General features: G+C 59.5%; 99 protein-coding genes and 3 riboswitches (1 of these 102 running past the window's edge). Of the genes, 55 read left to right on the top strand and 44 right to left on the bottom strand.

The window, feature by feature from the left end:
* Nucleotides 1-101: hypothetical protein (locus ACRZ94_RS16395; RefSeq protein WP_480655235.1), on the top strand; the 101-nt coding region annotated here is incomplete at its 5' end.
* Nucleotides 102-195: 94 nt separating this feature from the next.
* Nucleotides 196-471, top strand: coding sequence for a spike base protein, RCAP_Rcc01079 family (locus tag ACRZ94_RS16390; RefSeq protein WP_480655221.1), 276 nt, complete (start codon nucleotides 196-198; stop codon nucleotides 469-471).
* Between the two features lie 45 nt (nucleotides 472-516).
* Here the strand turns inward: ACRZ94_RS16390 and ACRZ94_RS16385 are convergent, their stop codons facing one another.
* From ACRZ94_RS16385 to ACRZ94_RS16370, 4 genes are all read right to left on the bottom strand, one after another.
* Entirely contained in the window at nucleotides 517-1,683 is a 1,167-nt protein-coding gene (locus ACRZ94_RS16385) for a nucleotide sugar dehydrogenase (RefSeq protein WP_480655219.1), read from the bottom strand.
* A 111-nt stretch (nucleotides 1,684-1,794) separates the two neighbouring features.
* Nucleotides 1,795-3,174: a polysaccharide biosynthesis/export family protein gene (locus tag ACRZ94_RS16380; RefSeq protein ID WP_480797843.1), complete on the bottom strand. Its 1,380-nt coding sequence runs from the start codon at nucleotides 3,172-3,174 to the stop codon at nucleotides 1,795-1,797.
* A 32-nt stretch (nucleotides 3,175-3,206) separates the two neighbouring features.
* The gene (locus ACRZ94_RS16375; protein ID WP_480655216.1) at nucleotides 3,207-3,842 is read right to left on the bottom strand and encodes a YjbF family lipoprotein; all 636 of its coding nucleotides are present in this window, start codon (nucleotides 3,840-3,842) and stop codon (nucleotides 3,207-3,209) included.
* Nucleotides 3,839-5,869: a YjbH domain-containing protein gene (locus tag ACRZ94_RS16370; protein ID WP_480797842.1), complete on the bottom strand. Its 2,031-nt coding sequence runs from the start codon at nucleotides 5,867-5,869 to the stop codon at nucleotides 3,839-3,841. Before ACRZ94_RS16370 ends, ACRZ94_RS16375 begins: the two co-directional genes overlap by 4 nt.
* Before the next feature lie 360 nt (nucleotides 5,870-6,229).
* Between ACRZ94_RS16370 and ACRZ94_RS16365 the strand changes: the two genes are divergently transcribed.
* Nucleotides 6,230-6,484: a hypothetical protein gene (locus ACRZ94_RS16365; protein ID WP_480655212.1), complete on the top strand. Its 255-nt coding sequence runs from the start codon at nucleotides 6,230-6,232 to the stop codon at nucleotides 6,482-6,484.
* A gap of 269 nt (nucleotides 6,485-6,753) precedes the next feature.
* On the opposite strand, the gene urtE is transcribed toward ACRZ94_RS16365, so the two are convergent.
* From urtE to urtA, 5 genes are read right to left on the bottom strand one after another with little or no spacing between them, the layout of a single operon-like run.
* On the bottom strand, nucleotides 6,754-7,449 hold the full coding sequence (gene urtE / locus ACRZ94_RS16360) for an urea ABC transporter ATP-binding subunit UrtE (protein ID WP_480655210.1): 696 nt from the start codon (nucleotides 7,447-7,449) through the stop codon (nucleotides 6,754-6,756).
* Nucleotides 7,450-7,452: 3 nt separating this feature from the next.
* Nucleotides 7,453-8,193 (bottom strand): urea ABC transporter ATP-binding protein UrtD, encoded by a 741-nt coding sequence (gene urtD, locus ACRZ94_RS16355; RefSeq protein ID WP_480655208.1) that lies wholly within the window; start codon nucleotides 8,191-8,193, stop codon nucleotides 7,453-7,455.
* Nucleotides 8,190-9,419 carry an urea ABC transporter permease subunit UrtC gene (urtC, locus tag ACRZ94_RS16350; RefSeq protein ID WP_480655206.1) on the bottom strand — a complete coding sequence of 410 codons (1,230 nt, stop codon included), beginning with the start codon at nucleotides 9,417-9,419 and terminating at the stop codon, nucleotides 8,190-8,192. Before urtC ends, urtD begins: the two co-directional genes overlap by 4 nt.
* A gap of 3 nt (nucleotides 9,420-9,422) precedes the next feature.
* Nucleotides 9,423-11,375 carry an urea ABC transporter permease subunit UrtB gene (gene urtB / locus ACRZ94_RS16345; protein ID WP_480797841.1) on the bottom strand — a complete coding sequence of 651 codons (1,953 nt, stop codon included), beginning with the start codon at nucleotides 11,373-11,375 and terminating at the stop codon, nucleotides 9,423-9,425.
* A 60-nt stretch (nucleotides 11,376-11,435) separates the two neighbouring features.
* Nucleotides 11,436-12,716, bottom strand: coding sequence for an urea ABC transporter substrate-binding protein (urtA, locus tag ACRZ94_RS16340; RefSeq protein ID WP_480655203.1), 1,281 nt, complete (start codon nucleotides 12,714-12,716; stop codon nucleotides 11,436-11,438).
* Nucleotides 12,717-13,106: 390 nt separating this feature from the next.
* On the opposite strand from urtA, the gene ACRZ94_RS16335 reads away from it, so the two are divergent.
* Genes ACRZ94_RS16335 through ureG form a run of 8 tightly spaced genes read left to right on the top strand, consistent with a single transcriptional unit; the run spans nucleotide 13,107 to nucleotide 18,175 of the window.
* Entirely contained in the window at nucleotides 13,107-13,934 is an 828-nt protein-coding gene (locus ACRZ94_RS16335; protein WP_480797840.1) for an urease accessory protein UreD, read from the top strand.
* Between the two features lies 1 nt (nucleotide 13,935).
* Nucleotides 13,936-14,238, top strand: coding sequence for an urease subunit gamma (locus ACRZ94_RS16330; protein WP_480655199.1), 303 nt, complete (start codon nucleotides 13,936-13,938; stop codon nucleotides 14,236-14,238).
* A gap of 15 nt (nucleotides 14,239-14,253) precedes the next feature.
* On the top strand, nucleotides 14,254-14,415 hold the full coding sequence (locus tag ACRZ94_RS16325; RefSeq protein ID WP_480797839.1) for a peptidase M23: 162 nt from the start codon (nucleotides 14,254-14,256) through the stop codon (nucleotides 14,413-14,415).
* Entirely contained in the window at nucleotides 14,412-14,717 is a 306-nt protein-coding gene (locus ACRZ94_RS16320; protein ID WP_480655195.1) for an urease subunit beta, read from the top strand. The genes ACRZ94_RS16325 and ACRZ94_RS16320 overlap by 4 nt, the downstream gene beginning before the upstream one ends.
* Complete coding sequence (gene ureC / locus ACRZ94_RS16315) at nucleotides 14,717-16,426, top strand: urease subunit alpha (protein WP_480797838.1); 1,710 nt, start codon at nucleotides 14,717-14,719, stop codon at nucleotides 16,424-16,426. The genes ACRZ94_RS16320 and ureC overlap by 1 nt, the downstream gene beginning before the upstream one ends.
* A gap of 18 nt (nucleotides 16,427-16,444) precedes the next feature.
* Nucleotides 16,445-16,897 (top strand): urease accessory protein UreE, encoded by a 453-nt coding sequence (ureE, locus tag ACRZ94_RS16310; RefSeq protein WP_480655191.1) that lies wholly within the window; start codon nucleotides 16,445-16,447, stop codon nucleotides 16,895-16,897.
* Entirely contained in the window at nucleotides 16,881-17,534 is a 654-nt protein-coding gene (locus tag ACRZ94_RS16305; protein WP_480655189.1) for an urease accessory protein UreF, read from the top strand. Before ureE ends, ACRZ94_RS16305 begins: the two co-directional genes overlap by 17 nt.
* Entirely contained in the window at nucleotides 17,531-18,175 is a 645-nt protein-coding gene (gene ureG / locus ACRZ94_RS16300; protein ID WP_480655187.1) for an urease accessory protein UreG, read from the top strand. Before ACRZ94_RS16305 ends, ureG begins: the two co-directional genes overlap by 4 nt.
* A gap of 128 nt (nucleotides 18,176-18,303) precedes the next feature.
* Here the strand turns inward: ureG and ACRZ94_RS16295 are convergent, their stop codons facing one another.
* Nucleotides 18,304-19,563 carry a replication initiation protein gene (locus ACRZ94_RS16295; RefSeq protein WP_480655185.1) on the bottom strand — a complete coding sequence of 420 codons (1,260 nt, stop codon included), beginning with the start codon at nucleotides 19,561-19,563 and terminating at the stop codon, nucleotides 18,304-18,306.
* A 580-nt stretch (nucleotides 19,564-20,143) separates the two neighbouring features.
* Between ACRZ94_RS16295 and ACRZ94_RS16290 the strand changes: the two genes are divergently transcribed.
* Together ACRZ94_RS16290 and ACRZ94_RS16285 are read left to right on the top strand one after the other, a co-directional pair.
* Nucleotides 20,144-21,529 carry an AAA family ATPase gene (locus ACRZ94_RS16290; protein ID WP_480655183.1) on the top strand — a complete coding sequence of 462 codons (1,386 nt, stop codon included), beginning with the start codon at nucleotides 20,144-20,146 and terminating at the stop codon, nucleotides 21,527-21,529.
* On the top strand, nucleotides 21,522-22,616 hold the full coding sequence (locus ACRZ94_RS16285; RefSeq protein ID WP_480655181.1) for a ParB/RepB/Spo0J family partition protein: 1,095 nt from the start codon (nucleotides 21,522-21,524) through the stop codon (nucleotides 22,614-22,616). The genes ACRZ94_RS16290 and ACRZ94_RS16285 overlap by 8 nt, the downstream gene beginning before the upstream one ends.
* Nucleotides 22,617-22,770: 154 nt before the next feature.
* On the opposite strand, the gene ACRZ94_RS16280 is transcribed toward ACRZ94_RS16285, so the two are convergent.
* On the bottom strand, nucleotides 22,771-23,949 hold the full coding sequence (locus tag ACRZ94_RS16280; RefSeq protein WP_480655179.1) for a pyridoxal phosphate-dependent aminotransferase: 1,179 nt from the start codon (nucleotides 23,947-23,949) through the stop codon (nucleotides 22,771-22,773).
* A gap of 274 nt (nucleotides 23,950-24,223) precedes the next feature.
* On the opposite strand from ACRZ94_RS16280, the gene ACRZ94_RS16275 reads away from it, so the two are divergent.
* From ACRZ94_RS16275 to ACRZ94_RS16245, 7 genes are all read left to right on the top strand, one after another.
* Complete coding sequence (locus tag ACRZ94_RS16275; protein ID WP_480655177.1) at nucleotides 24,224-24,523, top strand: DUF2218 domain-containing protein; 300 nt, start codon at nucleotides 24,224-24,226, stop codon at nucleotides 24,521-24,523.
* Between the two features lie 10 nt (nucleotides 24,524-24,533).
* Complete coding sequence (locus ACRZ94_RS16270) at nucleotides 24,534-25,592, top strand: DUF3500 domain-containing protein (protein WP_480797837.1); 1,059 nt, start codon at nucleotides 24,534-24,536, stop codon at nucleotides 25,590-25,592.
* A gap of 81 nt (nucleotides 25,593-25,673) precedes the next feature.
* Nucleotides 25,674-27,374, top strand: a complete 1,701-nt coding sequence (locus tag ACRZ94_RS16265; protein WP_480797836.1) for an amidohydrolase — start codon at nucleotides 25,674-25,676, stop codon at nucleotides 27,372-27,374.
* 37 nt (nucleotides 27,375-27,411) lie between these two features.
* Nucleotides 27,412-27,957 carry a cytochrome b gene (locus ACRZ94_RS16260; protein WP_480797835.1) on the top strand — a complete coding sequence of 182 codons (546 nt, stop codon included), beginning with the start codon at nucleotides 27,412-27,414 and terminating at the stop codon, nucleotides 27,955-27,957.
* Nucleotides 27,958-28,038: 81 nt separating this feature from the next.
* On the top strand, nucleotides 28,039-28,998 hold the full coding sequence (locus ACRZ94_RS16255; protein ID WP_480797834.1) for a LysR family transcriptional regulator: 960 nt from the start codon (nucleotides 28,039-28,041) through the stop codon (nucleotides 28,996-28,998).
* A 96-nt stretch (nucleotides 28,999-29,094) separates the two neighbouring features.
* Complete coding sequence (locus ACRZ94_RS16250; protein ID WP_480797833.1) at nucleotides 29,095-30,795, top strand: hypothetical protein; 1,701 nt, start codon at nucleotides 29,095-29,097, stop codon at nucleotides 30,793-30,795.
* Entirely contained in the window at nucleotides 30,792-31,526 is a 735-nt protein-coding gene (locus ACRZ94_RS16245) for a DUF3726 domain-containing protein (RefSeq protein WP_480797832.1), read from the top strand. Before ACRZ94_RS16250 ends, ACRZ94_RS16245 begins: the two co-directional genes overlap by 4 nt.
* A 44-nt stretch (nucleotides 31,527-31,570) precedes the next feature.
* Here ACRZ94_RS16245 and ACRZ94_RS16240 read toward each other — a convergent pair whose 3' ends face one another.
* Together ACRZ94_RS16240 and ACRZ94_RS16235 are read right to left on the bottom strand one after the other, a co-directional pair.
* Nucleotides 31,571-32,467, bottom strand: a complete 897-nt coding sequence (locus ACRZ94_RS16240; RefSeq protein WP_480655163.1) for a bestrophin family protein — start codon at nucleotides 32,465-32,467, stop codon at nucleotides 31,571-31,573.
* Nucleotides 32,468-32,682: 215 nt separating this feature from the next.
* Nucleotides 32,683-33,579, bottom strand: a complete 897-nt coding sequence (locus ACRZ94_RS16235) for a LysR substrate-binding domain-containing protein (protein WP_480655161.1) — start codon at nucleotides 33,577-33,579, stop codon at nucleotides 32,683-32,685.
* A gap of 294 nt (nucleotides 33,580-33,873) precedes the next feature.
* Between ACRZ94_RS16235 and ACRZ94_RS16230 the strand changes: the two genes are divergently transcribed.
* From ACRZ94_RS16230 to ACRZ94_RS16210, 5 genes are all read left to right on the top strand, one after another.
* A complete protein-coding gene (locus ACRZ94_RS16230; RefSeq protein WP_480797831.1) occupies nucleotides 33,874-36,327 on the top strand; it encodes a GcvT family protein in 2,454 nt (817 codons plus the stop codon).
* A gap of 15 nt (nucleotides 36,328-36,342) precedes the next feature.
* A complete protein-coding gene (locus ACRZ94_RS16225; protein WP_480797830.1) occupies nucleotides 36,343-37,866 on the top strand; it encodes a trimethylamine methyltransferase family protein in 1,524 nt (507 codons plus the stop codon).
* 56 nt (nucleotides 37,867-37,922) lie between these two features.
* Nucleotides 37,923-38,936: an Ldh family oxidoreductase gene (locus tag ACRZ94_RS16220; RefSeq protein ID WP_480655156.1), complete on the top strand. Its 1,014-nt coding sequence runs from the start codon at nucleotides 37,923-37,925 to the stop codon at nucleotides 38,934-38,936.
* Nucleotides 38,937-38,941: 5 nt separating this feature from the next.
* A complete protein-coding gene (locus ACRZ94_RS16215; protein WP_480655154.1) occupies nucleotides 38,942-40,186 on the top strand; it encodes an NAD(P)/FAD-dependent oxidoreductase in 1,245 nt (414 codons plus the stop codon).
* 310 nt (nucleotides 40,187-40,496) lie between these two features.
* Nucleotides 40,497-42,050, top strand: coding sequence for a trimethylamine methyltransferase family protein (locus ACRZ94_RS16210; RefSeq protein ID WP_480797829.1), 1,554 nt, complete (start codon nucleotides 40,497-40,499; stop codon nucleotides 42,048-42,050).
* Nucleotides 42,051-42,109: 59 nt separating this feature from the next.
* Here ACRZ94_RS16210 and ACRZ94_RS16205 read toward each other — a convergent pair whose 3' ends face one another.
* The 9 genes from ACRZ94_RS16205 to ACRZ94_RS16165 form a co-directional block, all read right to left on the bottom strand.
* Complete coding sequence (locus ACRZ94_RS16205) at nucleotides 42,110-42,844, bottom strand: SDR family NAD(P)-dependent oxidoreductase (RefSeq protein ID WP_480797828.1); 735 nt, start codon at nucleotides 42,842-42,844, stop codon at nucleotides 42,110-42,112.
* Nucleotides 42,841-43,572 (bottom strand): SDR family NAD(P)-dependent oxidoreductase, encoded by a 732-nt coding sequence (locus ACRZ94_RS16200; protein WP_480797827.1) that lies wholly within the window; start codon nucleotides 43,570-43,572, stop codon nucleotides 42,841-42,843. Before ACRZ94_RS16200 ends, ACRZ94_RS16205 begins: the two co-directional genes overlap by 4 nt.
* A 2-nt stretch (nucleotides 43,573-43,574) precedes the next feature.
* Nucleotides 43,575-44,699, bottom strand: coding sequence for a mandelate racemase/muconate lactonizing enzyme family protein (locus tag ACRZ94_RS16195; RefSeq protein WP_480655146.1), 1,125 nt, complete (start codon nucleotides 44,697-44,699; stop codon nucleotides 43,575-43,577).
* A complete protein-coding gene (locus ACRZ94_RS16190; protein WP_480655144.1) occupies nucleotides 44,696-45,790 on the bottom strand; it encodes an alcohol dehydrogenase family protein in 1,095 nt (364 codons plus the stop codon). Before ACRZ94_RS16190 ends, ACRZ94_RS16195 begins: the two co-directional genes overlap by 4 nt.
* Before the next feature lie 10 nt (nucleotides 45,791-45,800).
* Nucleotides 45,801-46,904, bottom strand: coding sequence for a mandelate racemase/muconate lactonizing enzyme family protein (locus ACRZ94_RS16185; RefSeq protein WP_480655142.1), 1,104 nt, complete (start codon nucleotides 46,902-46,904; stop codon nucleotides 45,801-45,803).
* A 40-nt stretch (nucleotides 46,905-46,944) separates the two neighbouring features.
* Nucleotides 46,945-47,496: a TetR/AcrR family transcriptional regulator gene (locus tag ACRZ94_RS16180; RefSeq protein ID WP_480655140.1), complete on the bottom strand. Its 552-nt coding sequence runs from the start codon at nucleotides 47,494-47,496 to the stop codon at nucleotides 46,945-46,947.
* 139 nt (nucleotides 47,497-47,635) lie between these two features.
* Complete coding sequence (locus ACRZ94_RS16175; protein ID WP_480655139.1) at nucleotides 47,636-48,715, bottom strand: FAD-binding oxidoreductase; 1,080 nt, start codon at nucleotides 48,713-48,715, stop codon at nucleotides 47,636-47,638.
* Between the two features lie 5 nt (nucleotides 48,716-48,720).
* Entirely contained in the window at nucleotides 48,721-49,974 is a 1,254-nt protein-coding gene (locus tag ACRZ94_RS16170) for an aromatic ring-hydroxylating oxygenase subunit alpha (RefSeq protein WP_480797848.1), read from the bottom strand.
* Between the two features lie 82 nt (nucleotides 49,975-50,056).
* A riboswitch (cobalamin riboswitch) is annotated at nucleotides 50,057-50,258 on the bottom strand.
* A 151-nt stretch (nucleotides 50,259-50,409) separates the two neighbouring features.
* On the bottom strand, nucleotides 50,410-51,321 hold the full coding sequence (locus ACRZ94_RS16165; RefSeq protein ID WP_480655135.1) for a LysR substrate-binding domain-containing protein: 912 nt from the start codon (nucleotides 51,319-51,321) through the stop codon (nucleotides 50,410-50,412).
* Nucleotides 51,322-51,412: 91 nt separating this feature from the next.
* On the opposite strand from ACRZ94_RS16165, the gene ACRZ94_RS16160 reads away from it, so the two are divergent.
* From ACRZ94_RS16160 to ACRZ94_RS16150, 3 genes are all read left to right on the top strand, one after another.
* Nucleotides 51,413-52,933: a trimethylamine methyltransferase family protein gene (locus ACRZ94_RS16160; RefSeq protein WP_480797826.1), complete on the top strand. Its 1,521-nt coding sequence runs from the start codon at nucleotides 51,413-51,415 to the stop codon at nucleotides 52,931-52,933.
* A gap of 115 nt (nucleotides 52,934-53,048) precedes the next feature.
* On the top strand, nucleotides 53,049-55,517 hold the full coding sequence (locus ACRZ94_RS16155) for a GcvT family protein (RefSeq protein ID WP_480797825.1): 2,469 nt from the start codon (nucleotides 53,049-53,051) through the stop codon (nucleotides 55,515-55,517).
* Between the two features lie 15 nt (nucleotides 55,518-55,532).
* On the top strand, nucleotides 55,533-56,522 hold the full coding sequence (locus ACRZ94_RS16150; RefSeq protein ID WP_480797824.1) for a GlxA family transcriptional regulator: 990 nt from the start codon (nucleotides 55,533-55,535) through the stop codon (nucleotides 56,520-56,522).
* Between the two features lie 14 nt (nucleotides 56,523-56,536).
* On the opposite strand, the gene ACRZ94_RS16145 is transcribed toward ACRZ94_RS16150, so the two are convergent.
* Nucleotides 56,537-57,409: a LysR family transcriptional regulator gene (locus tag ACRZ94_RS16145; protein WP_480797823.1), complete on the bottom strand. Its 873-nt coding sequence runs from the start codon at nucleotides 57,407-57,409 to the stop codon at nucleotides 56,537-56,539.
* Nucleotides 57,410-57,543: 134 nt separating this feature from the next.
* On the opposite strand from ACRZ94_RS16145, the gene ACRZ94_RS16140 reads away from it, so the two are divergent.
* The 18 genes from ACRZ94_RS16140 (at nucleotide 57,544) to ACRZ94_RS16055 (ending at nucleotide 77,906) form a co-directional block, all read left to right on the top strand.
* Nucleotides 57,544-58,230 (top strand): GntR family transcriptional regulator, encoded by a 687-nt coding sequence (locus tag ACRZ94_RS16140; protein ID WP_480655126.1) that lies wholly within the window; start codon nucleotides 57,544-57,546, stop codon nucleotides 58,228-58,230.
* Nucleotides 58,227-58,523 carry a DUF1330 domain-containing protein gene (locus tag ACRZ94_RS16135; RefSeq protein ID WP_480797822.1) on the top strand — a complete coding sequence of 99 codons (297 nt, stop codon included), beginning with the start codon at nucleotides 58,227-58,229 and terminating at the stop codon, nucleotides 58,521-58,523. Before ACRZ94_RS16140 ends, ACRZ94_RS16135 begins: the two co-directional genes overlap by 4 nt.
* A gap of 226 nt (nucleotides 58,524-58,749) precedes the next feature.
* Complete coding sequence (locus ACRZ94_RS16130) at nucleotides 58,750-59,352, top strand: amino acid synthesis family protein (protein ID WP_480655122.1); 603 nt, start codon at nucleotides 58,750-58,752, stop codon at nucleotides 59,350-59,352.
* The gene (locus tag ACRZ94_RS16125; RefSeq protein ID WP_480797821.1) at nucleotides 59,324-60,136 is read left to right on the top strand and encodes an alpha/beta fold hydrolase; all 813 of its coding nucleotides are present in this window, start codon (nucleotides 59,324-59,326) and stop codon (nucleotides 60,134-60,136) included. Before ACRZ94_RS16130 ends, ACRZ94_RS16125 begins: the two co-directional genes overlap by 29 nt.
* A complete protein-coding gene (locus tag ACRZ94_RS16120; RefSeq protein ID WP_480655119.1) occupies nucleotides 60,133-61,053 on the top strand; it encodes a flavin reductase in 921 nt (306 codons plus the stop codon). The genes ACRZ94_RS16125 and ACRZ94_RS16120 overlap by 4 nt, the downstream gene beginning before the upstream one ends.
* A 4-nt stretch (nucleotides 61,054-61,057) precedes the next feature.
* Nucleotides 61,058-62,095: an LLM class flavin-dependent oxidoreductase gene (locus tag ACRZ94_RS16115; RefSeq protein WP_480655117.1), complete on the top strand. Its 1,038-nt coding sequence runs from the start codon at nucleotides 61,058-61,060 to the stop codon at nucleotides 62,093-62,095.
* Between the two features lie 9 nt (nucleotides 62,096-62,104).
* Nucleotides 62,105-63,571 (top strand): aldehyde dehydrogenase, encoded by a 1,467-nt coding sequence (locus ACRZ94_RS16110; protein WP_480655115.1) that lies wholly within the window; start codon nucleotides 62,105-62,107, stop codon nucleotides 63,569-63,571.
* Nucleotides 63,572-63,831: 260 nt separating this feature from the next.
* Nucleotides 63,832-64,848 carry a substrate-binding domain-containing protein gene (locus ACRZ94_RS16105; protein WP_480655113.1) on the top strand — a complete coding sequence of 339 codons (1,017 nt, stop codon included), beginning with the start codon at nucleotides 63,832-63,834 and terminating at the stop codon, nucleotides 64,846-64,848.
* A gap of 90 nt (nucleotides 64,849-64,938) precedes the next feature.
* Nucleotides 64,939-66,453, top strand: coding sequence for a sugar ABC transporter ATP-binding protein (locus ACRZ94_RS16100; protein WP_480797820.1), 1,515 nt, complete (start codon nucleotides 64,939-64,941; stop codon nucleotides 66,451-66,453).
* Complete coding sequence (locus ACRZ94_RS16095; protein WP_480655109.1) at nucleotides 66,450-67,463, top strand: ABC transporter permease; 1,014 nt, start codon at nucleotides 66,450-66,452, stop codon at nucleotides 67,461-67,463. The genes ACRZ94_RS16100 and ACRZ94_RS16095 overlap by 4 nt, the downstream gene beginning before the upstream one ends.
* Nucleotides 67,463-68,443, top strand: a complete 981-nt coding sequence (locus ACRZ94_RS16090) for a sugar-binding transcriptional regulator (RefSeq protein ID WP_480655107.1) — start codon at nucleotides 67,463-67,465, stop codon at nucleotides 68,441-68,443. The genes ACRZ94_RS16095 and ACRZ94_RS16090 overlap by 1 nt, the downstream gene beginning before the upstream one ends.
* The gene (locus tag ACRZ94_RS16085; RefSeq protein ID WP_480655105.1) at nucleotides 68,433-69,428 is read left to right on the top strand and encodes an aldo/keto reductase; all 996 of its coding nucleotides are present in this window, start codon (nucleotides 68,433-68,435) and stop codon (nucleotides 69,426-69,428) included. The genes ACRZ94_RS16090 and ACRZ94_RS16085 overlap by 11 nt, the downstream gene beginning before the upstream one ends.
* A 31-nt stretch (nucleotides 69,429-69,459) precedes the next feature.
* Nucleotides 69,460-71,181: a glycerol-3-phosphate dehydrogenase/oxidase gene (locus ACRZ94_RS16080; RefSeq protein ID WP_480655103.1), complete on the top strand. Its 1,722-nt coding sequence runs from the start codon at nucleotides 69,460-69,462 to the stop codon at nucleotides 71,179-71,181.
* Entirely contained in the window at nucleotides 71,172-72,014 is an 843-nt protein-coding gene (locus ACRZ94_RS16075; protein WP_480655102.1) for a class I fructose-bisphosphate aldolase, read from the top strand. Before ACRZ94_RS16080 ends, ACRZ94_RS16075 begins: the two co-directional genes overlap by 10 nt.
* Nucleotides 72,007-73,512 (top strand): FGGY-family carbohydrate kinase, encoded by a 1,506-nt coding sequence (locus tag ACRZ94_RS16070; RefSeq protein WP_480655100.1) that lies wholly within the window; start codon nucleotides 72,007-72,009, stop codon nucleotides 73,510-73,512. Before ACRZ94_RS16075 ends, ACRZ94_RS16070 begins: the two co-directional genes overlap by 8 nt.
* A 41-nt stretch (nucleotides 73,513-73,553) precedes the next feature.
* Entirely contained in the window at nucleotides 73,554-75,167 is a 1,614-nt protein-coding gene (locus ACRZ94_RS16065; RefSeq protein WP_480797819.1) for a GMC family oxidoreductase, read from the top strand.
* Nucleotides 75,168-75,275: 108 nt separating this feature from the next.
* Nucleotides 75,276-76,232 carry a sugar-binding transcriptional regulator gene (locus tag ACRZ94_RS16060; RefSeq protein WP_480797818.1) on the top strand — a complete coding sequence of 319 codons (957 nt, stop codon included), beginning with the start codon at nucleotides 75,276-75,278 and terminating at the stop codon, nucleotides 76,230-76,232.
* A gap of 213 nt (nucleotides 76,233-76,445) precedes the next feature.
* Nucleotides 76,446-77,906: a coniferyl aldehyde dehydrogenase gene (locus ACRZ94_RS16055; RefSeq protein WP_480797817.1), complete on the top strand. Its 1,461-nt coding sequence runs from the start codon at nucleotides 76,446-76,448 to the stop codon at nucleotides 77,904-77,906.
* 28 nt (nucleotides 77,907-77,934) lie between these two features.
* Here the strand turns inward: ACRZ94_RS16055 and mgrA are convergent, their stop codons facing one another.
* The 4 genes from mgrA to ACRZ94_RS16035 all read right to left on the bottom strand — a co-directional run bounded on the left by mgrA (nucleotide 77,935) and on the right by ACRZ94_RS16035 (nucleotide 83,710).
* Nucleotides 77,935-79,002, bottom strand: a complete 1,068-nt coding sequence (gene mgrA / locus ACRZ94_RS16050) for an L-glyceraldehyde 3-phosphate reductase (RefSeq protein ID WP_480655093.1) — start codon at nucleotides 79,000-79,002, stop codon at nucleotides 77,935-77,937.
* 103 nt (nucleotides 79,003-79,105) lie between these two features.
* Nucleotides 79,106-82,057 carry an NAD(P)-dependent oxidoreductase gene (locus tag ACRZ94_RS16045; protein WP_480797816.1) on the bottom strand — a complete coding sequence of 984 codons (2,952 nt, stop codon included), beginning with the start codon at nucleotides 82,055-82,057 and terminating at the stop codon, nucleotides 79,106-79,108.
* A 194-nt stretch (nucleotides 82,058-82,251) separates the two neighbouring features.
* Nucleotides 82,252-82,509, bottom strand: coding sequence for a DUF6525 family protein (locus ACRZ94_RS16040; protein ID WP_480655089.1), 258 nt, complete (start codon nucleotides 82,507-82,509; stop codon nucleotides 82,252-82,254).
* 64 nt (nucleotides 82,510-82,573) lie between these two features.
* Nucleotides 82,574-83,710 (bottom strand): zinc ABC transporter substrate-binding protein, encoded by a 1,137-nt coding sequence (locus ACRZ94_RS16035; RefSeq protein WP_480655087.1) that lies wholly within the window; start codon nucleotides 83,708-83,710, stop codon nucleotides 82,574-82,576.
* 56 nt (nucleotides 83,711-83,766) lie between these two features.
* On the opposite strand from ACRZ94_RS16035, the gene ACRZ94_RS16030 reads away from it, so the two are divergent.
* Genes ACRZ94_RS16030 through ACRZ94_RS16020 form a run of 3 tightly spaced genes read left to right on the top strand, consistent with a single transcriptional unit; the run spans nucleotide 83,767 to nucleotide 85,819 of the window.
* Nucleotides 83,767-84,279, top strand: a complete 513-nt coding sequence (locus ACRZ94_RS16030) for a Fur family transcriptional regulator (RefSeq protein ID WP_480655085.1) — start codon at nucleotides 83,767-83,769, stop codon at nucleotides 84,277-84,279.
* A gap of 2 nt (nucleotides 84,280-84,281) precedes the next feature.
* Nucleotides 84,282-85,022, top strand: coding sequence for a metal ABC transporter ATP-binding protein (locus ACRZ94_RS16025; protein ID WP_480655083.1), 741 nt, complete (start codon nucleotides 84,282-84,284; stop codon nucleotides 85,020-85,022).
* Entirely contained in the window at nucleotides 85,022-85,819 is a 798-nt protein-coding gene (locus tag ACRZ94_RS16020) for a metal ABC transporter permease (RefSeq protein WP_480655081.1), read from the top strand. The genes ACRZ94_RS16025 and ACRZ94_RS16020 overlap by 1 nt, the downstream gene beginning before the upstream one ends.
* A 22-nt stretch (nucleotides 85,820-85,841) precedes the next feature.
* Here ACRZ94_RS16020 and ACRZ94_RS16015 read toward each other — a convergent pair whose 3' ends face one another.
* From ACRZ94_RS16015 to ACRZ94_RS16000, 4 genes are read right to left on the bottom strand one after another with little or no spacing between them, the layout of a single operon-like run.
* Complete coding sequence (locus ACRZ94_RS16015; protein ID WP_480655079.1) at nucleotides 85,842-87,182, bottom strand: NAD(P)/FAD-dependent oxidoreductase; 1,341 nt, start codon at nucleotides 87,180-87,182, stop codon at nucleotides 85,842-85,844.
* On the bottom strand, nucleotides 87,179-88,675 hold the full coding sequence (locus ACRZ94_RS16010) for an aldehyde dehydrogenase (protein ID WP_480655077.1): 1,497 nt from the start codon (nucleotides 88,673-88,675) through the stop codon (nucleotides 87,179-87,181). The genes ACRZ94_RS16015 and ACRZ94_RS16010 overlap by 4 nt, the downstream gene beginning before the upstream one ends.
* Before the next feature lie 3 nt (nucleotides 88,676-88,678).
* Entirely contained in the window at nucleotides 88,679-89,596 is a 918-nt protein-coding gene (locus tag ACRZ94_RS16005; RefSeq protein ID WP_480655075.1) for a dihydrodipicolinate synthase family protein, read from the bottom strand.
* A gap of 8 nt (nucleotides 89,597-89,604) precedes the next feature.
* Entirely contained in the window at nucleotides 89,605-90,306 is a 702-nt protein-coding gene (locus ACRZ94_RS16000) for a GntR family transcriptional regulator (protein WP_480655073.1), read from the bottom strand.
* Between the two features lie 332 nt (nucleotides 90,307-90,638).
* On the opposite strand from ACRZ94_RS16000, the gene ACRZ94_RS15995 reads away from it, so the two are divergent.
* Together ACRZ94_RS15995 and ACRZ94_RS15990 are read left to right on the top strand one after the other, a co-directional pair.
* Nucleotides 90,639-91,127, top strand: a complete 489-nt coding sequence (locus tag ACRZ94_RS15995; RefSeq protein ID WP_480655071.1) for a CBS domain-containing protein — start codon at nucleotides 90,639-90,641, stop codon at nucleotides 91,125-91,127.
* Between the two features lie 24 nt (nucleotides 91,128-91,151).
* On the top strand, nucleotides 91,152-92,516 hold the full coding sequence (locus tag ACRZ94_RS15990; protein WP_480797815.1) for an ArsB/NhaD family transporter: 1,365 nt from the start codon (nucleotides 91,152-91,154) through the stop codon (nucleotides 92,514-92,516).
* A 60-nt stretch (nucleotides 92,517-92,576) separates the two neighbouring features.
* Here ACRZ94_RS15990 and nrdF read toward each other — a convergent pair whose 3' ends face one another.
* The 4 genes from nrdF to nrdH are packed head-to-tail and all read right to left on the bottom strand — an operon-like array spanning nucleotide 92,577 to nucleotide 96,315.
* Nucleotides 92,577-93,548 (bottom strand): class 1b ribonucleoside-diphosphate reductase subunit beta, encoded by a 972-nt coding sequence (nrdF, locus tag ACRZ94_RS15985; RefSeq protein ID WP_480655067.1) that lies wholly within the window; start codon nucleotides 93,546-93,548, stop codon nucleotides 92,577-92,579.
* An 11-nt stretch (nucleotides 93,549-93,559) separates the two neighbouring features.
* Nucleotides 93,560-95,683, bottom strand: a complete 2,124-nt coding sequence (gene nrdE / locus ACRZ94_RS15980) for a class 1b ribonucleoside-diphosphate reductase subunit alpha (RefSeq protein WP_480655065.1) — start codon at nucleotides 95,681-95,683, stop codon at nucleotides 93,560-93,562.
* Complete coding sequence (gene nrdI, locus ACRZ94_RS15975) at nucleotides 95,665-96,078, bottom strand: class Ib ribonucleoside-diphosphate reductase assembly flavoprotein NrdI (protein ID WP_480655233.1); 414 nt, start codon at nucleotides 96,076-96,078, stop codon at nucleotides 95,665-95,667. The genes nrdE and nrdI overlap by 19 nt, the downstream gene beginning before the upstream one ends.
* A gap of 15 nt (nucleotides 96,079-96,093) precedes the next feature.
* On the bottom strand, nucleotides 96,094-96,315 hold the full coding sequence (gene nrdH / locus ACRZ94_RS15970; RefSeq protein WP_480797814.1) for a glutaredoxin-like protein NrdH: 222 nt from the start codon (nucleotides 96,313-96,315) through the stop codon (nucleotides 96,094-96,096).
* An 80-nt stretch (nucleotides 96,316-96,395) separates the two neighbouring features.
* Nucleotides 96,396-96,587: riboswitch (cobalamin riboswitch) on the bottom strand.
* A 126-nt stretch (nucleotides 96,588-96,713) separates the two neighbouring features.
* A riboswitch (cobalamin riboswitch) is annotated at nucleotides 96,714-96,923 on the top strand.
* 205 nt (nucleotides 96,924-97,128) lie between these two features.
* Between nrdH and ACRZ94_RS15965 the strand changes: the two genes are divergently transcribed.
* Genes ACRZ94_RS15965 through ACRZ94_RS15950 form a run of 4 tightly spaced genes read left to right on the top strand, consistent with a single transcriptional unit; the run spans nucleotide 97,129 to nucleotide 99,797 of the window.
* Nucleotides 97,129-97,251 carry a hypothetical protein gene (locus tag ACRZ94_RS15965; RefSeq protein WP_480797813.1) on the top strand — a complete coding sequence of 41 codons (123 nt, stop codon included), beginning with the start codon at nucleotides 97,129-97,131 and terminating at the stop codon, nucleotides 97,249-97,251.
* Entirely contained in the window at nucleotides 97,251-98,009 is a 759-nt protein-coding gene (locus ACRZ94_RS15960; RefSeq protein WP_480797812.1) for a metal ABC transporter ATP-binding protein, read from the top strand. Before ACRZ94_RS15965 ends, ACRZ94_RS15960 begins: the two co-directional genes overlap by 1 nt.
* Nucleotides 98,002-98,904: a metal ABC transporter permease gene (locus tag ACRZ94_RS15955; RefSeq protein WP_480655059.1), complete on the top strand. Its 903-nt coding sequence runs from the start codon at nucleotides 98,002-98,004 to the stop codon at nucleotides 98,902-98,904. Before ACRZ94_RS15960 ends, ACRZ94_RS15955 begins: the two co-directional genes overlap by 8 nt.
* Nucleotides 98,901-99,797 carry a metal ABC transporter solute-binding protein, Zn/Mn family gene (locus ACRZ94_RS15950; protein ID WP_480797811.1) on the top strand — a complete coding sequence of 299 codons (897 nt, stop codon included), beginning with the start codon at nucleotides 98,901-98,903 and terminating at the stop codon, nucleotides 99,795-99,797. The genes ACRZ94_RS15955 and ACRZ94_RS15950 overlap by 4 nt, the downstream gene beginning before the upstream one ends.
* A 66-nt stretch (nucleotides 99,798-99,863) precedes the next feature.
* Here ACRZ94_RS15950 and ACRZ94_RS15945 read toward each other — a convergent pair whose 3' ends face one another.
* The 9 genes from ACRZ94_RS15945 to cyoA all read right to left on the bottom strand — a co-directional run.
* Nucleotides 99,864-100,220, bottom strand: coding sequence for a hypothetical protein (locus ACRZ94_RS15945; RefSeq protein WP_480797810.1), 357 nt, complete (start codon nucleotides 100,218-100,220; stop codon nucleotides 99,864-99,866).
* A 9-nt stretch (nucleotides 100,221-100,229) separates the two neighbouring features.
* Nucleotides 100,230-101,090 carry a formate dehydrogenase accessory sulfurtransferase FdhD gene (gene fdhD / locus ACRZ94_RS15940; RefSeq protein WP_480797809.1) on the bottom strand — a complete coding sequence of 287 codons (861 nt, stop codon included), beginning with the start codon at nucleotides 101,088-101,090 and terminating at the stop codon, nucleotides 100,230-100,232.
* Entirely contained in the window at nucleotides 101,087-101,380 is a 294-nt protein-coding gene (locus ACRZ94_RS15935; protein WP_480797808.1) for a hypothetical protein, read from the bottom strand. Before ACRZ94_RS15935 ends, fdhD begins: the two co-directional genes overlap by 4 nt.
* A 2-nt stretch (nucleotides 101,381-101,382) precedes the next feature.
* Nucleotides 101,383-103,677 (bottom strand): FdhF/YdeP family oxidoreductase, encoded by a 2,295-nt coding sequence (locus ACRZ94_RS15930; RefSeq protein ID WP_480797807.1) that lies wholly within the window; start codon nucleotides 103,675-103,677, stop codon nucleotides 101,383-101,385.
* Nucleotides 103,678-103,906: 229 nt separating this feature from the next.
* On the bottom strand, nucleotides 103,907-104,611 hold the full coding sequence (locus ACRZ94_RS15925; protein ID WP_480797806.1) for an SURF1 family protein: 705 nt from the start codon (nucleotides 104,609-104,611) through the stop codon (nucleotides 103,907-103,909).
* A complete protein-coding gene (gene cyoD / locus ACRZ94_RS15920; protein ID WP_480655045.1) occupies nucleotides 104,608-104,964 on the bottom strand; it encodes a cytochrome o ubiquinol oxidase subunit IV in 357 nt (118 codons plus the stop codon). The genes ACRZ94_RS15925 and cyoD overlap by 4 nt, the downstream gene beginning before the upstream one ends.
* Nucleotides 104,961-105,602, bottom strand: coding sequence for a cytochrome o ubiquinol oxidase subunit III (cyoC, locus tag ACRZ94_RS15915; RefSeq protein ID WP_480655043.1), 642 nt, complete (start codon nucleotides 105,600-105,602; stop codon nucleotides 104,961-104,963). The genes cyoD and cyoC overlap by 4 nt, the downstream gene beginning before the upstream one ends.
* The gene (cyoB, locus tag ACRZ94_RS15910) at nucleotides 105,602-107,635 is read right to left on the bottom strand and encodes a cytochrome o ubiquinol oxidase subunit I (RefSeq protein ID WP_480655041.1); all 2,034 of its coding nucleotides are present in this window, start codon (nucleotides 107,633-107,635) and stop codon (nucleotides 105,602-105,604) included. The genes cyoC and cyoB overlap by 1 nt, the downstream gene beginning before the upstream one ends.
* Nucleotides 107,636-107,666: 31 nt before the next feature.
* A protein-coding gene (gene cyoA / locus ACRZ94_RS15905; RefSeq protein WP_480797805.1) for a ubiquinol oxidase subunit II crosses the window boundary here: on the bottom strand, nucleotides 107,667-107,964 show its final stretch. The gene runs 764 nt beyond the window's last position; only the last 298 of its 1,062 coding nucleotides appear in the window; its start codon lies beyond the right edge, outside the window; its stop codon occupies nucleotides 107,667-107,669.

The raw sequence follows: 107,964 nt of genomic DNA, 5'->3' as shown, positions 1-107,964 counted from the left end.
CCATGGTCCTGATCGAGGTCCAGACCGGCACCTATCTGGGTGAAGACGACATCGTCAGATACGAAGACATCTACGCAAGAGGACAAGGCGCCAAGGGATAAGAGCGGCAGCATTGGCAACGTACGGTCAGATTGCGCGCCGTTAAAGGGTTCCGACTAGCGTTCCGCTGTTTGACACAGAGAACGAGACCTGAACATGACGACCAACCCTTTCAAGACCCGCGCCTCTGGCCTGGCTGGCCCTGCACGCGACGCGACCCCTGTTGCGCCTTCGGACACGACCGATCTGCCCGATGCCGCCATCGGGCTTTACGTCGAAACCGGCGGGGCCGTGGTGATGACCACAGTGCGTGGGGCAACGCGCACCATTCAGGTGGCCGATTTTGCGATCCTGCCGGTTGGCGTCACCCGCGTGCACGCAACAGGCACGACGGCGTCCGGCATTCACGCACTTGTTCTGGCACAGGACTGATCCAAGACCCGCCGCGCCCTAAGCGGCGGGTTTTTTTAAGCTCGCTTAATCCGCACCGAACAGGTCTCGGGTAAAGACCTTGCTGCTGACATCGTCAATCTCATCCGACAAGCGGTTGGCAACGATCAGATCAGCCATTTTCTTGAACGCCTCCAGATCGCGGATTACGGGCGAGTTAAAGAAGTTATCCTCGTTCAGCGCAGGTTCGTAAACGATGACCTGAATGCCTTTGGCTTTGATCCTTTTCATGATGCCCTGAACCGAGCTCTGGCGGAAATTGTCGCTGCCTTCCTTCATCACCAGGCGGTAAATCCCGACGATCTTGGGCCCTTTCATCAGGATCTGATCGCTCAGGAAATCCTTGCGGGTTCTGTTGGCGTCCACAATGGCGCGGATCAGGTTCTGCGGCACGTGGTTGTAATTGGCCAAAAGCTGCTTGGTGTCCTTGGGCAGGCAATATCCGCCATATCCAAAAGACGGATTGTTGTAATGCGCACCGATCCGAGGGTCGAGACTGACGCCCTCGATTATCTGACGCGAGTCCATTCCACCTGCCAGCGAATAGCTGTCGAGCTCATTGAAAAAGGCCACGCGCATGGCGAGGTAGGTGTTGGCAAACAGCTTGATCGCTTCGGCTTCGTTGGCGTCTGTGAACAGGACCGGCACATCCTTTTCCACAGCCCCTTCTAACAGCAGATCAGCAAAGACCCGCGCCCGATCCGACCGCTCTCCCACGATGATCCGGCTGGGGTGGAGGTTGTCATACAGCGCCCGCCCCTCACGCAGGAACTCGGGGGAAAAGAGGATATTCTCTGTTCCGAACCGTTCACGCGCATCAGCAACAAAGCCGACCGGGATGGTCGATTTGATCACGATCACCGCATCCGGGGCCAGACGGGTCACCTGTTCAATCACCGTATCGACCGAGCTTGTATCGAAATAATTGCTGCGAGGATCGTAATTGGTCGGCGTGGCGACGATGACAAAATCAGCCCCGGCATAGGCAGTTTCGGGATCGGTTGTCGCTGTCAGGTTCAGCGCCCGTGTCGACAGGAAATCACTGATCTCGGTGTCCAGAATTGGGCTTTGGCGCTGGTTGATCAAAGCCACACGCTCCTCAGACACGTCCAGCGCCACTACGTCGTGGTTCTGCGCCAGAAGTACAGCGTTTGACAGGCCCACATACCCAATCCCGGCGATTGCAATTTTCATCTCCAAAGCCTTTACGCGTAGGGGGCCAACACCTTTTGCAGATGCGCAAGGCCGTTTGCAATCTGATAAGCTTATGCCTGCCCCCAGTGCAAGCCGGGTATTCTTGCCTTGCTAGTTCACGGCAGCGTTTACCGGCGTCGTGATCAGGGACGGCGTGATCTGGCTGATGGTTCTGCCCCATCTTGTGACAGGGTTTTCAGCGATGAAGATGATGTCGTTTGAGCGCAGCTGGAACCTGGCGGCCAATGTCAGGTGGGCGGCGTTGCGGGTATCCAGATGCCAGGCGGTGACGGCGCCAAACTCGCGGGGGTCTTCTGAGGCGCGCAGCACATAGACCTCGGAGGCGTCACCGGTTTCCTTGGCCACGCCACCACCGGTGTCGTACAGCGCGTCGGCCAATGTGGCGCGCTGGTTGAAGGGCAGCGCATAGCGGCCCTGGGTGCGCACCTCGCCGGTCAGATAAACGTAATCGCGGTCAACCGCGTCCAGTTCCAGCGATTGCACAAAGTTGTCGCGGCGCTCATCCAGATCGGCGCGGCGCAGATTGACCGCCACGTTCAGCTCTTGCAGGGCGGTCTGGTGGCCCTCCAGCACGGTCTCGCGCAGGGCGATCTGCTGGGCAAAATAGCGCTCGGCCCGGTCCAGATCGTAATCGGTGTCAACAAAGACCGAGTCGTCGGCAATCAGGTTGAGGTTCTGTAGATCGGTGCTGGCATAGAGGCTTTCCAGCGGGATCTGGTACATCTGGCCGTCGCGATAGATCCGCACCGAGGAATTGTCGATATCGCTGACCGAGACGGACCCGGCCGCCGACAGCGCCTCGTTCAGGGTCAGCTGGGTCAGGGTGATGGGCTGGATGCCCGGCTGGCCCACGGCCCCGCCGACCGAGACACGGCGCGCGTTGAACTCGGCAATCTCGAGGCTGAAGGTCGGGTCGATCTGGTTTTCCACCAGACGCTGGAACAGCAGCGCCTCGGCCTCATCCACGGTCATCCCGGCCAGCCGCACGCGGCCCACATCGGGGATGTTGATCGATCCGTCATCCTGCACCGTATAGCCGTTGCGGCTGTTTTGCGCAGCCAGCAGGCCCGACAGCTCTCCGGCGGTGCCTTGCGTCGATGGTGTCGACAGCACCAGCACGTCGCCGATGCCGATCGTATAGGGCCCGGGATTGACCTGCGGTGGCGGGTCCAGCTGCAGCCTGGCGCGCGATCCGTCCTGGGTCGAGGGCGCCTCGGGCAGCGGCCCGGTGCCGCGCAGGCTGGTGCTGCTGCCCGATCCAGCCGAGACCGCAAAGATCGAGGGCAGGGTCTTGGGCGCGTAAGGCGCGCGGTTGGCCACCAGCACGCTCTCGGGCGTCACCGGCACCACGCGCACTGCGCCGGCATCCGACACACCGGCGGTGACCGAGGGGCTGCGATAAATGGTCGAGCATCCCGCAATCAGGACACCCGCGGCCAAAACGTTCAGGAAAAGGGGAATACGGCGCATAAGCGGCCCTCCGCTGTTCAAAGTCTTAAATCTCATTCGGGCACCACCTTGATGAACATGTTACCCAGAAACGCGCCCGTCCATTGCGAGGACTGGACGATGCGGCCGGTGCCGGTCTGCACCCAGTAGATGTTGGTGAACTGCTGGGCCAGCCCATAACAGTCCTCTTGCCGCTTTTGCGTGGCCACCGGTGTGCCCTGCAGCACAACCGGCTCGGACCCCAGCGTGGTGATCCGGCAGCGATAGGCGCGCAGATCGATCTGGTCATCGCCATTGAGAAAGCTGTGGAACCGCTCGACCGGACCCGACCCGCCGCTTTGGATCAGCCGCGCGCTTTGGCGGATATCCGAGCCGGACAGACCGCCGCCAAAGCCCAGGGCCGAGGTCAGCAGCCCCTGTTCCAGCGTGATCGCGGCCCCGTCAGCGGTCAGCCAGGTCTGCACCCCGGCGCGCTGGGTCTCAAGCAGCATCACCCCGGCCAGATCGCGGCTGGGAAAGCCCACCTCAAGCCGGGGCGGTATCGGGCGGCGGGCGGCCAGCGCCTCGGCCCGCGGGTTGAGCCGGGGCGCGCCGGGATACAAGGCGCCTTTCAGCAGATCGACATCTTCCTGCGCTTCGCCGCAGGAGATCAGCATCAGGGCCAGGCAAAGGGGGCGCAGCCTTTTCATCGCCAGAACCTCCCCCAGCCGCGTGACAGCTCCTGCGCGCGCGCCTCGCGGGTGACGCCGTACAATCGGTTGCGCACATTCAGCCGCGCCCCGCCATCGCGCAGCACCGGCCGGATGGTCTGGGCGATCTTGTTGCGCGACGGGCGTCCGGTCAGCCATGAGACGGGAATCTCAAGCCGGATGCCCTTGTCAAACGAGCCTTCGCCGAACTCTTCCGAGCTGACATTGGTCAGGGTAAAGAAGGCCCCCACCTTGAACCCGTTGTTGAACTCGCGATCCAGGGTGAAGGTCGCGCCGTGATCGCCGGCCAGATAGCGGCCCACATCGACCTGCGCGTGATAATCCCCCGGCAGATCGTAATAGGCCGAGACATGGCCCGTGGCGACCGAGTAATCCATGAACCCGAACAGCACGTCGAAATCGCGTTGGGCGACATAATTGGCCTCAACCCCCAGCGCCAGGCGGCTGTTGGTGGGATACCACAGCAGCTCGGACGAGATCCCGCCAAACATGGTTTCCAGATAGCCCACCGTGGTGCGCGCATAAAGATCCTTGCCGGGCCGCCACAGATACTCGCCCGTCATATGTTCCACCCGCAGGTTGGATTCGCGGGCATAGATCGCCCAGTCCGACCGCACCCGCGGCAGGGTCGAATCCGAGACGCGGGTGCTGTCATCCAGTGTGCTCAGGATCGGCTGGCGCAGTTCGGTCGACAGGGTGAACCCCGGCGACAGCGTGTAATCCAGCCCCAGCGCCGCGCCCAGCTCATATCGCAGCGGGTCGTCGGGATCGAAAAACGAGAAGTTCAGATAGGGGCCGAACCGATAGGAAAAATGCGGGAACGCATCGCTCAGAATACCGCCCTGCACCAGCGGCAGCGTGTCCGAAACCTTAGCCCTTGCAAAGCTGCGCCAGGCGTTGTCGGGGTCATGCTCCAGCTCATAAAGGTCCTCGCGGTTGACCCGCACCGCGCTCAGCGGCACCCCGTCCGACATCAGCGCGATGTCAAAATGTTCCACCTGCGCGGGCTGTTCATTGGCCAGCACCCGCGCCGTGCGCCCCAGCGCTTGGGCCGCCTGATTATAGCGCGTGTTCTCAACCCCCACGCGCACCGTGTCGCCGGATTCGGACAGGTAGACCAGCCGCAACCCTTCCTGGCGCAGCGCCACCTGCATCCGCGCCCGGATATCGCCCGCGCTGCGCCCCGCAGCCGTCGCCACCACCTGGGACCGGGGCCGCAGGGCCGGCGGCGATGCCCCCTGCCCGCCCGGCGTAACCGCTTTGCGCGGGTCGATGAAATAGCTGTAGGTCAGCCCCAGCGAGGTGCCATAAAGAAACGACGCCGTCAGCTGCGAGCTGTTCCTGAACCGGTATTGCGCGCCCACATTGATCGGGGATTTGACCCGGAAACCGTCATTGACAGGCTCTTGCGTATAGAGATCGGGGGAATATTCGGCCAGAAACGTCCACTGGTCATTATACTGCCAGCTGACCCCGCCAAACAGCGCCGCATCGCCGCGGAACCAGTTGCCGAACTCAACCTCTCCGGCCTGCCCGTTCGAGTTTGATGGTGGTCGGGTTTCGAACCGGCGGCCAAAGATGTCCAGCGGGTTGGAAAACGCCCCGCGCCCGGCCATGCGACCCCAGCCAATGCCGCCGCTCAGCTTAAGACGGTCCTGAAAGGTCTTGGTGGCCACCACATATTCCGACGCGTAAATCCCCGTGCCACCAAAATCGCGCAACCCCACAACAATGGCGGGCGCGCGCCGGCTTTCCTCGTGCAGACGGAAATGCAGATCAAAACTGCGGTCATACCGGGTGACATCGGGACCGTCCAATTGTCGAATGACCGAGTATCTAAAACTGCCATGCACCCAGGGCAGCATCTGAAACGTCATCGTGCCCCGACCGGTATTGCGCAACGCCGCGCCGGTGAACACCAGCGTGCCATCCTCAAACATCTCAGCCGTCGGCGTTTCCAGCAGGCCCGGCGTCCCATAGGTCGACACGGATTGTGCGTGCGCCATTCCGGTCGCAACTGCGCAATAAAAAGTTAGCAGAGTCTTCCGCCCTGTCCCCACCAAAGAAACCTTCAAGGCTATTTTTCATTTTTATTACCCCTACTAAAATCCCAAAAGAACGACCGCAAAACTCAAAAAGCTTATACAACTCAAATGCGAAATGTGACCAATATACAATACTCCACCGCGAAAATGGGACGAGAACGCAAGAGGTTGTAAATATTCAACAAGTAGCACTTCCAACGAAAGTCCCCTTTTCTCCAATGTAAACTGTAGGTTGTTCCTTTTGTTCACTTCTTGTTAGTATTTTTGTTGTTCTCTGGGCGATGATCACGCCTTATGCGGATTAGGTTTAGGGGATTGGAAATGCTCAGAACGACTTTGCTGGTTTTTTCCCTGTCCGCGACGGGCGTCTATGCTCAGGACGCCACCGTTCAGGACGATGAAGACCCTGCCGTGGTGCCCGGCGATGCAGCCAGCGCAGCAGCCGAAGAAGGCGTGACAGGGTTTGTACCGCTGGTTGCCCCAGCTTTGGGTGTTGCTGCTGCAGCCGTTGGCGTGGCCGCGGCCGGCGGCGGGGGGTCGACCAACAGCACGACCAGCACCACAGGCACCAACTAAGCCGCCGATCAGACGGCAATGCGAACCAACAAACAGCGCGCAATATCGGCGCGCTTTTTGGTTCAGCCCGATATTGCCTCGCACGCAAGACGTCTCCAGAAATTCAATCGCGGTTGAAATCTTCGGATATTGCAGGACTGCTCGGCTAACACTTGATCGCTTGAACAGAGGGGCTTTGTCTCGAAACAACAGACAGCTGCACAGGACCTGTCCGTTTCCGCCGCAGAAACCCTACGCTTGTCGCAAGCGACACTTTGGACGTGATGCGCCTATACCGAAACGCCTTTCAATACCTGCTCGCGCGGCATCTCGGATTTGCGACCTGACATCAGAACATCGCCGCGTCGCAAAACAATAAACCGATCCGCCAGATCATAGGCGAAATCGAAATACTGCTCGACCAGCACAATCGCCATATCGCCCCGTTTCCGCAGGTGGCCAATCACCTCTCCGATCTGTTGGATGATATTGGGCTGAATACCCTCGGTCGGCTCGTCCAGCAGCAACAGGCTTGGTTTGGTAATCAGGGCGCGCGCAATGGCAAGTTGCTGTTGCTGACCACCAGACAGGTCCCCGCCCCGCCGGTTCTGCATCTGTTTGAGAACCGGGAATAATTCGAAGATTTCATCAGGTATGAAGTGTTCATTCGCGGGCAGGCAGGCAAAACCGGTTTCCAAATTCTCGCGCACCGTCAGCAGCGGAAAAATCTCGCGTCCCTGCGGGACATAGGCGACGCCTTTCCACGCCATCTTATGGGCGGGCAGCGCGGGCAGCGCCTCACCGTTCAGCTCCAGCTCTCCACCCGATCGCGGATGTGTGCCCGAGATCGCCTTGATCAGGCTGGTCTTGCCCACACCGTTGGTGCCCATCACGCAGGTGACTTCGCCCTGCGCGGCCTGCATCGAGATGCCATTGAGGATTTGCGAATGCCCGTAATGCAAGGTCAGATCGGTCAGTTTCAGCATCGCTTAGCGCCCCAGATAGACGTCGATGACGTCCTGATTTGATGTCACATGGTCCAGAGACCCCTCGGCCAGAACCGAGCCTTCGTGCAGCACCGTGACCTTGCAATTCAGGCGACGCACGAATTCCATGTCATGTTCCACAACCACCACAGCGCGGGTTTTGGCGGCCTGTACCAGCAGGTCGGTCGTGTGTTCGCGTTCCTGCGGGGTCATCCCTGCGGCGGGTTCGTCGACCAGCAGAAGGCGGGGTTCCTGCGCCAGCAGCATGCCGATCTCAAGCCATTGCTTTTGACCATGGCTGAGTTCACCGGACTTGCGGGTCAGTTCGTCCTTGAGACCAATTTCCGTGGCCAGTTCCTCGACCTTTTCAAGGTCGCCCGCCGAAGGCCGATAAAACAGCACGCCCACCCAGCCCCGTTTGTTCTTAAGCGCCATCAGCAGGTTTTCCTGCACGGACTGATCCTCGAACACGGTGGGTTTCTGGAATTTTCGCCCAATCCCGGCCTGCGCGATTTTCGCCTCGCTCATGCGCAGCAGGGAAACGGATTTCTCACCCCAGATCACGCGGCCCTCATCGGGTCGGGTCTTGCCGGTGACGATGTCCATGAAGGTCGTCTTACCCGCCCCGTTCGGCCCGATCACGGCGCGTAGCTCGGCGTTACCGATCTGGAAGGACAGGTTGTTGATGGCGCGGAACCCGTCGAAAGTGACCGAAACGCCGCTGACTTCTAGCAGGGTGCTCATTCCGTGGCCTCCTTTTCGCGCAAGGCGCTTTCATCGGGCCCCAGTGCCGCACCGTGGCGCTGAGGCGCGCGGCGGTTGGTCCAGAGGTCGAATAACCCTCCGATCCCTTTGGGGGCGAACAGCGTGACCAGCACGAAGGAGACACCCAGCAGCACCTGCCACCAGTCGACCCATTTGATCGTGTAGAACCCCAGCGGGATGTCCGGGGCCTGCCCGCCGGTGAACCATGTGCTGAGCAGGCTGACAAACGCCGCGCCGATGACCGCGCCATACAAGCGACCCCGCCCGCCGATGGCGACCCAGACGGCCAGATAGATCGAGGCGATGGGGGCCATCTCCTCGGGGTTGATGATACCTGCCTGCGGGTAGTACAGCGCGCCCGCAATGGCGGCAATACAGGCGGTCAAGGTGAAGACGGCCAGTTTGTAGACCTCGACCGAGTAGCCGAGGAACCGCACCCGTGCCTCGTTGTCGCGGATGCCGCGGATGACCGAGCCGAATTTGCCCGACACCACCCATGCCGCCAGCATATAGCCCAGCCCCAGGGCCAAAGCCGAGGCCCAGAGGAACCAGATCGACACCACGTCTTGTGATGCGGTGACACCCGGCAGGTTCTGCAAACCCGACAGGCCATTGTTGCCGCGTAAGCCGCTGTCGTTCTGGAACAGGTACAGCGCCAGCGCCAAGGTCATGGCTTGAGTCAGGATCGACAGGTAGACGCCCGTGACCCGGCTGCGGAATGCCAGCCAGCCAAAGATCAGCGCCAACAGGCCCGGCACCAACACGACCAGCGCCAGTTGCAGGAACAGGCTGTCCGAGAAGGCCCAGATCAGCGGAAACTCGGACGATCCGACAACGCCAAAGATTTGTGTGCCGATGGCGTCCACGACCTCGGACGGGGTTGGCGGTATATCGGCCTGCGACAGCGACTCGACCACGATCAGGCGGGTTCGTTCGTACATCAGCCACATGCCGATCATGTAGCCGCCCAGCCCGAAAAAGGCGAAATGGCCAAGGGACAGGATACCCGTGAACCCCCAGACCAAATCCATCGCCACGGCGATCAGGCACAGGCACAGGGTTTTGCCCAGTGTCTTGACGAAACTGGTTGAGATCACGCCGATCCCGAACCCTTCGGACAGGACGGTGACGCCCAAAGTGAACAGGGACAGGATGGCCAGAAAGACCAGCACGGATGGGTTCTTGGCGACAAAGCTGCGGTCCATGACTCAATCCCCCGCCGCGCGGCCTTTGAGGGCGATAATGCCCCTTGGCCGGAACTGGATGAAAATGATGATGAAGATGATCATGTAGGTTTGCGCCGCGAGGGTGTTCGACGGGTTCATCCACTCGATCCCCTTTTGCAAGAAGCCGATCATGCCTGCCCCCGCCAGCGCGCCCCAGATATTGCCGACGCCGCCGACAACCACGGTCATGAAGCTTTGCACGATATAGTCGCTGCCCAGATCAGACGTGACCTTGGCGAACAGGCCAATCGCAACCCCGGCGATCCCGGCGATGCCAGAACCAAGGCCAAAGGTCAGCATGTTCACCCGCCCCGGATTGATGCCCATCGACCCGGCCATGCGCGGGTTCTGCGTCACGGCGCGCATCTCAAGCCCCAGCCGGGTGCGCTTCATGATATACAGAAACAGTCCCAGAAAGATCATCGCCAGCACAAAGATCGCGATGCGGATGTAACTGATCGAGACCACATCGTTCAGCACCCACGCCCCGTCCAGCCAGCCGGGCGCGGTCAGCGGGCGCGCCTGCGTTCCGAAGATGTTCTTAGCCAATTGTTGCAGCGCGATTGAAATCCCGAATGTCGCCAGCAACGTCTCAAGCGGGCGGGCATACAGCCAACGGATCACCAGCCGCTCCATCGCGACGCCCATGGCGAAAGTGACCGCAAAAGCCATCGGGATGGCGACGATGATCGACAGCGTATGGTCGGGGACGAACTGCTGCACCACGTAACCGGTATAGGCGCCCATCATGATGAACTCACCATGGGCCATGTTGATCACGCCCATCACGCCGAAGGTGATCGCCAGACCGATGGCGGCGAGGAAATAGATCGACGCCAAGGAAATCGCGTCCAATGTCAGGTCGAGCGTCTGGTTCAGGCCGACCTTCAACTCAATCTGTTCCAGTGCCTGTTCGGCGGCGGCAGTCACTTCGGGTGAGGGTTCCGTGTAGGTATCAAAGAACACATGTTCAGCCAGCGCCGCGTCTATATCGGCCTCAGTCACCAAGGCAGGAACAACACCAGCCTCGGCCAAGGCTGCATAGGCTTGCGTGCGGGTTGCATCGGAATTCAGTTGCGCCACGGGGATATCGCCCACGCGGCCTCCATCAATGTTGGACGCCAACGCCGCTCGGATATCACCCGGCGAAACGCGCGCGGCTGCCAGATCGCTGGCAACCAGCAGATCATATGCCTCATCGCGCGACAGCGTTTCCGAGCCGGGTTGCAGCACAGCGGCGATATTCACATCCGGTGGCAGTTCGGTGGCTGCCTGTCGTTTTGTCACGACCAAAGGGTTCAACGCGCCACGGACGTCGACGCCCAGATCACCTGACATTTGTTCAATCGCGGCCACGCGCGCCGCAGTATCGGCGTCATATCCAATCGTCAGCAACCGTTCGAGTCGCTGTTTCTGAGCCTTCAGATCAGCGTCAGGTTCATCATCTATCGACGCACGCAAGGGCTCCAGCAAGGCCCCCTCGGGATCGCGCTGGATGGATTGCAAAGCGGCCAGTCGCCGAGCGCGGTCCGGATCGGTCAGTTGGAACTGAACCAGAGCCGTGCCGATCATCGCACGGATGCCGCTGTTGGGTTTCAACTGTTTCAGGTCGGATTTCTCAAACGTGCCGACAACCTCTCCGGTGTCGAAATCGGTCAGCTCGTAAGAGCGTCCTTCACCCTTTTCCCCGGCAAAGAACAGACCATCCGACTTGCGCATCCACATGTCTTTGGCGGCCCAAGTCTCCAACATCACCTGCGCTTGCGGCAACCCGCTGGAGGCAATCGCGTCAATCGCAGGCCCGATCGTCTTGCGCGAGCTTTTGGCGATGATCTCCTGATGCTCTTGCAGGATCGGTTGCAGACCGGCCTCTTGCGCGGTGGCAGTCAGGCAGGCGCACAGGATTGCGAGGCCCGCAAGGAAAAGTCGTAACATGTGGTGAAACCCGAGATGTCTTGGGGCAAGGCGGGCGTGATCACCCGCCTTGCGTGTCGGTTAGTAGTTCGACAGCGTCTGAACGCAGGTCTCGGTCTCGGTGTTGTACATACCGCAACCCAGCTCTTTCCAATCCGATACCAGCACCGCCGATTCTGGCAGGAAGTCGGTCCAGGCGTCGCCCGGTACAACGTCAGTCTCGCTGATGATGTCGAACTGGCCGTCTTCCTGAATCTCACCGATCAGAACCGGCTTGGCCAAATGATGGTTCGGCAACATGACGGCGGTTCCGCCGGTCAGGTTCGGGAATTCCTGCCCGTACATGGCGGCGCGCACGTCATCGACTTCGGTTGAACCGGCTGCGGTCGCAGCGTTTACCCACATGTTGAAGCCGATGTAATGCGCCTCCATCGGGTCGTTCGTCACGCGCTCGTCGCCCATCGTGGCTTTCCACGTTTCAACGAATTCCGCGTTGGCCTCGGTATCTGCCGACTGGAAGTAATTCCACGCGGCCAGATGGCCCACAAGGTTGGTGGTATCCAGACCCGACAGTTCTTCTTCGCCGACCGAGAAGGCCACAACCGGAATGTCATCCGCCGAGACACCGGCAGCGGCCAGTTCCTTGTAGAAGCCGATGTTGGCATCGCCGTTGATGGTCGAGATCACGCCGACCTTTTTACCATCCGCACCCAGCGCGACGACGTCCGCCACGATCTTGGACCAGTCGGAATGTCCGAAGGGCGTGTAGTTCACGAAGATGTCGTCATCCGCAATGCCCTTCTGCTTCAGATAGCTTTCCAGAATGTTGTTTGTGGTGCGGGGATAGACATAGTCGGTGCCCAGCAGCGCGAATTTCTCGACGCCCAGCTCATCCAGGAAATAGTCGGTCGCCGGAATTGCCTGCTGGTTCGGCGCGGCGCCGGTGTAAAACACGTTCTTGGACGATTCCTCACCCTCATACTGCACCGGATAGAACAGCAGGCCGTTCAGTTCCTCGATCACCGGCAGAACCGACTTGCGGCTGACGGACGTCCAGTTGCCAAAGATCACATCCACCTCATGCACCGTCAGCAGCTCTCGTGCTTTTTCGGCAAACAGCGGCCAGTCGGATGCGGGGTCGACCACAACCGCCTCAAGCTGTTTGCCCAGCAGGCCGCCCTTGGCGTTTTGCTGGTCGATCAGCATCAGCATGGTGTCTTTCAGCGTGGTTTCCGAGATCGCCATAGTGCCTGACAGCGAGTGCAGAACGCCGACCTTGATCGTGTCTTCCTCAGCCATTGCAGCAGTGGCCATAGCAGCAAAGACAACCGATCCGGCGAGCGTGGATTTGAGAGATGTCATGTAATCCTCCTGGGCGGGGCCGGGACAGAGGGCTTGCGCAAGGGCGCATTTCTCTTCTACCTGATCCCCGCAACTGTTGTTGCGTTCCGTGTGGCGGTTGTGTCCGAGGTCCAATTCGCGCAGCCGTCACACACCCTGGGGCGTTTTCCCCGTGGTGGGCATCCATACGCTTTCTGCATTGCGGCGAACTTGGCAAATCCGCAGCTTCGGATTTGAAGGCACCAACGCCAATTGCCTAATTTTTAACCTGCATGCTGGATGTGTGATTAAAAAATAATCTAGCAGGGCGGCAGAACGCACAAAAACGGCAGGTCGCAATAGAGTTTCGACATCCCAGCGGTGAAAAAAGCGCCAAACGTCAAAGACCTGAAGGCTGCCGCAATCACACATATGTCTTTCATAAAGCCTGCCGAACCGGCCCTGGCGCCGCGCGCCGAGGGCCAGATCACGCTCAGCACCAAGCCACTTGGCGCGCGCAGCGTGATCGACGGATTTCGCCAGTCAGGGTCTTTCAAATGCCTCTTTCCGCATGGCAACAACCCTGATCTGAACGCCGTGCTGCTGAACACCGCCGGAGGCGTGACCGGAGGCGACAGGTTCCTGTTCTCGGGCAAGGCAGCGTCGGAAACCTCACTGACGCTGACCACCCAGGCATGCGAACGCGCCTACAAAGCCCAGCCGGGGCAGACCGGCACCATCCGAAACACACTGACGGTCGAGGATCATGCCCGCGTGAACTGGCTGCCGCAGGAAACGATTCTGTTCAACGGCTGTGCTCTGGATCGGCGCCTGGTCATTGATCTTGCGCCCGAGGCATCGGCCCTGTTGGTCGAACCGATGGTCTTTGGCCGCCCCGCAATGGGCGAAGTTCTGACTGATATTCGCCTGAAAGACCGGGTTGAGATTCGGCGCGCGGGCACCCCGTCATTCCTCGACATGACGTCCTTCACCGGCGACCTGAATGCACACCTTGCCAAACCCACCATTGCCAATGGCGCAGGCGCGATGGCGCTGGTGGTGTTTGCCGCGCCCACAGCCGAAGCGTTTCTGAACCCGATCCGCGATCTGTTGCCCGAGACGGGCGGAGCCAGCCTGATACAGAATGATCTGCTGGTGATCCGCATTCTGGCCGATAACAGCTTTGCCCTGCGCCGCGCGCTGCTGCCGATCCTGCGGCGTCTAAACAACGACACTCTTCCCCGATGCTGGATGCTCTGACATGAACCTGACGCCCCGAGAAAAAGACAAACTGCTGGTTGCCATGGCCGCCGAGGTTGCCCGCAAGCGGCTGGCCCGTGGCGTCAAGCTGAACCACCCCGAGGCAATCGCCCTGATCACAGACGCCGTGGTCGAAGGCGCCCGCGATGGCCGATCCGTCGCCGACATGATGCAGGCCGGAGCCGAGGTGATCACCCGCGCAGAGTGCATGGAGGGCGTGCCCGAGATGATCCACGAGGTTCAGGTCGAAGCCACCTTCCCTGATGGCACCAAGCTGGTGACCGTCCACAACCCTATTCGCTAACAAAGGAACACTGATATGACCCGTATGCTCTTCCCTGCCCTGATCCTTGCTGGCCCGGCCGCAGCTCATAACGGCACGCATATTCACGCGCATGGCTCGGATTACGCCACCTTGGGCGTTGGCTTGGCCGTTGTCGCACTGGCCGCCGTTGCACTGATCACAAAGCTGAACAAATGATCCCCGGAGAGCTGTTCCCGGCCGAGGGCGAGATCACATTGAACGCCAGTGCCTCGGCCGTGACGCTGATGGTCGCCAATACCGGCGACCGCCCGGTTCAGGTCGGCTCGCACTATCATTTTGCAGAAACCAACCCAGCGCTGGAGTTCGACCGCGCCGCCGCGCATGGGTTGCGTCTGGACATCGCCCCCGGCACCGCCGTTCGGTTTGAGCCGGGACAAGAACGCGAGGTCTCGCTGATCCCTATCGGCGGTGCGCGCAAGGTCTATGGGTTCAATCAAAAGGTCATGGGGGCGCTCTGATGCCAGCACAAATCAAACGCTCAGACTATGCCGCCATGTTCGGCCCCACCACCGGCGACAAACTACGGTTGGCCGATACCGATCTGGTGATCGAGGTTGAACGCGACCTGACCACCTATGGCGAAGAGGTCAAGTTCGGCGGCGGCAAGGTGATTCGCGACGGGATGGGGCAATCTCAGGTCACGCGCGCGGGGGGGGCCGTGGATACGGTCATTACCAATGCGCTGATCGTGGATCATTCTGGTGTCTACAAGGCGGATGTGGGCTTGAAAGACGGGCGCATCGCCAAGATCGGTAAGGCCGGGAACCCCGACACACAGCCCGGTGTCGACATCATCATCGGACCGGGGACCGAGGCCATTGCGGGCGAAGGGCGCATCCTGACCGCAGGCGGATTTGACAGCCATATCCACTTTATCTGCCCGCAACAGATCGAAGACGCTCTGCATTCCGGCCTCACGACCATGCTGGGCGGCGGCACTGGCCCCGCGCATGGCACTCTGGCCACCACTTGCACGCCGGGTCCCTGGCATATCGGGCGGATGTTGCAGGCGGCGGATGCCTTCCCGATGAATCTGGCTTTTGCAGGTAAGGGCAACGCCTCGCTGCCCGCCGCCCTAGAGGAGCAGGTCAAGGCCGGGGCCTGCGCTCTCAAACTGCACGAAGATTGGGGCACCACCCCTGCCGCCATCGACTGCTGCCTCTCGGTCGCGGACGCGATGGACGTACAGGTGATGATCCACACCGACACGCTGAACGAATCCGGTTTCGTGGAAAATACCGTGGCCGCCATGAAAGGCCGCACAATCCACGCTTTCCACACCGAGGGCGCAGGTGGCGGCCATGCCCCCGACATCATCAAGATTTGTGGCGAGAACCACGTTCTCCCCTCCTCGACCAACCCGACGCGGCCCTTCACCGTGAACACGGTCGAAGAGCATCTGGACATGCTGATGGTCTGCCACCACCTCGACAAATCCATCCCCGAGGACGTGGCCTTTGCCGAAAGCCGTATCCGACGCGAGACCATCGCGGCAGAAGACATCCTGCACGACATTGGCGCGTTTTCGATCATCGCGTCCGACAGTCAGGCCATGGGCCGTGTCGGAGAGGTGCTGATCCGAACCTGGCAGACCGCGGACAAGATGAAGAAACAACGCGGTCGCCTGCCCGAGGAAACCGGCGAAAACGACAATATGCGCGTGCGCCGCTACATCGCGAAATACACGATCAACCCGGCGATTGCCCATGGTCTGAGCCATGAGATTGGCAGTATCGAAGAAGGCAAACGCGCCGATCTGGTGCTGTGGAACCCCGCCTTTTTCGGGGTCAAACCCGAGATGGTCTTGCTGGGCGGCACCATTGCCTGTGCACAGATGGGCGATCCAAATGCCTCAATCCCGACACCGCAACCGGTCTACAGCCGACCTATGTTTGGGGCCTATGGCCGTTCGGTCGAACATTCTGCAATCACTTTTGTCTCCGCAGCGGCGCAGGCCGAGGGGATTGGTGATACACTGGGTTTGGCGAAACAGACGCTCGCTGTGCAAAACACCCGCAGCATTGGCAAGCGCGATCTGCTGCTGAACGACGCGACGCCCCATGTCGAGGTCGACCCCGAAACCTACGAAGTGCGCGCCGATGGCGAATTGCTGACCTGCCAACCGGCTGAGGTTCTGCCCATGGCACAGCGCTATTTCATGTTCTGAGATTATAGGAGGCCCCCGATGACCACCGCGATCAAAACTGCCCGCATCTATCACGACCACGCGCATGCACCGGCGCATGCTCAGGTCTCGTTGGATTATGACGGGCGGTTCCTGCGCCGCAAAATGCTTGCCACCGATGACGGAGAGGCCTTTCTGGTCGATCTGGCGCAAACCAAGTCACTGGACCATGGCGGGGTTCTGGTGCTGGAGGATGGGCGCGCGGTTGAGATTGTCGCCGCCCCCGAGAACCTGCTGGAAGTGACCGGAGAGAACCTGCTGCGGCTGGCCTGGCATATCGGGAACCGACACACCCCCTGTCAGATCGAAGCGGACCGGCTGCTGATCCAGCACGATCACGTCATCCGCGACATGCTGGAGAAACTGGGGGCAGACGTGCGCGAAACCGTTGAACCCTTTACCCCCGAAGGCGGGGCTTATGGGCACGGACGGACACATGGCCACGCCCACTGACGCCCAGATTTTGACGCTGGCGCAATGGCTCTCACCCGCATATCCGGTGGGCGGGTTTGCCTATTCCCACGGGTTGGAATGGGCTATAGAATCCGGAGCCGTTACCAATGCTGATGCGGTTGGCGATTGGATCAGCGATGTGATCGAACACGGGGCCGGTCGGACGGATAGTATCCTGTTGGCGGCGGCCTATCGGGCGGATACGCAAGATACGCTCAGCCACGTCGATGCGACGGCACGCGCACTCAGCGCCTCATCCGAGCGTCTCTTGGAAACGCGCCTGTTGGGCGAGGCGTTCTGCGGCGTGACTGCGGCCGTATGGACGATTGATCTGAGCGCGCTGACCTATCCGGTTGCCGTCGGTTATGCGGCAAAAACGCAGTCCCTGCCCTTGCCTCTGACTGCGCAGATGTTTCTTCAGGCCTTCATGTCCAACCTCGTGGCCTGTGCGACGCGCCTGGTTCCGCTGGGCCAGACCCAAGCGCAACATCTGGTGCGTGATCTGACCCCTTTGTGCCAACGCATCGCCAAGACAGCCATCGAAGCCAATCTGGATGATCTTGGATCAACGGCTTTTGCATCCGACATCGCGTCGATGAAACACGAAACTCAATATTCAAGGATGTTCCGAACATGAGCAACATGAACGGCCCTTTGCGCGTGGGCATTGGCGGCCCTGTTGGCGCGGGCAAAACCACCCTGACGGCCGCATTGTCCGAAGCCCTGCGTGACAAGATCTCGGTCGGTGTGATCACCAACGACATTTACACACGCGAGGATGCCGAGGCGCTGATGCGGTTGCAGATCCTGCCGCAAGACCGGATCATCGGTGTTGAGACCGGTGGCTGCCCCCACACGGCCATTCGCGAAGATGCTTCGATCAACCTCGCCGCCGTGGCTGAGATGCAAGCCCGCCACCCGGATGTCGAGGTCGTGCTGATCGAAAGCGGCGGCGACAACCTGTCGGCCACGTTCAGCCCCGAACTGGCAGATGTGACGCTTTATGTCATCGATGTTGCAGCCGGTGAGGAGATTCCCCGCAAAGGCGGCCCGGCAATTACCAAGTCTGACATCCTGATCATCAACAAAACGGACCTCGCGCCCTATGTAGGCGCGTCTTTGGATATTATGTCACGTGATGCGACACGGATGCGCAAAGGTCGTCCTTTCGTGTTCTCGTCCCTGCGCAACAAAGAAGGCGTAACCGAAATACTCGCCCTACTCGCCCAGATCGGTGGACTGGGCATTGAGGCGAATACCGAAGCTGCCAGTGTTTGACACTGCCTAGGCGCTTAGGCTGATTTTACAGAACGAAGCGATCTGCGTTGCGCAAAAAATATAAGTTTTGCGCACCACATCATCGCGCCGTATCGGGAGAGCCAGATGTTTGCTGAGTGACGCACAGGTCAATTGAAGATGTCCGGTTCAAGTTCCTCCCAAAAGTCAAAGATTGCGTTTGCGTTCAGACCAGACCTCCAACCATGCGCACGGAAATGCTCACGGTCTAAATCGTTGTCCAACCCTGCCATGAACAACCTTTTATCCGCATCCCGCTGAGTTGGGTTTCGCCGCGAAACCATATCTTCGACGCACTGTAATTTGCGAGACCGCTCAGATCGTTCCGCAGCGCGTTCCGCATATGCCTTATCCTCAAGCGCCTTTTCAGCATCGCGCTGACGCGCGGCTTTGATGGCTTCGGGGCTGGGTTCGGGCGCAGTATCCTGTTCTACAGGCTGATAATCATCCCGTAACGCAGCGGACAAATAACCAACGGTCGATTTAATACCGCCCTGCCCGCTTACATAATCCAGTTTTTGCTGGACATACTCCTCGCCATGTTCGGCTATCCACTGGCGGGCCAACCGGTCTGACACCCCTTGATCGCGAAGCGTCTTGAACACTTTCAGGTTCCGAACCCCGTCGCTGTCGTCAATTTCGAACATAGCCTTTTGCGGGTTGCCCTTGATCCGGAACCTGATCTCGGTCACCGTGCGTCCCTTTTTCTGAAATTCTGGTTCGATCAGAATGTCCGAGCTTTTGTTCACCTCGGCCACTGCGGGTTTGATGATCTTGGCGTTGAGATGTTTGAAGCTGCTGTAATAGTCGCTGCCATCCACCCCCATGAGCTTACGAAAGACATCCAGCGCCCACCACCCGGTCGATCCGGTTCGGACAAACCGATAGCAGTTTTCATACAACGCCAAGCCATGACCCGAACTGAAGTTCTTTTGAATCTGCACGTTAATAAGCGCGTAAATCTTGGGGTCATAGAGCTTTTGCGCCAAAGCCGGAGAATAGGCATATTCGCACACGCCGTTCTTCAGCTTGGCAAAACTCAGCAATGAGGATACGCCCCATTCCTGGCGGCCCTGTTCGTCCAACATATCCCATTCTGCAACCGTCTCGGCCAAGGCCCGCAGACTGGCGCGCAGGGTATCAAAGTCGTTGGAGTTATATCCGACCATCATCGCCAGGGTTCGGGCATCAATTGTATGTGTCGCGGCGGACGTAAGCGCGTCATAGGCATTTAGAAGCAAAACGTTGGACAGTTTGCGCTGCAACAACGTCAGCTTACCGCTGATGTGAATCGCGGCGACGTTCTTCTTGACCGTCTCACGGCGCAACGCGCCTGTAAGCTGATCCATGTTCAGTTGTGGTTCCGGCATGATTCTGCCTGGCTGCTCGTTTTCATATTTGTTGCACGAAAAGTACCCGGGGTTCAATTACATTTGGGTACCCAAATACAGGGCGACAGGAATCCCGCATCCGGGTACCTTAGTGCTGGGTGAGTCGAGTTATCCACAGAATTGTGCCGGAGCGAGCTGCCTACTCATCTTTTCTCAAGGTCTGATACCGCTGCGAAAGACTGTTTTAGGGTCTATTGGAGATGAAACGGCCTCTTCCCGCGAATCGGGCCTCTTTGTCCTGAAACCCGGCACCAGTCATCCCGTATACAGGCACCTTTGATCCTGCAAACGGGTTCCCATCATACTGATTTCAGGCACCCAAGTTAAGCTTACCCATTGTAACGAATGACTTTTCTACCATCAAAGAATCTAAAAATCTTAAAAATAATAAACTCTTTGTTGCTGTGTTTTTGTCTTTTTTCTTTGGTTTCGCCGCGAAACTCAGTTGCCGAGCACAATATTGTGGAAAACTCTCAACCAGAGGATAGCTTTGAAAAAGAATGTTCGCTATGTTCACCGATATACGCCGGAAAGGCGAACATTATTCGAGGCACCGTCAGTGAGCAAAACAACCCAACCTCCACTCCCACCGTATTTGAACCTTGATCCAGAACAGGCAGCGGCTAAGTTGCCTGATCCTATCGGAACCTCTCGATTCGCAAAAGCGGCCACCTTCTGTGCGAAAGGTCGCGAAGATCTTGCCCGCCGCGGCTATGCCCCTGATGGTGAAAAGCGGCTGCGGCGGTTTTCGATCTGGGAAATCACAAAGTACCTGATTCCGGTTGCGCCTGCGCATCTACGTCGGGTTCTAAAAGCAAACCCTGATCTTCCTCAGGGCGAAGGGGAGGCGGGCTCAAAATGGTTCACGTTGGAAGAAGTCCTGACATTGCGTCAGCATTTTGCCACCGAAGGGGTCAGCACCAAAGAGTATCTGCCCTATCGGCCCGAAGGGGTCGAAGCAAAAGTGGTCGCGGTTGCGAATTTCAAAGGCGGCGTTGGTAAAACCTCCACGGCAGCTCATCTGGCCATGTCAGCGGCTTTGGATGGATATAAAGTCCTTGTTATTGATCTGGATAGTCAGGGATCAATGACTTCGATCTTGGGCGGAACAGTTGCGGACGAATGGCAAACTGTCTTCCCGCTGATCGCCAAGGACTATGCTCGCGCGGTTCAGGAAGAAAACCGTGTGCGGTCCGCGGCCGGACAACCGGAAATTCCGCTGGATGAAACGTTGCAGGAGGCGCTCAACACCCTGCCCCGCGACGTGATTCAAAAGACCCATTGGCCCAACATTGATCTGATCGGCGCCCAGCTGAACTTGTATTGGGCAGAGTTTCAGATCCCGGTTTGGCGCATGGGTCTGCGCAGCTGGCCGCTTTGGGACGGTCTGACCAATTTTCTGCAGGACGAAGGCGTTCTGAACGATTACGATATTGTATTCCTCGATACGCCTCCTGCACTTGGGTACCTAACGATCAATGCACTGGCGGCGGCTGATATTCTATTGGTCCCGCTGGGGGCCTCGTTTCTGGAATTTGATTCGACGGGGCGGTTCTTTGACATGCTCTACACGACTTTTGCCAGCATCGAGGATGGCGAAAACGCAGCGCAAAGGGCGGCTGGTTTGCCAGAGCTCAAGTTTGAATGGGATGTTGTCCGGGCGATCATCACCCGGTTCGACGCCAGCCAACAGACCGACATGGCCAATGTCATTCAGGCTTATTTCGGCGATTTCATGAACGCCTATCGGCAGGACTATACTGCTTTGGTCGGGCAGGCCGGTGAACAGGTCAATGGAATATATGAGGCTGATTACAGGGATTTCAATCGCGACACATATGTGCGCGGTCGGGAAACCTTTGATCGCACCTATGCAGAATTCAAGCAGGTTCTGATCGGCTGTTGGTGGCGCGACGCTCAGATGGGAGGAGAAGCAGATGGCTAAACGCAGAAGACTGACGGCCCCGGACACATCGGAGCTGGAGCAGCTTGAGGCAGGTTTCGCCGCGAAACCCTCGGCCAACCCGTTTGAGGCAAAATCTTCAGTGCCGCCGATTGCTCAGGTCGCGGCCGAGGCTGCCACTCTGAATGGTATGACGGCGGTCACGGACAGGATGAGCCTTGCACAGGATCAGGGCGACGCCGCCAAATGGCGTGACGCCCAGGATGCCGGATTGGTGGCTGAGCGTTTGCCACTGGATCAGATCAATGCGGATTACATACGTCGGGACCGGATGGTCGAAGACGAAGAGGCCATGGCCGAGCTGATTGAATCGCTACGGGTTCACGGACTGCGCACGCCGATCGAGGTTGCGCGCGACGGTGATACCTTTGGTCTGATTTCAGGGTTCAGGCGTCTGGACGCATTTCGGCGTCTTGCCGCAACAGACCCTCGGTTCCTTGATATTCCTGCCTTCATTCGTGAGGCCGGGACAGGGCAGGGCGCTTATGTCTCGATGGTCGAAGAGAATGAACTGCGTGCCAACCTCAGCCCCTACGAGCGGGGGCGCATTGCCGTTCTGGCGGCAGGGCAGGGGGTCTTTGCCTCGACCGAGGCGGCTGTCGATGTGTTGTTCGCGGCGGCGTCGAAAGCCAAGCGGTCAAAGGTGCGCAGTTTTGCGATGGTCCATGAGGCGCTGGGGGATCTGTTACAACATCCCGTGGCGTTGTCCGAGAAATCTGGTTTGAAGCTGGCGGCGGCCTTGCGTGATGGTGCGCAGGCGGCTCTGCGTAATGCGTTGGCCGGTGCAGGGGAGGTTGATCCGAAATCGGAATGGGCCTTGCTCGAATCCGCCATGAAGACGACACCATCAACTACAAAAGACAAAGCCCGAGGCGGTCGCCCCCAAGAGGTTCAGCGGTTGTCCCCCGTCACGCTTTCGGGCGGTGGTGAGATTCTGTCCGAAGTGTCCGCTGGCGAGATGCGTATTCGTATTCGGGGCAAATCCATCTCTGCCGAAAACGCGGAGGAGATTGTTCGAATGCTGGCGTTGAACATAGACGGGTTTCGTGGCGAAACTGATAGCGGATAAGCTAAGCTCATCAATCTGCCGACGATGGGTGGTGTGCATAATGGCCGCATTTTGCACACCAAACTACCATAAGGCCTTCTTTCCAAAGGCATCTTTTTGCGTAAGGAAAAGCCACGCACCGACACGGGCCCCAGCGCATGATGGATGGAAGCTGTTAAGAAAGGGCCGAGATCGCGTTGCTGATGCGGGTTACCCCGTCTTTCAGGTCTTCCATCGAATAGGCATAGGACAGGCGGAAATGTCCGGGCAGGCCAAACGCCCGACCGGGGACCAAAGCCACGCCTGCGTAGTCCAGAATGTACCGGCAGAACGCAGCATCTGTGGTCAGAATAGCCCCATCCGGCGTTTTCAGCCCTAGACATTCTTCGCAGGACGGAAATACGTAGAACGCACCTCCCGGCACAGCGCAGTTCAGTCGACCGGTGGCACTCAATGCATCTACAATGAAATCCCGGCGGTCTTTGAAAACGGCGCACCTTTCAGCCAACAGCTCCTGCGGTCCGGTCAAAGCAGCCAGCGCCGCAGCTTGCGAGATTGAAGACGCCCCAGAAGTCGTCAGGCCCTGAACGCCAACCATTGCCTTGATCAGATCCGTGGGGCCGATGCCCCAACCCAGTCTCCAACCAGTCATTGCGTAAGCTTTGGACACTCCGTTGACCGTAAGTGTGCGCTCGGCCAGTTCGGGCACAGCACTTAGAAAAGAGGTAAACGGATCATAGGAGATGTGTTCGTAGATCTCGTCGGCAAGAATCCAGACCTGAGGATGCCTGTGCAGGACGTCGGCCAGCGCCCGCAACTCGGCTGCTGAATACATGGCGCCCGACGGATTGCCGGGTGTATTCAAAAGCAACCATCGGGTTTTGGACGTGATTGCGCGCTCTAACTGGTCGGGCGTCAGTTTGAACCCAGAGGCCGCTGTACAGGGAACTGCCGTAAGTCTGGCCTGACAGATTGCAATTATGTCTGCGTAGGATGTCCAGTAGGGGGCGGGTACAATCACCTCGTCATCCGGATCCAGACTGGCCAGAAAGGCGTTTGCAAGAACCTGTTTCGCACCGGTCGAGACAATCACCTGCGCCGGGTCGACCTCGGCGCGTGCCGCAATTGCCGCGCGAAGGGCCGGCGTGCCCTGTGTCGGAGGGTAAGAAGTATCCCCGTTCAGCATGGCTTGATGTGCTGCCTGCACCACATGCGCAGGCGTTGGAAAATCCGGCTCGCCAGTGCCGAAACTCAGAACATCCTCACCGGCCGCTTTGCGGGAGCGGACCGCTTCGGAAATCTGAACAATTTGGGACAGTTTTGCAGTCTGAGTGCGTCGGGAGCGTGTGAACATGGCCAAGTCATTTCCAGCAAAGGGTACCTTAGATCGCCACCCTAACCAAAGAAACACGGTCCAAGTAGGTGTTGAGCCACGATAACTTGGAATACACCTATTCCTAAATGGCATGAGTGTTCCGGCTGTACGCAAGACGGTCCTTCAAGCGGTTTCGACCGAAGCGCGGCTACATATTCATTCAGAATTTCGATGAAAGAAGTCGGATAAAGCGGGCTTATCGGGCAAAGCATCGGTTGCTATTTCTTCTGCCGAACAAACCGGAGAATGCCCGATGACCTTGTCGTCACATGTTACGCTTACAACCTCCAAGGCCGATGGCTATGTTGCCCAGCTGTCCAAGCATTTTGGTCACAAGATCGTTGTCGAACAAGAGGGGGATGTTGCCGTATTCTATTTCTCGATGGGCACGGCCCAAGCGCAGGCTCAGGGTGATCTGCTGGTGCTGAATGCTCAGGCAGAAACCGTCGAAAACCTGCGGCAGGTTGAAGATATTGTTGGCGCGCACCTAGAGCGTTTTGCTTTCCGAGAGAATTTGCGCGTGACCTGGCCCGACAGCGCGGGCGTGGAATAAGGAGATGACCATGAAGATTTTGACGACAACTGCCGCCCTTTTCATGGCCACTGCCGTGTCGGCGCATGATGCCCCGACGCATGACCATATGCAGATCGTGCCGATCCCAGACTATGCTCAACCTTACGGGCCCGCATCCGGTGCCGCCGCGTTTGAGGCCGCCCAGGCCTTTCTGGCCAGCATTGACGAGGCCACCAAAGCGCAGTTCATGTTCGATCAGGACAGCTCCAATCGCGCGAATTGGTCCAACCTGCCTGCGGGCATTGTAGATCGTACCGGGATTTCTGTGGGCGAGTTGTCTGATGAACAGCGTGGCTTGCTGTTTGGCTTTCTCGCCTCGTCCCTGGGCGAAGAAGGCTATCGCAGCGTGGCCGAGGTGATGGCGGCCGAGGCGTTTCTGAGCACAGACAAACGTGCCAAACGTCTGCAATGGGCGCCCGAGAATTACTGGCTGTCCTTCTTTGGTACACCTTCGACTGACACCCCCTGGGGCTGGCAGTTCGGGGGGCATCACCTCGCGCTGAACATCTCGATCGAGGGCAACCGTGTGGAAACCATGTCACCCACCTTTGTCGGCACCGAGCCTGCGATTTTTACCATCAACGGCGTCGACTATGAGGCGGTACGCGACATGCACCTGTCGGGCTATGCGGTTTTCACCGCCCTGGACGCGGGCCAACAGGCGGCAGCGGATGCGGGCACGATCCCCGAGGATGTGCTGACCGGCCCGGGACAGGATGGCACCATTCCGCCCGTGATTGGATTGTCTGCTTCTGAGATGACCGACGACCAAAAGGCGCTGTTGCTGATGGCGATCAACGAATGGGTCTCGATCCAGCCGGATGAAAATGCCGAACCTCGTATGGCTGAACTGGCCGACGGACTGGATGATATCTCATTCGCATGGACCGGCACGGATGAGGTGAACACCCCCACTTATATGCGTATTCAGGGTCCGACACTGATCATCGAGATGCTCTCAACCGGCGGCAATGTGGGCGACAGCGCCCAAGGGGCCGGGCATTACCACACGATGTACCGCAACCCGACCAAAGAATACGGGCATTAAGCCCCTGAGCAGCGGGCCGCGTCCGGCCCGCGTTTCTCCCAAACCGGACGGGCTCTGCCCGGATGTACAAGGTAAGTGAAAATGAAACGTTCTTTCTGGCGCGGAACCGCTTCGGTTCTGGCCTGTCTTGTCGCGGCCCCGGCGGTCCTTGCAGACACGCAGCTTTTGACCAATGGCAAGATTTACACCGGCAATGCCGCTGCCCCCTGGGCCGAGGCGGTGGTGATCGAGGATGGCGTCTTTACCTTTGTCGGTGACGCCGCTGACGCGCGGGGCACGGCAGGGGATCAGGCGGCAACCGTTGATCTGGGTGGCCAAACCGTGATCCCCGGCCTGTATGAAAGCCATGTGCACCCGCAGGGCGGGGGTGAGGCGATGCTGTATCAATGCACATTGGACGGGGATGCCGATTTCGACGCCTTTCTGGACGCCGTACGTACCTGTGTCGACGCTCTGCCCGAAGGAGCGTGGCTGAAAGGCGCGGGCTGGGGTCCGCAACTGATGACCCCGACCGACATGACATTTGCCGAGATGCTGGCCGCCTTTGATGCCGCGACCGAAGGACATGGCGTCATCCTGAACGATTTCAGCCGCCACAACACCTATGCGAATTCGGTCGCGATGCAGGCCGCAGACGTCACGGCCACCAACACCCAAGAGTTTGGCGATCTGGTTCTGCGCGACGGCGACGGCAACCTGTCGGGCTTCTTCATCGAAGAGGCCGGACGCACCGTCAGCGATGTGATCCCGCGCCCCACGGCCGAGCAGGAAAAGGTCGCGCTGCAAACCGCGATCGAGGTGCTGACCGGCTATGGTTTTGTGGGCATGCTGGATTCCTACGTGTTCCCCAACAACTCAGCCGCGTATCTGGCGGTCGAGGAAGACAGCGGCGTGCCAATGCATGTGGGTCTTGGATTGGGCTGGAACCAGGGGGATGAACCGCTGGACGCCTATCGCCAAGCCTATCTGGAACAACGCGCGCTGACGGCGGATATCCCGCATCTGAACAGCTATTTTTCGAAACTGACGCTGGACGGCACCCCGCCGACCAAAACCGCCGCTTTTCTTGAGCACTACCACGGCTCTGACGAGTCCGGTGAGCTAAACTATTCCGCCGAAGAACTGGCCGAGATCGTCACATGGCTGGATGCTCAGGGCATGTCGGTGCAGATGCACACGGTGGGCGACCGCGCCGTCCGGGCCGCGCTGGACGCGATTGAGGCCGCGCGCCGGGCCAATGGCGACGGCGGCCCGCATCACCAACTGGCCCATGCCTGCCTGATCGATGACGCCGACATCCCGCGCTTTGCCGAACTGGACGTGGTGGCCAATTTCTCGCCGATGTTCTGGTACCCCAGCGCGCTGGCCGACGGCATGCTGGACCTGCTGGGCGCAGAGCGGATGAGCGATTACTGCCCCGCCGTGAAGCTGCGCGAAACCGGGTCTTTCCCAAATGCAGGATCCGATTGGCCGGTGGTGCCGGACCTGAACCCCTGGAATGGAATCGAGGCCTTTGTCACCCGCGCCAACCCCTTTGGCGAACGCCCCGGCGAAACGCTGGCGCATGCCGAAGCGGTCACGCTGGAACAGGCGCTGGAGCTTTACACCATCAACGGCGCGCGCGTTCTGGGAATCGACGACCGGGCCGGGTCCATCGAAGTGGGCAAATCTGCCGATCTGGTGGTCCTGAACCACGACATTTTCACCATCCCCGCCGAGCAGCTGAGCGAAACGCAAGCCGAACAGGTTTATTTCGCCGGAACTGCTCTGCTGGATCGTTAGACACGTAACGCGCGACATAGCAATAAGAGACCAAGCCATGTCTACCAAACCTCTTTCACGTACTGAAATCAGCCTACACTGGATCGTTGGGCTGGGCATGATCGCCCTGATTGCGGCGGGCCTTTACATGACCCGCGCCGAGGGTGCCCGGTGGCTCTATCCGTTGCACAAGTCCTTTGGCGTCATGATTTTCGGCTTCATCCTGTGGCGCGCGGTTCTGCGCCTGCGCAAAGGCTGGCCCGAGGATGTCAGCACTGGTGCGAATTGGGAACACGGGCTAGCGCGAGTGATGCACTGGGTGCTGATCCTTGGCACGATTGCCATGCCGATCTCGGGGATGTTGGATTCCTACATGGGCGGGCGCGGCCTGACGGTGTTCGGGTTCGACCTGATTGCGGCCAATATCGGCGACACGGGGCGGCCCGTGGCGATCAACAAGGCGCTGGGGGATGTGGCCGAAAACGTCCATATCCTGTCGGGTAAAATCCTGATCGCCGTCATCGCGCTGCATATCGTGGGTGCGGTGAAGCATCACGTCATCGACAAGGACAGCACCCTGCGTCGTATGGTGGGGCAGGTTTGAATCCTGGTGCCTCCACGACCGATCGCGGGGGCATTGCGGTTTTTGCGGGCAACGGTTGAAGGACTGTTATAGGGTCTGCTCATGTCCAATCCCGTATCCAGAAACGTTACGCTCAAACAGGTGCGCGCTTTTGTGCAGGTGGCCCGGCTGGGGTCGTTCAGCAAGGCTGCGGATGCGCTTGCTATCTCGCAGCCTGCCCTGACCCTCAGCATCAAACAGTTCGAGGAAAACGTTGAGGTCGACCTGCTGAAACGCACCACCCGTTCGGTGTCGCTGACGCGGCAGGGGCAAGAGTTTCTGGTCAAGGCCGAGGCTATTCTGAACGATCTGGATGCCGCCATTCTGTCGGCCCGGTCCAGCGCCAGAAAACAGCGCAACCGGGTGCGGATCGCCGCGTTGCCCTCGGTGGCGATCCGGATATTGCCACAGATGATCCGGGACTACGCGACCATCGCGCCTGATGTGATCATTCACATTCAGGACGACAACGGGCGCGGGGTCGAAACGCAGGTTCAGAACGGGTCTGCGGATTTCGGGATCGTCAATAGCTGGTCGGGTTCCGATGCGTTACAATATGCGCCGTTCATACGGGATCGGATGGGTCTCATCTGCCGGGCGGATCACCCGTTGGCGCGACGCAAAGATCAACTGACTTGGGCTGATCTAGGCGATCAGTCTTTCGTCGGGATGGCCTCTGACACCGGGATCAGCCGTGTGACGGATGGCATGGCTGGGCTGTCGGATTCTGTGACTGAACCTGATTTCAATGTGCTCACCATTGCGGCGCTGGTGGGCATTGTCGAACAGGGTGGGGCGGTGTCGGCTCTGCCCGCTTTGGCGTCACCGGATTACCTGAACCCGTCTTTGGTGTATCGAACGCTTGCCGAGCCTGATCTTTATCGTGATCTGTGCCTTGTCAGCGCGACGGCGCGCCCTTTGTCCGAGGCCGCGCAAGGGGTCCTGAGACATCTTCAGGCGCACTCTCACAAGATTTCAGCGCAGTTTCCGAACAATACTGTGCAGGCTAACTCTGATTTATAAAATAAAGTTATAAATCTCCAAAAACTTCAAATTTTACTTAGAACCGGCGACCGGCGAAACATTCCCTCAACGCAATTCAGACGTAGGAGGGTCAAAATGCTTGCTGCTATTTCCGACAGAATGCGCCCCGAGGCCGAGGTCATGGACCTTGCCCGGCTTGGGTCGCTGCATTCGTCGACGCTCAGCTTTATGCGCACATTGGTGCGCCGGATCATGAAAGAGGAATGGTCCATCGACCGCCAGCGTTTCGATCTGGACAGTGACGGGTACGGCACCGCGATCTATCGCATCGAAACGCCCAACGACGTATTCAGCTTTGTGCTGTTCTCGAACTACCTGTCCGACGAAGACCGCAATGACCGCGTGATCGCCACCAGCTGGGACCTGACCATGGCCCTGTGCGAGGGCGAGGTTGATGACATCTGGCTGGCGGACATGCGCCGCAACGTGCCCAAGCAAGAGGCTGGTCGCGTCGATGCCCGCGTCTTCAGCCTGTCGCGCGCCAACCGCAGCTCGCGCCTGTTCAGCTATGTGCTGGATGAACTGTGCGCTGGCCGTCAGCCCGATGCCGAGCGGATTGCCGATGTGGGCTATCTCTATCGCACCACCGCCGTCTATGGCAGCGGCAAGCTGGGCATGGCCGACTGGAACAAGGTGCGGGTCAAATTCGCCGACTTCAACCGCCCCTTCGCGCCCGAGATGTTCATCTGCTACATGCTGCGTCAGTTCAGCCTGGATCAGGTGGATCACATCGCCAAAGCCCGCGCGCCCGAAACCGCAGTTGCGCTGGATGATCAGCTGAAACGGTTCTTTGGCATCGGTAACTCGACCGGTCTGGGCATGGCGCCGTATCTGGTGAACCATGGTGAGTTGCTGAGCCAGTGGATCGAAATGCGCGAAACCGCGCTGGCGCAGGTTCTGCACAAGGCGACACCGACCGATTGGCGGATCAAGCTGTTCCACGATCTGATCGACCGGGCCGAGCAGCACTTTGCCGAAAGCCGCACCGGGGATGAGGAACAGATCGAACGCAATCGCATTCTGATCGCGGAACTGGCCGAAGTGCGCGACTGGCTCTCGGCCCAAGGCGATGCGCTGGAAACATGGTCGGTTCTGTCCGATCACGCCCGCGACGCCTGGAGCCTTGAGACACAGGAGCTGATCCACGCGCTGTGTCTGGAAATTCACCCGGAGCTGGTGAACGATCTGGAGGACAGCTTTGCCGTCATCCCCAACCCGGTGATTGACCCGGACATGACCACCGCCCAACTGCGCGCCCTGATCGAAGACCGCTATGACTGGGCGCTGGCCATCGACTTTTCCAAGCCCGAGCATTCGGATGCGTTCTGGTATCGTTCGGAAGAAAAGCTGGAACCGCGTCTGGGCTTTGCCGGTGCCGATCCCGGGGTGGAAAAGCAGATGCCGTTGCCCATCGGTCGCCGTGTCCGCGCGTGCTATGACGTGCTGCTGGAAGACCTTGAGGAACATCCCGACAGCGATGTCATCCACTTCTTGCTGCGTCGCCCCGCGCTGAAAAGCATCGTGCGCCGTATCCAGACCATGAGCAAACACAAATACGCCGAAATCTGCGCCAACCTTGCGGACCGGAACGTGCGTCCGATGGATCTACTGCGCTGCAAGCTGGCCTTCTTTGGTGTCAGCAAGTTCGACCCGCGCTCGAAACTGTGGGTGCGCAACACGATGTATCAGGGCGCGCCGCTGATCGATGACATCGGCCACACCTATGAAAGCTGGTTCCTGCCGCTGAAACCGCAGATCGAGGAGGCTGTAGCATGAAAGTATCCCGCAACGAAATGATCGCCGCCCTGTCCCGCGCCTATGAAGGCGCCGGGCACGAGATCGGAGATTACGAAGACGCAGCCCAGCTGGTCACATGGTCGCAAATGGCAGGTCTGGGCGGGTTCGACCGCGTGGCTCTGCCGCCGCTGGCCCCCAAAGGGGGTGCAACCCCGCGGCTAGTGTTCGAAAATGACGACATCGCCGTTCTGGATGCCGGAGGGGCGGATGTCTGCGAACATGGCTCGCTGGCCGCATACCTGATGCATTCGAAGGCCAACAAGACCGGCTTTGCGATCATCGAACTGGCCAACTGCCGCTATCCGGGGCTGATCCTGCGCAGCTTGTCACTGGTGGCGCAACAGGGCGTCTATATCTCGGCCTATTGGAAGGATCAGGCCGGGTCGCACGGGGCCAGCTTTGAAAGCGGCGCGATCTTCCCGCATTACTGGCGGGTCGACAATGCCGATGACAGCAAGGAGATTTCGACCATCACGATCATCTGCACCAACCAGCCGACACTGCTGGCGGATGCGGTGACACGTCAGGTCGAACACCCCGAGCTGCAGCGCCACGAAATCTCGGCCGCGCAATTCGCCGCCAACTACAATCACGCGCTGGAGCAGGGGATCGAGGTCGATCCCGATCACTGGGATGCCCTGAACGCAGCGGCTTGGCTCATCTTGGTGCCGACCGACGAGCATTCGCGCGCAGGCGCGGGTCCGGGCTGAGGCGATTTCGATTACACTCTGAACGGGCGCAATGCGCCCGTTTTCTATGTCAGGATATAATCCACGGGCTTATGCGCGGGCAGGGTCGGTTGCCCCAGCGTTTCAAGGATCGTGTTGTCACAGACCCGGCAAATCGCATCCAAAGGCAAGCCGTTGTCGTTTGAGGTGAACGGGTCCTCCAACTCGCGCGTCACCGCCTGCAACCCAAAGAACACATAAGCCACAACGGCCATGATCGCGGGGGCAAACAGCCCGCCCGAATGGGCCAGCGCAAAGGGCAGGAAGGCGCAATAGACATAGGTCGTGCGCCGCACCAGCAGGGAATAGACAAAGGGCACCGGGGTGGTCTTGATCCGCTCATTGCCCGCCTGCTGCGCGGCCAGATCGGACAGGCGGTTTGACAGGGACAGCCGCCCCATCGGGTCAACCTTTCCCTCGGCGTCCAGTGCGTTCAGGTTGCGCGCCGCCACATTCAGCCAATAGGCGGGCGGGTTCGTGGATTGCGATGCGGTGCCCTGACCCTCGGCATAGGTCGGATCGTCGTTTGTGGCGACCATGCGCAGACAGGCTTTGTGCGCGTGAAAGAATCGGGCGATCGGGTACAGGATACGCTGACGATCTTCATCCGATCCCAGATGGATCAGGCATTCCTGCGATGCGGCGCGCACGCTGGCAACGATTCCACCCCACAGCTTGCGCGCCTCCCACCAGCGGTCAAAGACAACGGTATTTCGAAAGGCCAGAAAAAGGGTCAGCGCGACGCCAAACACGCTCATGGAGGAGATCGACGGTCTGGGCAGGTGATCGGTCTGAAAAGACAAAAGGTCAATCACCGCCGCCCATAGGGCAAACAACAGGATTTTGACGTAGATTTTGCTGAGGATCGATCCGCGCAGCACAAAGAACAGCTGCATCGCCGAGGGTTGAGGCCGTACGATCATGAGGTGACACGCCTTGATTTGGGTGAAGAGGAAACAGCCGTAAACGGGCTTAGTGCGGCAGCTCACGCTTAGTAAGCAAAAATTAATTAATCAATACAAAAAATAAGAGGGATTGAATGAATTCTGACGTTCTCCGATGGCCGGCGATCAGGGTGATGTGATGAAAAGCCGTGCCCGACCTCTTGTTGAAGTGGATTTCCAGAACCCGTTTGCACTCAATCCGTCTTTACGCGATCCAGATCTTTGAGCCACTGAAATACACGCTGGGCCCGACCAGAAGCTGTGTTGTGCAGTGCGACGTAGAAATCCTGCGGCGCAGACACGGTATGGGGCAGCAGTTTCACGAGCTTGCCGGATTCAACGAGGCCCGACGTCAGACCTTCCCACCCCAGAACGGCCCCCATGTCATCTTGTGCGGCCTGAAGCGCGATTGTGTAGTTGTTGACGCGATGCGCGGAATTCAGAGGTGCATCACAACCCAGCCGGTTCATCCACTCTCGCCAGTCTGTCCACGCTGTGTTTGGGGCTTCCAAGTGTATCAGCGGCGTCTGCGCCAGGTCAGTCAGGTTTGTAATCTTGTTGTGGCGCTGGAATTCAGGACTGCCCAAAGCCATGATGCGGTCGCGAAACAACACGTGATAGGTGTCTGTCTCCTGACTGGCGTCGCCGTAATTGATGCTGAGATCGCATTTGGACGCGTCAAAGCCAAGGTCCGTAACCACCTGCGTTACAGAAACATGCCCGTTGTTTTTCCAAAACTGAGCAAGCCGCGGTGTCAGCCAGAGAGAGCTGACCGCAGTGCTTGACCGGATCGTAACGCCGGGCCGGTCATACCGGGACCGCAATTGACGCGATGCCTCGCTGATCCCTTCGAACCCTTTTTGAAGGGCGACCAAAAGAAAAGCGCCGCTTTCGGTCAATTCAACGCCGCGATGCAGCCGATGGAACAAGGCGCAGTTCAATTCGGTTTCCAGGGATTTGACCTGATGGCTGATCGCTGCAGGGGTGACGTTCAGTTCGTTTGCAGCCAGCTTGAAACTTGCATGCCGTGCGGCAGCCTCAAAGCTGATCAATGAGCTGGGCGAAGGCAGTTCATAAGGGCCAATGGGCAAGTGAGTTTGATCCGTAGGCTGAGGATTTCGAAAGACTTATACTGCAACAAGCAGTTTCTGGATTAGATGAAGTAATCCAAGATGAATTTTTTTGCAATTGCTCAAATCACTTGAGACAGCAATGCTCAACCGAAGACGTCGAACGTGTAAGCAAGTCCTAAAGACATTGCGCCCGTGATGCGGAACCCCGAAAGTCGTGTGATTGCTGTACTATTCGGGCAAGCTTGGAGGCGGGCGTTCTAACCTGTTGCACGGTTCAAGCGCGATGTCGGGGCAAAAAATGGAGACGATTCAATGAAATCGCACGCAAAAGTTGTCGTGGTTGGCGGAGGATGCGTTGGCGCATCCATCCTTTACGGTCTGACTGAAAACGGGTGTTCGGATGCCGTCATGCTGGAGCGCACGACGCTGACGTCCGGCTCTACATGGCATGCTGCCGGCCTGTTGGTGACTTTTGTACGCTCGCACAACGTGTCCAAGATGACGATGGAAACCATCCGCATCTATACCGAGGTTGAGGAAAAGATGGGTGCCTCGGTCGGTTTGCGTAAGGTGGGACAGCTGCGCGTGGCGAATACTGAAAAGCGCTGGGATGAGTTTCAGTCCTATATCTCGATTGCCGAGGCCGCGGGCGTTCCGTGCAAATTGGTGACGCCGGAAGAGATTGCCGAGATCCATCCGCTGCTGAACCAAAGCCCGGACATTCGGGGGGGCATCCTTCATACCGAAGATGGTTATGTGAACCCCGCGGATATCACCATGGCGCTGGCAAAGCTGGCGCGGGATGCGGGGGCCAAGGTTTATCAGAACACCGAAGCCCAGTCTTATGAAAAGCTGGACAATGGTCACTGGAAGGTCACGACCAATCAGGGTGAAATCACCTGTGAGCATCTGGTCTTTGCCACCGGTAACTATGCCCGCGAAAACGCCCGGCGCGTGGGTCTGGACCTGCCTTGTATTCCCATCGTGCACCAGTATTGGACAACCGAAACCGTGCCGCTTTTGAAAGAGCGCCGCGCGCAGGGCCTTACGGAATTCCCGATCCTGCGGGATGAGGACTATGGCGCGTATCTGCGCGAGGATGTGGGCGGTATCCAATTCGGCCCCTATGAGTTCACAAAGGACCTCAAGCTGTTTGCCGAAGACCGCGTGCCGCCGGAATTCGGGGCCGATCTGCTGCCCGAGGATTTCGATGCGGTGGAAACCCAGTGGGAACGCGCCATCGAACGCGTGCCGACGCTGGGCGAGGTTGGCATCAAGGCCAATACCCGTGGCCCGTTCCAGATGACCCCGGATGAGCTGCCTCTGGCCGGTCCCGCGCCGGGGCATGAAAACCTCTGGCTGGCCGAAGGGATGCCCGGCGGCATTCTGTGGGGCGGCACCGTGGGCAACCGTCTGGCCAAGTGGATCGTGGATGGCGATCCGGGCATGGATATGTCCGAGCTCGACCCACGCCGTTTCTCGGACTACGCGTCCAAACGCTGGACCATGGACAAGGTGCGCGAAACCTGGGGCACCCATATGGATGCCCATGTTCCGGGCGAAGATTTCCCCGAAGCGCGCCCGATGAAAACCATGGGGTCATATGATCTGCTGACAGCCCATGGCGCGGTCTGGACCAGCTTTAACGGATACGAATTCCCCCGCTGGTTCGCCAAATCGCCCAGCGAGGCGATCCCCGAACACTCCTTCCGCCGCACGGACCATATGGAACTGGTGCAAGAAGAAGTGCGCCGCACCCGCGAAGAAGCTGGCTTCATCGAAATGTCGCCGATGACCAAGTTCACCGTGCGGGGACCGGGGGCTGCGAAATGGCTGGATGGTCTGATGGCCAACAAACTGCCCAAGGTGGGCCGCATGACCCTGTCGCTGATGCTGAACGACAAGGGCGGCATGGATGCGGAATACACCATTGTGCGTTATGCTGAGGATGACTTCTATCTGATCTCGACCCCGAACTGGCGGGCTTATAACTGGGACCAGATGCGGCGTCTGCTGCCTACGGATGGCTCAGTCATCATGGAAGATATCTCGGAACAGCTGGGCGTGATTGCCCTGGCCGGCCCCAAGGCGCGCGAGATTTTGCAACCGCTGACCGACAACGACCTGTCGAACGAGGCTTTCCCTTGGCTCTCGGCGCAGATGGGGGAAGTGGGCTATGCCAAAGGTGTGCACTTGCTGCGCGTCTCGTACACCGGCGAGCTGGGTTGGGAATTGCACCATCCGGTCGGCTATAACCGCCACCTGGTCGATCTGCTGCTGAAAGCGGGGGTAAAGCCGTTTGGCCTCGAAGCGCTCGAATCCATGCGGCTTGAGAAATCCTATCGCGCCATCAATCGCGAGATTTGCAAGGATATGACCCCGTATGAGGCTGATCTGGGTCGCTTCGTCGCCATGACCGAAAAGATCGGCGGTCAGGTGGCCGAGCGGGAGTTCATCGGCAAGGCCGCGCTGCAGAAACAGCAGGACGAGGGAGGATACAACAGTCTGGTCACCCTGAAACTGCCATTCTGCGATACGTCGGTGATGTTTGACGAAGGTGTCTATGCCGATGGCAAACTGATCGGGCGTGTTACATCGGGCGGGTTCTCGTATTACTGCAACCACGACATCGCGATGGCGCTGGTGCCGCAGAACATGACCGCGCCGGGCACCAAGATGCAGGTTCTGGTGCATAACGAAATGCGCGACGCCGAGGTGATCGACGTCTGCGCCGTTGATCCAACCAGCGCCCGTGCGCGCGCCTGATCCGGAGGGTTTGATATGGCTGAAGGACGAGCTCGCTCAGGTCGCGGTGGGGGACGCGCGGCGCGGGTTCAGGCCCGCACCAACCCGCCGCCTGTTTATCTTTCGACGCTGAATCGCAAGATCGGCCCCATTGATCTGCTGGGGCCAGAGGGGGTCGAGAAAATCCACAACGCTGCGATGACGATCCTTGAGACGACCGGCATCGAATTCCGCGATCCCGTGGCGCTTGCCGATTGGAAAAAACACGGCGCGGATGTCCAGGGTGATCGGGTTCGGATCGGGCGCGATATGCTTATGGATCTGATCTCGGCCGTGCCGTCGGAATGGGGCTATGCCGCCCGCAACCCCGAGCGGTCCTTGCGGGTGGGCAACCGAAACTCGGTCTTTGCCAACGCTTATGGCGCGCCGTTCGTCTACGGCCTGGACGGGGTGCGGCGGCCTTCGATGCTGGAAGATGCGCATAACTTCTTCAAACTCAGCCAGATGAGCCAATCGATGATGGTTCCGGGTGTTCTGCCGGTGGAGCCACAGGATGTACCGGTGCCCCTACGCCATCTGGAACTGGTACATGCGGCGCTGACGCTGACAGACAAACCGATCAAAGGGTCGGTGCTGTCGGAACAGGCCGCGCGGGATTCCGTCGAAATGACGCGCATCGTCTTTGGTGAAGAGTTCGTGGACAACAACGTGGTGATGGCCGCGCTGCTGAACTGCAATACGCCGCTGGTCTGGGATGAGACCATGCTGGAAAGCCTGCGGGTCTATGCCGCCGCCAATCAGCCCTGCCTGTTGTCGCCCTTTGTTCTGGCAGGGGCCAGTGCGCCTGCCAGCCCGCAGGGTGGTGTGGCGCTGCTGATCGCGGAATCGCTGGCGGGGATGGCCTATAGCCAGATCATCCGGCGCGGTGCGCCGATGGTGCTGGGGGTTGCGATCATGGGCGTGTCGATGAAGACCGGCGCGCCGATGATGGGCTCGCCTGAACCCGGTCTGATGAACCTGCTGGTGGGTCAGATGGCGCGGTTCTACGATGTGCCGTGGCGCACCTGTACCATGTGGACGGGGTCGAAAACGCCTGACATGCAGGCCGCGTTCGACACGGCCAACACCATGTGGCCGGTGCTGCTGGGCGGTGCGAACTATATCGTGCATTCCGCCGGGTTCCTTGAGGGCGCGCTGGGGGTCAGCTATTCGAAATGGGTGCAGGACACCCTGCAGCTTGAGAACTTTCACAGGTTCTTCAGCGGCTTGCAGGAAGAAAACCTGGATGCCCTGTTGGGCGATATCGCGGCAATCGGACCCGGTGGTCATTTTCTGGGCACAGATCATACACGCGAAAACCCGATGCACATGAACCCGCTGCAAAACAATGACAGCTTTGAGCAGTGGGAGGCCGAAGGCTCAAAAACGGCCGAGACGGTTGGCAACGAAGAAGCGCAGCGGATGCTGGACAACTATGTCCAACCGCCCATGCCGGATGATCAGCGTGGCGCGCTGGACGAATTCGTGGCCAAAAAGCGCGTTGAATACCAGGGTAAGTAAAAGCTTTGCGGGTGCCCACGTGCCCGCGTTTGGAACACAAGGACAAGGTTTGACTGATGGCTGAAATCTCGACGAAAACGCTCTCACTCCAAGAGGTGAAAACACTGGCCAAATCTGTCCTTGTGTCCGCAGGGATGGATGAACACGGCAGTGATATCCTGTCGAACCTGGTCATGATGTCCGAACGCGACGGCCCCCGCAGCCACGGTCTGCGCATGTTGCCGGTCTACAAGCAGAGCTTTGACTCGAACTATGCCAACCCGAATGCGAACCCGACGGTCACGCGGATCGCGCCCGGCGTTCTGCGGGGTGATGGGGATAACGGGTATTATCAGATTGCCGCCGCCAAAGCCCTGCCCGAGCTGATCGAAATGGCCCGCGAGAATGGGATTGCCGCCTTTACCTGCGCCAATTGCCACCATCTGGCCGGGTTGCGTTTTGACACGGAACCATTGGCGCAAGCCGGGCTGGTTGCATTGGGGGTTGTGAACTCATTGTCGATGGTGGTGCCGCAAGGCGGGGTGCGGCCCGTGTTTGGCACCAACCCGATGTCGTTCGCTTGCCCGCGTGACGGGGCAGAGCCTGTGGTCTGGGATCAGGCCGCCTCGGTCGCGGCGCTGATGGATGTCCGCATGGCCGCAGCCGAGGGCCACGACTTGCCGCGCCCCAGCGGTCTGGACCCTTCGGGTCAGCCAACCACAGACCCCAACGCCATTCTGGAAACCCGCAGCCTGTTGCCCTTTGGTGAACACAAAGGTGCGGCCATCGCCTTTCTGATCGAGGTTCTTGGGGCGGCGCTGGCGGGTGGCACTTTGTCGGTGGACAATGCCCATCGCGAAGCCCATGGCGCGCTGAACATCAAGGGCGGTGCGACCCTGATCGCGATTGATCCCACCCGCTTTGGCAATGCAGCCTTCGGCGATTACGTCACCCGCATCTGTTCCGAGATCGAGGGCAACGGCACCGCCCGTGTACCCGGCGACGGGCGCTTGTCCAAACGCGCGCTGGCGCTGGATGAGGGTGTAAATGTCAGTGCTGAATTGCTGGCGCAGCTGCGGGAAATGGCCTGACCTGAATGAAAAAGATCGTTGTGATCGGGGGCGGTATCGTCGGCGCCTCCTGTGCGCTTGCGCTGCAATCCGAAGGTCACTCTGTGACAATGATCGAAGCAGGGCCAGTGGGCGAGGGTGCCAGCTGGGCCTCATGCGGCTGTATCGCAGTGGGTGAAATCGTGCCCTTATCGCAGCCCGGTATGCTGATGAAAGTGCCGGGCTGGTTGATCGACCCCGAGGGGCCGCTGGCGTTGCGGGCAAGTTCGGCTTTGCGCATGATGCCATGGTTTGCCCGGTTCACGGCCAACGCGCGCCCCACCAGAATGCGCGCCATTGCCGCCGATCTGGCCCGGTTGACCTTTGCCGCGACCGCAGATGTCAAAGCGCAGTTGCTTGACATGGGCCACCCCGATCTGTTGGTCGAACGGCCCGTCATGAAACTGTTCGACGATGAGGCAGACCGCGCCTCAATGCGCGCGGCCTTTGATCTTGCACGCGATCTGGGATGCACGATTGATGAGGTCTCGGGCGCTGAGGCCCATGAGATTGATCCGGCGATCGCCCCGGATTTCAAATATGCCGCCCTGCTACGGGATTGGAGCTTTGTGACCGACCCGAAACGGTTGGTTGAGGTATTGCATCAGACCTTCTGCGGCAGGGGCGGCACTGTTGTCACGGCCTCGGCTGTGGGGTTTGAACGAGATAACCGTCAGGTCAAAGGCGTACGGCTTGATACGGGCGAAACGATCAATGCTGAGGAGTTCGTCATCGCCGCAGGTACCCAGTCGCGCCATTTGGCGACGGATCTTGGCGTGCCTTTGCGTCTGGAAGGCGTCATGGGATATTCGACGGCCTTGCGAGACAGTGGAGTGCCCCTGCGCCATACCGTGTTTTATGCCAAGGGCGGGTTTGGAATTACACCTTATGATGGGGCGCTGGCTGTGGCCGGAACGGCCGAATTCGCCAGCCTGGATGCTGCACCCAACTGGAACCGGGCCGACATTCTGGTCAAACGCGCGGGGCGTGTTCTACCGGGATTGAAAACAAATCAAGCAGAGCGCCGGATGGGTCGTCGACCCTTCACCCCGGACACACGCCCGATTATTGGACGCAGTGGGCGTTTGGCGAATGCTACTTTTGCCACCGGGCATGGCCAGCTGGGACTGACTTTGGGCGCAACAACGGCGCGTCTGGTAGCGGATGAAATTGCCGGGCGATCACCCTTTACCGATATTCAGGCGTTCAGCCCCGATCGTTTCTCGCGATAGCGCGTGTGTCTTTTGAAGGGCATCTGAACCTTGCCGCTGCACGGCAGAGATTCGGTGGCAAGCACTGCGATAAGGCACCGATATGATGGCCCCCGGTCGGTTTTGCATGATCTGCCGCGCCCGTTTTTGGGTTTGGCTTTGTGCGTGGATAAAAAAGCGCTTAGAAATAGGCATTTAGATCGGTAAATGCGCCCGCATCTAATTGTCGGCATCGGTTGGTCGCATGTCGCATCTTTCAAATATTCTTCGCAAGATGGCAGGCGAGACAGTTCGAAAGGTGTGATTTTCGGGAAAATTCTGGAGAAACCCGATGATCACTGAAACTCGCACTCGTTCCCGCGCAGGCGGACGTTCTGCCCGCCGGGCAATCCGCACCGCGCCCAAGTTTGACATGCTGCCGGGCCTGACCCGCAACCTGCCGCTGTGCGAGGTTATGGATGGCAGCCAGGTTGAACGCATCGACAATGCCGCAATGGACATTCTGGAAAACGTCGGTGTCCAGTTCCGTGACCCGATCGCGCTGGAAGACTGGAAGAAGGCCGGTGCCAAAGTGGACGGAGAGCTGGTCTATCTGGACCGCAACATGGTGCGCGAGCTGATCTCGACCATCCCGGCGCAGTTCACCTATCACGCGCGCAACCCCAAGAATAACGTGAAACTGGGCGGCAAACACTCGGTCTTCGTGCCCATGACCGGCGCGCCCTTCTTGCGCGATCTGGACGATGTGCGCCGCAATCCGCTGCTGGAAGATCTGGCGATGTTCCACAAGCTCAGCCACATGATGCCTGCGATGCACAGCTCGGCCCACCATATTGTTGAGCCTTACGATCATCCGATCAGCCAGCGCCACCTGCGCATCACCTATTCGTCGATGAAATACTCGGACAAGATGTTCATGGGCATGACCACCTCGCCCAAGAACGCCGAAGACGTGATGGATATGTGCGCAATCCTGTTCGGCGATGAGTTCATCGACAACAACCCTGTGACCACCGGCAACTGTAACGGCAACAGCCCGCTGGTCTGGGATGAGACCATGCTGGGCGCCATGCGGGCTTTCTGCCGCCGCAATCAGCCGGTTCTGTGCTCGCCCTTCGTTCTGGGCGGTGCGAACACACCCGCGTCGGTGCCCGCTACTGTGGCGCAGCTGACGGCCGAGGCGCTGTCGGCGCTGGCCTATACGCAGGTGATCCGCAAAGGTGCGCCTGCGATCTGGGGTCACTACCTGTCGACCGTTTCGATGAAGTCTGGCGCACCTATGGCGGGTACGCCCGAGATCAGCCTGATGAACTTCATGATCGGACAGATGGCGCGGTATTATGACGTGCCGTGGCGCACCTCGAACACCTTGGGCGGGGCCAAAACGTTTGACGCGCAGGCGGGGTACGAATCCGCAACCACGCTTAGCGCGGTTCTGCATGCGGGGGCCAACTATATCTGGCACTCGGCCGGGTGGAACGAGGCGGGCATGCACTGCTCGGTCGCCAAGTTTGTGGTGGATGCGGAACAATGCGCGATGGCGTACCGCATGGCCGAAGGCCCCAAATGGCACGATTTCGATCAGGCTATTGCCGCGGTTCCCGATGTGGGCCCCGGAGGCCACTATCTGGGTCATCCGCACACACAGGACAATTTCCAGGAAGCCTTCTTTATGCCCGAGCTGTTCGACAACAACTCGATCGAGCAATGGCAGGCCGAAGGCGGGGTTGAGATTACCGAGCGCGCGCTGAAACATGCGCGTAAACTGCTGGGCGAATACCAAGAGCCCAAGCTGGATGAGGCCAAGAACGAAGAGCTGCTGGACTACATCGCCCGCCGCGAACGTGAAATCCCGGCAGCGGATGAGCTGAACCAGAGCTACTAAGCAGGTTTCCCTCCCCAAACTGGCCCGCCTTTCTAGGCGGGCCTCTTTTTTGGGGATATTCAGGGCAGGCTCAGCTGCGCCATACGGCCGCCATCGACTGTATAGACCTGACCCGTGATAAACCCGCTTTCCTCGGCGGCTAGAAAAGCTGCCAGCGCGGCGACTTCTTCGGGTTTGCCGGTGCGGGCGACCGGATGGATTTTCCCGATGTCCCGCCGAAACGCGTCAGGATCAGGCATGGTTTCGATAAAGTCGAGGTTCAGGTCCGTATCGATCCAGCCCGGTGCAATCGCATTACAGCGGATGCCCTCAGGCCCGTGGTCAATCGCCACGGCGCGGGTCAACCCGTGCAGACCGGCCTTGGATGCGCAATAGGCGGCGTGGCCCGGATTGCTGCCCAGCCCCTCGATCGAGCCGGTATTCACAATGCTGCCCTGTGTTTTGCGCAGGTGGGGCAGGGCGGCTTGGATCATCAGAAACGGCGCGGTCAGATTGACGGTCAGGTTCTTTTGCCAATCTGCCAGGCTCATATCCTCGACGCGGGCTTCCTGCATCATCCCGGCATTGTTGACCAGAACGTCCAGCTGTCCGGCGTGGTTGATCACGTCGGCAATGACCTGACCGGGTGAATGGGGGTCGGCGAAATCCGCAGCGATCCCTTCGAACCTGCCATCCGTACCGCGCTGCGCCGTAAAGACCCGCGCCCCTTCGTCAGACAGGCGCGCCGCGATGGCCTGCCCGATCCCTGATCGGCCCCCGGTGACCAGCGCAACCTTATCGTCAAACCGTCTCATGCGACTGGTTTCCCGCCGTTCACCTCGACCAGCGTGCCGCACATGTATCGTGCCGCGTCTGAGGCGAGGAACAGGACAACATCCGCGATGTCTTCCGGCTCGGCAATACGGCCCAGCGGGACGGTTTTACCAAGCTCGGACACGGCCTTGTCCGGGTCGAATCCGCGTTTGGCAAAGCCAGAGCGCAGCATGGGGGTGTTCACCTCATTTGGGCAGACTGCGTTGATGCGGATGCCCTGATGCGCGTGATCCATGCCCATACACTCGGTCAGCGACGCAATGGCCGCTTTGGTCATGCAATAGAGTGCGTGGTTCGGCCCCGGCGCTTTGCCGCCCCAGCATGAGGCCGTGTTGACGATGGCACCACCGCCGGCTTCCGCCATCAGCGGAATGGCCGCGCGGCAGATGCGAAAGGGGGCCTCGACATTCACGCCCATGGACAGGGTCCAATCAGCGTCCGAGGTCTCGGTCACTGGGCCACGGGTGATGACACCGGCGTTGTTGATGACGATGTCCAGACCACCCAGCGCCTGTTTCGCTGCTGCGGGCAGGGTGTCGCTGTATTGCGGGTCCAGCAGATCGCCGGGCAGATGCGCCTCGGCCTCGATCCTGTCGGTTGCACGGTCCGCGACCGCCACTTGTGCGCCTTGCGCGCGCAATTGGCGGACGATGGCCTGACCGATACCTCCGGCGGCCCCGGTGACCAGAGCTTTTTTGTCTTGAAACATCTCTATTCTTCCCAGATTGCTACGGCCTGCCCTAGCAGGTCCCGGTTCATTGTCACGCCAAGGCCCGGCGCATCAGGAGGCAGGACACCCCCGTTTTCGATCGGCGCGTCAAAGGCCCCGGTCTGGATCGTCACCATGTCACGCGGGTCCAGAACGCAGCGCAGCAGGCGTTCGGGCACCGTCGCACCCATATGGAAGATCGACGCGGCCGACAGCGTTGAACCCACCGTGTCCTGTACGCTGATCGTCAGACCGGCGGCGCGACAGATGTCGCGGTGACGACGGGCATGGGTCAAACCGCCGGCCTTGGAAATCTTGAGGCCAATACCATCGGCCACGTCCAACGCGACCAGTTTGGCAATATCGCCATCCTCTTGCGCCAACTCGTCCAATATGATCGGCACATCGCAGCGCTGGCGCAGCGACAGGGTCTCGCGCCACGTTGCACAGGGGGCTTCAAGGACGAAGTCCAGCCCGTTCGGCAGCGCCCGTAACATGCGCAGCGCGGTCTCGGGGATCAGACCGCCATTGGCGTCGACGATGAAGTATTCACCCGGTTGACGATCCGCCAGTGATGCCGCGATGCGTTCGGCGTCCAGCGCCGGGCCGCCCTCGGAATCCAAGGCACCCACTTTGACCGAATGGCCCATGTAACCCATCGCGCGATGTTCCGCGACGCGGGCGCGCATATCCTCGGGCGTGCCTGCGTAGATCGAACTGATCGCAGGCAGGCGGTTACCCGTCGCACCGCCCAACAGTTTGTAGACCGGCAGGCCGACCGATTTGCCGAACAGGTCCCAACAGGCCAGATCCAGCGCCGATTTCGCGTGGTTGTGCCCCAACAGGGCCTCATCCATGGCGTCATTGATCCGATCAACATCGCGGGGGTCGCGGCCGATCAGATAGGGGGCAATTTCTTCGACCCCGGCCCGGGCGCCCCGCGCATGGGCGGCGATATAGTTGGGACCAAACGGCGTGGATTCGCCCCAGCCTTCGGTCCCGTCATCCGCGGTGATGCAGACGATGACACTGTCGAACCCGGTATAGATACGCCCGCCTGACAGCTCGTACGAGCCGCCGGCATAGGGCAGGTGCAGTTCAAAAAGCTCTATCTTGCGGATTTTCATGAGGTCACCTGCGGCGGGATCAGCACCAGTTGCCCGGTGTGTTGTTTGCCAAGGAAGTCTTCCTGGGCCTTGCCGATTTCGTCCAGCGGATAGGTCTTGGCGACGACGGGGCGGATTTCACCGGCTTCGATGTATTTGATCAGGTTTTCGAACACGATGTCTTCCTGAAAGGTGCAGCCAAACAGCGTCAGGTCTTTCAGATAGAGCGTGCGCACATCGATCTGACAGATGGGCCCGGCAATGGCCCCGGCGGTGGCATATCGCCCGCCCCGGCGCAGCACGTCCAGCAGGCTGGGCCATTGTGGCCCAGCGACCAGATCGACCACCACGTCAATCGACCCTTCCCCCAGTTCCGCGACCAGATCGGCGTTGCGATCCAGCACCCTGTCGGCGCCCAAGGCGCGCACGGCCTCTGCCTTTGCAGGCGAGCACAGCGCGATCACATGCGCCCCGCGGCGTTTCGCCAGTTGGACCGCGGCCGAGCCAACACCGCCAGACGCACCGGTGATCAGAACGGTTTCCGACCCAACGCTGGCGCGGTGCAACATGCCTTCGGCGGTGGAATAGGCGCAGGGGATGGCGGCCAGTTCTACATCGTCCCAATCGCAATCGACGGCATGGGTTTCACGCGCGGGCGCTTTGGTGAATTGGGCAAATCCGCCATCGCATTCGCTGCCGATGGTCCAGCATTCATAGGGGCGATAGTCGACATAGGTGCGCAGCATGTTGCGCACGATCACGCGCTCTCCGATCCGGGTGGGATCGACACCATCGCCAACAGCCACGATATGGCCGCAGATATCCGCCCCCTGTATGCGCGGAAAGGTCAGAGGGGTGCCCGACCAGCTGGCATCATCGTCATCTACAGTGTCAAAACCCTCGGCCCCACCACTTTCGGTATCGCCTTCAATGGATTTGGAATACCAGCCGATCCGCGTGTTGATGTCGGTGTTGTTCACACCGGCGGCTGCGACCTGGATCAGGACTTCGCCCGCGCCCGGTTGCGGAAGGGGCACGTCCGTGCGGTATTCAAGTTTTTCGATGCCGCCGTGACCGGTCAGCTGAACTGCGTGCATGGTTTCGGGTATCATTCAGTTATCCTCAGAAAGACGCGACGGGCGCGCCAAAGGCGCTTTCGTCCGGGGTAACGCCAAGGCCAGGTCCGGTCGGGCGCTGAATATGGCCGCCAACAATCTTGATGCCGTTTTCGGGGTCGTAGTTGCCCTCAATATAAGGGGCAGCAAGCCAGGCCCCTTCCATCAGGGTCGGGCGCACGGTCGAGGCGATCTGCGTGCAGGCTGCCGCAATGATATCACCGCCCCAGCTGTCGTCGCAGGTATGGGGCAGGTTGCGCGCGTCGCAGATGTCGCGGAAGGTGCGCATGTTCTGCAAACCGCCAATGCGTGTCACCTTCATGCCAAACCCATCAACCAGCCCGGTCCCGGCGGCCGAGATCACGGTGTTCAGGTCCACGCTGTTTTCATCCATGTAGATCCCGTGGCTGACCTGCGGGCGGATCTTTTCAAGATCCTGAACGGTGTTGCAGGGCTGCTCCATGATGAACGGGATATCGGGGCATTCCCGGCTGGCGCGCAGCGCATCGCGCGTGGTCCAGCCTCGGTTGCCATCAACGGCCAGCCGCATGCCCGATCCACCGATAACCTCCCAGACTTTGCGGATGGTCTCGATATCGATCTCAACGGGGCGCCCGCCGACCTTGACCTGAAGACGCGGATAGCCTTCTTCCATCTTCTCTTTCGCCAGAGCGGCGATATGGTCGGGCGCACCCACGCCGGTGGCGTAGTATGATGGCACCCGATCCGTTTGTGCTCCGCCCAGCAGGTCGGCAACACTAACGCCCAGCTTTTTGCCGATCAGGTCATGGGCGGCGATGTCGATGGCCGCCTTGGCATAGTTGTGACCGTTCAGCAGGCTGTTCATCTTGTGATGCAGGGCTTTGGGCCAAAGGTCCGCGCCCACAAGCCCGCTGGCTATCTGCGTCAAGGCGGCCCGCGCACCCAGCGCATGCGCTTCGGCATAGGTGGGGCCGACGGGGCAGGTCTCACCCCAGCCGACGGTGCCACTGTCGTCCACCAGTTTCACCAGCGTTGTATCCAAGGCCCAAACCTCGGCATTGGCCATGGTGTAAGGGCCGTTCTTGACCGGCAGGTCATGGGCGTAGATGTGGATTTCTTTGATCTTCACGTCAGATCCTTTTTCTGGTTGTGGGCCGGATGCGCCGGCGTCAGTGAATTCCTGCTGAGGCCAAAACCGCACGGGCGCAGCGCAGCGTGGCGTCTGTTGCCTGTTTGGTTCCGATGATGCGCGCGCTTTCCGTCAGACCCTCGTGCAGGACAAACAATGCCTCTGACAGCTGCTCGACATCGCAATTCTGATCGACCCTCAGCAGCCGTTCGCGAAACATCTGACGCACATGGGCCTTGTGCGTTTCTGCGGCCTCACGAATAGGGTCGCTTTCGGGATAGGCCGCCAGCGCATTGCGAAACAGGCAGCCAGTGTTTGAGACGTCGGCCAGCCAGTCGGACAGGCGTATCAGGACATGTAGAACATGATCCGCGCCCTCGGCCTCATCCTGACCGATCCATTCGGAATAGGCCGCGTCCCGATGGTTCAGCGCGCCGATCACCATGGCTTCGCGGCTGGGAAAATACTTGTAGAGCGTCCGCAACGAGACATTCGCCCCTTCGCGCAGGGCTTCGACGCCCTGCGTGGCAAACCCCATTTCCGAGAATTGCCGGTCGAGGTTCTCTGCGATCTTGTGTTGTGTCTCGTTCATGCGCCGTTGGTAGAGCGATCACTCTACCTGGACTGTTCAGTTTGCGACAGGGTTGTCTGATCTGCGACAAAAGCCAAAACGGATGCGCCTGCGCGGGGTGTCCCGCGCAGGCGTAAAAGGTAAACCGCTATGATTGACGTCAGACCTCGACAGCGACTTTGCCGATGGGGTTCGAACAACAGGCAAGGATGTACCCATCCGCGATATCATCCTCGGAAATCCCGCCATTATGGACCATATGAACTTCGCCCGCCGTTTTCCTGACCTTGCAGGTGCCACACACCCCAAAGGTACAGCCTGACGGGATGTTCAGGCCAACCGACCGCGCTGCGGCCAGAATGGTTTCGGTTTCCGACACTTTGGCGATGACGTCAGAAGTTGCAAAATGGATTTCTGCAGTTGCCCCGTCATCTGGTACCAGATCGTCCAGTTCCGGCTGATCGGCCACCGTTTCCACAGGCGCGCCAAAGCTTTCCTGATGGTAGCTGCCCATGTCGAATCCCAAACCGGTCAGGGCATCGCGGACGGCCTGCATAAAGGGTTCGGGACCGCAGCAATACACCTCACGTTCCAGATAATCCGGAGCCATCAGGCCCAGCATCAATTGGTTGAATTGGCCTTGATATCCAGTCCAGGGGCGGTAGGGGTCGGCCTCTTCCACAACGAATTTCAGATCCAGACCGGGCGTTCGGCTGGCCATCTGTTCCAGACGTTGGCGAAAGATGATCTCGGACGGGCGTTTGGCGCAGTTGATGAAAACGATGTCCAGATCGCGCCCTTCATCCCACATGCACGTGGTCATCGACATCATCGGCGTGATGCCCGAGCCTGCCGAGATGAACAGAAACTTGCGGGCCGGGCTTTCCACATTGGTGAACAGGCCAGCCGGACCGATGGCCCTGATTCCCATGCCCGGCTTCAGGTTGTCCAGCATCCAGCGCGTTCCAATGCTGTCGGGCTGCGCTTTGGCAGTAACCGTGACAGAGCGCGGCCGCGATGGAGAGGACGAGATCGTATAAGTGCGATGCACGACGCCTCCGGGCTGGTCGGGGGCTGGTATTTCCAGCGTCAGAAACTGGCCGGGATGATAGGCGAAAAACGCGCCTGACGGGGCCCGAAACGTAAAGCTGGCCGTATTGGGCGTTTCAGGCACGACCGAGACGCATTCCAGCATCTCACTATCCTGCCAGACCGGGGCCACTGTATTGAGGTCTTTCATCCCCGTTACTCCGCAGCCATGACGTCAGGGGCCACATGATTCGCCAGCGTGTTGCAATACCATTCAACAAACTGCAGCACCCCGGATTCCTGTATGCCTGAATAGGGTCCCGGCACGTAGGCCGGGCTGTTGATACCTAGCTGGTTGTCCTCGACCACCTGCCGGTCTTCGTCATTGGTGGCCATCCAAACCTCGGTCAGACGCTTTAGGTCATAGTCTGTGCCCTCGACGGCCTCTTTGTTGACCAGCCATTTGGTGGTGACTTCGGTCTCGGTTGGGCTGATCGGAGTAATACGGAAGACAATCGAATGATCGGCCAGGAAATGGTTCCATGTGCTGGGGTAATGAAACTTCAGCAGCGTCCCGGCATCGGCAAAGGGCGCGCGGCCCAAAAACCGGCGCACGGCGGATTTGCCGTCCATCGTATAGCTTTCCGCCCCTTCCTTAAGAGGCATCCGCGCCAGACGGTACTGGCCGTCATCATGCAGATAGAACTGCGAAGGCATGCCGGCCGCTTTGCACCGGTCGAAGTGGTCTTGCATGAAGGCGGGGGTTTCGCCGCCTTCGATCCCGGTTACAGAGGGGTCATCCGGGAAAGTCCGGCAGAGCGAAGGATGGTTGCCGCCACAGTGATAGCATTCACGGTTGTTTTCCCAGACAAGTTTCCAGTTGCCCTTTTCGACGATGGTGCTTTCAAACGCGATCTTGGCGTTGTTCAGGTCGTGGGGCTCAAGATAGGGGCGTGCGATATTGGCAAAGGTGTCAAAGTCGGGGGCCTCATCCGCAAGACAGATGTAGATAAGACCGGCCAGTTCGCGGCAATGCACGGTTTTCAACCCATGTTGTTTGGGATCGAAATCGGGGCCCATGTCCCGCGCCCAAAGAAGCGAACCATCCAACTCATAAGTCCATTGGTGATATGGGCATACGAGTTTCGGCGCATTGCCCTTTGCCGCCTTGCAAATAACCGAGCCGCGATGGCGGCAGGTGTTGTGAAAAGCCCGGATCTGATCGTCTGCGCCGCGCACGATAATCACGCGGTAGGCGCCCACGGTATAGGTAACGTAATCGCCCTTTTTCACCAATTCACACGCGGGAATGGCAAACAGCCACTGGCGGTAATGTATGGCCTCAAGGTCGGTCCGAAAAACATCGGGGTCCGTGTAAAACGCCTGCTCCAGAGCATAGGCTGGGTTTCGACGTGCCAACAGGCTTTGAATGTTGCTCACTTCTGGCTCTCCTGCCGCGCCCCGCGGCATTGCTTGGGCAGATGACAAAGAAGACCAGCCCGGAGCCGCGCGAGGATCGCGTCCGGAACATGCGCCCCCACCGCCACCCGCGGTTTGACATATCTGCAAGGCTGGTTTCCGGACTTGGAAGGGGCTTTCACCCGGTTCGGCACCTTCCCGGGATCCTCGTCCCAGTGGTTCTTGCCGAGCCTGACCTTCGTTACCGTTGCGGGGGCAGTGGCGGAATTTCACCGACTTCCCAATTATCCACCGCCCGGGTCTCGGGCGGCAGCACCTCACACGCGCACCCTAGCCGGGGTCCTTCTGGCCGCTGGAAAAAATGCGACATTTTATGCTGAAAAACTGACACGATGATTTTTTGACGGCGCTGCACGGATATTGGGGCCGGGTTTCTCGGGCCTCAGGCCACCGAACCCCTGTGTCGCGCTTTGCCGCCGCTTGGGGCTATTGGGATTTCTCAACTTTATGTAAGATCCAATCCCTCACCCTTTGCGCATCATCCGAAAGGGGGGTCTTTTTGGACCAGACCAGATAAAATCCCTTACCCGTGGCCCATTGCCAATCGGCTTTTGCGGCAAGAAGCCCCTGTTTGACCAGCCTGTCCGTCAGGTGTTTCCATCCAAAGGCGAACCCTTCTCCGGCCATGGCGGCCTGAAGCACAAGAGCGTAATCATTCAGGCGAAGGCCTGTGTTCGGCACAGCGGTGCGGATTGAAAAATTCGCGAACCATTCGCTCCAGCTTGGGCGCTGCCGTATCGGTTCTTCCAGATGGATGAGCCGCTGGGTCAACAGGTTCGGAAGGCTGCGCAGATCGACCGCTGCTGCCATGACACGCGGCGATGCGACGGGATAGATCACCTCGGGCGCGATCAATGCACATTCGCAACCCGACCAGTCCCCATTGCCCAGCCGTATCGCAAGGCTTATGTTTTCGGCATCGATATCGGGTTCCCGGTCGCTGGATTGCAGGCGCAAATCAATGCCGGGATAGCGTTTCTGCAATTCCGCAAGGCGCGGCATAATCCAATAGTTATTAAACGCCGTAGATGCGCTGAGCGTCACATATCCCGTCTGGTTGAGTTGTTGAATGGATGTCACTGACAAAGACAGCTGCTCAAAGGCGCGCGTGACATCAGCCAAAAGCCGTTGTCCGGCGCTGGTCAGAACAACCTGACGATGGCTGCGGGTGAAAAGCGGCGTGCCCAACCCCTCTTCCAGGCGACGGATTGCGACGCTGACGGCGGGTTGCTGCACGTTCAGCTCCTCAGCGGCGCGCGTAAAGGATTGCAGGCGAGCGGCCGCCTCAAAGACGACAAGATGGCGGGGTGAGCCAAGGAGCTTCCAGAGTTCTTGCATAAATTGCTTTTATGCTAACCATTCAAATTTACAAGCGTCACAACCCGGCCCTCAATCGTTAAAGTCGCGCGAAAAAATGGAGTAGCTCACAATGGCTCGGCGCGCGCGTCAATCCCGTTCCCGCGGTTCAGAGGCCGGTTCAGTTCCGGCATCCCCCTATATCCAGCGACGCTTGGCGTTTTTTGATCCTTTGAATGAAGAGGATCTGCAGCGCCTTGAGGCACAGGTCGACTGGATTTTCGAAGAGGTCGGGATTGCGTTTCGCGACGACCCCGAGGCGCTGGAGCTGTGGCGCCGCGAAGGGGCAAGAATCGAAGGTGACCTTGTTCGCGCCGATGCGCAGTGGATTCGCAGCCTTTGCGCCAAGGCCCCCAAAAGCTTTACTCAGGTCGCCCGCAATCCTGAACGTTCGGTCGTCATTGGCGATGGCAATCAGGTGTTCGCGCCGGTTTATGGTGCGCCCTTCGTGCGTGATCTGGAAGGCGGCCGCCGCTATGGCGATATCGAGTCGTTCGAAAAGCTGGTCAAACTGACCTACATGCACCCGAACCTGCACCACGGTGGCTTTGTCACCTGCGAACCCTGCGACGTGCCGGTCAGCAAACGCCATCTGGACATGATGTTCGCCCACATGACGCTCAGCGACAAGCCGCATCTGGGTGCCATCACCGAGATGAGCCGCGCACAGGACAGCGTCGACATGGCCGAGATCGTCTTTGGCGCGGATTTCATGGAAGACAACTGCGTGATCATGGGCAACGTGAACACGAACTCTCCGCTGTTGGTGGACCGCGTGGTGACGGAATCGGCACGGGTTTATTCGTCGCGCGGTCAGGGTCTGATCGTGGTGCCGTTCATCCTGTCCGGCGCGATGGGCCCGGTCAGCACCGCCGCCAGCGTTGCACAGGCCATGGCCGAGGCGATGATGGTCTGCGCCTATGTCCAACTGCTGCGCCCCGGCGCGCCCTTTGTTCTGGGCAACTTCCTGTCGTCCATGTCGCTGAAATCCGGTGCGCCTACCTTTGGTATGCCCGAGCCGGTGATGTCGAACTACGCCATCGGCCAACTGGCGCGCCGCGCAGGTCTGCCCCTGCGCTGCGGCGGCTCGCTGACCGCCTCCAAGATCGAGGACGCGCAGGCCGCCTACGAATCCGCCGACTCGATGCATTCAACCATGCTGGCGGGTGCCAATTTCGTTCTGCACTCGGCGGGTTGGCTCGAAGGGGGCCTGTGCACCGGCTTTGAAAAGTTGATCATGGATGCCGACCGTCTGGGCTCATACCAGAAGGTCCTCAGTCAAGGTCTGGACACCAGCGATGACGCCTTTGCCCGCGACGCCTATGGCGAAGTGGACGCAGGCGGTCATTTCCTGGGCTGCGCCCACACCATGCGCAACTACCAGACGGCCTTCTACGAACCCAAGCTCAGCGACAGCGAGAATGTCGAAAGCTGGGAGGAAGGCGGCTCCAAAGACATGCGCCGCCGCGCCTATGAGCGCTGGAACCAGATGCTGAACGAATACCAGCCCCCCGCGATGGACGAGGCCAAGAAAGAAGAACTGGCCGCCTATGTTGCCAAACGCAAAGAAGAAATCCCGGACGCCTGGTACTAAACCCCGGATCTCTTCATCTGGCCAAAAATATCCTCGGGGGTGAATTGAGCCACAGGCTCAAGAGGGGGCAGACAGCCCCCTTCCCCCAACCCCACAAAAGACACAGGACCCTCTTATGCCCGAGATTCAAAAAGACGAAACCACATCCGGCAAACAACTGCCTTCCCACGCTAAGGTCGTCGTCATCGGCGGCGGAGTTGTGGGCTGTTCGATCCTCTTTCACCTGGCCAAGTTTGGCTGGAAAGACGTTGTCCTGTTGGAACGCGATGAACTGACCTCCGGCTCCAGCTGGCACGCGGCGGGTCAGATTCACACGATCAGCTCGGACCCCAACATCTCGCGCCTGCAAAGCTATACCATCGATCTGTACAAAGAGATCGAGGAAACCTCGGGCCATTCCGTCGGCATGCACATCACCGGTGGTTTCTATGCGGCGTCGACCAAGGAATGGTACGACTATCTGAAGCGCGAACGCTCGAAAGCCCGCTATATGGGTCTGCATCAGGAGTTCATCAGCCCGCAGGAACTGGCCGAGCGTCACCCGCTGATCGACCCCAAACACTATCACGCCGCGCTCTGGGATGAGCAGGACGGCGACGTGGACCCCTCGGGCGCAACCTATGCTTTTGCGAAATCCGCCCGTCATCATGGCGCGCAATATTTCACCCATTGCGGCGTGACGTCGATGAGCCAGCGCCCCGATGGCAGCTGGGACCTGACCACCCCCAAAGGCGTCATCAACGCCGAGCAGGTCGTGAACTGCGGCGGCCTGTGGGCGCGTGAAGTCGGCCATATGTCGGGCATCCACCTGCCGGTTCAGCCGATGGAGCACCACTATCTGATCACCGACGCGATCCCGATGATCAAGGACCGCATGGAAAGCATGGGCGAAGCCGGTCGTCTGCCCGCGGGCATCGACTATGAGGCCAACATCTATTTCCGTCAGGAACGCCACGGCATGCTTCTGGGCACCTATGAGCCGAAATCGACCCCGTGGAAGGTCGACGGCACGCCATGGGATTTCGGCCACGAGTTGCTGCAACCCGATCTGGACCGCATCGCCGATCGTCTGGAAATGTCGTTCGAGCGTATCCCCGCCATCGGCGAATCCGGCATCAAGGACACGATCAACGGCCCGTTCACCTTCGGCCCCGATGGCAACCCGATGATCGGTCCGGTTCCGGGCATGAAAAACTACTGGGTCGCCGTGGGCGTCATGGCAGGCTTCTGTCAGGGCGGCGGCGTTGGCCTGACCATGGCCGAATGGATGATCGACGGCGAGCCTTCGATCGACGTCTGGGCGATGGACGTGGCGCGATTTGGTGAGTTCGCAACGCCGGACTGGGGCACCATCAAGTCCTCGGAAAACTACGAACGTCGCTTCGTGATGACCTTCCCGAACGAAACGCTGCCCAAGGGGCGGATGCAGAAAACCACCGCGCTCTATGATCGGCTGATCGACAAGGGCGCAGTGATGGGTCAGGGCTTTGGTCTGGAAAACGCCCTGTGGTTTGCCGACAATGCCGAAGACGCGCATGAAACCCCGACTTTTGAGCGGAACCGTTCGCACGACTATGTGGCGCGCGAAGTCAAAGCCGTGCAAGAGGCCGTGGGTGGCATCGAGATCGCAAACTTTGCCAAGCACGAGTTCAAGGGCGCTGGTGCGCGTGAATATCTGAACCGCACTCTGGCGGGTTACGTGCCGAAACCCGGCCGTCTGGCGCTGACCCCGATGCTGACCGAAAAGGGCCGTCTCTACGGTGACCTGACCGTGGCGTGTCTGGGCGACGATCACTTCATGCTGTTCGGTTCGGGTGCGATGCAGGATGCGCACAGCCGCTGGTTCCAAAAGGACCTGCCTGCGGATGTGAGCTATGCCAATGTCTCGGATGACTGGCACGGGATCGCCCTGTCCGGCCCCAAATCGCGCGACCTGCTTGCCCGCATCACCCACGATGACGTCAGCGCCGATGCGCTGAAGTTCCGCGATCTGCGCAAGACCTTCGTGGGCGGCGTGCCGGTGATCCTGAACCGCATCTCGTTCTCGGGCGAGCTGGGCTTTGAGATCTACTGCAAGCCGATGTACCTGCTGCGTCTGGCCGAGGCGATCGAAGAGGCCGGGGCCGATCTGGGCTATCGCTGGTACGGTGCACGTGCACTGATGTCGCTGCGCCTTGAAAAAGGCTGGGGCGTCTGGACCACCGATTTCCGCCCCGACTTTAACGCGGTCGAATCCGGCATGGATGTCTTCATCAACTGGAAGAAGGACTTTGTCGGCAAGGAAGCCACCGAAAAGTTCAAGGCAGATGGCGTAGCCCGCAAGCTGGTCACCATGACCATCGACGTGGACGGCATCGATGTCTCGAACGACGAAGCGATCCTGAAAGACGGCGAAGCGGTCGGCTATGTCTCGTCCGGCGGTTACGGCCACCGTGTCGGCAAGTCGATGGCGATGGGCTACGTCGCATCCGACAGCGCGGTGCCGGGAACAAAGTTGCAGGTGGAAATCCTGGGCGAGTTCTACGACGCCGAGGTGCTGGGCGCGCCTGCGTATGACGCCAATGGCGCCAATATGCGGGCCTAAGAAAGGAAAGCCGAAATGGGTCGACCCGAGATCAGTTTTGCAGAGACCAGCGTCAGAGTGGCGGATCTGAACACGTTCATTTTCCTTCTGACGCCCGGATTTTCGGCACTTGAACTGGGCTCGGGTATCGATTCATTGGGGGCGGCGAATGCCGCCTCTGAGCAGGCTGTTTTTGAGTGGAGCATCGTCAGCGAAACCGGCGCGCCAGTGACATCCTCATCAGGGATGACGGTGGCCGTTGACGGCCCGTTACCCAAGACGCGCCGCGGCGATAGCATTGTAATTTGCGGTCCGATGACCGTGGATCGAACCATTTCCAATGGTTTGAAATCCTGGCTGCGTCAGGCCGGTCGATTTGGCGTACAGCTTTGTGGTCTGGGGGGTGGCGCAAGCATCCTGGCCAGCGCGGGTGTGACGGCCGGTCAGCGGCTCAGCACCCATTGGAAGCAGCAGCCGGTGATGATCGAACTGTTCCCAAGCGTCGAGGCCGTCTGCTCGGTCTACGAAGACGCCAGACCGATTGCCACCTGTGGCGGCGGGGTGACCACGCTGGATCTGTTTTCATCCATGATCACGCAGAAATGCGGGCAAACCGTCGCGTCTCAGGTGGCTGATGAGTTGTTGCACGCCTCGGTCCGTCTCAAGGATGGCAGGCAGACGCAGACCGATCTGTGCCGTTTGGGCACGCGCCACGAAAAGCTGGCCAGTGCAGTGACATACATCCACGACAATCTGGAATCGCCGCTGTCGCCAACATGGGTTGCGGAAACGGTCGGGCTGTCCACGCGGCAGCTTGAGCGATTGTTCCAGAAATATGTCGGAACCAGCCCCAAGAACTACATGACCCGTTTGCGGCTGGAACGGGCGCGCACCCTGTTGCAGCAAACCGATATGCGGGTGCTGGATGTTGCAATTGCCTGTGGTTTTGCCTCGGCGGACCATTTCTCAAAATGCTTCCGCAAGCATTTCGGGTTCTCACCGCATTCGTTGCAGCGGGCGGCCTGACAGGGTCGCTGACCTTACTCGCACAGGAAATCGACAAACCGCCGCGCCAGACTTTGACGGCGCGAGCTTCCGGACCAAACGGCTTGAATCGTTAGCTTGGGCAAGGACCAGTCCGGCAACAAATGCTGCAGGGCCCCCGAGGCCAGCTCATCCCCGATCAGGGTCACGGGCAGGTAGCCAAACCCCACACCGGCCAGCGTTCCCGCCTTGGCGGCCAGAACATTCTGAACGCTTAGCTGGCTGACATCCAAGGTGACGTTTTCGACTTTTTTTGCCCGGGTCAGTGTGAACACATCCCCAGCGGGTCCCATGGATACGAAGGGCATCGGCTCAAGATCTTGGGGCAAAATGACGGGCCCGTGACGCAGTAGGAAATCAGGGGTTGCCGTGAACACGTGTTGAACCGAGCCGATTTTCCTGCGGGTCAGGTTCGAATCCGGCAGGTCACCGACGCGGATGGCCAGATCAAAAGAGTCCGCAACCAGATCCTTGATGTGATCGGTGTATTCCAAGGTCAGGGCAACATTGGGATAACGGCGGACAAATTCCATCACCCGCGCCTCTAGTTTGGGGTCGGGGACAAAGGCGGGCAGAGCGATGCGCAGCGCGCCTGCGATATGGTCTGATCCGGCCTCGATCCGCTGGATGGCCAGTTCGATGCCTTCCAACCCCCGTTGGGCGGCTTCGAACAATTGGCGTCCGTTTTCTGACAGGGTCAGCTTGCGCGTGGTTCTGTGGATCAGCGTCTCGCCCATCTCATCCTCAAGCCGCGAGATATGGTGGCTGATGACTGAAGGTGTAACGCCCAACTGCTTGGCCGCTTTGACAAAAGCGCCGGTTTGTCCCACGGCGACAAAGGCGACAAGGCTTTGGGCATAACGATACATTCGCTCATTATGTCGAAGAATAACATCAGATAAAGTAAGAAAACCGGCTAAACCAAAGACAACACGGAACGCCATAATATGGTATGCTGAATCCAGCTTGTCTTACCGATGCGCCGCAACTAGAAATCTGAACTATGACCACTCCCAAGCTGTCCAAGATCGATCATCAGCCGGCCACCTTGCGGGATATGGTTCAAGAGCGGATGCGCGAAGCCATCGTGGAAGGTGTTTTCCAACCCGGTGAGCGTCTGGTTGAACGTCCGCTGTGCGAACAGCTTGGCGTCAGCCGAACCGTCATTCGGGAAACGATCCGCTATCTTGAGGCCGAAGGTCTGGTGGAAATCCTGCCCGGCCACGGGCCCATCGTTGCCTCGATGAGCTGGGATGACGCCCGGCAAATCTATGGTATTCGCCGTCTTTTGGAAACCGCCGCCGCCCGGCAATGTGCGCAGAATATCGATAGCGATATCTCTCGCAAACTGGGGGCTGCGCTGAAACGTCTGCAAAAGGAATCTGTGGGCAAAACGCGGGGGGCTTTGTTCCGTGCGACGTCGGATTTCTATCAAGAGATTTTTCAGGGCGCGGGTCATCACATTGCCTGGGAAATTGTTCAACGTCTGAACGGGCGGATTAGCAGGTTGCGCATGTTGACGCTTACATCTGATGACCGAACCCGCCCCGGTATCGCGTATATGGAAGAGATTTGCGAGGCTGTCATATCCGGCGATCCCGATGCGGCCCACAAGGCCGTTGAATGCCATCTGGACGAGGCGGCCTCGGTCGCCGAACGTGTTTTTGCCATGGAAGAAACTGAGAAATGACAGATCAGCCCAAAGGCTATTGGATCGCCAATGTTACCGTAACCGACCCTGATGCCTATTCCGAATATCAGGCCCTCGCACCGGAGGCATTCCAGGTCTATGGGGGTCGGTTTCTGGCACGTGGCGAGGCCAAAACCCTTGAAGGTCGCGCGTGGCAACGCCGGGTCATCATCGAGTTTGACAGTATCGAGCAGGCACGTGCGTGCTACAATTCGGCCCAGTATCGTGCCGCGCGCGAAAAACGCGCAGGGGCTTGTCAGGCCGATATCGCCCTGATTGAGGGCTTGTTGTGATGTGATCGGTCGTTGCCTGTCTTGGGCGACGTTACACTGTGAAATCCCTCACCTGAAAGACTAGACAGTTTTTGCGTTTCAGACTTCTGAGCGGTCGCGCGCGCTTACCTTCTTGCATGGCTTTCCCTTTGGTTTCACCGGGTGGCAATGACTCTGGAATTGACATTTGGCATGATGGTATACCATCTTACTGAAGCAAGAATCTTCCTGTGATGGAGCCACAGCAATGCCGGCCGAAATTCGAAAAACACTGTTGCATGTCGAAGAGACTTTGATCGAAGGTGGCAAAACCGCCGAGACGCCGCTGAAGATGATCGCGGCGATAGCCGTGATCAGGAACCCTTGGGCTGGTCAGGGTTTTGTCGAAGACTTGCGCCCTGCGATCCATGATTGCGCGCCGGGTCTGGGTGAGCTGCTGACCGGGATGATCCTGGATGCGGCGGGTGGCGGCGACAAAGTCGAAGGCTATGGCAAATCGGCTATCGTCGGCGTGAATGGCGAGGTCGAGCATGCCTCGGCCCTCATCCACACGCTGCGGTTCGGCAACCATTATCGTGAGGCGGTGGGCGCGAAATCCTATCTGGCCTTCACCAATACGCGCGGTCCCGCGAATGCGCCGCTGCAAATCCCGCTGATGGACAAGAACGATGGCGGCAGGCGCAGCCACTACCTGACCATTCAGCTTTCGGTCGCCGATGCGCCCGCGCCGGATGAGATCGTGATCGCCTTGGGCGCTTCGATCGGTGGACGTCCGCATCACCGCATCGGAGATCGCTATCAGGACCTCAAGGAACTGGGCCATGACGTCGACAACCCTGCAGCTGTCTAAGCCTTACGGGTGTGTGACCTACCGGCAGGCGGGGCAGGGCGCCCCGCTGGTTCTGATCCATGGCGTGGGCATGCAGTCTGCCGCCTGGCAGCCGCAGATCGAGGCGTTTTCAGCGCAATACCGCGTCATTGCGCTGGATATGCCGGGCCATGGGGGCAGCGACGCGTTGTCCGGTGAGCCTCAGCTGCCGGATTATGTGGCGTGGCTGCATGCGGTCGTTGCCGCGCTGGATTTGGGTCCGATCTATTTGGCGGGTCACTCGATGGGTGCGCTGATATCGGGTGGGTATGCTGTGTCCTATCCACAGATGGTTGCACGTGTTGCCCTGCTGAACGGCGTGTTTCGCCGCACGCAGGCCGCCCGCGATGCGGTCACAGCCCGCGCGCATCAGATCCGCAAGGGCAGCTTTGATCTGGAAACGCCGCTGAAACGGTGGTTCGGTGATACCCCGATGGAACAGGACGCCCGCGCCAAGGTCGCGGGCTGGCTGTCTTCGGTGAACCTCAAAGCTTACGCGGATGCGTATGGGGCCTTTGCGGCCGGGGATAAGGAATATGCGGATGGGTTTTCTGATATCCGCTGCCCGCTGCTGGCGTTGACCGGCGCGCTGGACCCGAACTCGACACCTGACATGGCGCAGGCCATGGCCGATGCCGCGCCATTGGGGCGCGCTGCCGTCATTGAAGGTGAGCGTCATATGGTCAATCTGACTGCGCCGGAACAGGTCAATGCGATACTGTTCGATTGGTTGCAGGCCCCGATAGAGGAAAAGGAAACGGCATGACAGGTTTTGACCCGCGCGCGTTGAGAAACGCGTTTGGCACGTTCATGACCGGCGTTACGGTCGTGACCACCCATGACGAGGACGGCAATCCGCTGGGCTTTACCGCGAACTCGTTCAGTTCGGTGTCGCTGGATCCGGCGCTGGTGTCGGTCTGTCTGGCCAACAGTTCCCGGAACTATGAGGCGTTTGCCAATGCCAAGGGCTTTGCCGTCAATATCCTGTCTGAATCGCAAAAGGATGTGTCCAACACCTTTGCCCGCCCGGTCGAAGATCGCTTTGCCGCCGTGGACTGGCACCCCGGTCCCGTAGGGTCGCCCGTGTTCGAGGGCGTCTCGGCCTGGTTTGACTGCGCGACCTTCAAAACGGTCGAGGCCGGGGATCATCTGATCCTGATCGGCAAGGTCGAAGCCTTTGACACCTCGACCGCGCCGGGGCTGGGTTATGCCCGTGGTGCCTATGTCACCCCGGCGGCTGAAGCCGAAGCGCTGAGCCAGAGCACGAACCTGATCGTATCCGCGCTGATCGAGCGTGAGGGCAAGGTGCTGCTGATCGGCAATGATCAGGGGCGATTGACCCTGCCCGAAACCAGAACCGGAAAGAACGGGGCCACCGCCGCCCTGACCCGTCTGATCGAGCAATGCGGCGTCAGTGCCGATCCGGGGTTCATCTATTCCGTCTACGAAGATGAAGCGCGCGAACAACAGCACATCTCTTTCCTGTGTCAGGCGGCCGAGGGCGAACCCACCCAAGGCACCTTTACCGAGCTGACCGAAACCACCCTGATGGACATCGCCGATGCCGCGATGTGCACCATGCTTGAACGGTTCGCTCAGGAAAGCCGCATGGGCAATTTCGGGGTTTATCTTGGCAATCAGGTCAGCGGCAAAGTCCGCCCGATCTCATCTGAAAAAGAGTAACGCAATGAAGTTTTCGCTTTTTGCACATATGGAGCGCATCGATCCGAAGGAAGATCAGAAACAGCTTTATGAGGAGTTCGTGCAGCTGTGTCAGATCGCGGATGAGGCCGGGTTCAGCTCGGTCTGGACGGGTGAGCATCACGGGATGAATTTCACCATCGCGCCGAACCCCTTCATCAATCTGGTGGACCTTGCCAACAAGACCAAAAATGTGCGCCTGGGCACCGGCACGGTGATCGCACCCTTCTGGCATCCGATCCGTCTGGCGGGTGAGGCGGCGATGACGGATCTGATCACCGATGGCCGGTTGGAGCTGGGTATCGCGCGCGGGGCCTATTCCTTTGAGTATGAGCGCATGATGCCGGGTATGGACGCGTGGGAGGCCGGGCTGCGCATGCGCGAGCTGGTTCCGGCTGTTCAGAAGCTCTGGGCCGGGGATTATGCGCATGACGGAGAGTTCTGGCAGTTCCCCAAAACCACCGCTGCGCCCGAGCCGGTTCAACAGGGCGGCCCGCCGATATGGGTCGCCGCACGGGACCCTAACAGCCATGAATTTGCCGTGTCGAAAGGCTGCAATGTGCAGGTGACACCGCTGTGGAACGGCGACCCCGAGATTGAATCGCTGATGGGCAAGTTCAACGACGCCTGCGCCAAGTTCCCCGATCAGCCGCGCCCCAGCATCATGTTGCTATTGCACACGTATGTCGCCAGCGATGCCGAGGATGCGAAACAGGCGGCGGTGGAATTGAACCGGTTTTACAACTATTTCGGTGCCTGGTTCATGAACAAGCGCGAGATCAACCAGGGCCTGATGGACCCGTTGACGGATGAAGACATCGCCGCGCATCCGTTCTATACGCCCGAAGCAATTCAGCGCGATCTGGCCATCGGCACCGCTGACGAACTGGTCGCGCGGCTCAAGAAATACGAGGCCATGGGATATGATGAGTATTCCTTCTGGATCGACAGCTCGATGCCGTTTGAGCGCAAGAAAGCCTCGCTTGAGCGGTTCATCTCGGACGTGATGCCCGCCTTTCAGTAAGGACAGTTTATGCAACAGTTTCAGCAGTATATCGACGGTGCCTTCTCGGACGGGGCCGCGCAGTTCGAAAGCAAGGACCCGGCAACAGGCCAGCCATGGGCGTTGATGCCCGAGGCCCGTGCCGAGGATGTGAACCGGGCGGTTGATGCTGCTGAGCGGGCATTTTTTGATCCCGAATGGGCCAACATGACAGCGACGCAGCGGGGCAAGCTTTTGCTGCGCCTGTCAGAGCTGATCGCTGAAAATGCACAGCAATTGGCCGAGCTTGAAACCCGCGACACCGGCAAGATCATTCGCGAGACATCAGCCCAGATCGCTTATGTCGCCGAATATTACCGGTACTACGCAGGGCTGGCTGACAAGATCGAAGGGGCGTTTCTGCCGATCGACAAGCCGGACATGCAGGTTTGGCTGCGGCGTGAACCTGTGGGCGTCGTGGCGGCGGTGGTGCCGTGGAACTCGCAACTGTTCCTGTCGGCGGTCAAGATCGGACCGGCTTTGGCGGCGGGTTGCACCGTTGTTCTGAAGGCCAGCGAGGAAGGCCCCGCGCCGATGCTGGAATTCGCCCGTATCTTTGATCAGGCGGGGTTCCCAAAGGGTGTTTTGAATATCATCACCGGGTTCGGGCCTGACTGCGGTTCGGTCCTGACCAGCCATCCGAAAGTGGCCCATGTGGCCTTTACCGGTGGCCCCGCGACCGCGCGCCATATCGTGCGCAATTCGGCAGACAATCTGGCCTCGACCTCGCTGGAGCTGGGCGGCAAATCCCCGTTCATCGTGTTTGAAGACGCAGACCTTGATAGTGCTGTGAATGCGCAAGTCTCGGGGATTTTCGCGGCCACCGGGCAAAGCTGTGTGGCCGGTTCGCGCCTTGTGATCCAGCGCTCGATCAAGGACGAATTTCTGGCCCGGCTGAAGGAAAAGGCCGAAAACGTGGTGATCGGATCACCGCAGGACATGGCGACCGAGGTTGGTCCGCTGTGCACCTTGCGGCAGCGCGACCATGCGTTGGACCTGATTGACCGATCCGTTGCGCAGGGCGCGCGGCTGGTCACAGGCGGGCAGGTGCCTGAGGGCGGGGGATATTTTTTCCCGCCGACCATTCTGGATTGCACCGACGCCCCCGACGCGCCCTGCGTGACAGATGAATTCTTTGGCCCGGTTCTATCGGTCCTCAGCTTTGACACCGAGGTCGAGGCGCTGGACATCGCCAATGACACGCAGTTCGGTCTGGCCTCGGGCCTCTTCACCCGCGATTTGACCCGCGCGCATCGGATGATGCGGGGCATTCGTGCGGGCATCGTTTGGGTCAACACCTACCGCGCCGTCAGCCCGATTGCGCCGTTTGGCGGCTTTGGCCTGTCCGGGCATGGGCGTGAGGGCGGCGTTGAGGCCGCGCTTGAATACACCAAGACCAAGGCGGTCTGGTTGCGCACCAGCGACGATCCGATCCCGGACCCCTTCGTGATGCGATAGGTTTGCGCGCCAGCGCTTCACTTCAGCATAAGCGATTGTAAGCCGGTCCTGTGGGGCCGGCTTTAATGCGCTGCCCGCAGTGTGTGAATGAAATTTATTTCACGCCAAAAGAAAAAAATCAAACTTTGTTGACGGACCTCTTGAGCGGTCATTATGACTTGCGTTATGCAATAAGAAGCATGACGTGAAATTTCTTGCGGATGTTCGTTTTGGAGGATGAAAACGACGCCAAAGCAAGAACGCACTCTGGGAGGAGTCCAATGAAATTCAATAAAACCAACAGTGTTATTGCATCTGCTGCCATTGCGGTGGCTGGTCTGACAGCTGCACCCGCCTCGGCCGAGGGGATCATGTGTGAACCGGGCGAGACTTATATCATGAATGTCATGGTCTCGGGTCATCCCTATTGGGTTCCGGTCTATCAGGGCTTTAAACAGGCTGCCGAGGCCTTTGGGTGCGAGACCGTGTTCTCAGGGACGCCGGATTATGACATCACCAAACAGATCGCCTCTTTCGAGCAGGATCTGGTGAAATCACCCGCCGGTGTTCTGTTGCACCCGATGCAGTCCGACCCGTTCATCGAGCCGATCAACCGTGCCATCGAAAACGGCACCGAGATCGTGACCTTTGCCGCTGACAGCCCCAATTCCAACCGCACCGGCTATATCACTTCGGACAACCATGCCGAGGCAAAGTTCGCAGCGGAAGAGATCGTCAAGCAGGTGGGTGACAGCGCTGAATATGCGGTTCTTGAGAACCCGGGTCAGTCGAACCATGACCTGCGCGTGACCTCGCTGATCGCGTATATGGAAGCGAACTATCCGAACATGAAACTGGTTGGCCGTCAGGCGACAAACCAGGACAGCAACGCCGCATATCGTGCGACGGCCTCGATCATTCAGGCCAATCCGAATGTGGCCGCGATCTGGATTCCCGAGGCGGGCTCGGCCGAGGGTGCGGTTGCTGCAAAGCTTGAGGCCGGATCAGACATTTTGATCATGCACGCGGACGTGACGCCCACCACGCTGGAGCATATCCGCGCGGGCAACATCCACATGTCGCTGAACCCGAACCAGGGCGTGCAGGGCTTCATGGGGTTCATGGCAGTGCATCTGGCCAATCGTTCGGACATCTTCGATCCGTTCAACGACTGGAAGACCAGCGGTTTCAACCCGGTTCAGATCCCGTTCATGGATAATGGCTTTGCCGTCATCACCAAGGACAATGCCGACAGCTTTGACCTGAACGTCTACATGGAAGGCCGCGATCCGGCCTGATCGGGACCCTCCCCAGCGAGCCGCCCGCGCAGTTCCTATGTCCGCGGGCGGTTCCAGCAACGAATAAGAAACACCCAAGAAGGTGCTGCCATGCAAGACGACGTGATCCTTCAGATATCGAACCTCAGCAAATCCTTTGGCCCGGTCAAAGCGCTGCGCGGAATCGATTTCGAACTGCGCAAGGGGGAAATCCACGCGATTGCAGGGGAAAACGGCGCAGGCAAGTCGACCTTGATGAACGTGATCGACGGGATTTTGCAACCGGACAGCGGCCAGATCATTTTGGATGGCAAGCCGGTCAAAATCTCGTCGCCCACAATGGCACAGCAACTGGGCATCGGCTTTGTGCATCAGGAAATCGCACTGTGCCCGGATGTGTCGGTGGCCGAGAACATTTTCATGGCCAAGACCAATGTCAGCCGGTCGTGGCTGATGGATTACCGCAAGCTGGAACGCGACGCGGTCGAGGTGTTCCGCCAGCTCAGCGACATTGACCCGTCGGTTCTGGTGAAGAGCCTTTCGATTTCGAACCAGCAGCTGGTTGAGATCGCCAAGGCCCTGACGCTGGATTGCCGCATTCTGATCCTGGATGAACCTACAGCCGCACTCACGGAAACCGAGGCTCAGACCCTGTTCGGGATCATGCGCAAACTGGCGGATCAGGGGATTTCGATCATCTATATCTCGCACCGGATGGTTGAGATATTCGACAATTGCGACCGGGTATCCGTGTTCCGCGATGGTCAGCACATCGTCACCAACAACGTGGCCGATATTCAGCCCAGCGATGTGGTCAACGCGATGGTCGGGCGGGTGATCGACAATCTGTATCCCGAAAAGCAGGACGCACCGTCGGATGAGGTCATCCTCGACGTGCGCAACCTGACCGAGACGACGCGCTTCCGCGATGTGAGTTTTTCGCTGAAAAAAGGTGAAATTCTGGGCATTGCGGGCCTGATCGGCGCTGGCCGCAGCGAGATCGTCAAAGGTATCTGCAAGCTTGAGGGCGACGTGACCGGTCAGGTCTGGCTGAACGGCGAAGAGCTGAAGCTGCGCAACTATCAGGACAGTATCGCCAGGGGGATGGTGTACTTGTCCGAGGACCGCAAAGGGGATGGCGTGTTCCTTGACCTGCCCATCGCCGCCAACATCTCGGCCCTGAAACTTGAACAGGTGGCCAACGGGATCGGTCTGATCCAGTCGGGCACAGAAGAGGCGCAGGCCGAGGCGTTGGGGCGCAAGCTGAACCTGAAATGCGGGTCGCTGAGTGATCCGGTGTCGTCCCTGTCAGGGGGCAATCAGCAAAAGGTGGCGCTGGCCAAGATGCTCTCGGTCAATCCGCGCCTGATCTTTCTGGATGAACCGACCCGCGGGGTCGATGTGGGCGCAAAGTCCGAGATTCACCGTATTCTGCGCGATCTGGCCACAGACGGCGTGGGGATCGTGGTGATCTCGTCCGAGCTGCCCGAACTGATTGGTGTCTGTGACCGGGTGCTGGTGGTGCGCGAAGGGCGCATCAGCGGGCAGGTCACGGGCGATGAGATGACAGAAGAAAACATCATGCACCTTGCCTCGGTCCTGGACACGCAGGCCACGGTCGCATGAGCGGAGAAACGAAAATGGACAACACCGTGAACCTGAACCAAGCAGGTGCGACCGACAGCACACCCCCTCTGAAGCGCTTGTTCCGGATGCGGGAAACCGGGCTGATCGTCATCATTCTGGCGCTGTTTGTCATCATGTCCTTTGCCTCGCCGTATTTCCTGACCTGGGCGAATATGCGGGCGATGTCGATGGCCTTTGCCGTCGATGGTTTGCTGGTGATTGGGATGACGATCCTGCTGATTTCCGGGGGCATTGACCTGTCAGTGGGCTCGGTGACCGCGCTGGCGATGGTGATTGCGGGGTGGCTTTTTCTGAGCGGGATTGATCCCTGGGTGGCATCGGCCATGGCGATTGCGCTGTGTACGGGGATCGGCGCTTTCATGGGGTTCTTTGTGACCCGCGTGGGCCTGCACCACTTCATCGTATCGCTGGCGATCATGGTGATTGCGCGCGGTGCCTGCCTGCTGTTCACCGGGGGACGACCTCTGGGCCTTTATACCCTGCCGCCCGAGTTCAAGTTCATCGGGCAGGGGTCCATCGGGCCGATCCCGATTGTGATCATCATTTTCCTGGTCTTTGTGATTGCCTTTGATTTCATGCTGCGCCGGACAACCATGTTCCGCAAAGTGTTCTACACCGGCAGCAACGAAAAGGCCGCCGCCTATTCCGGCATCCGCACCAAAAAGGTGATCTTTCTGACCACCACCCTGTGTTCAACCCTGTGTGGCGTGGCTGGCATCATCTACATGGCCCGGTTCGGCTCAGCCCAACCTACGTTTGGACTGGGGCTGGAGCTGACCATCATCGCCGCTGCCGTGATCGGCGGGGCCAGCCTGAATGGTGGCTCGGGCTCGATCCTTGGGGCAATTCTGGGCGTGATCCTGCTGTCGCTGGTGTCCAGTTCGCTGGCGCTGCTGGATGTGTCGGTCTACTGGCAGGACATCATTCGCGGCTCGATCCTGCTGGCGGCGGTGACCATCGACCATTACCTGAACAAAAGGCGCGGGTGATGGTCGAAAAGAAGAAAGACTTTGAACTGATCCGGCAGATTCACACCGTTCTGGTCCTGCATTACCTTGAGGGCAAGAAACAGGCCGACATTGCCCGCGATCTGAACCTGTCGAATTCCAAGGTCAACCGCCTGATCACGCAGGGCCGCAAGATGGGCATGGTCAAGATCGACGTGGAAAGCCCGTTCGATGCCCTGATGGATATTGAACGGAACCTGACCAAGCTGACCGGGCTGAGCGATGCGATTGTCACGCCCTCGGTCGCGGGCAGCGCCGAGACGACCTTGCAACAGGTCGGCCGTGCCGCCGCCAGCCATCTGGTGGAAACGCTGCGCGACGGGGACGTCATCGCGATCACCGGCGGTAAGGCGGTCAGTGCCACGGTTGAGGCGTTGGAGGCCGAGCGCGCCTTTGACGTCACCGTGGTGCCGCTGACCGGGGGCATTCAGGGCAAGTATTACACGGATGTGAACCATCTGGCGACGCGGATGGCGGATCGGTTGGGCGGGCAGACCATGCTGCTGCACGCGCCCCTCTTTGCCGAAAGCCGCGATCAGCGGGATATGCTGACACAGGTCTCATCCATCCGCGAGGTGATGGATCTGGCCCGTCGCGCCAATGTTGCGCTGGTGGGGATCGGATCGATCGAGCCTGAGGGTTCCAGCTATTACGACCTGCATCCGGTGCCCGAGGCCGACCGCAAGATGCTGATGGGCATGGGCGTGATCGGAGAGTTTCTGGCCCATCTGATCCACATCGACGGGTCGGTGTCGAACTATGCGCTGAATTCGCGGCTGGTGTCGGTGGCCCCGCCTGATCTGGCGCAATGCACCCGGGTGATCGGGGTCAGCGCGGGCGCGCAAAAAGTGCTGCCAATCAAGGCCGTGCTGAATGGCAAATTTCTCAATTCGCTGATCCTGGACGAAGAGACAGCGACCGCAGTCATACAGGAAATGGAAGGAACACGGGATGTCGCATGAGATGCTGACACGAGAAATCGGAGCATCCGGGATCGAGGCCTCGGTCATCGGTCTGGGTACATGGGCCATCGGCGGCTGGATGTGGGGCGGCACGGATGAGGCTAAGTCCATCGCCGCGATTCAGGCGTCGGTCGATGCGGGCGTAACGCTGATCGACACGGCCCCCGCCTATGGGCAGGGTGTGGCCGAGGATATTGTCGGCAAGGCGCTGAAAGGCCGCCGCGATCAGGTGGTTCTGGCCACCAAATGCGGGCTGGTCTGGCATACGCAGAAGGGCAACCACTTCTTCGACTATGACGGAAAGCCGGTACATCGCTACCTGGGCAAGGACGCGATTATCCATGAGGTCGAACAAAGCCTGACCCGTCTGGGCACCGACTATATCGACCACTACATCACCCACTGGCAGGACCCGACCACCCCCATCGCTGAGACGATGGAGGCGCTGGAGACCCTGAAACAGCAGGGCAAGATCCGATCCATCGGGGCCAGCAATACCTCGGTCGATGAGGTCAAAGCCTATGTCGCCGCCGGTCAGTTGGATGCGATTCAAGAAGAATACTCGATGGTCAAGCGTGACATCGAGGGCACGCTGCTGCCAGTCTGTCGTGAGAATGGCGTGTCGGTCCTCAGCTATTCCTCGCTGGCGCTGGGGCTGCTCAGCGGCAAGATCGGGCCGGATCGTGAATTCACGGGCGATGATCAGCGCAAGGACAACCCGCGCTTTTCCATGGCCAACCGGCAGAAGGTCGCGGACCTGATGGAGACCATCGCACCGATTGCCGAAGCGCATGGCGCGACGCTGGCCCAAACGGTCATCGCGTGGACAGTTCAGCAGCCCGGCATCACCTTTTCGCTGTGCGGGGCGCGCGATGCGGCGCAGGCGGTCGAGAATGCAAAGGCAGGGCTATTGCGCCTGTCCGAGACCGAGATCGCCGAGATCAATCGCCAGGCCGTTTCGCATCTGAGCGATCTGGACAGCTAAGCCTATCTGCCGCGTCAAGAACGGGATCGTCATGTCAGACCAAAGACAGAAAAACCTGACAAAACTGCGTGGCGATGCGGTGTTTGATGCGGTCGTGATCGGCGGTGGCGTCAACGGGATCGGTGTCTATCGCGAGCTGGCTTTGCAGGGGCTGCGGGTGCTGTTGGTCGAGCGCAATGATTTTGCCTCGGGCTGCAGTGCGGCCCCGTCCCGAATGATCCATGGCGGGTTGCGCTATCTGGAAAATGGTGAGTTTGATCTGGTGCGGGAATCCCTGCGCGAGCGTGACGCGCTTTTGCTGAACGCGCCGCATATGGTTCAGCCCCTGCCGACGGTGATCCCGATCACTTCTGTCTTTTCGGGTATGTTCAATGCAGCGGCCAGTTTCTTTGGCTGGCAAGGCAAACCCTCAAGCCGGGGGGCGGTGCCGATCAAACTGGGCCTTTCGCTATATGACTGGGTGACGCGCAAACGGCGTGTTCTGCCGAAACACCATTTCAACAGCGCTGCGCGCACGCGACAGGACTGGCCCGAGCTGACCCCCAAAGCCACGCGGTCGGCGGTTTATTACGACGCGCAGATCACCCATCCTGAACGGCTGTGTCTTGAGATGATCCGCGATGTCGAGGCCGCCGAGCCAGAGTGCATCGCGCTCAACTACGCGGAAATGACCAAGGTGGGCGACAGCTATGCCGTCACCGACCGACGCAGCGGTCAGGCGATGCGGATTGTACCCAAGGTGATCGTGAACGCCACGGGCGCCTGGCTGGACGACACGACGCGCGACCTGGGGGGTGCTGTCAATGAGCAGATGGTTTCGGGCACCAAAGGCTCGCACCTGATTATCGACAACCCGGCCCTGTTGCAGGCGCTTGGCGGGCATATGGTTTACTTTGAGAACACCGATGGGCGCGTCTGCATCGTGTTTCCCTATCAGGGCAAAGTTCTGGCCGGATCGACCGATATTCGCGTCGACAAGGCCGCGCGGGTGCGGTGTGAGCCGGAAGAGGCCGACTATATCCTCGGATCTCTGGGCCTTGTCTTTCCCGGCGTTGAGATTGCGCCGGATCAGGTGGTCTTTAGCTATAGCGGCATCCGACCCCTGCCGCGCAGCGATCAGGACTTCACCGGGCGGATTTCGCGCGGCCACGACACGCGTCGGTTGGACGGGGACGTGCCGCAATTCTGCATGGTGGGTGGCAAATGGACCACGTTCCGCGCCTTTGGTGAGCAGACGGCGGATGAGGTGCTGGCCGAGCTGGGGAAACAACGGAAAACCACGACCCTTGGGCTGGCTATCGGAGGAGGGGCGCAATTCCCCGACAACACAGCCACCCTTCGGAAAAGGCTGATGGATGAGTTCGGCATCTCAGCCGATCGTGTGCAGCATCTGATCGCGCATTACGGCACGCAGGCCAGAGATGTGGGGCGGTTCTGCCAGACAGCGCCGGACGCGCCGTTGGATGAGGGCTGCCCATATACCGAGGCCGAGATCGTTTGGCTGATGCGCACCGAATTTGTGGAAACGCTGTCGGACATTGTCCTGCGGCGCACCGCGCTGGCCATCACGGGCCAGATTTCAGCGGCTCTGCTGGACAGGTTGGGCGGCATGTTCGCCAAGGAACGCGGCCTCAGCCCGCAAGAGATCACCGATCAGACTCAAACCCTGATCCATGAATTGTCCGAGTTTTATGGCGTGTCCGCCGAGGCTCTGACCGCACGAAACAAGGAACGGAGAACAGAATGCGCGTAAGCACCAAGGCCCGGATGAACCGGATGTTTACCAATGGGGGCTGTCTGGACGTGGCGATTGACCACGGGGTCTGCAACGAGCCCAGCTTTATGGTCGGGCTTGAGGATATGGCAGGCGTGATGGACACGCTGATCGGGGCCAAGCCGGACGCGATCCAATGTGCCTATGGTCAGGCCGACCTGCTGCAATCGCGGCCCGAAAAGGACAAGCCCGCGCTGGTGATGCGGATCGACATGGGCAACCCCTATAACGATCAGCGCCACCGGGTCATGTGGTCGATGCTGCAAAACGCGGATGAGCCGATCATCGGCGCGCTGGAAATGGATGCAGCCGCCGTGGTGGTGAACCTCTTCATGCTGCCCGATGAGCCGGAACTGTTCCGCCAATGCGTCGAAAACATCAGCAAGGTGCGCGCGGCCTGTCACAAGTACGGGATGCCGTTGATGATTGAACCTCTGGTCATGCTGCCCAACGATGTGCGGGGTGGCTATCAGGTGGATGGCAATGCGGAAAAGATCGTGACGCTGGTGCGTCTGGCCTCGGAAATGGGGGCGGATATTATCAAGGCGGATCCTACTGAGAACCCCGAGGATTTCCACCGCGTGATCGAAGCTGCGCGCGTACCGGTTCTGGTGCGCGGCGGCGGCAAGGAAGACCTGAAGAACGTGCTGATGAAATCCGCCGCCCTGATGGCGCAGGGCGCGCAGGGGATGGTCTATGGCCGCAACATCTATCAGCATGACAACCCCAAGGCCGTGGTGGCGGCGCTGATGGCGATGATCCACAACGGGGCCAGCGGCGAAGAAGCGTGGGACATCTATAACCGTGGCTAAGAACGGGTATATTCTGGGACTGGATGCGGGGAACACGGTCATCAAGGCCGTGCTCTTCGATCTGAACGGGCAGCCGGTGGCGATGCAGGCGCTGGACGGGCAGTCCTCGACCCCGCAACCGGGGCATGTGGAACGTGACCTGAACGAGCTCTGGTCGAATGCACGGCAGGTGATCGCCGGATGTATCGAAGAGGCCGGGATCACGCCTGATCAGATCATCGGCGTCGGCTGTGCCGGGCATGGCAACGGGCTGTACCTGCTGGACAAGGCGGGTGCGCCCTTGGTGGGCATTCAATCGCTGGATACCCGCGCGGCTGAGATGGCCGGGGAATTGTCCGAGGCTGCAGGCGATGCGCTGCATGCGATCTGTCTGCAAAAGCCGTGGCCATCGCAAACTCCGGTTCTGCTGGCCTGGATCAAACGACACCGGCCCGAGATTTATGCCCAAACCGGCACGGTTATGCTGTGCAAGGATTTCATCACCTACAAACTGACCGGTGAGCGGGTCAGCGACATCTCGGACATGTCGGGCTGTGGCCTGACGCGCATGCCGGACGGTACCTATGATGACGGTCTGCTGGCCCTGTACGGTCTGGGCGATGCTGGGGACATGCTGCCCCGGCTGATCGACCCCGCAGATATCGCCGGAACAGTCACACCCGAGGCGGCAGAGGCCACGGGTCTGGCCGCAGGCACACCGGTGATCGGAGGCTATTTTGACGTGGTGTCCAGCGCCATGGGCTCGGGCGTTGTCCGTGCCGGAGAAGCCTCGATCATCGCAGGGACCTGGAGCATCAATCAGGTGTTCTCGGACGCGCCTGCCGTCAATGACGACCTGTTCATGGTGTCAGGCTTTGGGCCAAACCGGTTTGTGAACATCGAATCCAGCGCCACATCGGCGGCAAATCTGGAATGGTATGTGCGCGAATTCGTCGAACGCGGCGCGCACCACGATGACCCGTTCGGCTATTGCAACGCCAAGGTGGCCGAGGTCACCCCCGCATCGGATGATCCGTTCTTTCACCCGTTCCTTTATGGTTCGGGGCAGGGGGCCGCGTTCCGGGGCGGGTTCTATGGCCTTGCGGGCTGGCATGGCGAAGGCCACATGCTGCGCGCCCTGTTCGAAGGCGTACTGTTCGAACATCGCCGCCATGTCGAGGTTCTGCAGGCCGCAGACGTTCGTTTTGACCGCGCTGTCCTTTCGGGTGGCGGATCGCGCAGCCCGGTCTGGCCGCAGATGTTTGCCGATTGTCTCGGTGTTCCGATCTATGTGGCCGAGGCGCAGGAGACCGGCGCGTTGGGCGCGGCCATCGGGGTCTCGGTGGCGACGGGCACTTACGGGTCCTACGAAGAGGCGATTGGCCAGATGACCCGCCGCAAATCCGAGTTTCTGCCAGATGCGGCAATGCAGGCCCATTATGACACGCGATACGCGCAGTATCTGGCTTTGATTCAGGCCATGCGCGGGTTTTGGGATAGCGTTCCAAAGGCGGATTAAGTGTATATTCGCGCCAGCGCAGCAAGAAAGACAACAGACCAATGACAGACGCCCGCAAACTTGATGGGGAATACGACTATATCATCGTCGGCGCAGGCACCGCCGGGTGTGTTCTGGCCAACCGCCTGACCGAGGACCCCAAAACGCGGGTGCTGCTGCTGGAAGCGGGCGGGTCGGACAATTACCACTGGGTGCATATCCCGGTGGGATACCTCTATTGCATCGGCAACCCGCGCACCGACTGGATGATGAAAACCGCGCCCGAGCCGGGGCTGAACGGGCGGTCTCTGGTCTATCCGCGGGGCAAGGTTCTTGGCGGCTGCACCTCGGTCAACGGCATGATCTACATGCGCGGACAGGCGGCGGATTACGATCACTGGCGGCAATTGGGCAATACCGGCTGGGGCTGGGATGATGTCCTGCCTTATTTTCTGAAATCCGAAGATCACCACGCGGGCGACAGCGACATGCATCGCGGCGGTGGTGAGTGGAAGGTGTCCCGACAACGCGTGCAATGGGACATTCTGAAAGCTGTGCAGGACGGGGCCAAAGAGTTCGGCATTCAGCCCCGTGCGGATTTCAACGATGGCAGCAACGAAGGCACGGGTTTCTTCGAGGTCAACCAACGCAACGGCGTGCGCTGGAACACAGCCAAGGGTTTCCTGCGCCCCGCAATGAAACGCCCCAACCTGCGGGTGTTGACCCATGCTGAAACCCAATCGCTGTTGTTTGATGGCAAACGGGTGACGGGCGTGTGCTTTGTGCACAAAGGCACCCGGCATGAGGCGCGGGCCGGGGCCGAAGTTCTGCTGGCCGCAGGGGCCATCAACTCACCCAAGATACTGGAGCTGTCGGGGGTCGGGCGCCGCGACGTTCTGGCCGGGCATGGGATCAATGTTCACCATGAAAGCGCCGGCGTGGGCGAAAATCTGCAAGACCATCTGCAAATCCGCACCGTGTTCAAGGTTCAGAATGCCAAGACCTTGAATACGATGGCAAATTCCTTGATTGGAAAGGCGAAGATCGCGCTGCAATATGGGTTGACGCAATCCGGCCCGATGTCGATGGCGCCCAGCCAGTTTGGCATATTCACCAAATCCAATCCCGATCTGGCCACGCCGGACCTGGAATACCACGTGCAACCTTTGTCCACGGACAAGCTGGGCGATCCCCTGCACCCATTTCCGGCCATTACTGTCTCGGTCTGCAATCTGCGGCCCGAAAGTGTGGGGACATGCCATATTCAGGGGGCTGAGGTACAAACCCAGCCCGACATTCGCCTCAATTACCTGTCGACCGACAATGACCGGCAGGTCGCCGTAAAATCTGTACGTCAAGCCCGCCAGATCATGACGGCGAAAGCGCTGCGGCCCTATCAGCCCGAAGAGATCCTGCCGGGTCCGTCGATGGATACCGAAGAGGACCTTGTGAAAGGTGTCGGCGATATTGCCACCACGATCTTCCACCCCGTGGGCACCTGCAAAATGGGCTCGGATGCCAATGCGGTGGTGGACACCGATCTGAAAGTGTACGGTCTGACGGGGCTGCGTGTTGTGGATGCCTCGATCATGCCCAAAATCGTTTCGGGCAACACGGCATCCCCGGTGGTGATGATCGCTGAAAAAGCGGCGGATTTGATACGCACCGGGCGCTGATCCGGCGTTTTCCCCGCGTCTGCAGCTGAATTCCGCGCTATACCTATTGCGTGATTGAGTGCTAGAGCCTTTTGCGGCCCCGACCCAGCGCAGAAAGGATAGCCAGAGTTGAACGCCAGCGGACCCGATCCTGACACATTGCGCCTGATTGCCCGTATTCTGACCCTGCATTTCCAAGAGGGTCAGTTGCAGGCCGAGATTGCCAACAGCCTCAAACTGTCGACAGCCAAGGTGAACCGGCTGATCAAACAGGGGCGCGAGATGGGCATGGTCGAGTTTCGCATCCACAGCCCGTTCCAACGCCTGTTCGATCTGGAAAACCAGATCAAGAAACGCTGGCCTTTGTCTGAATGTCTGGTGGTCGATACGGTGACTGAAAACGCCGACACGACTTTGGATTTGGTCAGTAAAACAGCGGCGCAATACCTGCAGAACATCCTGAGGGATGAGGACGTACTGGCGATTTCGGGCGGCAAAACACTGAGCGCTTTGGCCGGCCACCTGCAATCCGGTGCGGCGACGTCGAATATCGTTGTGCCGATGACCGGCGGTGTGCAGGGACAATATTATACAGATGTGAATCATATCGCCACCCGGATCGCCGAAGGGTTGGGGGGAACCGCGATCCTCATCCACGCACCGCTGCATGCTGATACACAGCGAGAGCGCGACATGCTTTTGTCCGTGCGTGCGATCAGCGATGTGATGGACATGGCGCGGGCGGCGAATGTCTCACTTATGGGTCTTGGAGCGGTTGTCGGAGACGGCGCAACGTATTATCGCGCGCATCCCATTCCCGAGGACCGCCGTGCCCAGCTGTATCAGGATGGCGTGCGGGCCGAGTTGCTGGGGCATCTGGTGGATGGGCAGGGTGTGTTGTGTGACAACGCGCTGAATTCGCGGCTGGTGAGCCTTCCGTTAGAGACAGCCCGTCAAATCCCTGTTCGAATTGGTGTTGCGGCGGGACCTGCCAAGGTGGAACCGGTGCGCTCTGTCCTGAACGGGGGGCACCTGACAGCGTTGGTGATCGATGACGTGATGGCGCAGGCGGTGCTCCGGGGTTAAGACATGCCCTAAGGGCGATCAGGTTTCCGCAACGGCAGGGTTGCCCCGCTCCAATCCAATTGTCAGGCTGGTATGTACAGAACATCACTCGATCGTCGAGGGTAGAGTGCGGATGCACCGGTCAGCACCTGACCGATGCGCACCTGCGCCTGTTCAGCTGTTCTTGGAACGTGCCAAATCCCCCGACCCTCGCCCTGAACCGGAGGCCGATCCATGTCCGCACCCCATTTGTCACCTGTCGAGGCACACCTCCCCGATCTTGACGCGCTGTTGCTGGCGCAAAAGCAAGCCTTTCTTGCGGATCCGATGCCTGATCACGCAACGCGTATTCGGCGGTTGGACAAGCTGCATAACGCAGTTCTGGACAACCGGGACCGTATAATAGCGGCCTGTAACGCGGATTTTTCCAACCGCGCATCCGCCGAAACCGAACTGGCCGAGATCATGCCTGTGTTGGATGGTATTGCGTATTATCGCAAGCGTCTGCGCAAGCTGATGAAGCCGCAACGTCGTCATGCGCCTTTGACGGTTTTGCCTGCCAAGGTTGAGGTCCGCTATCAGCCTCTGGGTGTTGTGGGGATTGTGGTGCCGTGGAATTTTCCCTTTTTCCTTGGGCTTTCGCCACTGGTGGGCGTGCTGGCCGCGGGGAACCGGGCGATGATCAAGACCTCAGAATTTGCACCGCAGTCAGGTGAGGTGCTGAAAGACATCCTGAGCAGCATTTTTTCCGAGGAAGAGGTGGCTGTCGTCACCGGCGGGGTTGAGGTCGCGACCGAATTCACCAAACTGCCGTTTGACCATCTGGTGTTTACCGGCTCGACTCAGGTTGGCAAGATCGTGATGCGGGCCGCCGCCGAAAACCTGACCCCTGTGACGCTGGAATTGGGCGGCAAGTCCCCGGCGATCATCCATGACGACTTTCCGCTGGATGAGGCCGCCCGCAGGATCGGCTTTGGCAAGGGGTTCAACGCGGGTCAGATTTGCGTGTCGCCCGACTATGTTCTGTGCCCGCGCGACAAGGTGGATGCCTTTGCGTCCGAATTCGCGCAGGCGATGCAATCCGCCTATCCAGACCTCAGGGATAATGACGATTACACCGCCATTATCACAGACCGGCAGAAGACCCGGCTGGAAGGATACCTGAAAGACGCCGAAGAAAAAGGCGGGCAGATCATCACGATCAATCCAAAGGATGAGGCATTTGAAGGCACCCGGAAGATGCCGCTCTCACTGGTGTTGGGGGCGGATGCGTCGATGCTGGTGATGCAAGAGGAAATCTTTGGCCCGATCCTGCCCGTCATCCCCTATGACACGCTGGATCAGGCGATTGCCTTTGTGAATGACCGCCCGCGCCCCTTGGCGCTGTACTACTTTGACTGGGACAAAGCCCGCGCCGATGACATTCTGGCCCGCACCCATTCGGGCGGCGTTTGCGTGAACGACACCGTAACGCATGTGGGTGTGGATGACATTCCCTTTGGCGGCATCGGCCCGTCAGGCATGGGGCATTACCACGGAGAAGAAGGATTTCGCACCTTTTCCAAAGCCAAGGGCGTTCTGCGCAAGGGCAAGTTCAACGCCACGGCTCTGGTTGCGCCCCCGTGGGGCAATTTCATGTACAGACAACTGATGCGCCTGCAGGCCATCCGCTTTCGCCGTCGCAAGATCGACTAGGGGCAGCCAACGACCTGCGGGATCAGCATCATTCGGTTTCCGAAGACTGCGCCCACAGGTTGATGTCTTCTTCGGCGCTGATCTCATCGATTTTGGCAAGCTCGTCTTCGGTGAACTCAAGATTGTCGACGACGCCAGCGCAATCAATGATCTGCTCAGGCCGTGAGGCTCCGATCAAGGCGGTTGTCACGCGCCCGCCTCGCAAAACCCAAGCCAGGGCCATCTGAGCCAGGGTTTGCCCGCGCGCCGCAGCCATATCGTTGAGCGCCCGCACCGAGGCCAGAGAGCGTTCGTTTATCATCCCGTCCAGCAGGGATTTTCCCTGCGTGGCGCGGCTGCCATCGGGGATCTGGCCCAGATATTTGGACGTCAGAATCCCCTGCGCCAAGGGTGTAAAGGCAATCGACCCGACCCCAAGATCATCCAGCGTATCCAGCAGCCCGTCATGTTCGACCCAGCGGTTGAGCAGGTTGTAAGAGGGCTGATGGATCAGGCAGGGCGTGCCCAGTTCGTTCAGGATTTTCACCGCTTCGCGCGTGCGTTTGGAGTTATAGCTGGAAATGCCGACATACAGCGCACGGCCCGACCGTACGATATGATCCAGTGCGCCCATCGTCTCTTCCAGCGGGGTGTCGGGATCGAACCGGTGGGAATAGAAGATATCCACGTAATCCAAACCCATACGCGCCAGCGACTGATCACAGGATGCGATCAGGTATTTGCGCGATCCCCACTCGCCATAAGGTCCGGGCCACATGTCGTAACCCGCTTTGGATGAGATGATCAGCTCATCCCGATACCCGGCCAGATCGGTTCTTAGGATTTCTCCAAAGGCGGTTTCGGCGGAACCGGGAGGCGGGCCATAGTTATTGGCCAGATCGAAATGCGCGATACCGTGATCAAACGCGGTCCGGCACAGGGCGCGCTTGACCTCATGCGGGGTATCGCCGCCGAAATTGTGCCACAGCCCAAGGCTGACGGCGGGCAGTTTGAGGCCGGATTGCCCACAGCGCCGATAGACCATCCGGTCATAGCGGTCAGGGTCCGGGCGGTAGGGTATATTGGCGGGTTTGGGCGGTCGCTGCGGTTTTGTCATGGGCGTATCATCGCCGGAACGGAATAGTTGTCAAATCAACTAAATTAGAGGCCCCCGCCAACAGCGATTGGCAGGGGCGCATCTTAAGCTGAAACGCCTTGGATCAGGCGAAACCGCCGACCAGACCCAGCGTGTCAAAGTCGCGGCGCAGGGTGTTGGACGCCAGCGTCAGTGCTTCGCCGTGGCGTTCGATCAACTCGGCGCGGCGGGCCGCGTCGCGGGTTGTATTGATGGCACCCCAGATGGCGGCCAGCGTTTCGATATTGTCGCGCAGGCGTGCCAGCGTCTCTGCATCCGATGCGGCGGCTGAGATATTGGCCGCCGACACTTTGCCCACACCCGGCACGGTCTGCGGACCGCCGCTGGTGTAGCCCTCGGGGATGTCGCCCTTGCAGTTGATCACCTTGCGGTAGCGGATGGCCGACAGGATCTGATCAACGGCCTGCTTGGCCCCCTCCACGCGCGAGGTATGCTCGGTATCCGCGGCGGCATGGGGCAGCAGCTCCAGACGGCCGGGGAAGGCGTCGATCAGCGGGCGATAGGGGACCATCGGGCCGAACAGGCTGCCATCATCGGCCACGAACAGGTCGGCGTCGATGGCGGCATAGCGGACCTTGCCGCTGTCCATTGCCGCGTGCAGGGCGTCGGCATCCACGACCTCGCCCCGGTCATAGTTGACCAGAACCGCGCCATCGTTCAGCGCGTTCAGAACCGAGGCACCGACCAGGCCGGCATTGGCAAAAGTGCCATCCGTGCCCTTGGCCCCCAGACCGGTATGGGGCGACAGAACGTCGGCACCGGCTGCGGCCTCTTCGGGGGTGGTAGCGTAGATGAAGCCTTCGGATTCGATCCATTTGCGGTGATGTTCGCGGGCATAGATCGCAACGCTCATGCCAAAGGCTTGACCCAGCTTGGCGACCTCGCGGCCGATATTGCCATAGCCGATCACACCCATCCGTTTGCCTTCCAGCTTTTCGGTCGGGTAGTCGCGCAGGTGCTTGCCGGTGTCAAAGTCGCCTTTGACCACGCGGTCATGCATTTCCTGAACGTCCAGATCGGGCAGAACACGCAGCAAGGCTTTCATCGCTGTTTGTGCTGTTGCGCGGCTGTTGAAGCTGGGTGTGTTCATCAGCGGTGCAGCCCCGCCGGTGCCGTCTCCACCACCCCAGCAGGCGCAGGCCATGTTGCCGGTGCCCGCGCCGATCCGCACACCGCCCTCGGGGAAGGTGGCGTTTTCAGGGAAGAAGGTCGCTGCCGCGATCACCGCGTCATATTGGTTGCCGCAGCAGGCTTCGGTCAGTTCTTCATGCGTCGAAAGATCGGGCAGGTAAAAGAAATGCTGTCCCGCAGGCAGGTCTGAGCCATCCCAGCCGCCCAGAGTGAAGGTCGCGCCCTGCGATTCCACATAGGCTTTGACCTCGGACGGGTCGGGTTGACCATCCGCTCCGAACTTCAGACCCACCAGATCGGCGACCAGAATGCGGTAGGCGCGGTTCGGGTCGTCCTGACGAGCGTTGGCATCCGCCACGGTGCTGGGGTCGAACGTGGTGCCTTGGGCGGCCAGTTCTTCCTCAAGCACAACGATCTTGGCGCGGTGATAGGCGTATGAGATATTCTCAAGCAGCAGGTCAATGTCGCTGGTTTCGCGAATGCCGCCGATCCAGGCGCGATAGTCGCCCGGCGTGCCGGGGAAGGCGTTGACATAGCGCGCGGCGTCCAGGCCGGGTTCATAATCGCCATTGGGGTGGGTCAATCCCTCATACCCCAGCAGCTGTTTCGAGCGCGCGATGATACGCGCGTGCAGATCGGGGTCGGTGATCCCCGGATCATTCACCGCCAGCAGGGTCACCGCCGCGCCGCGCTTGTCGGCGTTGGCCACACCCGCCACCAGCAGATCCTGCCCGGCTAGCCAATCATCCAGGCGCTTACGGTTGGTGGCCGACCGCTGGTTCATCACCTCGACCGAGCCGATCAGGCGCTCGACGCGCAGCAGGCAATAGGTGGTTTCGGCAAAGGCCAGTGACGAGAAGGTGTTGATCACACCGCCGGTCATCTTGTTGGCACCGGCATCGTAGAACGGGCCGAGGCCCACGGTTTTCTCACCGGTCAGCGGTTTCTTGGCATCCGTCGGCACCACCAGTTTCAGCTGGCGTGCAATCGCCCAGGCCGGGTTTTTCTGGTTGTCTTCGATCAGCTGCATCGCCGCCGGGTTGAACGACGCCAGGAAATAGCCCGAAACACCGCCGATCGCCTTCTGGAACGGGGTAAAGATGCAGCATTTGGTCATGAACGCCTCAACGACCGGCTGGCTCCAGGGCATTGCGCCCAGCATCGAGGTCGCGTCGATCATCGCATGGCGGTTCGGCGGGTCGCGATCCAGCCAGTCCAGCAGCGACTTTACCTCTTCCTCGGTATAAGTGGTGGCGCCGGTGGTCTCGTGACCAACGCCCACGAACAGCGTCACGCCCATCGCCTCAAGCGCGTCCGCAGAGGGGATCGCGCCTTCAGCACCTGCGAAGATCACCTTGTCTGCGTTGCCATTGGCGGCGAATTGCTGCAGCTCAAGGATTTGCGTGCCCCAGCTTTGGCGGAAAAACCCACCGGCCTTGGCGTCATCGGATTCCGGTTTGGGCGTGTCGACGAACAGTTTCTGGCCGTCCAGATTGGGGTTCATCAGGTGCATGATCGCAACGGTAAAGCCGCTGTGACCGCCCCCCAGACCCACGGCCATCGGGTTCGCCTTGGGGAAGCCGAAATAGCGATGGATGTGGTGCATCATGTCCAGCAGGATCGCATCCGCCGGATAGCCGCGATGCATCGAGCGGCCGATCTCGGCCGTGGTGAACGGGCCCAGATCGTTGCCCTTGTCGTCCAGCTTGCGATAGGTCCGTTCCAGCCAGCGGTCGAACTCAAAACGGTTTTGGCGACCATCCACTTCGTCTTTGATGACATCCGTGATGGGGCCCACACCAAAGAAGGGATTTACTGTGCGCTGCGGGGCACCGTTTCGGGTTGCGTCAATTGATGCGTCGCGCTGAGATTCGAAGTCGCTCATGTCGGTTTCCTTGAGACCGCGTGTTTCCTTTAGTGTACGTTCTAAGAGGAAAAGAAACACTTGGCCCTTTGGATTTGCGACTTAACAGATTCAAACAGCGTCACCCTTTCGGAAAGCTCGCATGTCGTCGTGCCATCCCGCGCACGTGCAGGACTATGCGACATCGGGGCTGGAGATGAGACCCCGGTCAATTTCTAGGCGACGATTTGATGAGGGCGGTCTTTTGCCAGCTGCACCGCTTCGAGGCGGCGCAACTCGTCCAGCGCATGCTGTTGATCGCCGGTCCGGGCCAAAGCGCTTTTATAGGCCCTTAGAACCGAACGCGGACGCCAGGGCAGCGCGGCCTGGGCGACCCATTCGCGCAAGACCGGCGGCAGGCGGTCATAGTCGCGCATCGGATCCTCGCGCCGCCGCCGTCTGCGCAGTTTGGTCTGGCCTAGATTGCGTCTCATGCTTGCGCTCTTATCCCGGCAGTGGGGTGCCCGGTCGCCGCGAAACCGCCGACCGGGGTGGATGTTACAGGCATTCAGCCAGCGTGTTCGCCATATTGCGGATCAGCTGCGGGTAAAGCGCTGTACCGGGTTTAAGGTCAGAGCCCAGCGGATCAATTACGCCTGTTTTGGCATCGGTGCCTTCCAGAACGGTCGCGACAACACCGGGGTTAAACTGAGGCTCGGTCATTACGCAATCGATGCCTTCGTCCTGAATACGTCCCTGAATTTCAGAGATGCGGGCCGGGCTTGGGTCGGTTGCATCGCTGAGCGAGATCGCCCCTGAGGCGGGAAGGTCAAATGCCTCTTCGAAATACTGATAGGCATCGTGAAACACGATAAAGCTGCTGCCACGAACAGGTTCCAGAGTTGCAGAGACTTCTGCAGAGAGGGCATCCATTTCTTCGCGCGCGGCAGAGGCGTTCGCGAAATAGGTACCGGCATTGTCAGGGTCAGCGGCGGATAGCTGTGCTGCGATGACGTTCAGCCACACTTCGGCATTTGCAGGCGAGAGCCAGGCATGCGGATCGTGGTCGCCATGTGCGTGGTCGTGGTGGTCGTCATGCCCATCATGGTCGGCGTGATCTTCGTGATCGTGCTCGTCGTGATCCTTCGCCTCTGCGTGATCTTCGTGATCATGCGCGTCATCGTGGTCGTGTTCATCGTCGTGGCCGTGATCATCATGCGCATGTTCGTCATCATGATCGTGCTCATCCTTATGATCATGGCCATCGTCATCGGCGTGTTCGTCGCCGTGATCGTGCTTTTCATGATCATCGTGGTCCTCGTGATCGTGGGCCTCAAACAGCGCGTTTTCACGGAACTCCAGCAGGGTCGTCCCATCTGCGTCCAACAGGGGTGTGACCGTCGCCCCATCAGCAAGCGTATCAATCGCACCGCCCATCCAGGGGGTCAGGTCTTCGCCGATCCAGAACACCACATCGGCCTCTTGCAGGGCAGATGCCTCGGACGGGCGCAGGTTGTATTCATGAGGCGAGGCGCCTGCGGGAATGATCAGGTCAGGTGTGCCAACACCTTCCATGACACGGGCAACCAGCGAATGCACAGGCGCGATGTCAACGGCCACGTTCGGGGCCTCTGCCAGGGCCGTTCCGCCCAGTAATGCAGCCGTGATTGATAGGGGTAGGAGCTTTCTGGACATCAGGCCCTCATTGTGATTGTATAACGTTACTCGGGGCATACATGATATGGAATAACATGACAAGTGATACGCAACCTTCTGTGGTCGATGAAACGGTTCCGGTCGGGTTTCAGGAGCACGACCACGGCAATTGCGTCGCGTCAGGCCTGGCCGCGGCCGAAGCCCGGTGCAAAGCCGAGGGGCTGCGCCTGACCCCGGTCCGCCGCGAAGTGCTTGAGATGCTGTTGCAAGAACACCGCGCTTTGGGCGCTTATGCAATTCTGGATCGGTTGCGCGATGAGGGGTTCGGCTCGCAACCGCCCGTGGCCTATCGCGCGCTGGATTTTCTGGTGCAGAACGGGTTTGCCCACAAGATCGAGCGGCTGAATGCCTTTATCGCCTGTGCGCACCCTGGCACAGCGCATTCGCCGGCTTTCATGATTTGCAGAAAATGCGACGCGGTGGCCGAGGCGCAATCCACCCCGGCCAAAGGGGTTTTGGGGGCCGCTGCGCGCGCTGCGGGTTTCGAGATTGAGAGAACGGTTGTAGAAGCCGAGGGAATCTGCCCCGATTGCACCGAAAAGGCATAACAATGTCTCTGATCTCTGTCGAAAACCTGAGCGTGCGCTATGGCGCCAACACGGTTTTGCGCAATGTGGATATGACGATCGAACCCGGTGAGATCGTGACGATTGTGGGTCCGAACGGATCGGGTAAGACAAGCCTGTTGCGCTCGATCATCGGTGCGACCAAACCCTGTGCCGGGCGGGTCACCCTGCAGGCGGGGCTGAAGATTGGCTATGTCCCGCAGAAACTGCACATTGATCCGACCCTTCCGATTTCAGTTGAACGGTTCATGCGGCTGACCAGCCAGGTATCGCGGCAGCAATGTTTGGGTGCGTTGGAAAAGGCGGGTGTGCCGGATTTGCTCAAGCGCCAGATGTCGCAATTGTCGGGCGGGCAGTTTCAACGGGTCTTGCTGGCCCGGGCGCTGATCGACCAGCCGCATGTTCTGTTGCTGGATGAGGCCACGCAGGGTCTCGACCAGCCGGGTTCAGCCGCGTTCTATCGTCAGATCGAAGAGGTCCGGCACGAAACCGGGTGCGCCATTCTGATGATCAGCCACGAATTGCACGTGGTCATGAGTGCATCGGACCGCGTGGTCTGCCTGAACGGGCATGTCTGTTGTCAGGGCTCTCCGGCGGTTGTGGCCTCGGCCCCGGAATACCGGGCGCTGTTCGGAACCGGCACGGGTGGCGCGCTGGCGTTGTATCGTCATGATCACGACCACAATCATGACCACTGTGACCACTCTCAGGAAGCTGCAGAATAATGCTGGATGACTTTATGACCCGCGCAACGCTTGCGGGTGTTGGCGTTGCCTTTGCTGCGGCCCCTCTTGGATGTTTTGTCGTATGGCGGCGGATGGCCTATTTCGGCGATGCGACGGCCCATGCCGCGATCCTTGGTGTTGCCTTGTCACTGACCTTTCAACTGTCTGTCTTTACCGGCGCGCTGGCCGTTGCAATGGCGATGGCGCTGACCGTCACGGTCTTGTCTGGCCGGGGTTACGCGATGGATACGCTGTTGGGGGTGATGGCGCATTCGGCACTTGCATTTGGCTTGGTGGCGGTGTCGTTCCTGTCCGGGGTACGCATCGATCTGATGGCTTACCTGTTCGGTGATATTCTGGCGGTATCGCGCTCGGATCTGGTCGTGATCTGGGGTGGCGCGGCGCTGGTTGTGGCGCTGATCGCCTGGCGCTGGTCGCAGCTTTTGACAGCAACCCTGAACGAAGAGCTGGCCTATGCCAGCGGTTTTGATCCCAAGCGCGAGCAGATGATCCTGACGCTGTCTCTCGCCATCACTGTGGCGGTTGCGATCAAAGTGGTCGGGGTTCTGTTGATCGCTGCCATGCTGATCATCCCGGCAGCCGCAGCGCGCAGCCTTGCCCGTTCGCCTGAATCGATGGCTTTGATTGCTGCCGCAATCGGCGCGTTCTCAGCTGTGGCCGGGTTGCGCGGGGCGTATGTCCTGGATACGCCTGCCGGTCCGTCGATTGTCTGTGTCGCCGCTGTGGTCTTTGCCTGCTTCAGCGTGGTTGGATGGCAGACCCGTCAGAAGACCTGAGGGCCTACCCCCCCCCCCGGTCTTATTCCTGTCGTGCTTTCCATTCCTTGTGTCTTAGGACGGCATTTGCGCCGATCTCTCGGAAGGGTTGAGGCGGGAGCTTTTTCGGCTTGGCTTCGGTGCTGAAGTGTTTTGAGATGTCTGAGCTGTGACCGCAGGCAAGCTCGGCGGCGGCGATGCCGGTGAGGGTGCCGCGAGCCGTGCCCAATCCGTTCTGGACGCAGGCCGAAAACACGCCGGTGTCAACCTCCCGCGTGACCGAGACACCGTTGAGGCTCAGGCATAGGTGGCCAGCCCATTGGTATTGCATCTGCAGGCCCGCCAGCTGCGGAAAGCGCTGGTCGAATTTACGCTGCATCACCTTTGAGGCGCGCTCCAGGTCGCGGGCGGTCGCGGCCATGCCGGGGCGCAGCGCGGCGCAGGTGCGGGTGATGATGCGGTTGCCGCCCTGACCGGTATCGATCCGGCGCATGGTGGTGCCCATGGGATCAGACGGGGTGACGCCCCAGCGGGGCTGGCCGCCCAGCTTTTTCAGGGTATCCGCGTCCAGTTCCGGGGTCATCACGGCAAACAGGAACAACTGCATCAAGTGATTGCGCTCAATGCCAAAGCTTTCCAGATGGCCATTGACCGTCAGGATCACCTTGGGCGCGGTGACGCTGCCCTTACCCGTCTGCACCCGCCAATCCTGACCCGTGCGGGCAAAACTGGTGACGGGGCTGTTTTCAAAGATGCTTACCCCTTGCCCGGACAGCCCGCCAGCCAGCCCACGGATATAGCCCGCCGGCTGCAGGATCACCGTGCCCGAGGTATAAAGCCCCGAAGAGTAGTGGCGTGAGCCGGTCAGCTCATACATCTGCTGGGCGTCCAGCGCCTGACTGGTCTCTCCGAGAGAGGTAAGATGCTGCGCGTAGCTTTTGTTGTGCGCCTCAGCCGCGTCGCTGACCGCGCCGTTGACCTTGCCGCTTTGGTCGAAATAGTTCGGGTCGATCTGATATTCTTCGACCGCCGTGCGGGCAAAGCTGATGGCATGGCGGTTCAGGTCGATCATCTTGCGATCATCGCCGCCGCCGGAATAATCGTCCGAGGCCAGATCATGGGGCAGGTCGATCATGAAGCCCGAGTTACGCCCCGCCGCGCCCTCGGCAATGCGGGCGGCTTCGATCACCGCAACCTTGGCTTGCGGCTCCAGTTGCAGAATACGGCGCGCGGCTGTCAGACCTGCGAACCCGCCGCCCACGATGACGAAATCGGCACGCTGATCGCCATCCAGCACCTGGGCCGGGGGCTGATCGCCCAGAATGGCGTTCCAGGCTGCCGGTCCGCGTTGGACCGGCAGGGATTTTGCAGTGTATTGCGTCAACTCACAGCCTCATCGGCATCATCGGCCAGATCGATCCAGATGGTTTTCAGCTGGGTGTATTGATCATGGGCGTGGACGGAGTTGTCGCGACCGCCAAAGCCCGACTGTTTGTACCCGCCGAACGGGGTCGTGATATCACCCTCGCCAAAGCTATTGACCGTGACGGTCCCGGCCCGCAGGGCGCGAGCCCCACGAATGGCGCGTTTGGCATTGGCGGTGAAGATCGACGCGCACAGACCGTATTCGGTGTCATTTGCAACCGCGATCGCCTCGTCAAAGCCCGAGACTTCGATCGCCGACAGAACCGGGCCAAAGATCTCTTCGCGGGCCAGCACGGCATTGTTATCTGCAACCTCGACCACGGTGGCCTCGACAAAGCCGTCCTTGGCGGTGCCGCCGATCAGCACGTTTTCAGCCTGATCCAGATATCCGCAAACCTTGGTATAGTGCCCCTCGGACACCAGCGCGCCCATGCGGGTTTCCGGGTCCAGCGGGTCGCCGATGTTCCACTGCTTGGCGTGATGCGCGATACGCTCCAGCAGCTCGGCTTTGACGTTTTTGTGCACGATCAGACGGGACGAGGCTGAGCAGTTTTCGCCCATGTTCCAGAACGCCCCGTTGACCAGATGCTGGGCCACGCGGTCCAGGTTTTCTGCATCATCCATCACGATGGCGGGGTTCTTGCCACCCATTTCAAGCACCACTTCTTTGGCGTTGCTTTCCGCCGAATAGGTCAGGAAGCGCTTGCCGGTCACGGTCGAACCGGTGAAGGAGACCATGTCGACATCCATGTGACGACCGATGGGTTCGCCCACTTCGGCACCGCCGCCGGGCACGATGTTGAGAACACCGGCAGGCACACCGGCCTCCATCGCCAGTTCCGCCACGCGCAGCGCGGTCAGGGTGGTTTCCGCCGCCGGTTTGATCACCAGCGAACAGCCCGCCGCCAGTGCCGGGCCGATTTTCCACGCCAACATCAACAGAGGGAAGTTCCACGGCAGCACCAGACCCACCACGCCGATGGGTTCGCGCACGACCATGGCAATGTGATCGTCGGACGCGGGCGAGACCTGATCGTAAATCTTGTCGATCGCCTCGGCATGCCATTTCAGGCAATGGATCGTCTCGGGCACATCCACGGTTTCGCAATCGTAGATGGTCTTGCCACTGTCGATGCTTTCCATCACCGCCAATTCCCGCGCATTGCGGGTCATCAGTTTGCACAGCCGGATCAGCACGTCCTTGCGCTCGGACGGGTGCAGTTTCGACCAGCGGCCATCGTCAAAGGCATCGCGCGCCTTTTCGACCGCAAAATCCACATCTTCCGCGCCACATGCGGCGATCTCGGCCAGAGTCTCGCCGGTGGCCGGGTTGGTCGTGGTGAAGGTCTTGCCCGAGATTGCCGGGCGGAAGCTGCCGTCGATGAAAGCACCGGTGGGCAGGTCCAGACCTGCGGCGATGGATTTGTATTCGTCCTGTGTCAGCAAGCTCATGCTTTATCCCTCCGCCACAATGTCGGCGATTTTGCGTTTCAACACGCGCGTGACCTGTTCCAGCGCGCGCTTGTCATCCTTGTTCAGACCCTTCAGCGGCGGGCGCATGGTGCCCGCGTCGATGCCGTTCATGGTGACGCCATGCTTGATGGTCTGGATGAACTTGCCTCCTTGTTCCAGCACATGCATCAAGGGCAGCATGGCCGACATGATGCGGCGGCCTTTGTCAAAGTTCCCTTCGACCACGCAGGCATTGTACAGCGCCACATGTTCCGCAGGCAGGAAGTTCGATCCGCCACAGACCCAGAACGGCGCGCCCCAGGCAAAGAATTCCAGTGCCTGATCGTCCATGCCGCAGCCCAGCTGGATATGCGGATAGTCGCGCGCCAGCAGGTGCACCCGGTTGATGTCGCCCGAGCTTTCCTTGATGCCGCAGAAGTTGCGGCTGCGGCCCACACGGTCCAGGAATTCTTCACCCATCATGGTGCCGGTGCGGTGCGGATAGTTGTACAGCATCACTGGCAGATCGGCGGCCTTGTCGATGGCCAGCGCATTCAGCGCGTTTTCCCGGTCGGTGGGCACCGAATAGGCCGGGCTGGCCAGCAGGATCGAATCCGCGCCAATCTCACGCGCGCCTGCGGCCAGGGCAATGGAATCGGGCGTCATCATCGCGCCGGTTCCGACGACCAAAGGCAGGCGGCCTTTCATCTGCGTGTGGGTGAATTTGGCCACCTCAAGACGCTCGGCCACGGTCTGGGCATAGTTCTCGCCGGTGGACCCGCCCGAGATCAGGCCGTGCACACCGTTTTCGATGAGATATTCGATCACATCCGACAGCGCGTCCCAATTGACGCTGCCATCCTCGTGATAAGGGGTCACGACCGGCGTGTAGATCCCTTCAAATTTGAACAGGGGTGTCATTTACATCCTCATGCAGGGGTTTTCCGCGCCATCGATCCCAGCGGAACGTCCAACCCTTCGGGTGTGACGAACAGCTCGATCTGGTCGCGAGACAGATTCCAGTGATCGATGGCCAGCTGCGCGGCAGCTGCCTCATCGCCCGCCTCGATGGCGGCGATCATGGCGTCATGCTGATCGCTGGCCTGGGACAGGTTGTCGGCCATGGTCGCATCCTTTGGCCGATAGAAGGTCATGCCGATGCGGGCATGGTCGATCAGCAGCCGCTTGAACGACGGCAGCAGATAGATGTTATCGGCCATATCGCCGGTGATTTCGTGAAACAGATTGTTGGCCATCGCCCGATCCGCACCCGCGTTGGCTGCCTTGAACGCCTTTTGTGCAGCTTTCAAACGTGCGATCTGATCCGGCTTTGCATTCACCGCTGCCAGCCGCAAAATCGCCCCGTAAATCATCGGCGCCGCCAAAAAGAAATCGCGCAACGTCGTGTAGGACATTCCCGATACCCGCGCGCCGCGGTTCTCGCGCAGCTCAAGATACCCTTCGCCCGCCAGCTGACGAAACACTTCTCGCAACGGTGTCCGGGACAGATCAAACTCATCCGACAACGTCGCCTCATCCAAATCCGCGCCAGGATGCAGCGCCAATGTCATCACAGACACTTTGATGTGCTCATAAAGCAGACGCTTCCGGTCACGCGAGACATCCTTCATCGTTTGAAAATTCCTTGTGGTTGCATCTCCTGGAGTCGCGTTCTGCCATCGGTGGATGAGCGGTGTGTTTCGGCGCTTATTGCAAAAAATACAAATTGTGTACAGAAGAATTTTTCTCGTCAGCACGGTTCGGGAGCTTTCCGACCTCGGGTTGTTACCAATCCAGCCCGAAAACAGCACTATCTGCGGAATTTGCTGCCCGTCGGGGTGGCCAAACCGGGACGAGGGTGAAATGAACGCCGCAACCAAGAAACTTCGATTCGGTGCCCGCGTCCCCGCCGATTTGCCACGACGCCCGAGCCCGGTCGAAATACAAAACAAAGAGGACATCCATGGGCCTGACCTGCTTTGATGTAATGGTCCCGACGGAAACTCAGCAGACTATTCTGCCGGACGAAAGCATCGCGACTGCCTTCAACATCATTCGCGGCAGCCGGGCACGGTTTTTGCCGGTTGTGGACAAGGACGGAACCTATGTCGGTGTGTTTACGGCACCCACATTGCTAAAACTCATCCTGCCGAAGGCGGCCACAATTGGCCTGAACGACGAAGCCTCGCGCGTTGCAATCGACTCGCTGAGTTTCATGAGCCTGACGCACAGCGATTTCGAGACCCAGCTGGAACGGCTGAAAACCGAAAAAGTGCGCGACAACATGTCGAGGCCGTCAAACATTCCGATCGCCGCGCCCGACACGCCGGTGATGGAAGGTATCTTCCTGATCTATAAATTCAAAAGGCACGTGATCCTTGTTGAGCCCGACACAAACAAATTCGTCGGGACCGTCAGCGCAAACTCGCTCTTGGATCGCGCACTCAGCTAACTCCCCACGAACCGGACAAGTACATTGGCAGCTCATTCGACGTCACACGGAGAGGCAACGCTCTCTGTTCCTCACCTGTTGGGTGTTGAACCCATTTGGGTCGCAACCGGCATTTTGATCTTGGTCTATGCGGTGTTGATCACGGAAAAGATCAACCGTGCCATACTGGCCATGATGGGGGCGTCGCTGATGGTCCTGTTTGGCATCATAAATCAGGAACAGGCCATCGCAGGGGTGGATTCCAACACGCTGGCTTTGCTGATCGGCATGATGGTGATTGTGGGTATCACCAGTAAATGTGGCCTGTTCCAATATGTGGCGATCAAGGCGGCCAAGACGGTCAAAGCCAACCCGACGGGCATTCTGATCATGCTGACGCTGATCACGGCGGTGTTTTCGGCCCTGTTGGATAACGTAACAACCGTATTGCTGATCGCACCGATCACCCTGCTGATCACCGAAGCGCTTGAGACGCGGGTTTATCCGTTCTTTATTGCCGAGATTCTGGCCTCGAACGTGGGCGGCACGGCCACACTGATCGGCGATCCGCCCAATATCATCATCGGATCGGCTGCGGGTTTGAGCTTTAACGATTTCGTCGTGAACCTCGCGCCCATTTCGGCCATCTGTCTGGTTGTGCTGACGGGCATTATCTATCTGATGAACCGCAAGGAATTGTCCAGCATTCCAGCATCGGCGAGCCAGCGGATCATGGGGTTCAACGAAAAAGAGGCCGTCACGGACGTGCTGCTTATGATCAAGTCCCTGTCCGTTCTGGCGCTGGTCCTGTTGGGCTTTACGCTGGGCCACAGCCACGGGATTCAGCCCGGAACATCGGCGCTGGCCGGTGCGGCGCTGCTGATGCTGTTGGCTTACGGGCATCAAAGCGGCGAGGAACAATCCGAATCCGTTCACCATATCTTCGGTGAGGTCGAATGGATCACGATCTTCTTCTTTGGCGGTTTGTTTGTCATCGTGGCGGGCGTCGAACATGTCGGCCTGCTGGCCTTCTTTGGCGAGAAGGTGTTGGAGTTGACTCAGGGTGACATGATGTGGACGGCGTTCTTCATCTTTTGGGCGTCGGGCATTCTGTCGGCGATCCTGGACAACATCCCGTTTGTGGCGACGATGATCCCGCTGATCGAATCCACTGCGGATACCTTTGGCGGCGAAGACGCGATTGAGCCGTTGTGGTGGTCGCTGGCTCTGGGCGCATGTCTGGGCGGCAACGGGACGCTGCTGGGCGCAAGCGCCAACCTGACCGTTGCGGCCTTTGCCGAGAAAGCCAAGCAACCCATCGGCTTCATCGCCTTCGCCAAGGTCGCCTTTCCGATCATGATCCTGACGTTGATGATTGCGAACGTCTATATTTGGCTGCGATATTTCTGAATGCAGCCGATCTGGTGATGAAAAGGGGAAGCGTCGGTTTCGCGTTTCCCCTTTTTTGTTTCAGAAATCCCAGTCTTCGTCTTCGGTCGCCACGGCTTTGCCGATGACATAGGACGACCCCGATCCCGAGAAGAAGTCGTGGTTTTCGCTGTCGGGGCTGAGCGCAGCCAGAATGGCCGGGTTGACCTCGGAAACCTCGGGCGGGAACAGGGCCTCGAACCCTAGGTTTTGCAGCGCTTTGTTGGCATTGTAGTGCAGGAAGACCTTCACGTCCTCGGTCAGGCCGATTTCGTCATAGAGCTCTTCGGTATACTGGTTTTCGATACCATAAAGCTCGAACATCAGGCCAAAGGCATAGTCTTTCAGCTCCTGTTGTTCAGCCTCGGACAGTTTCTCGTAGCCGCGCTGGAACTTGTAGCCAATGTAGTACCCATGCACGGCCTCATCGCGAATGATCAGGCGGATCAGGTCGGCGGTGTTGGTCAGCTTGGCGCGGCTGGACCAGTACATCGGCAGATAAAAGCCGGAATAGAAAAGGAAACTTTCCAAAAACACCGACGCGATCTTGCGTTTCAGCGGGTCGTTGCCTGGCGCATAGGTGTTCAGGATGGCCTCGGCCTTGGCCTGCAGATGCGGGTTTTCCTCGGACCAACGGAACGCCTCATCAATCTCTTTGGTCGAACACAGTGTCGAAAAGATCGAGGAATAGCTGCGTGCATGCACCGCCTCCATAAAGGCGATGTTGGTCAGAACGGCTTCTTCATGCGGGGTCACAGCGTCCGGCATCAGGGCAGGGGCCCCGACTGTGTTCTGGATCGTGTCCAGCAGTGTCAGGCCGGTGAAAACGCGGATGGTCAGCTGCTTTTCATGGTCGGTCAGCGTGGCCCAGCTTTGGATGTCGTTGGACAGCGGCACTTTTTCGGGCAGCCAGAAATTGACGGTCAGACGGTTCCAGACCTCAAGGTCTTTGTCGTCGTCCAAACGGTTCCAGTTGATCGCGCGGGGGATCTTGGTTTGAATCATGTCTTTCATTTTCGTTCCCCTTACAAACTGCAGGACACGCAGCCCTGCACCTCGGTCCCTTCGAGGGCCTCTTGGCGCAGACGCACGTAATAGATGGTTTTGATGCCCTTCTTCCACGCGTAGATCTGCGTGCGGTTGATGTCGCGGGTCGTGGCCTCGGCCGGGAAGAACAGGGTTAGCGACAGGCCCTGATCCACATGTTCGGTGGCCGCCGCGTATGTGTCGATCAGGGCCTCGGGGCCGATCTCATAGGCATCGCGGTAGTATTCGAGGTTGTCGTTGTCCATGAAGGCTGCCGGGTAATAAACGCGGCCTATCTTGCCTTCTTTGCGGATTTCGATCTTGGAGACGATCGGGTGGATCGAAGAGGTCGAGTTGTTGATATAGCTGATCGACCCTGTTGGCGGCACCGCCTGAAGGTTGCGGTTATAGAGGCCGTGCCTCATCACATCGGCCTTCAGCGCCGCCCAGTCATCACGCGTGGGCAGAGTCATGCCATCAAACAGCGCTTTTACGCGGTCGTTTTCGGGCAGCCAATCGCGGGTGGTGTATTTGTCGAAGAATGTGCCCGATGCATAGTCGGAGTCCTCAAACCCCTTGAATGACGTTTTGCGTTCCTTGGCCAGATCGCAAGAGGTGCGGATCGCGTGATAGGCCACGCTGGCGAAATAGACCGAGGTGAACTCAACCCCTTCGGGTGAGCCATAGTGGATATGTTCGCGCGCCAGAAACCCGTGCAGGTTCATCTGCCCCAGACCAATCGCGTGGCTTTCATCATTGCCACGACGCACGGAGGGGACCGAGTCAATCGCCGACATCTCAGACACTGCCGTCAGTGCGCGGATCGCAGCGCCAACAGTGCGGCCCAGATCGCCGCCATCCATCGTCTTGGCGATGTTCAGCGACCCGAGGTTGCACGAGATGTCCGTGCCCAGATGCGCATAGCTGAGGTCATCATTGAATTCCGACGCCTCATTCACCTGCAGGATTTCCGAGCACAGGTTCGACATGTTGATCCGGCCCGCGATTGGGTTCATCCGGTTCACCGTGTCCTCGAACATCACATAGGGATAGCCGGATTCGAACTGAATCTCGGCAATGGTCTGAAAGAACTCGCGCGCGTTGACCTTGGATTTGCGGATGCGTTTGTCATCCACCATCTCGTGATATTTCTCGGTGACCGAGATTTCCGAGAAGGGCACGCCATAGACCTTTTCCACGTCATGCGGTGAGAACAGGTACATATCGGCGTTCTTTTTCGCCAGTTCAAAGGTGATGTCGGGGATGACCACGCCAAGGCTGAGGGTCTTGATACGGATTTTCTCATCCGCGTTTTCGCGCTTGGTGTCGAGGAACCGCATGATATCGGGGTGGTGCGCGTTCATATACACGGCCCCAGCCCCTTGCCGCGCGCCCAGTTGGTTGGCGTAGGAAAAGCTATCCTCCAACAGTTTCATCACAGGGATCACGCCCGAGGACTGGTTTTCGATCCCCTTGATCGGTGCGCCATGCTCGCGGATATTGGTCAGCAGCAGCGCCACACCGCCGCCGCGCTTGGACAGTTGCAGGGCCGAGTTGATGCCGCGCCCGATGCTTTCCATGTTGTCTTCCAACCGCAGCAGAAAGCACGAGATCAGCTCACCACGTGACGCCTTGCCCGCGTTCAGGAAGGTTGGCGTGGCGGGTTGGAACCGGCCATCCAGAATTTCCTCCATGAAGGACAGGGCCAGCGCCTCATCCCCGCGCGCCAGTGCCAGTGCGGTCATCACAACGCGGTCTTCGTACCGCTCAAGATACCGTTGCCCGTCGCGGGTTTTCAGAGTGTACGAGGTGTAATACTTGAACGCGCCCAGAAAGGTCGGAAACCGGAATTTCTTGGCATAGGCCGAATCCCAGATCTGACGCATGAAGTTCTTGGAATACTGGTCCAGAACGGCCGCTTCGTAATAGCCTTCGGACACCAGATAGCCCAGCTTTTCATCCAGCGAGTGGAAGAACACGGTGTTCTGGTTCACATGCTGCAGGAAATACTGCCGCGCGGCCATGCGGTCTGCGTCGAACCTGATCTTCCCCTCACCATCGTAAAGGTTCAGCATCGCGTTCAGCGCGTGATAGTCCTGCTCATTTACGCTGCTGTCGAGCATTGGTGTCTCCCTAGTTTTTCAAGCCCGGCGCGGACGCGGGCGATGTCGGTGTCAGTGCCGGCCAGCTCGAAGGAATAGAGCAGCGGAACGTTGCATTTCTGGGCGATGATGCGACCGGACATGGCGTAGGTCGCACCAAAGTTGCGATTTCCAGCGCCGATCACCCCGATGATCCCGGCGCGGCGGGCCGGGTCGTTCAGAAACCGGATCACCTGTTTCGGAACCGCCCCGCGCCCCTCGCCATCGGCATAGGTCGGGCAGATCAGAACATAGGGGCCTTTGGGGTCAGGCAGCGGGTCCATCCCGGTCGGAATGCGGAAAGAGGTCAGCCCCAGCCGCGTCACAAAGCGGTGGGTGTTTCCGGATTTCGATGAGAAATAGACCAGCGCCGGGATCGGCGCGGTCATGGATCAGGCCAGTTGGGCGATCATGTCGGGGCGAAAGCCCGACCAATGCGCGCTGCCTGCGACCACAACGGGGGCCTGACGATAGCCCAGCTCGGTCACATGGGTCATGGCGCTGTCGTCCTGAGTCAGATCGACCACATCATAGGCGACGCCCTTTGCATCCAGCGCGCGGGTGGTTGCGGTGCATTGTACGCAGGCGGGTTTGGAATATACGGTAACGCTCATGTCGTCCTCTGTCCTTTAATCAAAGTCGAGGACGCTGCGGGGAAAATGCCCCAGAACACGCCCCCGAACCCTCCGTTCGTGGTTATCATTTGCGCCCGGCAGGTCTCCTGGCTTGCGGATCGTGGTTCGGACTGGCCTTCCCAAAAGCACGCTTTCAGTGGCGTGTTCAGCCGAACGATCCGCTTACAGTTGCGGGGGCAGCGCCGGTTTTTCACCGGTTTCCCTCTTAGCTTTCGACAGGAATCGAAAGAACCGAAGCAACACTATATAGAGTTTGGTTGCCACTTCTTGTCAATATATAGGGTGAAGGTCCGATAAATTTCTTTTTCGCACAAAACGTGCCCCGGCCACAAAATGGTGAAGTCCTAGTGTGATCTCTTGTCGAATCAACCCCGTTTGTGTTTTGTCGCCGTGATGGTTCCCTGACCGCGATCTGCGGGACGGGATAAAAGGGAATACGGTGCGGCGCTTTTCATGCCAAATCCGTAACTGCCCCCGCAACTGTAGGCGGTAAGCGACCCGAGATCGTCCACTGGGCCAAAGCCTGGGAAGGATCGGGACAGCGTTGACCCGCAAGTCAGGAGACCTGCCATCCGATTTTAACGTAGCTGGGCGGGGTGTCCCAGAGGGAGTAGACAGTGTTTCAAACGGTCCATGCCGTAAAAAGACGTGTCCTTGCTTGCCCCCCGTCCGACCGGAGGAGGCGAGGCCCATGTCAGTACAAAAATCCCCTGTCCCACAAGACGGGACACATGGGGTAAACGCCTTCCCCGCAGATCTACCGGGCTGCTTCGTCGCTTGCGGTGCGCAGCAATGATCAGGCGTGCCATGACCAAATGGGGCAGGTGCCTGACGGAATACAGCGTGACAGTTCTGGTGGCAGGCGCTTTGGCGCTGTCGGCGCTGTTGTGGCTATCGATCTATGCGGTGATCTGATGACAACTGTTCTGCAACTGCGCGACCTGACGCTTGGATATAGTGATCTGACGCTGTTTCGCCGCCTCTCAATGGATATTGAGGCCGGAACCACCCTTGCTGTGCTGGGGGCCAACGGCTCTGGCAAAAGCACGTTTGTCAAAATGATGCTGGGCCTGATGGACCCTCTTTCAGGCAGTCTGCACTGGCCACAGGGACGCCCGCGCGAAATCGGCTATCTGGCGCAGATGACCGAATTCGACCGGCGGTTTCCCATACGCGTGCGGGATCTGGCCGCAATGGGTGCGTGGCGCGGGTTTGGATTTCGGTCCGGACTGGACAATGCGGCGCGGGATCGGATGACCGCCGCCTTGGATGAGGCCGGTGTTCTCGATATCGCCGACCGTCCCCTGCATATGCTGTCGGGTGGCCAATTGCAGCGGGCGCTTTTTGCGCGGGTCATTATGCAGGATGCCCCTTTGATCCTGCTGGACGAACCCTTTGCCGCCGTTGACCAATCCACCGAGGAGCATCTGCTGAAGATCATCCGCCGTTGGCGCGACGAAGGCCGTGCGGTGGTTCTGGTCGTGCACGATTTGTCCTCGGTTCTGGATCATTGCAGCCATGCCCTGTTGCTGGGCGGGCAAGAGGCAACGCACGGGTCGGTCAATGAGGTGCTGACCCCCCACCGGCTGGTGACTCAGGGCTATATGTCGGAAAGCCAGGCCTCATGGATGTTCCGCAACAACTCCCCCGCATCGGAGAGCGCATATGTTTGATCTTTTCGCCGAAATGTGGAGCTTTGCGTTCATGCGTCGCGCTTTTGTGGCGACAACGGTTCTGTCGGCCTCGGTCGCGCCGGTGGGGGCGTTCCTTGTTCTGCGCCGCTTGTCGCTGGCGGGTGAGGCGATGGCCCATGCGATTACGCCCGGCATCGTTATCGGCTTTGTCACGGCGGGCCTGTCGGTCATGTCGCTATTGGTCGGTGGGCTGATTGCGGGCGTAGGCGTTGCCATTCTGACCGCGTTTCTGGCGCGCAGAACCATCCTGCGCAGCGATGCCAGCCTTGCATCTCTCTATCTGATCGCGTTGGCGGTGGGGATCTTTATCTTGTCGGCGGCCGGGTCTGCGGTGCCGCTGAAAAGCTTTCTCTTCGGCTCGATCCTTGGGATTGACGATGCCTCGATGTTGCTGGTGGGCGGGGTTGCGACTGTAACGCTGGTGGCGTTTGCCTTTCTTCTGCGCCCGCTGATCGTGAGCACATGCGACCCGGTCTATTTCGAAACCCAAACACGCTGGCCGTGGCTGGTGGATCAAGGTTTCATGCTGCTGCTGGTTTTGAACCTGCTGGCCGCGTTCAAGACGCTGGGTACGTTGATGGCTGTCGGTCTGATGATCCTGCCTGCAACGGCGGCGCGCTATTGGGCCAGCACAATCACGGCGCAGCTGGTTTTGGGCTTTGTCTTTGCCCTGTCCAGCTGCTGGATCGGGCTTAGCCTGTCCTACCTGTTTCCAAACACGCCCTCGGGCCCGGCCATTGTGCTGGTGGCGGGTGTGTTCTTTCTGATCTCGGCCATTTTCGGCCCCCTTGGGTTTGGCGGGCGGCTGCGCAAATCGTCCGTTTCAAAGAGCGTCCCCCTTGCGCAAATTCAACAGGAAGAGAGAGCAAAATGACTCTTATTAAATCCCTCTACGCCGGTATTGCCTCGGCGTCCTTTGCTCTGGCCGCATTTCCGGCTGCAGCTGCTGACGAAGACATCCAGATCGTCGCCAGCTTTTCAATTCTGGGCGATATGGTCGAAGAGGTCGTAGGCGATCTGGCCACGGTAACAACCATCGTTGGCCCCGATGCCGACGCGCATGTCTATCAGCCGTCGGTCGCCGACGCCAAGGCTGTGGCCCAGGCGGACATCATCTTTGTCAACGGTCTGGGATTTGAAACCTGGTCCGACACGCTGATCTCGGAATCCGGGACCGAGGCCACCGTGCATGTCGCCACCGATGGCATCACCCCGGTGAAGGTGGACGGCGCAATCGACCCCCATGCCTGGAACGCGCTGACCAATGGTGTGATCTATGTGACCAACGTGGCGGATGCGATGAAAGCGGCCATGCCCGAACATGCAGACGAGATCGCCGCCAATGCGGATGCCTATATTGCACAGCTTGAAGCTCTGGACGCCGAAACCAAAACCAAACTGGCTGACCTGCCGGCTGATCGCCGCACTGTTGTCACCGCGCATGACGCGTTCGGCTATCTGGCGGATGCCTACGGCCTGACCTTCCTGGCGCCCGTTGGTATCGACACCGAGGCCGAGCCCTCGGCCCAGGAACTGGCGGTACTGATTGATCAGCTTAAGGGCGAAGGCGTCGCCGCGTTGTTCGTTGAAAACATCACCAGCCCTGCGCTGGTTCAGCAGATCTCGGACGAAACGGGTATCGAGATCGGGGGGCGTTTGTTCTCGGATGCGCTGTCCGAGCGTGGTGGCCCGGCGACCAGCTATCTGGCGATGTTCCAGCACAATCTGGGCACGCTGCTGGACGCGCTGAGCACACCTGCGAGCTAAGTTCTGAACAAAATCGGGGCGGCCAACCATGCCGCCCCGTTGTTTCCCCTGTGGGGTCTTGGATGCTTATTGCGGCACTGGGTGCTGCGCAGAGATCGCGCAATAGGTCTGCCCCTCAATCGCATTGCATGTTCCATCGGTCATAAGCTCGGCCGTAAACCCGTCATTCAGCGCATCGCCATGGATCGTCACTCGGTAAAGCCAACGCATATCTTCCTCGGCGTGACCATGTTCGAACCCTGTCAGGGTCAGTGCGGTTCGGCCACAGCGCATGGCAGTGATTTGGATATCGGTGTCCTGCAAGATCGCACTGATCGTTTCAGCAGCGGCGTGGCAGTCCTGTGCCGTGTCCGTTTCCATAAGGGCAAAATGGGTCTGGCCACTGGCGCTGAGGGTCAGAATGATAAGGGCGGTTTTCAGCATGCTCAGCTCTCACGTCAAATCAATGGTTGCGGGTCCATGTGTTGCGGGCAGGATGCGATGCGGATGGGTGAACACCGCGCATTCGGATCGCCTGGCATTCGAAACAAGGGTGATCCCAGCCTGATCCGACAGCTCGACCGCCAGCGCGGTCGGTGAAGATACGGCAATCAGGATCGGACATCCCAGCGCGGCGGTTTTTTGCACCAGCTCAAGCGATACACGTGAGGTCAGAACCACCGCCCCTGTGGCCGGATCAATACCGTGACGGATCAAAGCCCCCAGCAGTTTGTCCAGCGCATTGTGACGCCCCACATCTTCGCGGACCATGATGATGCCCTGACCGGGCGTCAAAAACCCGGCCGCATGGGCCGACCGCGTGAGGTCGTGTAGATGTTGATGGGCGCGCAGCCCTTCGGGGGCGCCTGCCGCGTCGTCCGCGCGGATGCGCACGGAGTGCGCCGAGACGGTGGCAACTGCGCGGGTCGCCTGTTCCAGACTGTCAATACCGCACAACCCGCATCCAACCGGCCCCATCATCGCGCGCCGCCGGGCCGCAACCGTTTCTGCGGCGTGTGGCTTGAGCCAGAACCGCGCCTCAAGCCCGGATTTATGCGCGACCTGCTCATACTCTTCGATGTCACCGGGGCCGGTGACAAAGCCCTCGGTCATAGCAAAGCCGAGGGCAAAATCCTCAATATCGGCGGGCGAGGCCATCATCACGGCTGCGGTAGAGCCATTAAAAACCAGCGCCACCGGAACCTCCTGCACCAAATCCCGCATTTGTGACGCGCCCTGCGGATGCTGGCTGCAGCCCAGCTGTAATGAGGTGGGGTAGTGAACGTCCGATCCTTGGCGAAAAGGTGCAGTCATGGTCCAGAGACCCTGGCAAGCAAGTTATGGCCATGTTCAGTCAGCGAAAAGAACACGCGCTGCGAGCGGTCCTGTCTGTCATCCAGGCTGACCATTTGGTGTTCCTCGCTCAGCGCAACACATTCCCGCAGGACAAGCGCATGGGCGATCCCCAGCTTGGTGGCCAGGCTGCGGCTGTCATGCGACAGACCCAGATGGGCCGAGGCAAGAACGCCCGCCGCCAATGGGCTGAGACGATCCAAGCCGCGATCCAGCAGGGCCGAGACGGTTTCCATCAGCGCCTCGTCCATCCTCAGGCTCCTTGTATTTCAAAGCGCACCATCACGGATTTCGATGCGGGGGTGAAGCTTTTGTCGCCAAAGGTCTTATAGGGGACCAAGACGTTCAGCTCGGGGTAATAGCCTGCGACACAGCCACGTGGGATGTCATAAGGCACCAGCCGAAAATCGTGGGCGATCCGTTCAATCCCGTCATCGTGGTAACCGATCACGTTCACCCGATCCCCGGCAGCGGCCCCCAGCAAGGCGACATCCTTGGGGTGCATGAAGACAACCTGACGTTCGCCATAGACACCGCGATACCGGTCATCCATGCCATAGACGGTGGTGTTGTACTGATCATGCGACCGGAAGGTTTGCAGCACGAAAACCTGATCTTCATCCTGCGCCCGTTGCCATTCGGTCTGATCCGGCAGATCCGCGTCCGAGAAATTGGCCCGCGCAGTCGGCGTTTTCCAGTCTCGCGCGGCGGCGCTGTTATAAAGGTGGAAGCCGCGCGGTTTGCGCACGGCCTCGTTATAGTTGTCAAAGGCGGGCAGGACCCGCGCGATCAGGTCGCGGATTTTGTCATTGTCATCCGCCAGCGTATCCCAATCGACCACATCGCTGCCAACGGTCGCCTTGGCGATGCCCGCAACGATCCGCACCTCGGACTTCAGCTCTTGCGAGGCGGGCAGGTTGATCCCGCCCGAACCATGCACCATCGACATCGAATCCTCGACCGTTACGATCTGGCGCACGCCTTCGGAATTGCGGTCAATCTCGGTCCGGCCCAGACAGGGCAGGATAAAGGACAGTTTGCCCGGCAGCAGATGGCCGTGGTTCAGCTTGGTCGCCACATTCACCGTCAGGTCCAGATTGCCAAGCGCCTGCGCGATCAACTGGCTGTCCGGGGTGGCGCGGGCAAAGTTGCCGCCCAGCCCGATAAACGCCTTGGCCTGTCCATTCAGCATCGCGCCAATCGCGTGCAGCACGTTATGCCCCGGATCGCGCGGCATGGGCACGCCCAGCTCCCGCTCCATCCCGTCCAGCAGGGGGGCGGGGGCCTTTTCGTTGATGCCGACGGTGCGGTCGCCCTGTACGTTTGAATGACCGCGCACCGGACACAGCCCGGCACCGGGGCGTCCGATATTGCCGCGCATGAGCATGACGTTGACGATTTCACGGATCATCTGGACGGAATGCTTGTGCTGCGTGATACCCATCGCCCAGGTGGTGATCACTTTGTCTGCGGACATGTAAATCTCGGCAGCTTCTTCGATCTTGGCGCGGGTCAGGCCGGATTGTTCCTCGATCTGATCCCATGGGGTGCGTTCGACCAAAGCACGATAGGCGTCAAACCCATGCGCATGCTTGGCGATGAATGCTTGATCCAGAACCGGGGCGCGCGCCTCGGCCACAGCCGCGTCTTCGGCGGCCAGGATCACCTTGGCCATGCCTCGGAAGATGGCCATGTCGCCGCCCAGACGCGGGCGGAAGTAATCGGTCGACGTCGCCTCGGACCCGCCCCGGATCATCTCAAGCTTGTTCTGCGGGTCGGCAAACCGATGCAGGCCCTTTTCCTTGAGCGTGTTGAACACCACGACCCGTGCGCCGCGCTGGGTGGCCTTGCGCAGATCGGCCAGCATGCGGGGGTGGTTGGTGCCGGGGTTCTGGCCCACAACAAAAATTGCGTCGGCCTTTTCAAAATCTTCCAGCAGCACGGTGCCCTTGCCGATGCCGATCGATTCCGTCAGGGCAACGCCGCTGGCCTCGTGGCACATGTTCGAGCAATCGGGGAAATTGTTGGTGCCATAAAGGCGCACGAAGGTCTGATACAGAAAGGCGGCCTCGTTGCTGGCCCGGCCCGAGGTATAGAACTCGGCCCGGTTGGGATCGTCCAGCGCGTTCAGGGCCGCGCCGATCTGGGTAAAGGCGGTGTCCCAGTCAACCTGCACGTATTTGTCTGTCTCGGGATTGTAGCGCACGGGATGTGTCAGGCGGCCCTGATGTTCCAGATCATAATCGGTCCAGCCCTGCAACTGGGTCACTGTGTGTTTGGCAAAAAACTCGGGCGTGACACGGGCCTTCGTCGCCTCCCACGCGACGGCTTTGACACCGTTTTCGCAGAATTCGAACGATGAGCCATGTTCAGGGTCGCCCCAGGCGCAGCCGGGGCAATCGAAACCGTCGGGCTGGTTGGCTTTCAACATCGTTTTGGCACCCGAGAGCGGCTTGCCGCTGCCCATCAACTGGCGACCCACGCTTTTCAGGGCGCCCCAGCCACCCGCCGCGTTCGAGCTTTTGCCGACGTGTTTCTTCTTTGCCATTCCCGGTTCCGCCTGCGGTTGCGCCGGGGTGGGAACACGCGTGCGACATGCTCCGAAGATCCGGCTAAAGTATTGAGTTCAGGTGAGTATTCGCAGGCTTCCGGAACCATCGTTCCGGTGGCTGTTTCAAAGTCTAGATGCGACGGAACCGCGCATCTGTCAATTGTGGATGGTGGATTTTAATAAGGAGAACATGCGTAATTTTTGAATTTACGATAAGCCAACTTGATCAATCAGAGCCAGACCGGAAGACATAAACCAACGCGACCACGAACAGCAGAGCCATCGCATACCATGTCAGCGCATAAGACAGATGAGAGTTGCTGAAGGTGATGACGGTCAGCCCCCCACGCGGCCACGCGCCCCGATCGCCTTGATGGTCTGCATCCAGAAAATACGGAAGGCTTTCGCCGGTCAGACCCCGCTCATCGGACATGACCTGCGTATCGCGCGACACCCAGCGGTCGATTGCGGGATCGTTGCGTTCCAGCAGCGTGCCATCCTTGACGGTTGGGCGCAAAAGCCCGGTGATCGGAGTCTGCGGCAAGGTCCAGTGTTCCGGCGTTGCCACATCCGCATGCACATAGCCGCGATTGACCCACAAGACCCCCAGATCCGTCTGCAGCGGTGACATGACCCACAGACCGGGGCCAATCTCGGTCACTGCTTTGACCAGCACGGGCGGGGTGTCCAGAAACTGACCCTGAACCTGCACGCGCTGGTAGGCGTGACGGTCCGGGTCGAACTGCGCGGGCAGGGCGGTCGCCTCGCCATAAGCCCGCGCATCCACGGCGGCGATCAGGTCCTGTTTCCAGGCCAAACGCCGCATCTGCCAGTTGCCCAGCAGTACAAAGACCACGACCAACACCGCCGACAGCCCAATGAGCAGAGCTTTGACCCAAAAGGGCCGCCGCGCGGTGGTCGGATCGGTCATGGCAGGTTGCGGACCCGTTCGATCTGTTCGTGGGCGGGCATCAGGTTTTCATCCAGGTTGAACATGACCCAGATCGACCCGGCCATGATGATGACCAGCAGCAAAACCGTCAGCCCTGCCGACATGGCCTGCCAGCCATTTTCCACCTTGATCGAGACGTGCAGGAAGTAGTGGATATGCACCATCATCTGCGCCGCACCCAGTGTGAAGATGACCGCAATGGCCCAACCGGTGCTGTCCATCACGTCGCCCATCACCACCCAGAACGGGATCAGGGTCAGGACAACAGACAGCAAAAAGCCGATCATGTAGGATTTGAAGGTGCCGTGGCTGCCTTTTGCGTGATCGCTCATAGCAGGACCCCCGTGAGGTAAACCAAGGAAAAGACGCCGATCCAGATCAGGTCGAGGAAGTGCCAGAACAGCGACAGGCACATCACCCGGCGCTTGTTCTCATGGGTCAGGCCGTGCTGGCCCAGCTGCATCAGCAGAACGATCAGCCAGATGCTGCCGCCCAGAACGTGCAGCCCGTGCGTGCCCACCAGAACAAAGAATGAGGACAGGAATGCACTCGCCCCCGGACCTGCGCCGATATGGATCAGGTGGTTGAACTCTTTGACCTCAAGAAACAGGAACGCCGCCCCGAACAGGCCGGTGACAATCAGCCACAGAACCGTTCCGCGCAGGTCGTGCATATCCATCCGTAGCACCGCGAACCCGTAGGTGATCGACGAGAACAGCAGCATGAAGGTGGCCACCAGGATCATGTCGATCTCGAACAGGTCGACCGGCGCGGGGCCAGCCGCATAGTTCTGGCCCAGCACCGCATAGGTCGCAAAGAGGATGCCAAAGATCAGGCAGTCGCTCATAAGGTAGATCCAGAACCCAAGCATGGTTCCGGTTTCGTGGTGATGTTCGCCGTGATCACCCCCGTGATGGGGGTCTTCGATCACGAAGAACTCTTTTGGCGTTTCGCTTGTGGTGTCGCTCATTATTCCGCAGCCCCTGCCAGCTGTTGTGTCCGCTGGTGTTCGATATCGCGCACTTCATCCGCAGGGACGTAGTAGTCACGGTCATAGTTGAAGGTATGCGCGATGCCATAGATCAGCGTCGCGGCAAAGCTGGCGGCGGCCAGCCACCACACGTGCCAGACCAGCGCAAAGCCCATTACGGTCAGCAGCCCGGCCATGACAATCCCCGTCGCCGTATAACGCGGCATGTGGATCGGCACGAACCCGTCGGTGGGCCGCGTGAACCCCTCGCGCTTCATCTGGGTAAAGGCGTCCAGCTCGTGTACTCGGGGTGAGAACGCAAAGTTGTAGTAGGGTGGGGGTGAAGAGGTCGACCATTCCAGTGTCCGGCCGTCCCATGGGTCACCCGTGACATCGCGCAATGCGTCGCGGCGCAGGATCGAGACAACGATCTGCACGATGAACGCTCCGATCCCGGCGGCGATGAACAATGCACCCACCAGGGCGATGACGAAATAGACCGAATAGAACGTATCCTCGAACTGGCTGATACGGCGGGTGACGCCCATCAGGCCCAGCACGTAAAGCGGCATGAAGGCCAGGTAGAAGCCGATCAGCCAGCACCAGAAGCTGACCTTGCCCCAGAACGGCTCAAGCTTGAAGCCGAACGCCTTGGGCCACCAATAGATGATGCCCGCAAAGATGCCGAACACCACGCCACCGATGATCACGTTGTGGAAATGCGCGATCAGGAAAAGCGAGTTATGCAGAACATAATCCGCAGGCGGCACCGCCAGCAGAACGCCAGTCATACCGCCGATCACGAAGGTCAGCATAAAGCCCATGACCCACAGCATCGGGGTCTCGAACCGGATGCGGCCCTTATACATGGTGAACAGCCAGTTGAAGATCTTGGCCCCTGTCGGGATCGAGATGATCATCGTCGTGATGCCAAAGAAGGCGTTCACATTCGCGCCTGCGCCCATGGTGAAGAAATGGTGCAGCCAGACCAGATAGCTGAGGATCATGATCACGCAGGTGGCGTAGACCATCGAGGTATAGCCAAACAGGCGCTTACCGGTGAATGTCGGCACGATTTCGGAAAAGATACCAAAGATCGGCAGGATCAGAATGTAGACCTCGGGGTGGCCCCAGATCCAGATGAGGTTCACATACATCATCGGGCTTCCGCCCATATCATTTGTGAAGAAATGGGTGCCGAGATAGCGATCCGCCGTCAGCAGGGCCAGCGTCGCCGCCAGCACCGGAAAGGTCGCCACGATCAGGATGTTGGTACACAGGGTGGTCCAGACAAAGACCGGCATCTTCATGTAATCCATGCCCGGCGCGCGCATCTTGACGATGGTCACAACCAGGTTGATGCCCGAAAGCGTCGTACCGATCCCGGCGATGTTCAGGGCCCACAGGTAATAATCCATGCCAACGCTCGGGCTGTAATCCAACCCCGAGAACGGCGCATAGGCCAGCCAGCCCGCGGTCGAGAATTCACCCACGAACAGCGAGAGCATGATCAGCACCGCGCCCGACACCGTCAGCCAGAAGCTGAGGTTATTGAGGAACGGGAACGCCACGTCGCGCGCACCGATCTGCAACGGCATGACGTAGTTCATGAAGCCGGTCACAAAGGGCATCGCAACAAAGAAGATCATGATCACGCCATGGGCGGTAAAGATCTGGTCGTAATGGTGGGCGTTCAGATAGCCTTCGCCACCACTTGCCGCCATTGCCTGATGCAGCCGCATCAGCAGTGCATCGGCAAAGCCGCGCAGCAGCATGATCAGACCCAGCACCATGTACATGATCCCGATCTTTTTGTGATCAATACTGGTGAACCACTCTTTCCACAGATAGCCCCACAGCCGGAAATAGGTCAGCGCTCCGACGACGGCGATGCCGCCCAGGGCGACGGCTATGAATGTGTAGAAGATGACCGGTTCGTAGAAGGGGAACACATTCCAGGACAGCTTGCCCCAGAATGGATCGACGGAGGACAGTGTTGCATGTCCGTCAGCGGCTCCGTGAGATAGCGACATCGCGATATCTTTCCGTTTCTTGTTCTTTGTTTCAGTTTGCGGACGCTGGCGGAACCAACGTCATCGCAGTGATGATTTCGTCCTGGCGGATGCGCATTTCAGGGCGGATCATGGCCATCAGCGCACCCGGATCATCGGCCGAGCAGATGCCCCGGAACAATTCGCGGTTGAACAGCCCCTCGATCCCGCCGCCACCCAGTGCGTCGACCATCATCATGTCGTTCAGACATAGCGAGTCGTCATCGATGCACAGGTTTACAACCTTGTCCCACAACCCGTCTTCGACCGAATCGTAATAGGTCACGGGATGCGCCACGCTGGGCTGGTTG

It is taken from the genome of Ruegeria sp. CH10, assembly GCF_056537125.1.
This window is presented reverse-complemented; position numbering and strand designations above follow the sequence as displayed.

What these genes read in the sequence shown, in the direction of transcription:
- ACRZ94_RS16160 (WP_480797826.1), top strand. Translation starts at nt 51,413, where the DNA reads ATGGCTCGGCGCGCGCGTCAATCCCGTTCCCGCGGTTCAGAGGCCGGT.
- ureG (WP_480655187.1), top strand. Translation starts at nt 17,531, where the DNA reads ATGAGCAACATGAACGGCCCTTTGCGCGTGGGCATTGGCGGCCCTGTT.
- ACRZ94_RS16250 (WP_480797833.1), top strand. Translation starts at nt 29,095, where the DNA reads ATGCTTGCTGCTATTTCCGACAGAATGCGCCCCGAGGCCGAGGTCATG.
- ACRZ94_RS16375 (WP_480655216.1), bottom strand. Translation starts at nt 3,842, where the DNA reads ATGAAAAGGCTGCGCCCCCTTTGCCTGGCCCTGATGCTGATCTCCTGC.
- ACRZ94_RS16080 (WP_480655103.1), top strand. Translation starts at nt 69,460, where the DNA reads ATGTCAGACCAAAGACAGAAAAACCTGACAAAACTGCGTGGCGATGCG.
- ACRZ94_RS15995 (WP_480655071.1), top strand. Translation starts at nt 90,639, where the DNA reads ATGGGCCTGACCTGCTTTGATGTAATGGTCCCGACGGAAACTCAGCAG.
- ACRZ94_RS15950 (WP_480797811.1), top strand. Translation starts at nt 98,901, where the DNA reads ATGACTCTTATTAAATCCCTCTACGCCGGTATTGCCTCGGCGTCCTTT.
- ACRZ94_RS16170 (WP_480797848.1), bottom strand. Translation starts at nt 49,974, where the DNA reads ATGCCGCGGGGCGCGGCAGGAGAGCCAGAAGTGAGCAACATTCAAAGC.
- ACRZ94_RS16230 (WP_480797831.1), top strand. Translation starts at nt 33,874, where the DNA reads ATGAAATCGCACGCAAAAGTTGTCGTGGTTGGCGGAGGATGCGTTGGC.
- ACRZ94_RS16085 (WP_480655105.1), top strand. Translation starts at nt 68,433, where the DNA reads ATGTCGCATGAGATGCTGACACGAGAAATCGGAGCATCCGGGATCGAG.
- ACRZ94_RS16255 (WP_480797834.1), top strand. Translation starts at nt 28,039, where the DNA reads ATGTCCAATCCCGTATCCAGAAACGTTACGCTCAAACAGGTGCGCGCT.
- ACRZ94_RS16130 (WP_480655122.1), top strand. Translation starts at nt 58,750, where the DNA reads ATGCCGGCCGAAATTCGAAAAACACTGTTGCATGTCGAAGAGACTTTG.
- ACRZ94_RS16090 (WP_480655107.1), top strand. Translation starts at nt 67,463, where the DNA reads ATGGTCGAAAAGAAGAAAGACTTTGAACTGATCCGGCAGATTCACACC.
- ACRZ94_RS16155 (WP_480797825.1), top strand. Translation starts at nt 53,049, where the DNA reads ATGCCCGAGATTCAAAAAGACGAAACCACATCCGGCAAACAACTGCCT.
- ACRZ94_RS15960 (WP_480797812.1), top strand. Translation starts at nt 97,251, where the DNA reads ATGACAACTGTTCTGCAACTGCGCGACCTGACGCTTGGATATAGTGAT.
- ACRZ94_RS16140 (WP_480655126.1), top strand. Translation starts at nt 57,544, where the DNA reads ATGACCACTCCCAAGCTGTCCAAGATCGATCATCAGCCGGCCACCTTG.
- ACRZ94_RS16115 (WP_480655117.1), top strand. Translation starts at nt 61,058, where the DNA reads ATGAAGTTTTCGCTTTTTGCACATATGGAGCGCATCGATCCGAAGGAA.
- ACRZ94_RS16240 (WP_480655163.1), bottom strand. Translation starts at nt 32,467, where the DNA reads ATGATCGTACGGCCTCAACCCTCGGCGATGCAGCTGTTCTTTGTGCTG.
- nrdF (WP_480655067.1), bottom strand. Translation starts at nt 93,548, where the DNA reads ATGAAAGACATGATTCAAACCAAGATCCCCCGCGCGATCAACTGGAAC.
- ACRZ94_RS16260 (WP_480797835.1), top strand. Translation starts at nt 27,412, where the DNA reads ATGTCTACCAAACCTCTTTCACGTACTGAAATCAGCCTACACTGGATC.
- ACRZ94_RS16285 (WP_480655181.1), top strand. Translation starts at nt 21,522, where the DNA reads ATGGCTAAACGCAGAAGACTGACGGCCCCGGACACATCGGAGCTGGAG.
- ACRZ94_RS16325 (WP_480797839.1), top strand. Translation starts at nt 14,254, where the DNA reads ATGACCCGTATGCTCTTCCCTGCCCTGATCCTTGCTGGCCCGGCCGCA.
- mgrA (WP_480655093.1), bottom strand. Translation starts at nt 79,002, where the DNA reads ATGACAAAACCGCAGCGACCGCCCAAACCCGCCAATATACCCTACCGC.
- ACRZ94_RS16265 (WP_480797836.1), top strand. Translation starts at nt 25,674, where the DNA reads ATGAAACGTTCTTTCTGGCGCGGAACCGCTTCGGTTCTGGCCTGTCTT.
- ACRZ94_RS16190 (WP_480655144.1), bottom strand. Translation starts at nt 45,790, where the DNA reads ATGATACCCGAAACCATGCACGCAGTTCAGCTGACCGGTCACGGCGGC.
- ACRZ94_RS16145 (WP_480797823.1), bottom strand. Translation starts at nt 57,409, where the DNA reads ATGTATCGTTATGCCCAAAGCCTTGTCGCCTTTGTCGCCGTGGGACAA.
- ACRZ94_RS16195 (WP_480655146.1), bottom strand. Translation starts at nt 44,699, where the DNA reads ATGAAAATCCGCAAGATAGAGCTTTTTGAACTGCACCTGCCCTATGCC.
- ACRZ94_RS16370 (WP_480797842.1), bottom strand. Translation starts at nt 5,869, where the DNA reads ATGGCGCACGCACAATCCGTGTCGACCTATGGGACGCCGGGCCTGCTG.
- ACRZ94_RS16280 (WP_480655179.1), bottom strand. Translation starts at nt 23,949, where the DNA reads ATGTTCACACGCTCCCGACGCACTCAGACTGCAAAACTGTCCCAAATT.
- ACRZ94_RS16065 (WP_480797819.1), top strand. Translation starts at nt 73,554, where the DNA reads ATGACAGACGCCCGCAAACTTGATGGGGAATACGACTATATCATCGTC.
- urtB (WP_480797841.1), bottom strand. Translation starts at nt 11,375, where the DNA reads ATGTTACGACTTTTCCTTGCGGGCCTCGCAATCCTGTGCGCCTGCCTG.
- ACRZ94_RS16020 (WP_480655081.1), top strand. Translation starts at nt 85,022, where the DNA reads ATGCTGGATGACTTTATGACCCGCGCAACGCTTGCGGGTGTTGGCGTT.
- ACRZ94_RS16225 (WP_480797830.1), top strand. Translation starts at nt 36,343, where the DNA reads ATGGCTGAAGGACGAGCTCGCTCAGGTCGCGGTGGGGGACGCGCGGCG.
- ACRZ94_RS16390 (WP_480655221.1), top strand. Translation starts at nt 196, where the DNA reads ATGACGACCAACCCTTTCAAGACCCGCGCCTCTGGCCTGGCTGGCCCT.
- ACRZ94_RS16335 (WP_480797840.1), top strand. Translation starts at nt 13,107, where the DNA reads ATGTCTTTCATAAAGCCTGCCGAACCGGCCCTGGCGCCGCGCGCCGAG.
- ACRZ94_RS16245 (WP_480797832.1), top strand. Translation starts at nt 30,792, where the DNA reads ATGAAAGTATCCCGCAACGAAATGATCGCCGCCCTGTCCCGCGCCTAT.
- nrdE (WP_480655065.1), bottom strand. Translation starts at nt 95,683, where the DNA reads ATGCTCGACAGCAGCGTAAATGAGCAGGACTATCACGCGCTGAACGCG.
- ACRZ94_RS16365 (WP_480655212.1), top strand. Translation starts at nt 6,230, where the DNA reads ATGCTCAGAACGACTTTGCTGGTTTTTTCCCTGTCCGCGACGGGCGTC.
- ACRZ94_RS16110 (WP_480655115.1), top strand. Translation starts at nt 62,105, where the DNA reads ATGCAACAGTTTCAGCAGTATATCGACGGTGCCTTCTCGGACGGGGCC.
- ACRZ94_RS16135 (WP_480797822.1), top strand. Translation starts at nt 58,227, where the DNA reads ATGACAGATCAGCCCAAAGGCTATTGGATCGCCAATGTTACCGTAACC.
- ACRZ94_RS16175 (WP_480655139.1), bottom strand. Translation starts at nt 48,715, where the DNA reads ATGAAAGACCTCAATACAGTGGCCCCGGTCTGGCAGGATAGTGAGATG.
- ACRZ94_RS16025 (WP_480655083.1), top strand. Translation starts at nt 84,282, where the DNA reads ATGTCTCTGATCTCTGTCGAAAACCTGAGCGTGCGCTATGGCGCCAAC.
- ACRZ94_RS16075 (WP_480655102.1), top strand. Translation starts at nt 71,172, where the DNA reads ATGCGCGTAAGCACCAAGGCCCGGATGAACCGGATGTTTACCAATGGG.
- urtD (WP_480655208.1), bottom strand. Translation starts at nt 8,193, where the DNA reads ATGAGCACCCTGCTAGAAGTCAGCGGCGTTTCGGTCACTTTCGACGGG.
- ACRZ94_RS16045 (WP_480797816.1), bottom strand. Translation starts at nt 82,057, where the DNA reads ATGAGCGACTTCGAATCTCAGCGCGACGCATCAATTGACGCAACCCGA.
- ACRZ94_RS16330 (WP_480655199.1), top strand. Translation starts at nt 13,936, where the DNA reads ATGAACCTGACGCCCCGAGAAAAAGACAAACTGCTGGTTGCCATGGCC.
- ACRZ94_RS16270 (WP_480797837.1), top strand. Translation starts at nt 24,534, where the DNA reads ATGAAGATTTTGACGACAACTGCCGCCCTTTTCATGGCCACTGCCGTG.
- ACRZ94_RS15955 (WP_480655059.1), top strand. Translation starts at nt 98,002, where the DNA reads ATGTTTGATCTTTTCGCCGAAATGTGGAGCTTTGCGTTCATGCGTCGC.
- ACRZ94_RS16010 (WP_480655077.1), bottom strand. Translation starts at nt 88,675, where the DNA reads ATGAGCTTGCTGACACAGGACGAATACAAATCCATCGCCGCAGGTCTG.
- ACRZ94_RS16205 (WP_480797828.1), bottom strand. Translation starts at nt 42,844, where the DNA reads ATGAGACGGTTTGACGATAAGGTTGCGCTGGTCACCGGGGGCCGATCA.
- ACRZ94_RS16180 (WP_480655140.1), bottom strand. Translation starts at nt 47,496, where the DNA reads ATGAACGAGACACAACACAAGATCGCAGAGAACCTCGACCGGCAATTC.
- cyoB (WP_480655041.1), bottom strand. Translation starts at nt 107,635, where the DNA reads ATGTCGCTATCTCACGGAGCCGCTGACGGACATGCAACACTGTCCTCC.
- ACRZ94_RS16005 (WP_480655075.1), bottom strand. Translation starts at nt 89,596, where the DNA reads ATGACACCCCTGTTCAAATTTGAAGGGATCTACACGCCGGTCGTGACC.
- ACRZ94_RS16305 (WP_480655189.1), top strand. Translation starts at nt 16,881, where the DNA reads ATGGCCACGCCCACTGACGCCCAGATTTTGACGCTGGCGCAATGGCTC.
- ACRZ94_RS16055 (WP_480797817.1), top strand. Translation starts at nt 76,446, where the DNA reads ATGTCCGCACCCCATTTGTCACCTGTCGAGGCACACCTCCCCGATCTT.
- ACRZ94_RS16125 (WP_480797821.1), top strand. Translation starts at nt 59,324, where the DNA reads ATGACGTCGACAACCCTGCAGCTGTCTAAGCCTTACGGGTGTGTGACC.
- ACRZ94_RS15930 (WP_480797807.1), bottom strand. Translation starts at nt 103,677, where the DNA reads ATGGCAAAGAAGAAACACGTCGGCAAAAGCTCGAACGCGGCGGGTGGC.
- ACRZ94_RS16100 (WP_480797820.1), top strand. Translation starts at nt 64,939, where the DNA reads ATGCAAGACGACGTGATCCTTCAGATATCGAACCTCAGCAAATCCTTT.
- urtE (WP_480655210.1), bottom strand. Translation starts at nt 7,449, where the DNA reads ATGCTGAAACTGACCGATCTGACCTTGCATTACGGGCATTCGCAAATC.
- ACRZ94_RS16095 (WP_480655109.1), top strand. Translation starts at nt 66,450, where the DNA reads ATGAGCGGAGAAACGAAAATGGACAACACCGTGAACCTGAACCAAGCA.
- ACRZ94_RS16320 (WP_480655195.1), top strand. Translation starts at nt 14,412, where the DNA reads ATGATCCCCGGAGAGCTGTTCCCGGCCGAGGGCGAGATCACATTGAAC.
- ACRZ94_RS15925 (WP_480797806.1), bottom strand. Translation starts at nt 104,611, where the DNA reads ATGACCGATCCGACCACCGCGCGGCGGCCCTTTTGGGTCAAAGCTCTG.
- ACRZ94_RS16220 (WP_480655156.1), top strand. Translation starts at nt 37,923, where the DNA reads ATGGCTGAAATCTCGACGAAAACGCTCTCACTCCAAGAGGTGAAAACA.
- ACRZ94_RS16210 (WP_480797829.1), top strand. Translation starts at nt 40,497, where the DNA reads ATGATCACTGAAACTCGCACTCGTTCCCGCGCAGGCGGACGTTCTGCC.
- ACRZ94_RS15965 (WP_480797813.1), top strand. Translation starts at nt 97,129, where the DNA reads ATGATCAGGCGTGCCATGACCAAATGGGGCAGGTGCCTGACGGAATAC.
- ureC (WP_480797838.1), top strand. Translation starts at nt 14,717, where the DNA reads ATGCCAGCACAAATCAAACGCTCAGACTATGCCGCCATGTTCGGCCCC.
- ureE (WP_480655191.1), top strand. Translation starts at nt 16,445, where the DNA reads ATGACCACCGCGATCAAAACTGCCCGCATCTATCACGACCACGCGCAT.
- ACRZ94_RS16215 (WP_480655154.1), top strand. Translation starts at nt 38,942, where the DNA reads ATGAAAAAGATCGTTGTGATCGGGGGCGGTATCGTCGGCGCCTCCTGT.
- ACRZ94_RS16105 (WP_480655113.1), top strand. Translation starts at nt 63,832, where the DNA reads ATGAAATTCAATAAAACCAACAGTGTTATTGCATCTGCTGCCATTGCG.
- ACRZ94_RS16040 (WP_480655089.1), bottom strand. Translation starts at nt 82,509, where the DNA reads ATGAGACGCAATCTAGGCCAGACCAAACTGCGCAGACGGCGGCGGCGC.
- ACRZ94_RS16385 (WP_480655219.1), bottom strand. Translation starts at nt 1,683, where the DNA reads ATGAAAATTGCAATCGCCGGGATTGGGTATGTGGGCCTGTCAAACGCT.
- urtA (WP_480655203.1), bottom strand. Translation starts at nt 12,716, where the DNA reads ATGACATCTCTCAAATCCACGCTCGCCGGATCGGTTGTCTTTGCTGCT.
- ACRZ94_RS16030 (WP_480655085.1), top strand. Translation starts at nt 83,767, where the DNA reads ATGACAAGTGATACGCAACCTTCTGTGGTCGATGAAACGGTTCCGGTC.
- ACRZ94_RS16165 (WP_480655135.1), bottom strand. Translation starts at nt 51,321, where the DNA reads ATGCAAGAACTCTGGAAGCTCCTTGGCTCACCCCGCCATCTTGTCGTC.
- ACRZ94_RS16035 (WP_480655087.1), bottom strand. Translation starts at nt 83,710, where the DNA reads ATGTCCAGAAAGCTCCTACCCCTATCAATCACGGCTGCATTACTGGGC.
- cyoC (WP_480655043.1), bottom strand. Translation starts at nt 105,602, where the DNA reads ATGAGCGACACCACAAGCGAAACGCCAAAAGAGTTCTTCGTGATCGAA.
- fdhD (WP_480797809.1), bottom strand. Translation starts at nt 101,090, where the DNA reads ATGACTGCACCTTTTCGCCAAGGATCGGACGTTCACTACCCCACCTCA.
- cyoD (WP_480655045.1), bottom strand. Translation starts at nt 104,964, where the DNA reads ATGAGCGATCACGCAAAAGGCAGCCACGGCACCTTCAAATCCTACATG.
- ACRZ94_RS16295 (WP_480655185.1), bottom strand. Translation starts at nt 19,563, where the DNA reads ATGCCGGAACCACAACTGAACATGGATCAGCTTACAGGCGCGTTGCGC.
- ACRZ94_RS16120 (WP_480655119.1), top strand. Translation starts at nt 60,133, where the DNA reads ATGACAGGTTTTGACCCGCGCGCGTTGAGAAACGCGTTTGGCACGTTC.
- nrdH (WP_480797814.1), bottom strand. Translation starts at nt 96,315, where the DNA reads ATGAGCGTTACCGTATATTCCAAACCCGCCTGCGTACAATGCACCGCA.
- urtC (WP_480655206.1), bottom strand. Translation starts at nt 9,419, where the DNA reads ATGGACCGCAGCTTTGTCGCCAAGAACCCATCCGTGCTGGTCTTTCTG.
- ACRZ94_RS16150 (WP_480797824.1), top strand. Translation starts at nt 55,533, where the DNA reads ATGGGTCGACCCGAGATCAGTTTTGCAGAGACCAGCGTCAGAGTGGCG.
- ACRZ94_RS15935 (WP_480797808.1), bottom strand. Translation starts at nt 101,380, where the DNA reads ATGGACGAGGCGCTGATGGAAACCGTCTCGGCCCTGCTGGATCGCGGC.
- ACRZ94_RS16000 (WP_480655073.1), bottom strand. Translation starts at nt 90,306, where the DNA reads ATGAAGGATGTCTCGCGTGACCGGAAGCGTCTGCTTTATGAGCACATC.
- ACRZ94_RS16200 (WP_480797827.1), bottom strand. Translation starts at nt 43,572, where the DNA reads ATGTTTCAAGACAAAAAAGCTCTGGTCACCGGGGCCGCCGGAGGTATC.
- ACRZ94_RS16275 (WP_480655177.1), top strand. Translation starts at nt 24,224, where the DNA reads ATGACCTTGTCGTCACATGTTACGCTTACAACCTCCAAGGCCGATGGC.
- ACRZ94_RS15945 (WP_480797810.1), bottom strand. Translation starts at nt 100,220, where the DNA reads ATGCTGAAAACCGCCCTTATCATTCTGACCCTCAGCGCCAGTGGCCAG.
- ACRZ94_RS16380 (WP_480797843.1), bottom strand. Translation starts at nt 3,174, where the DNA reads ATGCGCCGTATTCCCCTTTTCCTGAACGTTTTGGCCGCGGGTGTCCTG.